Origin of the sequence: Faecalicatena contorta, from assembly GCF_001404335.1 — a bacterium.
Classification (GTDB): Bacteria; Bacillota; Clostridia; order Lachnospirales; family Lachnospiraceae; genus Faecalicatena; species Faecalicatena contortus_B.
The window spans coordinates 1-83,627 of record NZ_CYZU01000020.1; the positions used below are offsets into that span (position 1 = coordinate 1).

The following is an 83,627-nucleotide window of genomic DNA, read 5'->3' on the forward strand; positions in this document are numbered from 1 at the left end:
TTCTATGTATGTTCTGATGAGTGCATGATTGTCCGCTGCGGCTTCAGATTCAAATTGGCCAGATATTTTCATATCGTGTGATATCCTCCTCCGTATCATATCCATAGAAAAACAGATAAAATTCATCCCCTGAATTACGCGAAATAATTGTGTTCGACGGCGTATACTTCCGAAAACTGTCTGCCGCAGCCTGAATGTATTTATCTCCGTAATCATGCCCGAACTTATCGTTGATCTGTTTGAGGTTATCCAGATCCATCATAACCAGTGCCGCCTTCTTCAGGCAGGATTCTCCCTTTTCAAAAAGCTGCTGCATGATACGCTGGAATGCACGTCTGTTCTTCAGCCCCGTAAGCAGATCGTGGTCACGTTCATGCTCAATCAGCTGCTTTTCCTGGATTGTCTTCGTGATATCTTCGACTATGCCGATTGCCCTTCGATCCTCCACGCCCGAATAACTTAGACGGACAAAGGTCTCTTTTTCCCCGGTCGGTATCTTATACAATATATAGTCTTCTGCTTCCTCTGCTTTATAGATTTCCAACTCCTTCATTTCCATGATGAAAGTCTGCACATCCATATTGGAAGCAATGGAACCCTTAAGGCCAAATATATCAAAGAAACCGTCCGTCAAAAATAGAGTGTTATTATCCATATCAATTTCAAACCCTGCTATACGTATGCTGGCTTTGTTCAGAATCTGCGCAAACTTTGTGGCGGAGTCGATTACATCACGGCTCAGCTTTTCAATGGACTCTTCCAGCTGATCGAATTCATATATATTCGTTCTGGGGAGGCCTATTTTGTTTTTTGTATTCATCTGCTGCATATGTTTTGACACCAGATGAATCGGTCTTGATATCATAAAACTAACAAGCACGCTGCCTGCGATCCCCATAATGATTGTCAGAATAATTGCAACAATAATATAGGACATGATATGGTTGGAAAACTCGGTAAGATCACTCTCCTTCACTGCACCTGCCAGTCCCCACCGATCCGATTCAAAGGGACCGTTCGAATCATAGAGCTGGAAGTACTCCATATCCATAAAATACCGCTCATGATCTGCACCGTTAAAATAAAAGTTCCCATCAGATGACTGTGATACATCCAGCTTTTCCATGTCCGGTGCGATGCTGCTGTCCGATGAATATACGGTTCTATATTCATCGGTTTCCGCATCCTGTACGATCAGTAAATAGGAGGCCGGCTTATCTTCCATCAATTCCTCAGACGGAAGCATAGTGGCAAGGTAATCCAGTGTAATCTCCATGCCAAGTGTACCATAGACTTTACCTGTTGACGTTATCAGAGGAACCGTATAGGAAATCATCATCTTATCGTCGTCCGTAAGCGTATGCGGTTTTCCCCAATACCCCAATTCTGTCAGCGAAGCTGCCTCGGGGTTTTCATATCCTTGTTCCTGCGGATTTAGAAAAAGATTGTATATCTCCTCATGTTCCTTGGTAAATAAGAACTGAGGCTTCCAGGCACTGTCAGTGGCTATATCCAGGCTATGTACAAGATCAACCGAGCCTCTCTCAATCAGGAGGTCACTGTTGCGGACAGAGGCGCTTGTATCCGGATCCAGATCCCGGAAATAAACGCCGGGACGGGAAAAACTCTCCTGTTCCCTCAGTTCTTTGGGATCATCATTGTTAAAAACAACAAAAGCTCCGGTCACCTTATTGGAACGAAGCATTTCGATCAGATTTCCGGAAATCTCAGAAACCAGCGGAAGGCAGGCATTTGAGTTTTTTCCTATATTATCCAGGTCGATCGTCCCGTCCTGATCCAGCTTTTCAGCGGTCTCGTTAATGAGTTGTACCGTATAAGACACGTTAGACCAGCTGTTTATCATCTCATTCTGCAGGTAGCTGGAACGATTGGCCACCTTTCCCTGAACAATGCCTTTGGCATTCTCATCAAGTTCCTGAATGGCTCCCCCGAATATAAAAGTTCCTGAGAGCAGCATTACTTCTATTAAAGTTAGGAGGACCATGGGAATCAGCATTCTTTTCAGTATAGGCTGTGCTTTCTGTCTGTTCATGCGCATTCCTGTGCCCTCCTTTCTTTCATCCGCTTCCTATATGCAGCGGTTCCGAATTTATTTATTATCTACTAACTTCTCAAGAGATGCCAATGTCTCCTCATACCAGCTCTCAAAATTATCATCCGTATCAAATTTACTGACAGCCTCTTCCCTGGTAGAACCTGCTGATATTGCCGATTCCACCTCTGCCCGGTCCGCTGCCGCTTTGTCTGTAAGCGAATACTCCAGCACATTACGGGCATCCGTACCGTTTTCAAAGGCGCGGGTTGTATAGAGTGAAGTTTCCTCAATTTGCGTTAGGGAAGCCTCAAGCACCTGGATGACGCTGCTGTCTGTACTGTCTATGCTCTTTTTGATCAACTCTTTATCGTTGGCCTCTTTTTTGACAGGCAGATACCCTGACGTCACAGCAAACTGTATATTACGGTCAGTGTCTGTAAACCATTTCAAAAATTCCACGGAAGCCTCGATTTCTGCCTTATCTTCCTTTTCCATCACTACCATGCCTGCGCCCTGCTGTACAGAGTATTTCTCACCGTCCTTAAAGCGAGGGCACTCAAAAGCCTGCATCTCGATCGGATATGTATTTTCATCGTCCAGCGTCACCTGATTAGGGAAAAATGTCGCTCCCGCAGAGGAACCTACAAATGCCAGTATATTCCCTGTCTTGATATCATCACTCCGAAACTTGCCGGAGGAAGCAAAGTAGCCATTGATAAAAGGCACATAGTAATTGTCCCAAAGCTTACGGACTACGTCTTTATCAAAATTCAAAGCCGGCTGACCATCCTTGACGGAGAAAATCTCAGTCCCCAGTTCCCGTGCTCCTATTATAAAATAATTGGCCATAGCGTCCCTTCCAAAGAAGGCTTTACCGTCATCCGGAGTATCTGTCAGGCTGTCCGTCCATTCGTAATATTCTTTGGACGTGGCAGTAATCCCCTCGATTGTGGAAATATCCTCCAGGTCAGCGCCCGTTGCATCGGCAAACTTATCCCAGTCTGTCTTGTTCAGCATAAATACTTCCGTTGCCTTGGCAATCGGGAATATCTTCAGACTGTCTTCGGAGGAAAACTTTCCCTCATCAATGTAGCTGTCCATATATTCACTGATCTCATCCTCAGTCATATATTCCATCAAATCCACAGCCATGCCCTTCTGATCCACCGCATAGGCTGTATCCGCATAAGCCGCAAAAATATCAGGGATTTCTTTTGCCCCGACTTTTCCGTCAATGGAGGCCAGTACATTATCCTCCAGATCGGCCACATTGCCAAGGCTGGATGCTTTTACTTTGATTCCCAGCTCTTTTCCCCGGCTGCCATTAAACTCTGTTACCAGTTCATTGAAGGCATCCTGCTGTGCGCCGTTATAATAGTGCCATACTTCGATAGAAACCGGCTTCTTAGGATCCAGCAGGCTTTCCTTCTTGTTATCATTCGTTTTTTCTTCTGCAGAAGAGCACCCGGCCGTCAGGCTGAGAATGGCAGCTGTAAACAGGCAGACTGCAGTTTTATACACTCGTTTCCTCATAATATCCTCCACCGGCGCTTATAGTGATTCAACATCTACTTCTACGCCATCCCTCCAAATACGTTCCAGGTTATAGAACAGCCTGTTCTCCTTATCAAAAATATGCACGATGATATCTCCAAAATCAAGCAGCACCCAGCTGGCGGTACCGTAACCTTCCCGCTGCTTTAACACAAATCCTGCCTTATGGAGGCATTCCTCCACATTGTCTACCAGAGCCTTTACCTGGCTCTCGTTGCTGCCGTTTGCGATGATAAAATAATCCGCAAGTACGGAGACACCGGCAATATCAATCACCTTGATGTCCTCTCCCTTTTTTTCATCCAGCGCTTTGCAGGCAAGCCGCGCCATTTCCCTTGCTTGTTCCATAGATCAGTCTCCTTTACTTCTTTAATTTGTATACATTATTCTGCAGCTGTGCTGCAGACCCGCCCGCAGGGCATGTGTTACGGGGTGCCCTTTGGGTATACATTATTCTGCAGCTATGCTGCAGACCTGCCCGCAGGGCATAAGTTACGGGGTGCCTTTTGGGTATAATTATATCAACAGTTCTCACTTGTCTGAACTGCTACTGATAATATTCATAAGTTCTGACGGTCATGGGGTCAATCTCCCTTCCCACATTCTTAAGATAAGAAATTGTGGAACCAGCACTGAGTGCCACTGCCTTGTTCAGATTTGAAAACGCCTCTCTTCTCACTTCTTTTAAAACCGGAATTCCCTGCCTGCCCGGTTCGATATAGTCAGCTAGAAAAATGATTTTTTCAAGCAGTGTCATCTGAGGCTTTCCCGTGGTGTGATAAGTGATGGCCCCCAGAATATCAGAATCTTTAATATTATATTCATGCTCGGCAAGATATGCTCCCAGCTTGGCATGGATCAGGGCCGGCATTTTCAGCTCAGAGTCGGTCAGTGTGATATTGCATTCCCTGCACAATTTGATCTGCTCCTTACCGGAGCAGAACTTGCCGCAGTCATGCAAAAGCCCTGCCAGCATCGCCTGGTGTATATCCGTTTCATAACACATGGCAAGCGATGCAGCCGTATACATAACTCCCAGCGTATGTTCGTAGCGTTCTGGTTTTAATCTCTTCTCCAGTTTTCTTCGAATCCCCAAAATCTCCGTCATGGCTCCACTTCCTTATACAAATGATGTTCTTTAATATAATCAGCCACTGCATCCGGCACGAAATAATGCACTGTCAGCCCCTTCGCGGCCCGCTCCCGGATCGTCGTTGAAGAAATCTCCAGTAGCGGCGCCCGAAGCAGTTCAATCTCGGCTTCATATTTCTTTTTAAGATAAGCAATCTGTTTCTGCATATCTCCCACATCCTTGTCATCCCGCATCGCCGCAAGTATGGTGCAGGTTGGGAAAATCTCTTTGAAATACTTCCATTGTTCAATGGAAAACAGAGAATCCGCCCCCAAAATAAAATAAAACTCGTTGCCCGGATACAGTTCATGGAAATCACGCATTGTCCGATACGTGTATGATATCCCCTTCTTCGCCTCATGCATGGAAAGCTTAAAATGCGGGGAACCGCTGATTGCGGCCTTTACCATCTCAATTCTGTGGGTAAGCGAGGTATCCATGTCTTCCGTATCTTTATGCGGTGGATTACCATTCGGTAAAAACCATATTTCATCCAGTTTAAACTCTTCGAAGGCAAATTCACCCAAAAGCAGATGACCAATATGGATCGGGTCGAATGTGCCTCCCATGATGCCGATTTTCATAGAATCCTCCTACGGAAGTACGATCTTTTTCTTGTCGTCCTTTCCTTCCCTGTATAATACAATCTTCTTGCCGATTACCTGGACCACCTGAGAACGTGTCCTGCCGGCAACAAGCTCTGCCAGCTCCCTTGGATCATCTGCACAATTTTGAAGCACGCTGATCTTAATGAGTTCTCTGGCCTCTAAAGCCTCAGAAATCGCTTCTGTAAGCCCGGGAGTAATACTGGACTTCCCGATCTGAAAGATCGGATCCATTGTCATGGCAAGGCTTTTTAAATAAGCTCGCTGTTTTGTTGTCATACTGTTTTATCTCCTGTCTATTTATAATAATCAAACTGCAGTCCATACATCTTAACCGTGTCTCCCTCCTGAATGCCTGCCTGTTCCAGGTCATTCAGGATACCGGAATCTTTTAAGAACTTCTGGAAGAAGGCAAATCCCTTTTCAGAATCCAGGTTGGTGTATCCCAGCATCTTTTCAATCTTCGGGCCTTCCACTACATACAGTTCTCCTTCTCTCTCCACTGTATAGGGCAGGTCTTCATAGATCAGTTCATCCTCAGGAAAGTATTCCTGTTCAAATACAATCGGCTTATCATCCATATCCTGAAGCTGTCCGCTCACATAGTATAACAGCTCCTGAATCCCCTTTCCGGAAACTCCGGAGATTGGGAATACCCGGATCCCTTTTGGCTCAAATTCCGCCCTGAGCCTGTCCACCGGGTCTTCGTCCCCGCTGTATATCAGATCGGTCTTATTGGCTGCAATCACCTGCGGGCGCTCTGCAATCTCAGGGTTATAAGCCGTCAGTTCCGCATGAATCTTATAGATATCGTCCATCGGATCCCGGCCCTCAGTGCCCGCTGCATCCACCACGTGGATCATCATTTTTGTCCGTTCAATGTGGCGCAGAAACTCATGTCCCAGTCCGACGCCTTCCGATGCCCCCTCGATCAGCCCGGGTATATCCGCCATCACGAATCCTTTCGCCCCATCCAAGTCAACGACTCCCAGATTCGGGTTCAGCGTTGTAAAATGGTAGTTGGCAATCTTGGGATCCGCATTCGTAACCCTGGAGAGCAGTGTTGACTTGCCTACATTTGGAAAACCGATCAGCCCCACATCTGCGATGACTTTCAGCTCCAGATTCACCTCCAGCTCCATGGCCGGCTGTCCGGGCTGCGCATACTTCGGCACCTGCATGGTGGATGTGGCAAAATGCTGATTCCCCAGTCCTCCCCTGCCGCCTTTTAAGACAACCTGGCTGCGGTTGTCCCCTGACATATCCGCGATTACTTTGCCGGTCTTTGCTTCTTTGATCACGGTTCCCTCCGGAACTTTTAAGATCAGATCCTTCCCGTCTTTTCCATGACAGCGGCGCTTGCCGCCCTCTTCGCCGTCGCCGGCGGCATATTTCCTCTTGTGGCGGAAATCTACCAGTGTATTCAGGCCTTCATCTATTTGAAAAATAAGGTCCCCGCCTTTTCCGCCGTCCCCGCCGTCCGGCCCTCCGTTCGGTACATATAGTTCCCTCCGAAAGCTGCAGTGTCCGTCACCGCCTTTGCCGGATCTTATGAAAATTTTCGCTCTGTCTGCAAACATATTATATATCCTTTTCTATTTACTATTTTTACCAATTCCATATCCGTACTATTATATCACAAGATAGTTCCTTTTACTATTCATAATTCCCTGAAATCACATATCCTATAGCTGCATATTTCTAACAGTTCATACAAGCCTGAAATATTGCGCATCCAGCCCATTGAAATTCGCCTGCAGCGAAGGGAGCTGTGCATTTCGGATGTTAAATAATAAACAAGCCCCAGACTGTTAGGTCTGAGGCCGTGTGTACCGTAACTAATTATTCAGCTACAGGATAGATAGAAACCTGTTTCTTATCTCTTCCTTTTCTCTCGTATCTGACAACTCCGTCTACTAATGCAAACAGTGTGTCATCCCCGCCGCGTCCTACGTTCACGCCCGGATGAATTCTTGTTCCACGCTGTCTGTAAAGGATGTTGCCGGCTTTCACAAACTGTCCGTCAGCTCTTTTAGCACCTAATCTTTTAGACTCAGAGTCACGGCCGTTCTTAGAAGAACCAACTCCCTTTTTATGAGCAAAATACTGAAGGTTCAATTTCATCATGGTTATTACACCTCCTTGAAGATAATATCAATGTATGGTTCATAGTCGCTGTCATCTTCTATTTCTTCCAACCCCAGAATCATAGTCTTTAACAGCAGTTCAGCATCGTGTGTAGGTCTCCCACCGGTAAATCTGAACTGAATCAGCCCCTGTGCATCTTCTGAGTCGTCTGTCACTACAGATGTCTCATCGGATGTATATCTTTCAATCGCATTTATCGTGTTGATAATCAGCGCTGAAGCCGCCGCACATACAATGTCCATACCCTCATCCGCGAATCCGGCATGTCCCTGTGCGTCAAAACCTACATATTCATGCTTGTCAGTCTTATAAATGGATACTTTAATCATTCTCTCACCGGGTTATGCGTTGATCTTGTCGATCTTAACTGCAGTATACTGCTGTCTGTGACCATTTTTCTTATGGTATCCAGATTTTCTCTTATACTTGTAAACGACAACTTTTTTGCCTTTACCGTCACCAATTACAGAAGCTGTAACTGTCGCACCATCGACTGTCGGGTTCCCAACAACAAGTTTGTCGTTGTTCACTGCAAGTACCTGGTCAAATGTATAAGTCTCTCCAGCTTCTACCCCAAGTTTTTCTACTTTAATGATATCGCCTTCGGCTACTTTGTACTGTTTACCACCTGTTGCTATAATTGCGTACATATGGCACCTCCTATTATCATTACTCGCCAATTACGGTGTCTGCTAAAAGGGCAGAACTTCAAAACCTCATTGCGCGGCATACCGTTATAGTATAGCATATGCAAATTTATAAAGTCAATAGTTTCCGGGCATTTTCGTCAAAAATCCTGCTTTTTTCCTCTTGTGTCAGTGGAAGTCCATTCATATATTCTATGGACTCTGTCTGCCCGGACCATGGAGAATCTGTGGCAAAGAGAATACGATCTGTACCGTGGTTCCTGCAAATGCGCACAAACTGTCCGTCATCGATTGCACCAAATACAACGGCAGTATCCAGATAAACCTTTTTTCCGACGATGCAGCGCTCCACATCGTCCCAGCATTTAAGACCGCCCATATGGGCGATTACCAGCTTCTCGGGCTGCACTTCGTCAATCACCTCTGCCGCCATCTGCGGCGTGCAGTAAACACAGTCCGGATATCCGGGATCGTAGCCGCCGTGCACGGTAATAATCAGCCCCAGTTCTGATGCATAGGAAACAATCCGCTTATAACGGATATCGTGAAACATCGTCTCCTGATATGCCGGGTGCAGTTTAATCCCCTGAAATCCCATGTTCTTCAAAGTCTTAAGTTCTTCCCTGTAGTTTGCGCTGTCCGGGTGGAGTCCCCCGAAGGAGATCACATCTCCCGTCAAAAAATGGGCGGCAAAACGGTTTATGCTGTCAAACTGAGACGGTTTTGTAACGACCGGGAGGGCAACCGAGATGTCTATGCCCGCTTTCTGCCCGGAAACCTTCAGTCCCTCAGCAGTTCCATCGGTAAAGGGAACCGTTTTACATCTTCCGCTTAAAAATTCCAGTGTCTTTCCGGCAATCTTATCCGGGAAAATATGTGTATGAAAATCTATCATCTTATTTTACCTTATACCTTATTTTTCAACTATAGCTGAAAATCCTCCCGCAGAGCATGTGTTACGGTGTACCCTTGGGTATACCGTATGTGAGTCTTTGGGCAGGCTTCTATTTATCGCAATCATTGAGTTTATCGTAACAGTATTCTATGATGCTTCTGCGCGTAATGATCCCGATGAATTTATTCTGGTCATCCACTACAGGTACAAAATTCTGATTCATCGCTTTCTTCACCAGATCTTCCATATCGGCATCCGCAGGCACTACATCAAAATTGGCCTTACGTGGGAACTCCTTTATCAAGATGTGTTCGGCGCTTTTGATATCCAGATTATTGTAAGACTTTATTCCCCAAAGCAGGTCTCCTTCTGTGACAGTGCCCACAAATTCCCCTTCCCTGTTCAGCATGGGGATGGACGCATACTTATGGTATTCCATTGTCTCCAGAACCTGGCGCAGCGTACTGTCATTGTAGATATAAGCAACTTCATTTTTCGGTTTTAAAAAAAACAGAATGTTCATAATGAATACCTTTCTTTAAATTTGTGTCAAAACAAAGATTTCATACAGCGCCCTGATCGCGTTTTTAAAATCATCATGTCTGACACCAACAATAATATTCAGCTCACTGGATCCCTGATCAATCATTTTTACATTAATGTGCGCATGGGCAAGGGCAGAGAATATTCGGCCGGCAGTCCCGCGTGTCGCCCTCATTCCCCGGCCTACAATAGCAATCAGTGCAAGATCTGATTCCAGTTCGATGTGGTCAGGATCTACAGCCTTGTGGATTCCGGCAAGCACCCGCTGTTCCTTTTCCTCAAATTCATCCTTATGAACGAAGATTGTCATTGTGTCAATACCCGACGGCATATGTTCGATGGAAATCTCATTCTCTTCGAATACCTGGAGCACCTTGCGGCAGAAGCCAATCTCAGAGTTCATCATGGCCTTCTCTACGGTAATGGATGCGAAGCCGTCCGTACCGGCAATCCCTGTAATGGTATACTTCGGCTGCCTGCATGTGCCCTCTACGATTAAAGTTCCTTTATCCTGAGGTGCATTGGTGTTGCGGATATTGATCGGTATTCCTGCTTTTCTTACCGGGAAAATGGCATCCTCATGGAGCACGCTCGCCCCCATGTAGGAAAGCTCACGCAGTTCTTTATATGTAATAGTCTCTATGGATTTGGGATTCTTCACAATCCTTGGGTCAGCAATGAGAAATCCGGATACATCTGTCCAATTTTCGTATAAGTCAGCCGTTACAGCCAGCGCAACCAGTGAACCGGTAACATCTGAACCGCCTCTGGAAAATGTTACAACCGTTCCATCTTCTTTCGCCCCGTAAAATCCGGGAATGACCGCGTAGCATATATCCTTTAGCCGTGCAGACAGCAGGTCGTTTGTTACAGCGTCATCAAAATTGCCCTCCTCATCAAAGCGGACTACCTCGGCTGCGTCCACGAATTCAAATCCCAGATATGCTGCCATCACCTTGCCGTTCAGATATTCACCTCTGGAGGCAGCGTAATCTCTTCCTGCTTTTTTTCCAAAATTTTCCCGGATCACATCAAAGTCCTGATCCAGGGAAAGAGTCAGATTCAACCCTTCGATAATCTCGTTATATCTGTCTTGGATTGCAGAGAGTAAGTCTGTAAAGTTCTTTTCCTTAATGGCGGCCCCATAGCAGCTGTACAGCATATCCGTCACCTTGGTGTCTCCTGAGAACCTTTTACCTGGTGCGGATGGTACAACATACTGCCTGGATTCATCTGCTCGTATGATGTCCCCTACTTTTTTAAACTGCTCGGCACTGGCCAAAGAACTTCCGCCGAATTTTACTACTTTTTTCATTCCTCGTTTCCTCCAATATACTTAGAGAGGCGCCCATATCCGGCATGCAGCCGGCCCTTAACAGCAAATACTGTGCGATATAGTTCCCTCTTCAAAATTTCTGCGTTCTCGGTACATTATTATAACGCAGTCATTCCTTCTTGTAAATCTCTTCTTTCGCATTTTTTTGCATTTAATGACAAAAAATCCTGCATTTTTATTCACAAATCAAATTCAAAATCTGTTATACTGCAAATTTAAAATATCACATCTGCATACTCGGCGCCGGCGGCCCTTTTCAAATCACCGGGATCCAGTTTTAGCTGCATGCCCAGCCTGCCCCCACTGACATACATGTAGTCCAGGTACCGGGCCGTTTCATTTATTATAGTAGGGAAAGCTTTTTTCATGCCGATGGCAGTACAGCCTCCTCTGACATATCCGGTAACCGAGGTAAGCTCTTTAACCGGAAGCATTTCCAAAGACTTTTCCCCCGCGGAACGGGCCGCCTTCTTCAAGTCCAGTTCAGACGCAATCGGAATCACGAACACATAATGTATCCCGCTCTTTCCTGTTGTTACGAGTGTTTTATAGACTCTGTCATGAGGCAGGCCCGCTTGATCTGCAATCGTAATGCCGTCCACGAATTCATCGCACTCGTAAGTCTGATATTCATAAGGAATTTTATATCGGTCCAATATCCGCATTGCGTTCGTCTTCAGTTCTTTCTTCCCCATAATCTTCTCCTTATCTGTCATATTCTCTCCCCTGCAAAATCAGCGGTACAAGGCATTTGGATTGTCTTATACTAGGACTGAACCCTATTACATTAAGCACATGATTTACTCAATAATCGAACAGGCTGAGCTGCTCCATACGATAGGGGCGCTTATAGCTTGATATGATATCGGACATCTTATGCAGGATTCCCGCCTCCTGGCACTCTTTCTCAAAAACCTTCCAAAGCTGGCGTACCCGCGGGCTTCTGCATTCATAGGCGTTGCCGAATCTCTTTTGGTATTTCTCTGCAAGCCCCTCTCCCGGGAAGAGCTGGTTCAGCCTTTCATAGTACCAATCCCGCTGATTTTCGCGCAGCGTCATCCCAAAAGCAGGATAGATAAACTTTGCACCCGCCTCGTGTGCCTTACGAACGATTTCCCGGATATTCTCATCAGAGTCTTCCAGGAAAGGAAGCACGGGCATTAACAGAATCCCGGTATATATCCCATGACCGGACAATTCACGGACCAGGGCAAACCTCTCCGAGGACGGCGGCGCTCCCGGCTCTATCTTTTTTGCAAGCACATCGTCTGAAGTGGTAATCGTGACTTTGCACAGCACCGGTGAATGTTCCCTGATATCTGTAAGCACATCGATGTCCCTTGCCAGCAGACTGCTCTTTGTAGCGATGGCGGCTCCAAATCCAAATGCATCGCAGAGCTCCAGCGCATGCCGGGTCAGTTTCAGCTCCTTCTCAAAGGGATTATAAGGATCGCTCATGGCCCCCGTAGAAACCACGCCCTTCTTTGTCTTTCTGCGCAGCTCATCGCGTATGATCATCAAAGCATTTTCCTTTGCCCTGACAGTGTCAAAGGAAGAGATTCCGTAACAGTCTGAACGGCTGTCACAGTATATGCAGCCATGACAGCATCCTTTATATATATTCATATTATATTCTGTTCCAAACCAGTATTCCGGTCTTTTCGAACGGGTAATTATCGTTTTAGCTGGAATATACTCCATAATAATGTTCCTTTTCTTGGAAGTCCCCGGCTGTTGATTGGCCGGGGAGGTTCACTTATTATACCAAAGCCATGATTTTCCGGCTATTGTAACATTAGGCATTTTGCTGTTTTAACATTTTTAGTGAAATTAATTGTATAATCGTATACAATACACAACGCAACTTTACTGTTTTGAAGCCCTCACGAAATACCCAATATTTTATATTGTATACATGGATGCAATATTTTCCTTGTCATAATCATTCGAACTGCATACTGCATTTTGAGTAAGTTTATATTGCATACAACTATACAATATAAAAACCAAAAAAATTATTCTGCTAAACTCTCATGAAGAGGTCTGCGTACTTTTTTGCGGGTCAGCTCTACAAGCTGCAGCGCGGTCACATCCACAAGTGTTGATTGAATCGGGTCTTTTGAGAGGTATTGGCGGAATGTTTTCAGCAGTTCCCTGGTTGCATCGGCATCGTCCAGGTTAATAAAATCCACAATAACGATTCCCGAAAGGTTTCTAAGCCGCATCTGTTTGGCTGCCTCCCTGGCTGCTTCGAGATTGATCTTCAAATAAGTTTCAGAAGGATTCTTTTTTACAGAACATTTTCCCGAGTTCACATCAATCACAGTCAGCGCTTCCGTATACTGTATCACCAGATAGGCCCCATTCTTAAGCCATACGCGTTCGCTCAATGCCCTTTCCAGTACAGTCTGTGTATGATACAGCTTTCCGAGAGGGAGCTGGCTGCTCTGATAAAGCCTCAGTTTCTCTAATTCTGCCGGCTGTTCTCTTGTATAATATTCCCTGACCTGGCGGTAAAGCTCTTCGTCCTCAATCACAATCTCCGTTAAACCTTCGGTATACACATTTTTCAGGTCAGAGATATAAGCGGGAGGCGCCTCCTGCAGACAGGAAAAGCATGTTCTCGTCTGAGACGCAGACTTCAGAGCGGTATAGCTTTGTTCCAGGCTTTTAATCTCCCCCAGGATCTGGTCAAAATCAGCATCGCCTGCATTCGTACGGATGATAAGGCCATACTCCTCGTTTTTATAGGGCAGAAGGCGTTCTTTTAATTCCTCACGCAGCGATTTGGGAAGCTTGCCGGAGGTTCCGATTCTGGTGTTTCCTGTTGTCAGAATTGCATACCTGCCCGTAAAACTTAAGTTGCTGCTGACCGTCGGGGCCTTTGTTTTAACGGCCTCTTTGCTGATCTGAACAACCAGCTCATCCCCGATGCAGAGCGGCTTCCTGCCTGCTTTATGCGTGAACAGAGCATTAGCGGCCTGGCTCATGTCATAATAACATTCCACGCCGCTCTCAATCTCGATAAATGCTGCTCCGATATTGGGCACTATATTCTTCACTCTGCCCACATAGATATTGCCAAGTACATGCTGCCTTACCCCGCTGTCCGGCTTGTCGCAGTGTATTTCTACGATTTCATCGTCCTCCAGAAGAAATATCCAGACCTTTTGGGCCTCTTTCATCATAAGAACTTTTCTTGAGGTCATGCCGTCTCCATCTCCATTTCGCTACCCAAATCTTCCAATGTTACCAATTCCCGTCTGCCTTCCTGGCCCCTATCCGCATACATCTCAAGCCTGTGATGTGAATAATCGCTCTCGGCAAAATCGATCCCCATAAAATGACAGAATGCCTCCATGACAAGGCCGGGCTTCAGATTCTGGACGCTCCCCGCGGCCACCTGCATACAGACAGCGTCCGCTTTCGCTTCCAGACAGTATATCATTGGTTTGATATCCACTTCATTCGCACTGCGTTTTGTCTCTTTCAGAATCCGGATCTCGGGCTGCGCCATGAATGCCGCAAGCTTCTCCGGCCAATCTGCCGGAAACACATCCTTTTTCACCGTCGTCCTGTAATCCGCCGCCGCAACGATCGCCATTCCAGTCATCTTCTTTTCTTCCGCAATCTGACGGAAGCTTACGACTTCCATCCCTTCCACCATGGCCTCATTCAGCCGTCTCACGGCCTCTTTGCTGGAAATCGGGCCGCTCAGCTCAATATCAAAGTATTCACCGTCACTGGAAAGTCCGATCCCCAGCGGATTTGCAAAAGACATAATCATATGAGGACTGTAGCCGGCGGTAAAGGCGATCGGGATCTCCGCCCTTCTCATGGCCTTCTGGAAAAACCGCATCACATCCAGGTGCCCGATAAATCTCAGCGCACCATATTTTCTGAACTTAATTCTTACCTTCATAGCAGACACCTCCTCCAAATTGTGCCGCTCCGCATCCGGAGCACTGCATCTTACAGTTTGGTGTGACAACGCCCTCCTGCGCCCGCTCCCACTCTTTTTTCATAAAGCTTTTGCTGACCCCGATATCAATGAAGTCCCACGGAAGCAATTCATCCAGTTCTCTTTCCCGGGTCGTATAAAATGCAATATCAATGCCCGTATTCTCAAACGCCTGCATCCATTTTTCATTGCAGAATGTTTCTGTCCAAGCGTCAAAAAGGCATCCCAGTCTGTAGGCCTCCTCAATGGCCTTTCCCACTCTCCTGTCGCCGCGGGCAAACACGCCCTCCAGAACGGTTACTTCCGCATCATGCCAGTTATATTTCATGCTTTTTCTGTTTAACTGCTCCTGAAATTCATGCTTCACAACCGAAGCCCTGTGCATATACTCCTCACTGGTACACATTGGCGCCCATTGGAATGGGGTAAATGGTTTAGGTACAAAAAAGGAAGTGCTCGCCGTTATCTGGCATTTGCCATGGCGCTCCTCTTTCGGGATCTCGTAATATCTTCTCGCAATCCGATCTGAAAGCCTTGCGATCTCCTTCATATCTGCTTCCGTCTCAGTGGGAAGGCCCAGCATAAAGTACAGTTTTACCTTGGACCAGCCTCCCTCGAAAGCCTGTCCGGCCCCCTCCAGGATCATTTCCTCCGTCAGGCCCTTATTTATTACATTTCTCATCCGCTGTGAACCCGCTTCGGGGGCAAATGTCAGGCTGCTCTTGCGGACATCCTGCACCCGCTGCATCACATCCAGCGAAAATGCATCGATCCGAAGGGATGGCAGGGTAATATTCATCCCTTTATCCTTAAATTCATCTATTAAAAAGTCTACCAGTTCTTTCAGTTCGGAATAGTCACTGGAACTCAAAGAACTCAGAGAGATCTCTTCGTGTCCCGTATTCTTCAGCATAACACGGGCGTACTCCTTCAATGTCTCCACGTTTCGCTCGCGGGTAGGCCGGTACAGCATCCCTGCCTGGCAGAATCTGCAGCCGCGGATACATCCCCTCTGGATTTCCAACACAACCCGGTCCTGCGTTGCTTTGATAAAGGGCACCACTGGCTTCATCGGATAAGGCGCTTCCGTGACATCCATTACGATCTGCTTTTTCACCGTGGCAGGAATCCCGGGCTCCGTCGGTGTAAAGGACTTCAGAGTACCATCATCATGATAATCCGCTTCGTAGAACATCGGAACATAGAGCCCCTCAATCTCCGCCGCCCTTCTCAGAAACTCTGTACGGCTGCTGTTCCCGGCCCGGCAGGTCTTGTAGAGATCCAGCAGTTCATCATAGACCGTCTCGCCCTCTCCTATATAAAACAGATCAAAGAACTCTGCCAGCGGTTCCGGATTGTAGGTGCAGGGGCCGCCGCCGATTACGATCGGATGCTCCCAGGTACGGTCCGCACTGTGGAGCGGAATCTGGCTTAGATCCAGGATCTGCAGTATGTTCGTGTAGCACATTTCATACTGGATTGTGATGCCCAGAAAGTCAAAATTCTTGACTAGATCCTGTGATTCCAGGGCAAACAGGGGGATCTTCTGTTCCCTCATTACCTTGTCCAGGTCGGTCCAGGGAGAATATACCCTTTCACACCATACATCCTCACGCCGGTTAAAAATATCATACAAAATCTGAATCCCCAGGTGGGACATGCCAATTTCCATGATATCGGGAAACGAAAGGGCAAACCGAATGTCCACCTGATCCGGGTCTTTATTCACCGCATTTACCTCATTGCCGATGTAACGGGCGGGTTTCTCGATGTTCAGCAGTATCTCATCGCTCAACGCTAATTTTCTCATCATTATATACATCCTTCTTATCCATGCTATTAGATCCCAAATGATCTGATGGTGTCCGGAAACACCGGGCACCACTGTTTAATTATAAGTGCTTTTTGTCATAACATCAAGCAAAATGCGGAATGTTTTAAGTTTATGCAGATGAGTGCGCGAAAGAAGGGATAGCTTCTGTAACGGCTACCCCTTTCTTTCGCACACTCATCTGCCGGCGAGATGGAAACTCGTCAACTCAGCGTATTAAACATCTTCGATCTTCCCTAAAAGCTGCAGCGGCTCCTTTTTTAGGTTTTCTTTCATATAGCAGGACGAGATGATAAACGCCGCCAGAATTAAACCACCCCCGGTCCCAACCGACAATGCTATGCTGGGGCTTGCCCACTCTATGTCAGCCTCTGTGTCATTTGTTGTCACATTGCTGTAGGACGTATCGAATACAGTGGCCGCATCGGCCTTCTTGGCGGCTGCTCCTGTAGCTTTCCATCCCGCTATGCTGCCAACCGCCGCAAGTACAAGTATTCCGGTCAGAATAGATCTGGAACACTGCCCCTTCGTTCTTCCAAGCAGGCGCTCCACGGCAATCCTCTCCTGTTGTCCCGTTATGAACATACTTGAAAAGAACAGTAAAATCATGAGTGCCATGACGCCTCCGCTGACCAGGAATATCCATGACATCATCTTTCGCTTTTCAATCCCTTCCCGGAGCTGGGTATAACCTTTGTCATAAAAGGTGATCTTCAGATCTTTTACCCCTTGTTTTTCCCATAGCTCCTGATATTGCTGTATTGTTCCGTTTGGAATTTGGAAAGACGTGTTGCCAACCTGCATGCGTCCATAGGCTACGATGTTATCTTTCCAGGAATTCTCGGGAACTGCGTTCCAGGGAATGACCACTTCATACATGCCGATTCCAAGGGAACCGGTACCGTAATCTTTGATTGTATAAATGCCCGCAATCTCATATTCCTGCTCGTTGAATATGGAATAGGGCTGGCCCTGTGCATTAATAAAGGAAAACCCATACCCGCCGCCCTTTGTTGAAAAGTTGTCCACCGGTGCATCCCGATAATTGGCATAAAACAGAGGCAGGGTTAGTTTGTCCCCCACGGACTTCTGAAGCAGCATCGCCAGCGTACTGGGAATCAGACAGACCTTTGCGCCGTCCTGATATTCCTCTTCTGTGATATCCCTTCCCTCGGAGATAACGACCTCATCCTGATAAAACGGCATCAGCAGCTTTGTGCTGTCTGTGGGCTGAACCGGTACGACATGATCCAAATAGTCCTGCATATTTCCCGCCAGCAGCCACCGCTTTCCGCGTTCTGTTTCATAGAACCCTTCCGTCACCTCATCAAATTCGTCTGATTCATTTATAGGATCATAGATCCTTTCTCCATCGAGAGTGTATTGTGTTGATAGGGTACCATTTGTAGGAACATATTCCATTTCCATCTCCCCGCTATCGCTGTTTTCTGTTTCCACACCGTGGGTAAAACCGTACTGATTAAGCTGCATAACATAAGTCTTTCCCGCCTCGAACGTTCTGGGTTCCGGATTCTGGTGTTCGCAGACATAGATATAATCCCCCTCATTGACAGCGCCTTCCAGCACCTTAACAATGCGCATCTTGACGGAATGATCCGCTGTTTCTGTTTTCAGGGGGGTTACCTCCACGGTGAGCAGCCAGGTGCGCCCCACTCCCTGATAAAGCTCCTCTACATATGCTCCAAAATAGGGGCGCTGCCTTGGCTTATGTACATACCCCGCGCCTTCAAAGTCCAGCACCTCCTCTTTGATTCGCTCCCCCGCGGTTCTTGCGTTAAAGTACTGATACTCTTTCATTTCCGCATCCCATATCCCATAAACCCCGTTATCCTTTGTCTCCTGCTCCACAGTTCCTATGGTGGTAAATATTTTTTCGAATTCCTGAATTGCCGTTCTGCTCATGTTCCAGAGGTTTCCGCCCAGTGCCAGGAAAAATGCCGAAACACCAATCAGAAGAAAAAACAGAAAACTCTTCAGGGGACTGCGGAGCATTTGTTTCATGCTGTAATAAAATGTCATGCCATACACCACCTCACTGTTTTTCTACCGATATCATTTTCCCGTCCTTCATGGTCATACGGATATCCGCCTGGTCTGCAATCCGAGAATTGTGTGTAACTATAATAACTACATATTCTTTCTCATGTGCCAGTCTAAGCAGTAATTCGACTATATTCTCTTCATTTTCCGTGTCCAGATTCCCTGTCGGCTCATCTGCCAGCAGAATTCTCCCTCCGGCAGCCATAGCTCTTGCAATTGCCACTCTCTGCTGCTCCCCTCCGCTCATCATACGCGGATATTGGTTCAGGATCTTTTCTTCCAGACCTACTTCTTCCAGGCACAGGGCCGCCTTCTCTTTTGCCGTTTTGCGTGGAATTCCCTGGAGCTCCAGCGGATACATAACATTCTCCCAGGCGGTCAGCAGAGGAAATAAATGAAAGGCCTGATATACCACGGACACTTCCTTCCGTCTGTATGCATCCCGGTCCATTTCCGCCAGATTTTCGCCGTCCACCAGGATTCTCCCTTCCCTGGGATGGTCAAGTCCGGCAAGCAGGGATAGAAAAGTACTTTTTCCGCTTCCTGATTCTCCTGTAACCGCATACATGTTACCGGATTCAAACGTGCAGGATATCCGTTTTACCGCCTCAATTGTCTGAAATTTATTCTGATAAGAATAACTTACATCTTCTACTTTAATCCGTTCCATATCTCCCTCTCAATCTCTGTGTGATAACACAGCTGCAACGCTGAATCTTCCAAACATCCACATGGCAGCCGACGCGCCCAGTATATAGCAGACCAAAAACACAAGCCAGACAAGCGCAATTGCTCCCATGCCGGCCCACCGCAATATCAACCCTGCAGCTGCTCCCACAGCGCCGCCTGCCGCAGCCAGCAGAATATGTTCCACAAAAAACAGTACCGTACACCGCCGTCTGCTCGTTCCAAGCGCCCGCATAATCGCGTACTCCTCCCGTCTGCCCTGAAGCAGCAAGTGGGATACGATATACCCCACCATAATCACTACAAGAAGGACAAAGGGCAGAAATCCCTGCAGCAGAGACAGGCTTTTTTCCAGACTAGTGACCGACCGGATAAAGATCACATCATCTACCCTGACCCCGGCCCCGGCATAAGAGAAAGTCGAGCCCGGAACCACCGTCTGAAGCCCGGCGTCCTTTAATTCCTGTTTTAATTCATTGAGCTTCATGGAATCTTTTACCAGAAAGGACAGGGAAGAGGCAAAATATGTCTGGCCACTCTGCTTATAAATCTCTTTTACAGCATCCAGAGGGAATAAAATATCCGGCACAGTTACCTCTTCATCGGTTCCGCTGGAATCCCAGATTCCGACGACTTCCATACTTACCGGCCGGAGATCCTTTATTTCTAATCCTGTTCCGGAAAGCAGCAGCTGGTAGTGCTGCAGTGAAAGGGGGAGCCGGCTCCCAAGTTCTTTATCTATGGATGATTGATTCACGATACAGACATCCTGGCTTTTCTGAAAAGTATCCCAATCCCAGCCTTTGCTCCACTTGACATCTTCCTCTTCCAGGCCCTCAATACATTCCGGGCGGTTCAATCCCTGAACCCAGAAATCTTGTAAGTTTTCGGCATTCTCCTGCGGAAGGCGCCCCAAAAGCTTTGCCCCTTCCACAATCTCTTTTGTGTATGAGGATCCGTAAACCGCATCGAGAACCCGCGGCTGTATGAACAGGCCCGAATTGGAATCCCCGCTCACATTCCAGATCTGTACCGATATAGGGAGCCTTTCCGGCAATTCATCGAGCTGTTGTTTTGTACTGGTCAGATTGCCCAGATAAAGAGCCATTACAATAACCGTCAGCAGGCTGATCAGGATATTGAGGATACTTTTTTTGTAGTGACGCCGTATATTTACCAGAATTGTGTGTATTGCCTGATAAAAACTCCTTCTCTTGTCCGGGATTTCTTTCTTGATAGACTCTTCATTTTCCCTTATACAAAGTATCCGTGTTGACGCTTCCCTTGTCTCCTCACTGTCCTCCAGCACTCTGGCAGCCGTATAGACGGTTCCGTCCAGCGTGAATTTAGGGTACATTCCGGATTTTACCATCTGAAACTTCATCCCGCGGTCTGATGCATATTTACGCAGTACAGCCTCAAACATACCTGCTGTGTTCACGGCTTCATCTGCATTAAATGAAAATCTCCGCTGCTGTTCTTCCATGGCCACCCGCTTGTAATCGTCCGCAATCTTTGCGAATACGCTTCCGTTTCGGGACATGGTTTCCATTTTTTCAAGATAAGCATCCACGTCCACCTGATCCGATTGATCCTTATGGATACTCGTGCAGACTTCAATCGCCGCCTGCAGCTGTTTCTGCTGCTTCAGCAGATTTTCCTGCTGGCGTACAACAGCCTCCTTCAGGGGAAGCTCTTCCTTCAATATATTTTCGATCTCTTTCAGGGGCATATCCAGCATCCTCAGCATCTTAATCAGCTTCAGACGCCGTATATCTTCCTCCGAATAATCCCTGTATGCATTGCCGGTTTCCCTTGCAGGTTCCAGCAGCCCCTGCCGCTCATAGTAGCGAATATTCTGTCTGGATATTCCGGTCAGTTCCTCCGCTTGTTTCGTATTCAAAAATCCACCCCCTCATCTGCTTACATTCTATAATCTGAAATATCTTTATGTATCTATATTAGGGTGTATAGCAGGTATACAGTCAAGTCTTTTATAACTTTTCTTCGCTAAATTTCAACAAATTAAAAATCGCCACTTGTTTTAGTGACGATTCTCCTGATTTCTCTCATTACATACTTATAGTATATCCGGTTCCAATACAGGTTCTTCGAACAACATCATTAAATCGTGATTAGCTCCGATATTGGTTACTTCAAAATGATTTAGGCACAGAGCAAGCCACGGAAGCTCCCTGCTCATCTCACGTACCAAATCGAAAATTTCCAGATCCGTTGTCTTATATCTGGAATGATATCCTGAATATTGCTCATGGGAAAAGTTTCTCTTTACCAGGTAATCTCGTATCTTCGTATAAGCACCATTGGGGTTGCTTGCTGAAAAATATTTTTTAAGATCATTAACCCGCAGATCAAAATATAATGCCTTTAAGTGTTTTGCTTCTTTTCTTGCCATTATGCCACACTCAGTCTCTTTGTATAATGATACAGTACATCCTCAACGGCAAAATCTTCTTCATTTTCTCCATCATCGCTGTTGTACCAGACCCATTTTGTTACATATTCCATAAACCAAACTTTTTCTCTTAAAGATGTAATAATACATCCGAAAGCACCATAATCTTTCGGATTCCCATTTCCGGTAAAGCATAATGTCCCATCTGGTTGCTGTGCCTTATTCAGTCCATATCTGGAAAACGCCTGCTCAACTGCCTGATAAATACTTTCCACCTGATATTTCTGGTCAGCAGCAATCTTTTTTTCATCCATTTTTATTTCTAATTTCAGCATAGCAGCCTCCTCTGTCCTCTAAATAATCTTTGGTATACTCATTATATCCGACTTGAAGAGAAAATTCCACTGCATTTTTGAATTAACGCTCTAATGGCTCACGTCCCCTACAGCTTCTTCCACACTGCCTGAATATCTTTGAGATCCATCTGCTTTTCGATCTGGTTTACGATTTTATCGCTGCTTACATTTGCTACATTCACTTTGCCGTAATCGATCCAGACATAACAAACAAAGCATAAGACGCCCAGCGTCAGACGGAAGAAAAAGCTGCTTTTAGGCCTTTCTTCTGCATCGTCATACAGGTCATGGTAAATATGTCCATACCTGGGGTGCACAGCGGGAATAAAGCTGTCCTCATTGTAAAGCCTTCTGGTCTGCCTTAGAAGCTGGCGGCGTCTTTCTTCTGATTCATTCATAATCTATGTACCTCCTTTTGGATTTCCTGTTAAGCTGCCCTTTGGGCGTACAGAAAAGGGCATATGATATGTCTACCATATCATATGCCCTGCCAAAAACAGTTAGAACTCTCTGTCCCGGAGTGCTATAGAACAAATCACGTTATCTGTCCGCAAGCTCGTTTGTTATATCATCCCAGGTAATTCCCCGTTCCACCATAAGGACCATCGCATGGTACAGAAAATCAGACATTTCGTATTTGATCTCCTCGGGATTTGGATTCTTAGCCGCAATCACAAGCTCTGTCGCTTCTTCTCCAATCTTTTTCAGGATCTTATCAATCCCCTTATCGAAAAGATAATTGGTATAAGAACCTTCTTTCGGATTCTCTTTTCTGTCCATAATTGTTGAATAGACGGATTCAAATACCTGAAGCGGGTTCTTCCCGTCGTAATCACTGCCTACAATCGGCTGGAAGAAACAGGTGCTGTTTCCGGTATGGCAGGCCGCTCCGACCTGTTCTACCTTGGCAAGCAGTGTGTCCTTATCACAGTCAATCGTCATCGTCTTTACATACTGGTAATGGCCGGATGTCTCGCCCTTTACCCACTGTTTTTTCCTGCTTCTGCTAAAATATGTCATCCTGCCGGACTTGACCGTATGGTCAAAGGCCTCTTCATCCATATACGCCATCATCAGGACCTCATTCGTTTTATAATCCTGCACAATGACAGGCAGCAGCCCGTCTGAATTCAGTTTAAACTCGGAAAAATCCATCATGCTTTCAAAAGACGTCATCCGGATCCCTTCGGCAGCACAGACATTTTTAAAGGCATTAAAATCCATATCATCCTGACTGATAAACAGTCCCGATACCCCTTTCACGCCGTCGCACTTCAATATTTTAAGGATCTCGTCCTGTTCCATCGTATCCGTTACGACAACACACGGAATCTGCGTCACATTCATAACCGAATTCAGGTCCAGCCTGTGCATGAAAATGATCTCCGTACTGTACTCTTCGATCAGATGCTGCTGTTTGAACAGGGCGTCAAAATCATTCAGGGACACCGCGATTCTTTCTTTGCCGAATCGTTTGGATACGTCCTCAATCAGGTCAATGGAAAGGTGCTTGGAAAAGTTCAGCATGGCGCGTTTTGCACCCGCATAGAGAATCTTCTTTACATCCTCCTGTCTGCGGATATTGCCGCCGGCCACCATCGGAATGCTGATGACGCGGTTAATCCTTTTCATCAGGTCAATGGATTCCTCGTGCTCCTCATCGGAATTGGACAGATCAAATATGATCAGCTCATCCGCCCCCATATCCCCGTAATGCCTTGCAAGGGACACCACATCGTCCGCGATCACTTCTCTATCATCAAACCATTTTACAGCTTTCCCTCCGTCAATAAATATACAGGGGGTCAATCTCTTATAACTCATTTATCCACTCTCCTTTACAGGCTGCCCTTTGTAGACCAAACCTCTTTCATTCTCGGCTCTTCCATGGTAGCCGCATCCAGTGCTTTACCAAACGCTTTGAACAGGGCCTCCGCCATATGATGGTTGTTGCCTCCGTCCAGAATTTTCAGATGCAGGTTCATTGCTGCACTGTATGAAACCGCATAAAAAAACTCCTTCACCATTTCCGTATCCAGCCCGCCGATCTTCTCCACCGTAAATCCGGCCTGGTAGTTCAGATACGGGCGTCCTGAAAGATCCACCGCACACAAAGCAAGCGTCTCATCCATGGGAAGCATAAAACTGCCGTAGCGCTTGATTCCCGCTTTATCTCCAAGGGCCTTGGCGATTGCCTGTCCCAGCACGATACCGGTGTCCTCCACCGTATGATGACAGTCCACTTCCAGATCCCCCTTAACCTCTACTTCCAGGTCAAACAGGCCGTGTCTCGCAAAACCGTCCAGCATATGGTCAAAAAAGGCAATTCCCGTATCAATGCTGTTGCGCCCTTTTCCGTCCAGACAAATTGTCAGGTTAATCTCTGTTTCCTTTGTTTTTCTCATGCAGCTGCCTGTCCTGTCCATCATACATCCCTCCCATTTTCATCCTGTTTATGATTCTTCAAAACGTACCTTTATCGAATTCGCATGCGCAGTCAGCTGTTCCGCCTCCGCAAAACGTTCGACATCCAGGTGTACCGCCTCCAAAGCTTCCTTTGAATAAGAAATGATGCTCGATTTCTTCAGAAAATCATCCACGGACAGAGGGGAAAAGAACTTGGCCGTACCGTTTGTCGGCAGGACATGGTTCGGCCCTGCAAAATAATCTCCCAGGGGTTCGCTGCTGTATTCTCCTATAAAAATAGCGCCCGCATTGCGGATCTTCGTCATCACGTTAAAGGGGTCTGCGGTCACGATCTCCAGATGTTCTGAAGCGATCTCATTTGCCGCATCTATCGCATCTTCCATCGTCTCCGCCACCAGGATATGCCCATAATTATCGAGAGATTTCTGTATGATCTCTCTCCTGGACAATTCTCTCACAAACCCATCGATCTGTAAAGAGACGTTTTCTGCCAGTTCTCTGCTGGTTGTCACCAGAATGGCCGATGCAAGCTCGTCATGCTCCGCCTGGGAGAGCAGGTCTGCAGCCACATATCTCGGGTTGGCCGTCTCGTCCGCCAGAACAAGAATCTCACTGGGGCCTGCAATGGAATCAATACTTACATATCCGTAGACGGCCTTTTTGGCCAGGGCTACGTATATATTTCCCGGGCCTACAATCTTGTCCACTTTGGGAATGCTTTCCGTCCCATAGGCCAGTGCCGCAATCGCCTGGGCTCCTCCCACCTTATATACGGCGTCTGCTCCCGCCTCTTTGGCGGCAACCAGGGTGGTCGGATTCACCCTGCCGTCTTTTCCCGGAGGGGTGGCCATGATAATTTCATCCACGCCCGCCACCTTGGCCGGCATGATATTCATCAGTACCGAGGACGGATACACAGCCGTCCCGCCCGGAACATATACCCCTACTCTCCGGAGAGCGGTCACCTTCTGTCCGAGCATCGTCCCGTCAGGCTTGCTGTCAAACCAGCTGTACTGCATCTGCTTTGCATGGTAGGACTCGATATTTTTCAAAGATTTACGTATGATCTCAAGCAAAGAGGCATCCACCTGGGCATAGGCTTCCGCTACCTCCGCCTCTGTGACGAGCACATTCTGCGCATGGATTTCTGCTCCGTCAAACTTCTTTGTATAGGAAAAGACTGCTTCGTCCCCTTTTTCTTTCACCGCATCCAGTATCTCGCGGACGCTGGACTCATACTTTCCGTAGTTATTGGGGCTGCGTTTTAAAAGGTCTTCCAGCAGATTTTTTTTCGTACTTTCATCTAATTTTTCAATTCGCATTTTTATCCCTCCTGTAAGAGCTTTCTCAGATTCACGATCAGCTCCTTAATCCTGTCATTTTCCATGCGCATACTGACCGGATTTACGATCATCCTGGCAGAAAGAGGACACACTTCCTCCAATACCACCAGTCCGTTCTCTTTCAGAGTAGATCCAGTCTCCACGATATCCACAATCACTTCTGACAGCCCTACAATAGGCGCCAGCTCGATAGAACCATTCATTTTTATGATCTCAACTGTCTGATGTTTTTTATTATAAAAATAATCTTTTGCAATATTAGGGTACTTGGTTGCCACGCGGATCAGCTCATGATGCCGGAGCAGTTCCCTGGCCTCCTCAAGCCCGCATACGCACATTCTGCACTTGCCGAATCCCAGATCCAGTACCTCGTGCACCTTGCGTCCTTCCTCCACGATCGTATCCTTGCCGACCACACCGATATCGGCCGCCCCATACTCTACATAGGTGGGGACATCGGGGCCCTTTGCCAGGAAAAACTTCAGCTTCAGCTCCTCATTGACAAAGATCAGCTTCCTGGAGCTTTTATCCTTCATCTCCTCGCATGTAATTCCCAGCATTTCCAGCATTTCCAGCGTTTTATTGGCCAAACGCCCTTTTGTAAGGGCAAAAGTTAAATATCTCATGTCTGCTCCTCTATCTCTTTTTCCTTGCATTTATCAGCTTCTCGTCCCCTGTACGCAGATTCACCATCTCAATCGTCAGATCCTCGTTCAGATACAGCATACTCACGGCCTGTGTCCGTTTTCCATATGCTTCATAGGCTTCCCTGCTTTCCTGCTTATCCCGCTTGTGTATCTCCACGCACTTGCCCTTGGAACGGAAGTTCTTTGCAAGCGAAATAGCCCACTTCTGCGTAGCCTCCGTGTAAACAATCATGTTCATCTCCCTGGTTTCCACCGGGATCTTCTGGCGGCTCAGGGCGCTCATCAGCTCATCTATGATGATCGCAAAGCCGATCGACGGCGTATTCTCTCCGAATTTTCCCAGAAGGTTATCATAGCGTCCGCCTCTCACAATGGCATCGCCGGTACCGTATGTATATGCACGGAAAACAACTCCGGTATAATACCCGTAGCTCCCGCTCATGCTCAGGTCAAATGTGATGTGGTCCTCCACACCGTAAAGGGTCAGCAGCTTATATAACTGCTGGAGATAGGATACGGCAAGCTTTGCGCTGATGTTCGGCGCTATCTCCATAGCCTGGTCCAGAATCTCTACACCGCCCATCAGCTCAGAAAGCACCTGGAATGCAGCCTTAATGTTGTCCGCTGCATCCTGGTTGTCCAGGATCTCTTCCACTCCAAAATAATTTCTGTTTATGATCAGGTCGTGAATCTCTGACTTTTGTTCCTCTTCCAGTCCTGTAGCATCCATCAGGCTCTGTATGAAGTCCACATGGCCGATATTGACCTGAAATTCCTTAAGCCCTACCTTTTTCAGCCCGTCTACAACCATGGCAAGCATCTCTGCATCCGCCTCGATGGAATCCATGCCGATCAGCTCCGCCCCCATCTGGGTATTTTCCTTCAGCCGGCCCTGATAGCTGGAATGGTTGATAAATGTATTGCCCATATAGCAGAGCCGGACGGGGTATTCTTCCGTCTCGAACAGTGTTGCTGCCGCCCGGGCTATGGACGGCGTGATGTCCGGGCGCAGTGCCAGTGTATTGCCGTCCCTGTCAAAAAATTTATAGAGTTCTCTCGAAGATATCGTTCCGATCTCTTTTCGAAACACATCGAAGTATTCGAAAGTCGGTGTCTGAATGTCCTGATATCCGTATGCGTGCAGGACATCATGGAGCTTTTCCTGTGTTCTGAGCTTCTTCCTGCATTCTGTATTATAAATATCCCTGACGCCTTCAGGTGTATGTAATTTCTGTTCCATATTTCCTGCCCTCTCACTTTATCGTGCTAATTCGTTAAATCACCCTGTAAATTATACGCAGTTTCTCCCTGATTGTCAATCCCTGGTATCCAAATCCTTTTGTATGTAATCCAGGTACGGGACGAAACAATTATTTTTCAGTTCCATGAAGTAAGCCGGATCCAGTTCCTCATAACGAAAGCTCTTCCGCCCGCCCTCTGCGGCGCGCTGCCAGTATCGCTTTATCTCTTTAAAACGCATATAGTAGAGTTCATGGTAACTGCTGTAATATATAATCAAAAAGGAGATACCTCCCTGCTTCTCAAACTTTTCCATAAAATTCATCTGATGTTCATGCACATTCTGCAGCGGGAAAGTATCCGCAGCACACTCCTTTGCATCGAAGCAGACCGGAATTCCCTGCACAGCCCCGATATAATCGACTGTACTGATCTTTTCAAAATATGCCAGCGTAATGTGGCGATGCTCTTTGTCTATCCTTACCGGAGTGATGGGGGTCGGTATCTTCTGGATCAGCGCAAGCCCCATCTCCTCATACCGTTCGTTGGTGCGGTTCACCAGATCCTCCAGTGTGGAGCCGCGAAGCCCCCTTGAATTCCAGGTAGCCATCTATAAAACACCCTTATCCTTTGCTATTTTTTGAAACTCTCCGGGAAGCGGGGCCCGAAATTCCTTTCCCGACAGAACGCTTAGCGGCCCTTCCAGTGCCGGAAATGTGATCCTGTATGCGTGGAGCAGCTGGTGGTTCAGCCCGTATGCATTTTTGTACCTGTCACCCAGCTTTCTGCCGCCATACTTGTAGTCTCCCAGGATCGGATACCCGGCAGAAGCAAGATGAGCGCGGATCTGGTGGGTCTTCCCGGTAATCAGGTGTACCTCCAGCAGCGTCACGCCGCCCTTAGATTTGAGGGGGCAGAATTCTGTCTCAATTGCCGCGCTTCCTGCTTCAGGCGAGTCTGTTATGCGGACCTGATTGCTTTTTTCGTCTTTTTTCAGAAAACCGCAGATCCGGGAGCGCTCTTTCACTTCCCCTTGTACAAGGCAGAGATAATATTTGCCCAGTGTCCGGTCCTTAAAAAGGCGGCTCAGCTCCTGCAGGCCCTGCAGGCTTTTCCCGGCGGCTACTATGCCGCTCGTGTTCCGGTCAAGCCGGTTACAGACAGAGGGGCGGAATGTTCGCATCTCATCCCCTGTCAAAGCCCCGCTCTGCAGCAGATAGTCATGCAGATACTCCACCAGTGAGACATCCGTGTCCTGAGCCTTCTGTGAAAGCATTCCGGCGGGTTTATTAATCAGCAGGATATTGCTGTCCTCATAGAGGATATCCAGACGCACAGCATGGCTGGATTCTTTATTCATGTGTCTCTCTGCAGGAAGCCCTGCATCCCCGGCAAATTTGGCAATGGTCTCATCTGCAAGAAACAATTTGATCTCGTCGCCTTTGAAAAGCTTCTCACTGCCGGAAGCTTTTTTCCCGTTCAGAGTAATATTCTTTTTCCGCAGCATCTTATATAAAAAGCTTTTCGGGGCCTCCCTGAGATACTTGGCCAGAAGCTTATCCAGCCTCTGTCCCGCTTCATTGTCACCGACTGTTATCTGCTGCATAAAACTGAGTCCTTTCTACATGGATATATTCAATATTACCTGTTTGATCTGTCTTTCCATCTCTTTTGTATCCCCTTTTTCCACAGCGGCTATCGAATTGAGACCTTCAGCCCTTGCCAGAAAAGCGGTATAATTATTCAGGATTTTCACCGAGACATCCGGAAAATGATTCTGGTTCAGGATGCTTTTTATATGAGTCGCTGCGTATTTTACATCCACTTTTTCGCTGTTCGTATATCCGAAGATCGTATTTCCGGAAATCACAATGCAGTCCACCGGCATCACTTTTTCCCGGCTTGTAATGATCATGTCATAGACTGCCGTTATGTTGCCGGTCTTTGCCTTAATCTCATCTGCACGGATGACTGCAATAGACGGATAGGGAAATCGGGTAATGACACCCACCAGCGCCTTGGACGCCGGGAGGCACCCCAATACAGCGACAACGGTCATCAGATTCAGTCTCGTATGCGCCTGGCTGTAACCCAAAATGAAAATAGCAGCCACCAGTGCAAAATAAATCACGGTCCGGATAATCTCTGCTTTTTTCTTATAATCCAGATATCCCGGCTCTCCTTTTATCACCTTAGTCATATTGTAGTTCTCCTTAGTCTTTTCCCATGCTCTCTAATTTTATAATCATATTGTGCGGCAGAAGCTTTGCTCCCAGATCCGCTGCTTTCATCGCCATTCCATAGACAGATACCGGCTTTTTCCTCCTGGAATCGATCAGCGCCTGATGCACCACCTTTGCCGGGGCAGCCATAACCGCGTCCTTCCATTTATGCGGAAGCCTGCCGGATACGTCAAAAAATTCCGTGTCCACTGGCCCGGGGCAGACTGCGGTCACATAGATGCCGTCCTTTAAAAGCTCTGCACCCAATGCCTGTGAGAAACTGAGTACATAGGACTTCGTCGCCGCGTAGACCGCAAAATAGGGCTGCGGGCAAAAGGCAGCTGCGGACGCCAGATTCACAATCCGGCTTCCCCGTGTAAGGAACGGCAGGCAGGTCATGGTAAGACGGGTGAGTGCACGGCAGTTCAGATCAATCATCTCTTGCTGTGCCTCAGGCTCTCTTTCGGCGATCTCTTCAGCCGTTCCCATTTTGCCGAAACCTGCGGCATTCACCAGCATTCGCACATCCGGTTTTTCTTTCTCAAGTGCATCCAGTATCTCACTGTAAACCTTGTCTTCGAGCAGGTTTCCCTCGAAAATCCTGCATGGAATTCTGCTTGTCTTTGCCAGAGAAATAAGTCTTCCCTTCCTTCTGGCAGTGATCCAGATCTCGTCCAGCTCCCGGTAGAACCAGGGCAGCTGTTTCACAAATTCCCGGCCCATTCCCGATGAGGCGCCGCTTACTATTGCAATTCTCAATCTACACACCTTCTTTTTATTCTATTTTTTTCTTTTTATGAACATTTCTGATTGCTTTTTTCTTAACCGATGCTTTTTTCTTGATCTCTGTCTTTTTTCTGCCATTCTCCCCGGCAAAAGCCCTTTCTTTCGCAAATCTGCGCGGCCGGATCAGGCATTTTTCCCCAAAACCGACCAGATCCATCCTGCCTGCCTTTTTCAGCGCCTCCATAACGAGGTCGTAGTTTTCCGGATTGCGGTATTGGATCAGCGCCCGCTGAAGCGCTTTCTCATGGGAATTTTTCGGCACGTATACAGGCTTCATCGTCCGCGGGTCCAGTCCGGTATAATACATACAGGTGGATATCGTGGACGGTGTGGGATAAAAATCCTGGACCTGTTCCGGCATATACCCCAGATCCCGGCAGTATTCGGCGAGCTCTACGGCGGCCTTCATATCCGAGCCGGGATGGGAAGACATCAGATAAGGAACCAGAAACTGCTTTTTTCCAAGCTTTTGGTTCATGTCCCCGTAGATCCGGGTGAACTCCTCGTACACCTTATGTTCCGGTTTTCCCATTTTTTCCAGCACTTCATCCGCCACATGCTCCGGAGCCACTTTCAGCTGTCCGCTCACATGATGTTCGCAGAGTTCCCTTAAAAATGTCCGGTCCCGATCGGCAAGCAGATAATCAAACCGGATGCCTGACCGTATGAACACTTTCTTTACTCTGGGGATCTCTCTTAATTTTCTCAAAAGATCTACATAATCCCTGTGGTCCGCCCGCAGATTCTTACAGGGATGCGGAAACAGGCACTGTCTTTCCCTGCAGACTCCATACTGCAGCTGCTTGCTGCAGGACGGCTGCCTGAAATTCGCTGTAGGACCGCCTACATCATGGATATACCCCTTGAAATCCGGCTGTTCTGTGAGGATTTTGGCCTCCTCAAGCAGCGATTCATGGCTCCTGGCCTGGATAATCCGTCCCTGATGGAAGGTCAGGGCACAGAAACTGCATCCCCCAAAGCAGCCGCGGCTGCTGGTCAGACTGAATTTGATCTCCGAGAGGGCCGGCACACCTCCTGCTTTCTCATAGGCCGGATGCCAGGTACGCATAAAGGGCAGCGCGTAGATATCATCCATCTCTGTCTGACTCAGTGGTTTTGCCGGCGGATTCTGCACGAGAAACATTTTATCTCCATAGGGTTCGGCAAGCCGCTTTCCTGAAAATGGATCGGTATTCTGATACTGGATATAAAAGCTCCGGGCATAAACCTCCTTCTTTTCCGAGATCTCCTGAAAGGTAGGAAGCATAACCGCATCGTAGATGGAGTCCGGGTCTTTCACCTTCACCACCGTCCCGTCCACATAGGTCAGGTCAGATACGGCAATTCCCGCCTCAAGGGCTTCTGCAATCTCTAACACCGAGCGCTCGCCCATTCCATATGAGATGATATCCGCACCGGAGTCCAGCAGGACGGAGCGTTTCACCCTGCCGGACCAGTAATCATAATGTCCCAGCCTCCGCAGGCTGGCTTCAATCCCTCCCAGAATAACGGGCGTATGCTTGTACGTCCGGCGGATCAGGTTGCCATAAACGACCGCCGCATAATCCGGCCGTTTCCCCATCTCCCCGCCCGGTGTGTAAGCATCCTGGCGGCGCCGCTTTTTGGAGACGGTGTAATGGTTGACCATGGAGTCCATATTGCCGGCTGACACCAGAAACCCAAGCCTCGGCTCTCCATACTCGGCAATGCTCCCCGGATCTTTCCAGTCCGGCTGGGAGATCAGGCACACCCGGTAGCCATGCGCCTCCAGCATGCGGCTGATAATAGCCGGCCCGAAAGAAGGGTGGTCCACATACGCATCCCCTGTCACATAGACAAAGTCCGCGCGGTCCCATCCTCTTTCCAGCATCTCTTTTCTGCATAACGGTAAAAAACCCTGATTCATCATTTATACTCCACATATTTCATAGGTATGATTCTTAATATCATAATAATCGCGGATAAAATAATCCGCCAGTTTCTTCTTCTCCGCCTCATCCTGCCGCGAAAAATCATCATCCACGGCGCAGACAGACATGCCCGCATTCTTTCCCGCCTCGATTCCCCTCGGGACATCCTCGAACACCAGACAGGTCTCCGGCCGCACCTTCAGATCTTCTGCCACTTTCAGATAGACATCCGGAGCAGGTTTTCCGGCCGCCACCTCGCAGGAAGTGCGCACGGAAGAAAAGTAGTGTTCGATATGAAGCGCCTTCAAAGTCGCGTCCACCAGTTCCCTGGCATTGCTCGTGGCAATCCCCATCCGGATCCCCAGCGAGCGGAGATGTTCCAGAAATTCCCCTGCCCCGGGCTTCAAGGGCACCTTCGTTGTATACAACCCGAATGTCATCTCCATCCACTCCCGCCGCACATCATCCAGGGTGCAGGTAAGACCGGGAAAAGTATCCAGAAAATACTGTGCCGTCTCCGTGTAGCTCATTCCCTCGATCGCCTTCTGAAAATTCGCAGGCACCGTAAGATTATATTTATCCATATACTGCACGTCCACCTCCGGCCAAATCCACATGGAATCCACCAGAGACCCGTCCAGGTCAAAAATGACCGCTTTTTTATTTTCTAACATAATGCTTCCAACTCTTCCTTTGTCAATTCTCTGTATGCACCGGTTTCCAGGTTCTCATCCAGCTTCAGGCTGCCCATCTGCAGCCTTTTCAGATAGATCACTTCTTTTCCGACAGCCTGGAACATCCGTTTCACCTGATGAAACCTGCCCTCCCGAATCGTCACCCGAATCTTCGATATCTCTCCCGATTCCAGTATATCCAGCTTTGCCGGCAGGGTTCTTTTCTCATCTCCAATATCAAGACCCACGGCAAATGCTTCCGCATCCGCCGCTGTCACCACGCCCTGTATCCGTGCATAATAAACCTTATCCACATGCTTTTTTGGTGAAAGCAGCCTGTGCGCCAGCGCACCATCGTTTGTAATCAGAAGCAGCCCTTCTGTATCCTTGTCCAGGCGTCCCACCGGAAACAGATCGTCTCTTTGCCTGCTTGTTATCAGATCAATAACCGTCCGTTGCCTCGGATCCTCCGTGGCAGAAATAACCCCTGCCGGCTTATTCAGCATATAATACTCATATGCAATATAACCCACAGGCCTTCCCTGATACCGGATCTCATCCGTCTCCGTGTCCACTTTGCACTCCGGCTTTTTTACAACCGCGCCGTTCACTTCCGTCAGGCCCCTTGTAATCGCCTTCTTCACTTCACTGCGGGTTCCAAGCCCCATATCTGCCAGATACTTATCTAATCTTAACTTCATAACTTATCCCATTCCACGGTTTTAAGACATCCACCGCCAGCCCGGCAGATATTTATTCTTCAGTGTCTGATTCGCCAGCTTGCCGAATCCAAGCGGATAACCGTCCACACATACCAGGTACCAGCCTTTCTCTTTTAAGGCAGCCATATCCTCCACATCCAGGGTATCGCCTTTCAGATACTTAATCACCCTGTCATCCTCCAGCGGGAAATCGAGAATCTTTTGATACTCCTGCTTTTTCAGGCACATAGCCAGCGCTTGACTGGGTTCAAACCGGTTCTTCTTCAGCTCTCCCAGAAGCAGTCCCGAACGCAGGAACCTGACACCTCTCAGCTCAGGAAGCCCGTCCGGCATATAATAAATCCTCTCCCCATGTATATCCAGCCGGGAAGGATCCAGCTCCCAGGTCGTATCCTGCAGAAATTCCGCCAGTTCCTCCGGCAGTTTTCTGCCCTTTCCCTGTCCTGACATGCATTTCTGTCTGTTCCCATTCTCCTCAAGTTCAGGAGAATGTGCTTTTTTCAGCAGTGCAAGATAATGCCCTTCCCCCTTCATCCTGTGCGGGAATATCCGCACGGTTTCTGCAAGTCCGGGATTGCCGCCCTCTGTTACCTCCGGCATGCCTTGTGTGAACCCGTCATAGGGTTCAATCGGGCAGACCGCAAATTCCGGATACTGAGAAATCAGATACTCTATCGACTGCTCATTTTCCGAGGCATCGAAAGTGCAGGTCGAGTACAGAAGCATCCCGCCCGGCTTGAGCATAGCAGCCGCCTGCGTGATAATACTCCTCTGGAGTTTGGAAAAAAATTCAGGACCATGCTCCTCCCATGCCTTCACCATCTTTTTATCTTTGCGGAACATGCCCTCCCCTGAACAGGGAGCGTCAATCAGAATTTTATCAAAATACTCCGGAAAATATTCGGTCAGTTTTCCAGGTTCTTCGCTCAGCACCAGCATATTGCCGATTCCAAACAGTTCCAGGTTCTTCAAAAGCCCTTTTGCCCTGGAATTGCTGATATCATTGGCGATCAGGACACCTTCTCCCTTAAGCTTAGCCCCCAGTTCCGTAGCCTTCCCGCCCGGCGCTGCACAGACATCCAGCACCCGTTCCCCCGGTTCCACCGGCAGGCGGCTGGCAGGCGTCATAGCGCTCGGCTCCTGCAGATAATACAGCCCCGCAAAGTAATAAGGATGTTTTGCGGGCTGTACCTGTTCCCCATCATAATAAAATCCGTTGGAAATCCACGGAATCGGCTCAAGCGGCCAGGGAGCAATCTTCAAAAACTGTTCCACACTGATCTTATTTGTATTCACACGCAGCCCATAGTGGCGCGGCTCATCAAAGCACTCCAGGTAGGCGTCATATTCGTCCCCCAGAAGACCTTTCATTTTCTCTTCAAATGCTTTCGGTAAGTTCATATCAAATCCTCCACATGAAACTGATTATATCATAAATCCCCCTGTAGGACTAGAGCTAAATGTGGGAATGGGGGGGGGAGACTTTTTGGGATGAGGGGGACGCAAATGACGAGGCGGGGACGGCTCATGGCGGGGCAATGTCTGCTGGTGAAATGTCCTGACACTTCGCTAAGAAGCTGTAGAAGAAAACGGAACGGAAAGGGAGGTACGTGCCGCATTTGGCCCGAATGCCGATGCATTCGCGCCGCAGGCGGCACCAGAATCTGCCTGGTAAGGCAAATTCTGCCCTCCCTTTCCGTTCCGTTTTCTTCAACAGCTTCTAACGCTTGCTTTATGGACTTTCCACCAGCAGACACTGCCCCGCCATGAGCCGTCCCCGCCTCGTCATTTGCTGTTGCATCCAAACGGTAGGGAACCCGCGCAGGCAGTTCCATCCGCCTCCCCCGTCTATTCTCCCAACCAGGTTACGGGCCTCTTTTCTTCCGGCCGGATGAACCAGCCGGGCGTGGAATGGGATGGGGACGCACGGGGATGGGGCAGACGAAAGACGGCTCAAGGGGGTACCTGTCATTTCAAAAATGCTAAAACGGAACTTAGAAATTCTTGGAGGGAAGCAGCCATGAAAATGGGGAGCTTCTGTGATTCCGAATCACAGAAGCTGCTGACCCAGCGCGAGAAATCATCAGGATTTCTCGTGATGTGTCAGCTGTGCCCCATTTTCATGGCTGCTTCCCTCCTAGAATTTCTTAGTCCCGTGTCCGTATTTTGAAATGACAGGTACCTTGAGCCGTCTTTCGTCTGCCCCATCCCCATGCGTCCCCATCCCATTCCACGCCCGGCGTCCCCCATCCGCTCCCGGGGCTAAAGCCCGTGAGCTAAGAATACTTTAGTTTGTGGGGTTCGAGATAGCGCAGCACCCAGTACGGATTGACGCTGATTTCCTCGTCGTTATGGAACAGATAGATTCCCACATGCAGATGAACCGGAAAGTTTCCTGTTGTTCCTTCGGTTTTGCTGTAGCCGGTGTCTCCCATGTAGCCCAGCAGGTCCCCGGCCTGTATGGTATCCCCTTCTTCTATGTCCGCATAGGAATCCAGGTGGGCGTAGTAGAAATAGGTGCCGCCCGGAGCCACGATGCCAAGGCGCCATCCTCCTTGTTCCAGCCAGCCTTTGTGGCGCACTACTCCGTCTGTCATGCTGACAACCGGATACAGGCCTCTCTCATTCTTGTCTGCCATGATGTCGGTTCCCTCATGACCGCGCTTGCCGCCGTAATTGCGCTCGTACATCCAGGAATCTACAAAGGATACTCCAGCCTCCGTTTTACCGGTGGGTGCAGGCACCGGGAAATACTTGACGTCGTTCCAGATTCCCCTGCACTGTGCGATGTATTCTTCCCAGCCCGGGCGGCTGGCCCATCGCTTTTTGAGTTCGGAGAACAGCTCCGGATCGGGGGTTTTCTTCAACGGGTCTGTCCCGAAATCTGTCTCCAGCCAATAAAGGCCCAGGTTTTCTCCCGGGTCTTTTGTATTCTGTATGTAGTTCAGCATCTCCTCATTGAGGGACTGCCTTCTGAAACCGTCTCCGGCAGCTGTATTTTCATTCAGCCGGGCGTAACCTCCCTGTATGAGAAGTTCATGAATGCCCACTGCCAGGAAAAATGCCAGAAGCAGATTCAGAAGGATATAGTTGTGCAATCTTTTTCTTTTCAACTTTTCAGATGTTCCTCTGCACACGTACTCTCTTTAATATATGAGCAGAAGAATGTCCTATTTGCATTCTTTCAGGATTTCTTTGATTATATTCCACATCCGCCAGGTTGAGGCAATGTCCAGCCGCTCGTGGACGGAATGGATGTCAAACATTCTGGGGCCGAAGGATACACAGTCCAGTTCCGGCTTTTTCCCGGACAGCAGGCCGCATTCCAGTCCTGCATGTATGGTAGCTATCTCCGGCTTTTTTCCGTAGACCTTCTCGAATACCCCGGCCACAATCGGACGGATTCTGGAATCTTCTTTGTACATCCATGCCGGATAAGAACCGGTAATCTCGTAAGTGCCTCCAAGGAATTCTGCCCAGCCTGTCAAAGCCTCCTTAAGTTCCTCCAATCTGGAAGAAACAGAACTTCGGATCAGCAGAATAAAAGAAATCTGGCTCTCCCCGGTCTTCACAACACCCAGATTGTCGGACGTCTCTACCAGGCCTTTTAAAGACCTGCTGAACCCGTACACTCCATTCTGGCAGTTGTTCAGGAAAAAGATGACCTTGTTTTTGTCCGCATCGGAAAAAACGGATTTCTCCTCATGTTCTGTCTTAATAACTGAGATATCAAGCCCTGGCTCATCTGCGCCGAATTCCTGCCTCCAGGTATTCAGCATGTTCTCGATGATCAGTTCTGCTTTTACGCTGTCCTGCACAACGATGGTGAATTTGCTGACAGAGGTGATGACGTTGTCCTTTGCACCGCCCTGAATCTCAGCAAGGGCAATGTCCATATTCTGGTTCAGCCTGTTTAAAAGACGTCCGGCCAGTTTGTTGGCGTTGCCGCGCTGCTGGTCAATCTCCACGCCTGAGTGCCCGCCTTTCAGCCCATGGATGGTAACATCAAGGCAGCTGCCTGCAGCCTTTTTCCTGCCGACAGGCAGATCCAAGCGGAAAGTTAAACCACCGGCACATCCTGCTATAATTGTATCTTCGTCCTCTGAATCCAGATTCAGAAGCATCTTTCCTTTCAGCGGCGTAAGGTCAATCCCTTCTGCTCCGCCCATTCCCACTTCCTCATCCACCGTAAAGACAGCTTCCAGCGGAGGATGCGGGATGTCACTGCTGTCCAGCAGTGCAAGTGCGATAGCCACGGCAATTCCGTCGTCAGCCCCCAAGGTGGTATCCCGCGCCCTTACAAACCCATCCTCTACATAGAGATCCAGCGGGTCTTTTGTGAAATCATGATCCGAATTCTCTGCTTTTTCACATACCATATCCAGATGCCCCTGGATGATGACCGGTTCACTCTCCTCATATCCTTTTGTTCCGGGCTTTTTGATGATGACATTATTCAATTCGTCCTGAATGGCCTCCAGCCCTCTCTCTGCCGCAAATGCCATGCAGTAATCACTGACTGCTTTTGTATTGAAAGTTCCCCTCGGTATCCGGCTCAGTTCCTCAAAATAGTGAAACACTTCCACTGGTTCCAGTTCATTTAATATCGGCATTGTTATATTCCCCTTCCTATATGGCTGTTATGTTATAACTGTTCCGTTTTGAACAGCTGGATTGTTCTCATTTGTATGGCAGTTCAGATGGTTCTGAACTGTTATCATTTTGTCACAGAGGGCATAAAAAATCAACCCGTTTCATATATCTTTAATAACATTTATCTGGCTGATCTGCAAGGAGTAACTCTTATGAAACATAACCTGGCCGGAATCGGGATTGTGATCCTTTTTGCTCTCATGCTCATCTCTCCCAAGGCGGTATTTAACGGAGCCAGTGAGGGGCTCCTTCTCTGGTTTCAAATCATTTTGCCGACCCTGTTTCCCTTTATCATCATCACCAACCTCCTGCTCTGCACCGACAGTATCCATTACATATCCAGGGCATTCGGCAAGGTTTTGTGCCGCATATTTAAAGTATCTGAAAGCGGAAGTTTTGCTATTATTGTTGGTTTTCTCTGTGGATACCCCATGGGGGCGAAAGTAACCGCCGACCTGATTACAACAGGCTATGTCACAGAGGATGAAGGCCGGTACCTTTTGTCTTTCTGTAATAATACCAGTCCGGTGTTTATCCTGAACTTTATCGTCTGGAAAACGCTTGGCAGGGAAGAATATCTTCTCCCCTCACTTCTGATTCTTTTGGGCACGCCTATACTGATGAGCATTCCCTTCAGAAGATTCTATCTGCACGGGCAAAAAAACTTTCCGGCGTTGAAAAAGACCGGCCAAAGCAAAACAGACTGGGGATTTCGCATTGTGGATACCTGTATCATGGACAGCTTTGAAACCATTACAAAGGTCGGCGGATACATCATTCTCTTTTCCGTGATACTGGCTCTCGTACAGTCCGCACCCTGGCAGCCGGCTCCAGTCCGGATGATACTGCCGGCACTGGAGGTTACGAATGGGATCGCCCTGATCGGGAAATCCACACTGCCTTTTACGATTCAGTATCCTGCAATTCTGGCACTGACCTCCTTTGGAGGCATATGCGCCGCTGCACAGACACAGTGCATGATACAGAAGACCTCACTCTCCGTCATCCCCTATACATTAGAAAAGCTGGCCACCGCGGGGGTGACCAGCCTGATTGCTGTTCTTTATTTACAGATCATCTAATCCATCCTGTGGAATATACTGGCCATCATCGTCGACAGGCACTTCCAGTTCCGCACGGTTGGTACGAACCACATCATAACATTCCTGAAGGGAATTAATCAGACCGTCATACTTGGTGGTGTAGCTGTCCAGTGTATGTCCGATTATGCTCTCGGCGTTGGCCAGCAGATCATCCGTATACTGGATGGCCCCGATGCGTATTGCATTGGCGTCTGCTGTTGCATTGTCGATAATCTCCTGGGCCTGTGCGGTTGCCTGTGTTACAATCTCATTCGCCTGGGAGTAAGCCTGCTGCATGATCTCATGCTCGCTGACCAGCTCTGTTGTCTGTACCTGTGCTTCTTCTATCATAGCGTCCGCTTTCGCCTGGGCATCTGCCAGGATCGCATCGCGGTTGCTGATAATCTTTTGATATCTTTTAATCTCATCTGGTGTCTTCATTCTGAGTTCGCGCAATAACTCGTCCAGATGTTCCTTATTTACGATGATCTTCGTAGTGGACAATGGCTGGAACTTACAATCCCTGTCAATGTACTCTTCGATCTCCTCAATAATCTGCTCAATGCGGCTGCTCATAGTTACACTCTCCTTTTTGCGTTCATCTTTTTCTCCAGCTCCGATGACACAGCTTCCGGCACAAATTGTGATACGTCTCCCCCAAAAGCTGCGATCTCTTTCACGGTAGTGGAACTCAGGTAAGAATATTCAATACTCGTCGTCAGGAACATCGTCTCGACGCTCGGTTCCAGCTTATGATTCGTCTGGGACATCTGCAACTCATATTCAAAATCGGTAATCGCACGTAAACCGCGGATTACGACATCTGCCCCCTGTTGTCTTGCAAAATCAATCAATAGTCCATTAAACAGGACAATTTTGACATTTGTCAAGTCTTTTGTTACTTCCTCTAACATTTTAACACGTTCTTCTGCAGAAAACAACGGCATTTTCGCATTATTATTCAGCACTCCGACAATTAATTCATCGACGATTTTACAGGATCTTTTGATAATATCCAAATGCCCGTATGTAACAGGGTCAAAGCTCCCCGGGTAAATAGCTCTTAACATATTTCTTCCTTTCCGGCCTTTTCAATGAAGACATGTTTGTTCGTTTTATACTCTTTCTCTTTGAGCATAGAAAATCCCAGGCCTTCAAGATAGGAAAAATCTGTTTCTCTTGAGGCCTCCACGATGATGACGGTATCCTCATACACCAGTTCGGATCCGGCGAGATATTCCAGCACCCGTTTCTCCAGCTCTCTGTCATAGGGCGGATCCATATATATGAAGTCGAATACCTTATCGCCTTCCAGCTGATAGAGCGCCGCCATGACATCTCTTGTGAGCGTGAGCGCCTTTGCCTCCAGCCTTGTATTTTTGAGATTCTCTTTAATGCATGCCATTGCTTTTGGGTTATTCTCGACAAAAACAGCTTCCCTGGCGCCCCGGCTCAGAGCCTCGATGCCAATGCCTCCGCTTCCGCCGAACAAATCCAGAAATACGCTGTCATAGATGGTCGGCGCAATCATATTGAATAAAGTTTCTTTAATCCTGTCCGTCGTTGGCCGTGTGTCCAGACCGTCCAATGTCTTTAATTGTATCCTTTTGGCACTTCCTGCAATCACTCTCATAAACAACACCCTCATTCTTCTGAAACAGTTCAGACAAGCCTGAACTGTTACGCATCCAGCCATTAAAATCGCTTTGCGATGGGCTGGATGCCTCCATCGCAGCGTTTTCGTACGGTCTGTGCCGTAAATGCGCAGACCTGTCTGAGCTTTTAAAATCTTCTAACTATGCAGAATTTTAGCAGAAAAAAGCACTTAGGTCAATCCTAAGTGCTTTTTCTTACGAAATTTGCTTATTTACCAGCCATCTGTCTTTCCTGCTGTTCGATCATTTTCTTAACCATATAACCACCAACAGAACCATTCTGCTTAGAAGTTAAATCTCCATTGTAACCGTCTGTAAGCGGTACTCCCAGCTCGCTGGCTACCTCATATTTGAATTTGTCCAGTGCACTTTTAGCCTCTGGTACGGCTGCTCGATTAGATGAACGACTTGCCATGATAATTTCCTCCTTCTCGTAACTTCTGTTACTTTTTCAGATTTTTTTTATAACACTGTTGTGTGTTACAACCATAGTATATGGAGGTTTTTATCTTTTACACTGGAAGTTCCTGCCTTCTTTAACGATTTTTGTAAATCAGTATAAAACAGCGGTTTTACGGGCTTAAAGGGTGGTCTCTAACATCACTTCGGACATGTATTTGTTTAAATGGACCTTCATTTTTGCATGGTTTTCCTCTGTAAGCTCCGGATCTTTTTCTAAAAGTTCCTGTGCGGCTTCATTTGCTCTCTGTAGAATTTTAGCATCCTGGAACACATCCCCCAGAGCAAAATCTAAGAGACCGCTCTGTCGGATTCCAAACAGATCGCCCGGTCCTCTGAGCCTCAGATCTTCTGACGCAATAAAAAACCCGTCATTTGATTTATTCAGAATCTCCAGTCTTTCTTTCGTTTCTTTTGATTTTGAGGCACTCATGAAAATGCAGTAGGACTGATATTTTCCCCGCCCCACACGCCCGCGCAACTGATGCAGCTGGGCAAGCCCGAACCGTTCCGCATTTTCAATCAAGATCACCGTAGCGTTCGGCACATCAATACCGACCTCGATGACTGTTGTAGAAACCAGAATCTGGATCTCATTTTTTCCGAATGCTTCCATGATCTCATCTTTTTCGGCCTGCTTCATCTTGCCGTGCAGAAAAGAGATTTCAATTCTGTTCCCCAGCGCTTCCCTCAGCAGCTCTGTATAGTCTATCACATTTTCCGCCTCCAGGTTCTCGCTTTCTTCCACCATGGGGCAGATCACATAGCACTGACGGCCCGCTTCCACCTGCTTTTGCATAAAACGATAAGCCGTATTGCGGTATCCGGTGTCCACCACGCAGTTTTTAATTGGCAGCCGGTTGCTGGGCAGCTCATCGATCACAGAAATATCCAGATCTCCGTACAGGATGATCGCCAGCGTGCGCGGAATCGGCGTGGCGCTCATGACCAGAATGTGCGGCATCTTTCCCTTCCCCGCCAGCATTTCCCTCTGCTTTACCCCGAAACGGTGCTGTTCATCGGTCACTACCAGGGCCAGATTATGGTATACTGCCTTCTCCTGGATCAGCGCGTGGGTTCCTACGATGATGTCCGACTCTCCTGAGGCTATTCTTTCGTAGGCCTCCCGCTTCTCTTTTGCAGTCATTGAGCCTGTCAGCAGCTCAGCATGCAATGGGATGTGGTATTGTCTGAACATGGAGGTAATATTTTCGTAATGCTGCTTTGCCAGCACCTCCGTAGGCGCCATCATAGCCCCCTGGAAACCATTCAGCCCTGCATACATCAGGCCCAGCAGTGCGACGATTGTCTTGCCCGAGCCGACGTCCCCCTGGACAAGCCTGGACATAACATTGGGGCCTGACATATCCCGTTTTATTTCACCCCAGACCTTTTGCTGTGCATTCGTCAATTCATATGGAAGAGACGCCAAAAACTGATCGATCTCCGGCCGCTCTGCAAATACAAATCCATTTGCCGCCTTGTCCTCCCGCACCTTCAGATTTTTAAGGGAAAGGATGAAAATCAGGAATTCTTCAAATACAAGGCGCTCCCTGGCATGATAGAATTCTTCTTTTGTCTCCGGAAAATGAACGCCGCGGACGGCGTAATTATATTCCGCCAGATGGTACTTCATGCGGATGTCCTCCGGCAGAAACTCCTGCCTCAGATCCAGGTACTGCATGGCCTGCATCACGGCCTTTTTTACTGCATTGTTTGTAAGCCCGCTGGTCAGCGGATACACCGGCTGTAAAGTATTTCTCTTTTCCTCGTATTTTGCACTCGGGTAAAAGATCTCAGGGTGCTCCATAACCAGTCCATCCCTTTTTCTGACAACACGGCCGCGCAGAGTGATAATCCCGCCCCTGGACAGCGTATTTTTTAGAAAAGGCATCCGAAACCAGATCACTTTTAAAGTGCCTGTCAGGTCCTTGACATAAAGCGTCGTCACCTGCATTTTTTTGCTTCCCCCAAGCTGCACTCTTCCAAATATGGCGCCGGTAACAGTTACCGTCCTGCCTTCTTCTGCCTCTCCGACCGGGACCGGCTCATCATAGACATCGTAGCCGCGCGGATAATACCGCAGCAGATCCCCGATTGTCCGTATGCCTGCCTTCTCAAAAAGGGCCTGCGTCTTCTCACCGATTCCTTTTAGTGTGCTTATTTTAGAATTTTCATTCATAGGTCTTTTTATTCTCCCATCGGACAATTACAAAACAGGATTGAGTTCGAAACGGGTCAGCTTCCCTTCTGGGAAACTGGCCCGCCTTATCTGCAATGATCTGTTCTACTCTACGGATAATACATAGTAATATATCGGCTGTCCGCCAAAATGTGCATCCACGTCCGCATCCGGATACAATTCCTCAATCTCCTGTGCAAAGCGGACGGCATCCGCCTCCAGGACATCCTGTCCGTAATACAGGCTGATCAGCTCCGTATCCTCGTCTACCAGTGAGGTGAGCATCTCTTTTGCCACGCCTTCTACAGACTGTCCTACTGCAAGGATCCCTGCGTCGCCGATTCCCATGATATCGCCTTCATGGATCTCTTTGTCATCAATATGGGTATCCCGGACAGCATATGTGATCTGTCCGCTCTTAACATTTTTGATCTCTTCATTCATGTTCTCGGCATTGGTATCAATATCGGCCTCAGGCATGTAATTGATTACCGCCGTGATTCCCTGCGGAACAGTCTTCGTCGGAATAACCAGGATATCCTTGTCTTTGGTCAGGGACTGCGCCTGATTGGCCGCCAGGATAATGTTCTTATTATTCGGAAGGATGAAAATATGATCCGCATTCACCGCATCTATCGCTGTCAGCATATCCTCCGTGCTCGGATTCATCGTCTGTCCGCCTTCAATAATATAATCTACCCCGAGTTCTCTGAATATCTCATTCATTCCCTCTCCGATAGATACTGCAATGAAACCGACTTTTTTTCTGGTTTCCGGCTTTTTAACCGCTTTTTTCTGCTCAGCCGCCTGCTTTTCGGCGTCCTTGATCAGCTTCTCCTGGTGTTCCTCGCGCATGTTATCAATCTTCATGCGTGACAGCTGTCCATAGGTGAGCGCCTTCTGGATCGCCAGCCCAGGATCATTCGTGTGTACATGGATCTTTACAATGTCCTCGTCCGCAACACACACAATGGAATCGCCGATGGATTCCAGATAAGCCTTAAACTCCGTCTCATTTGTCTCAGAAAATGGCTTTGAAGTCATAATAATAAACTCGGTGCAGTATCCAAACTTGATATCTGCCTCCGCCTGTGCCCCGGGCCTCACCATACTTGTACCTGAACTTGCCTCGATGGCGCTGTAATCAATCTCTTTTCCCTGGAAAGCGTCGTATGCACCGTTCAATACTTCTACCAGACCTTGTCCGCCGGAATCTACTACGCCGGCATCCTTCAGCACCGGAAGCATATCGGGAGTCTTTGAGAGCACATATTCCGCATGTTTCAGAACTTCGGGAATAAAAACTTCCAGATCATCTGTCGTCTCTGCCATCTCTGCCGCCTTCTGGGCAATGCCCTTTGCTACCGTAAGTATGGTTCCCTCTTTCGGCTTCATAACCGCCTTATATGCCGTAGCGCGGGCACGGTCACATGCCTGGGCAAGAACCTGTACGTCGATCTCTTTGTATTCACGTATCTCTTTTGTAAAACCTCTGAGAAGCTGTGACAGGATTACTCCTGAATTTCCTCTGGCCCCGCGGAGGGATCCTGAGGAGATTGCTTTTGATACGGACAGCATATCCGGCTGTTCCAGCGCACTGACTTCTTTGGCCGCCGACATAATCGTAAGTGTCATGTTCGTCCCCGTGTCACCGTCCGGTACCGGAAATACATTCAGTTCGTTTATAAATTCCTTTTTAGCCTCCAGATTTGCTGCCCCTGCCAAAAACATCCTGGTTAGCAGCTCTGTATTTATCGTTTTTGTTGCCACGACGAGTATCCTCCTTAATCAATCACTCTGACACCTTCGACGAAGATGTTTATTTTATCTACGGTCATGCCGGTAAATTCCTCTACCTTATACTTTACATTGTTCATCAGATTGTCAGAGACTGAAAGAATGTTCACTCCATATGCAACAATCACGTGAAAACCTAGTTCCAGTACATTATCATCAGAAAGCTCCACGTGAATTCCGTGAGTCAGGCTTTCTTTTTTTAACAGCCTGACAAAGCCGTCTTTCATATTAACCGCAGCCATCCCGACGATCCCGAAACACTCAACCGCCACGGAGCCTGCATACTTGGCAATTACATCGGGATTGATCGTAATAATTCCAAGATCCGTACTCATGCTACCCTTCATCATATATAACCTCCAGTTCTCGAATGGATTTTTCGCATAATCAACACAGGTATTATACTCTCTTTATCACAAATTTACAATATAGATTCATAGAGTGCTGCCAAAACATCCAGAATCTGCTCCTCCGGTATGCTTCCGCTGTCCAGACAGATATCGTATTGGGTCATATCTTCCCACTTTTTGTCCGTAAAGTAGTTATAATAATATCTGCGCTGTTTGTCAATCTTTTTTATAAGGGCGGCGGCCTCACGCTCGTCAATGGAGGCACGCTCCATAATTCTCTCAACGCGCTTTTCAAATGGCGCATGTATAAAGACGCTTCTGCTCCCTTTTGTACCTTTCAGTATATCGTCGGCGCATCTTCCCACGATGATACAGTCTTCCTTCTCCGCAAGCCCTTTGATGATCTCCGCCTGGGTATAGAAAAGAACATCATTCATAGGTTCAAAGCGGAACTTCCTCTCCATCTGCACCTCGTCCTCCACCGGATATCTCCACGGATTCGCTCTCTTCTCATCAACCTTAAGCAGTTCTTCATAGGAAATGTACTGCCTCTCTCCGGCTATCTTAATCAACTCTTTATCATAATAATGAATCCCGAGCCTCTGAGATAATTTTTTTGCAATATCATGCCCGTTGCTTCCGTACTGCCTGCCAATCGTAATCACCCGTCTGCCCATAGTATTCCCCACTTTCCGCCCGGTTTGAAGGCTTCATTTTCTTATTTAAATTCTATGTCAATTTTAACATGAATTCGAAATTATGGGAACCCAAAAAGAAAAACCGCCTTCTTTTTTCATTTTACTTCCATAAATTCAAAAAAATGCTTGCTTTTAGAAATTCTTTCTGCTAAAATAACAGTGTTGTGAGTCTGTAAGGACTATTTCAGATTGTTAGGAGGTGCAATGATGGCTAAATGTGCTATTTGTGAAAAGGGTGCTCACTTCGGAAACAATGTAAGCCACTCTCATAGAAAAACACCAAAGATGTGGAAATCAAATGTGAAATCCGTTAGAGTTAAAACAGAAGGCGGATCTAAAAAAATGTACGTTTGTACTTCCTGCTTAAAATCAGGACGCGTAGAACGTGCTTAATCTGAACATCAAACGACACGGGGGTACTCACTTTGAAGTGGGTACTTTTTTTGCGGTTTTTTAGTGTCTGCATGGGGGCGCCTGTGCAAGGAGGGGAAGATGCGGCTGGGAACAGGGAATGCTCTTTCTGTATACGGGTCATTTGCTAAGAACGGCTAAATGAAAAACCTGCTGTATTTTGAGGCACCGGAGACATTCACTGCACAATCTTGATGATTGTGCAGCTCAGGTCTCCTTGAAATCGGCTTTGTGAGCCGATTTCATCCTCAAAATACAGCAGGTTTTTCATTAAGCCGTTCTAACGCGCATTTTACGCATTCAGAAAGAGCATTCCCTGTTCCCAGCCGCATCTTCCCCTCCTTGCACAGGCTAGGCGCATCCGGACGGTAGAAAAAGCGTAAAAATGGGGGAGGTACCTGCGGTGGCGGCGGATTGAGCTGGGGGGAATGGTTAATATGGCTGGAGATAGTTGTTATGAAATGCTCCATACCTTTAACTACCTGTATGTAAGATTAATCGCCTGTGGCACCAATTTTCAACAATTCCTTATGCATAGATACTTCCGCGCCGTCAGGTCAAATACGCCGCCCCCGTCCGTCCCGGCCGGATGCGCCAAGCTGAGGGGGAGTCGGGACTGGTTTCCGGCGGGACTGTATATGCCGTTTGGACGCCCTCAGAACGCGATTAGAAGCAGTTGCAGAGAAAATGTGGGGAATAGAGGGCAGGATTTGATTTTCCAAATCAAATCCTGTTGCCGCCGGCGGCGCGAATGCATCGGCATTCGGGCCAACTGCGGCAAGTACCTCTATTCCCCACATTTTCTCTGTTACTGCTTCTTATCAAGTGGCGCGGGCATCCAAACGGCATATACAGCCCCGCCGGAAACCAGTCCCGACTCTCCCTCAGCGTCCCTACCCACAAAACAATTTATATCCTGCCGCCAGACATATGAATGTGACCAGCAGTCCGATTGCGTTGGGCAGTGCCAGCATGACGAACATTCCTATTGCAAACCAGAGTAATGCAAACCCTATTACTTTTTTCATAATCTGTCCCGCTTCCGGCAGGTGGTTTGGTATTATTTTATGCCCGGATTTTAAATTTGTGCATCATTTTCGGTGGAATCTTCGGAATTCAGGATGTCCATGACATCATCCTCGGTCACTTTGTCTTCTTTTTTCGTTGTGAACTTGTCTACCATGTCCGGTACCATATCCAGAAGCTTGGTGATGGTATCCTGGTTCTTGATGTTGACCAGCTTGGTTGTCCCGTTTTTGATGACAAGAACCGCGCTTGGGGTGATCTTGCCGCCCATTCCGCCTGTGCCTCTACCTTTTTTATCACCGTTAAAATAACCGGCGCCCAGTCCGAACGATACATCCACCAGCGGGAGGATAATGGTATCGTTGATGTGGATCGCATCCCCCACTACTGTCTTGGATGTCACAACATTGTCCATTCCCTGAAATAACGCCTCCACAGTCTCCTTAAAATTACTTCCTTCTGCCATGCCTGAATCCTCCTTAATCTTTCATACTTATTTTGTTACAGTTCAAATTTTCTGATATGCCTGAATGTGGTGCGCACGTTTTTGTTCCATATAAGATTCCATCCCACAACCACCACATAGAGAACGCGCAGTTTGCCGGAAATTGCAATGTCCCCTTCCAGTACCCTGTGTTCAAAATCCGGCTGAATATTTGTATGTTTTCCCAGAAACGGATATATCATACTGATGAGGCCGAGCACCTTTCCCGTTATGCTTGGATCCTCAAATCCAAAATGGATATCTGCCTCCAGCCGCTTCGGCTTCAAACAGCGCAGCAGCCGCCGCAGTTCTTTGAGTGCCGTGAAGAATGCGGATCTGTGGATCTCGTCCTCTATGAACTCCAGCAGTGTGTCCTTCTTCTCCAGCAATGACCTTATGGTATCACAAATCTTCTTAAATGTATATTTTATCTTATGATAAATTTTCTGTAACCATTTTACGCTTTTCTCATATTTTTTCTCAACTTTGGAAGCAATGCTTTCTTTTTCTGCCTCTGTTTTTTCATCACCGGACGGGGAGTGCTCATTGTCTGAATACTTCTCATTTTCCTTTTCCGAATCACGCATCTCTTCCCTGAGCAGTTTTTCCAGATTGTTTTCCTCCGCTGGATCTTCTTCTCTATATTTTTCCTGTAAATGCCCTTCCTTCTGCTCCTGATCCGAACGTTTCGCATCCGGGGGCTTCTCTTCCACTATGTTCTCGTCCTTCTGCTCTTCCGGCCACTGCTGTGCGCCATTGTCCATCAGCTCTTCCAGCGCTTTCAGATCTTCCTCTTCGGTATGTTTCCCAGGCCTGGCGGGCTCGTGTGCCTCTTCCCAGTCTTCTTCCACGCCCCCATGCAGCTTCTTCCAGGCGATCCGTACTGTCCACATGAGCTTTCCCCCATCATAGACGGCACTGCCGCTCACAAGATGCATAAACCACGAAAACCGGATCTTCCCATAGAGAGAGTCCAGGGTTCCCCTGCACCTCCCCTCCGCCCGGTAACGCAGAGGCACAAAAAAGACAATGCAAATCAGCAATACCAGTAATCCCAGTATTGCAAGCAATATCCATCCTATAATTTTCAGAATCAAAAGGATTATATGTAACATCCGCTTTTACACTCTGCCTTCCTCATATTCTTTTTGGCGCCTCCGGATATAGCCCCGTATATCCAGATCATTGGTCTTTTTATAGATATCTTCTGCAATCGCCTCCACCAGATAGAGGGCATCATCATATCCTTTCGCAATCCCCACGACAAATACGGGCGTATTTTCATAGATATGCTGTTTGTACAGCAGGGAAGAATAAAATTCCAGATGATTCTGCTCCCCCTGCGAAAGCGTGATGACATAGACGGAAGGCTGCAGGCTGTTGCTTTCCAGCTTCTGCATGACCTTCTCCTTTTTATCCTCCAGGTCCTCACTGACATATAAGTCACAGTAAAATGTCATTTGCATACTCTTCACCACCTGGCTTTAATAGTAATAAGAATCCAGTATCTGCTTGGCAATCGGCACTGCCTTTGCCCCCGCATTTCCGTCATATCCTTCGATGATCACGCTGATCACCAGTTCCGGATTGTCTACATTTGTAAAACCGATGAACCAGGAGTGCGTCTTCTCCCCGTCATCCATGCTGTATTCTGCCGTTCCTGTCTTTCCGGCAGCTGTGTAGGACTGGCCGCTCAGCATCGTTGCCGTGCCCTCGTCTACAACGGCCTTCATATAATCCTTTAACTGAGATGCCTCATCGGAAGTCATCAGTCTTTTATAGCTCTTCGGAACATTTTTCCTGATTTCTGCTCCGTTTGCATTGGTTACCTTCTCCACAAGATATGGTTCCATCAGTGTGCCGCCGTTTGCAATTGCTGCAGTAATCAATGCCATATGGTATGGGCTGACCAGTGTCTCGCCCTGCCCCATGGCGGTCATCATCATTTCCGCACCGCTGGAATTCTCATTAATTCTGAAAGACCCTTTCGAGTAATCCAGAACAGACGGAAGCTTCTTATTAAATAGAAGTTCCTCCGCAGTTTCCCTGTAAGACGTCTTGTTCAGAGAAAGGCCGATATTTGCAAAAGAAGAATTGCAGGAATTGGCCATGGAACTTCTCAGATCCTGCAGGCCGTGCACCGTACTGTCAAAGCAGTGGATCGTAACTCCCTCTGCGGTAATCTCACCGGCACAGTCGTAGCTGTAATTGGCATAATCACTGTGCTCCCTGATGTATTCCAGCGCGGTCACCACTTTAAATGTGGACCCCGGCGCATACTGTCCCTGTGTAGCGCGGTTCAGCAGCGGACTTTCACTGTCGTCTGCATTCAGCGCTTCCCAGTTAGCCTCCACGCTGTTGGGATCATAAGTGGGCCCGGATACCATGGTCAGGATCTTCCCTGTGCTTGCCTCCATCACCACCACGGCCCCCTTATTGCCGCCAAGTGCATTGTAAGCCGCCTGCTGGAGATCTGCGTCAAGGGTTGTGACTACGGTGTCTCCCATATTCTTTTCGTCTTTGAATTCATTCATCAGCTTCTGCGGAAAAAAAGCATTCGAGGTGAGCAGTTCAAAGTTCTCAATGGATTCCAGCCCGCTCTTCCCGGTTGACGGAAAGCTGTACCCAACGACATGGGCAAAAGCCGCGCCATAAGGGTAATTGCGCACTTCCGTCCCGTCCTCCGCCACATTCGTCTCCGCCAGCACATTTCCGTTTTTATCCACAATATTTCCGCGGATTACGCGGTCCGCAAATGCGTCCTGCCGCTCATTATACGGGCTGTTTACAATAGTCTTGGCACGAACGATATTAAAATATACCATATAAGCCATTAAGGCAAGAAACAGAGCGACAAACAAGTACGTGACTCTAGCGAACTCTTTGTTTCGGAACTTCTTCGAACGCTGGTTTTTTGCCCGGCTGTTTTTTCCGCGGCGCCTTTCCTGGCTGTTCACTTCTTCGTAATTCTCTCTCTCTTCTCTTCTCAATAATCTCTTCCTCGTCTTCTCTTAAAATATACAGGCCCTGTATGATTCCAAACATAATCATTGTGCTCAGCATGGAACTTCCTCCATAGCTGATCAGGGGCAGCGTAACTCCCGTGGAAGGGATGAACTTAGTCACACCTCCGATTGTAAGGAACACCTGGAAAATATAGCAGGTTCCAAGGCCCAGAGCGATCAGTTTATAGAACTGATTATGGATCGCCATAGCAATGTTCAGGAACATCACATAACAGCTGACACACACCAGTACAAGACACAAGGCAAATATCAGCCCCATTTCTTCTGAGATGGCTGAGAATATAAAATCCTCCTCCGCTACGGGGATGCTGTCCGGAAGCCCCTGGTACAGGCCCATGCCGAACCAGCTTCCCGTCCCGATTGCAAACAGGGACTGCGCGACCTGGTATCCCCCCTCACTGTATGAAGCAAAGGGATCCTTCCAGGCAGAGACCCTGACCTGGATATGATAAAAAAGGTGGTATGCCAGCACCGCGGCTGCACTGCCTCCTCCGATCCCGGCCAGCGCATAAAGAGGCTGCCTTGTTGCTACATAAAGCATAACCAGATACACCACAAACATAATCAGGGCGGCGCCCAGGTCCGTAGACAGAACCAGAATCAGCACATGCAGCCCGGCCACAGCCGTCGTGATCACCACATTCTTAAACTCCGTAGACTTATTCAGACTTGCCGCCACATAAAATACAAATAAAATCTTTACGAATTCCGAGGGCTGGATTCCGAATCCCGCAATGGTGAATCCCAGCTTTGCGCCGTCGGAGAGCTGCCCCAGCACAGCAACCGCACCCAGGGCCAGAATCCCAACACCGGCATAGATATAAGTCCAGTCCTTTAAAAACTTCAGTTTTCGTATCAGCACCGGCACAAACAGCCCAATGACCGTGCCCACCACGGCAAAGACAAACTGCTTCACAGCCTTCGCATATGTCAGTCTCGTAATCATGATGAAACCGATACTCAGCAGCATACACATATTATTGACAATCAGCCGGGATACTTTCGGATAAAGCACCCGGTAAAGTACAAGTACTGCGATCAAAAGCACGACCTGTGCCCCGTAGAAAAAGATCAGCTTCTTTTCCTTCGTCTGCAGATACATGACAAGGTAGGCAGTAAATTGAATCAGGAACATCAGTACATTCTGTCTGATTAATATCCATTTTTTGTCTTCCTCATACACTTGCGCGAATATGGAAAAACAGGAAAATGTATACACTGCCATCAGTATAATCATAATATACTTCGATAATTCTACTACAATATTAACCACTTTTTCACCTGCTTTTATGTTATTCCTCGTTTAAAATGTCCTCTGGTAAAAGCCATACCCTCTGTACGGACCTGCCTGCCTCTGCGATAAATGTCTCTGTACATATCCAGGATCATCCGGGCTTCCTGCCCGCTCTCCTGTGTAAACATGAGCCGCAGCCCTGCCGGAGAGAGCCCGCAGATCTCTTCCTTTAGATCCAGAAGAAAGACCGGCTTTGTATTGTACATTACATTATAACAGAATCTGCAGCATCTATTTACAGGAAATTCTTTCTGATATCTGTCTTTGATCACCGTGATGCCGGGGGTATTCGTACATCCCGACGTGCTTTTTGCGATACATTGTGCAGACACCATGACCGGCAGCCGTCCATAGACCAAAAGCTCGGCTTCTTCGATCCCCAGCCGCTCCAGCTCCGCCCTGTTTAATTCCACCGGCGCCGTAATGCTCTCTACGCCGCAGCTGCTCCAGAACTCCTTCGCGGACTGATTGAATACATATAGATTATGGTCCAATATGATCTTCTTGTCAAATCCATGTTTCCGCAGGAAATGAAAACTTTCATAATTGCGGACTAAAAATCCGTCAAACTCCGCCAGTATCCCCATATTTTCCGTATAATAGGACACCGCCGTTTCTCTGAATATATGAGGCATTGCAAGAAACAGCTCTTTCCCCTGCCCTTTTGCCTCCCGGGAGATTCTTTTATAAATGCCATTTTTTATAAAATCCGTCTCAGAACTACTTTCCAGGTAAATCCGGAAGACTTCCGGACACGCGACTGCCGCTTCAGTCTGTTCTTCCGATTCCGCTAATACGGAGAGATAAGGTACCTTCTTTTCCCCCGCCGTTCGTTTAGGATCCAGCATTTCCCGACCTTGTTCCGGTATACAGCCGTTTCTTCTATATTGATTACAAATAGCCTCTTCCAAATATTCCAGCGCCCTGCGTCTGAGTTCATTCAGTCTCTGCATTGGCAGAAATACAGGGCCGTCCGTTGTAACTTCCAGGGATTCGAAAACAAATTCAGTATTTCCGGTCTTCATAAGCTGCTTCTTGATTCTCTCTTCATCCAACGGCTGGTTCTTAGCAGCTTCCGTCCGCTCTTCTGTCTCCGCCGAAACCGTGATCCCCCGGAACTCTAGCGTCAAAACCGCAGGCTCCTGAACGGCAGCCCGAAAACTTCCGCGTATGGTCTCCTGCGCAGTTCTGTCTATATATCTTTTTTGTATACACTCCAGCAACTCAAGGTTTCGGATCCGGCATAATATAATTCCCTTTTTCATTGTCATTTTGCGCGGTACCAGAATCTTCGATCTGCCGCCTGCCGGAACCGCCGTTCCAAAAGTGTACCATTTCTGCCGGTCCGCATCGGCTTTGGCTTCCAAAGTCCTGCCGCTCTCTCCGGCGTTTTCGCCTTCCAGCTCCAGAATATCTCCTTTGTGAATATCCGTCAGCGCCTCCACTGCAATCTCACGCCCTTTTTGCGCAATGACCCGCACTGCGGGCACACCGGCATGGTTCGGACGATCCGGAGAAAGCATATTCCGTCCGTTATGCTGCCTGTAATATCCCTGACTGAAGCCTCCCCGGTTATAGATATCCATCAGCATCTCCAGATCCCCGGGAGCGACAGCAAAACCCTCCCTGCCATTTTGGAGATACATGTCCGTATATTTGCGGTACATGGCCGTAACAAGCGCTACGTACTCCGGTTTTTTCATTCTCCCCTCGATCTTGAAGGAATCGATCCCCGCATCCACCAATTCCGGTATCAATTCCAGCGTGCAGATATCCTTCAAACTCAGAGTGTACTCTTTTTTTTCATTCACAGTATAGGGAAGCCTGCACGGCTGCGCACACTGCCCTCTGTTTCCGCTGCGTCCTCCAATCAGGCTGCTCAGCAGGCACTGCCCAGAGTAGCAGTAACAGAGCGCCCCATGGACAAAACACTCCATCTCAAGGCCGGTCTGTTCTACAATATCGCGCACTTCTTCCAGAGCAAGCTCTCTTGCAGGCACAACACGTGCCGCACCCTGCTCTTTTAAAAACAGAGCACCCTCTGTATTTGTAACCGTCATCTGTGTACTGGCGTGGATATCCATTCCCGGAAAATGCTCTCTAACAAATGAAAGCACGCCTATATCCTGTACAATCACTGCATCCAGCCCCTGCCGGTAAAGCGGGTCCAGATATTCGTACAGTTCTTCAAGCTCGGCATCCTTTAAAAGAGTATTCACTGTCAGATAGAACTTTCTGCCATGAAAATGTGCATAATCAATGGCAGAAAGGAGCTGCTCCTCCGTAAAATTATCCGCAAAAGCCCTTGCACCAAAACGAGGGCCGCCTGCATATACTGCATCCGCCCCTGCCGTTACAGCCGCCATAAAGCTCCCGTAAGAACCCGCCGGCGCCAGTATCTCTATTTTATTGCTTCCTTTTCTGTCCTGTGTCAATGATGTTCCTCCGCCTGGGATAAATGAAATAAGCTGTCCAATGACAGCCTACTCTTATTTTCTGCGATTCTTCATCTCAGTTTCTAATTTTACAATCTGCATCTGCAGGTCGTTATTCTCTTCCTTCATCTTAGCCAGTTCCTTCTCAGCGTTCTCCAGCTTAATCTGAACAGATATCAATTCGTGCTTCAGGTCGTACATCTCTTTGTCTTTTAGTTCAATATCACTTTCAAGGGAATCACCCTGTTTTTTCGCCTTAAAATAGTCGTCTGCGATATTCAGGGCAAGGAGCACGTTCCGGGTATCGGCGCTTTGTTTACGGAACCCTTCGCTGTTGGCACATTCTGTAATCTTATGGTTCAGATAGGAAGAAACTTTTTGAAGATATTCTTCGCCTTCAAATCCGCTTAATGTGTAGACCTTTCCTCCAATTAAAACTTCTGTAAAATGTTTTGCTGAACTCATAGCATCCTCCTCAGTTACTGTTCACTCCCCAGCCTGTCACTACGCTGACAGACTGGGAGCGACAACGTAAAACAGCCGATGAGCCTGCCCCTCGCCAAAGGCGGCTTTTAATGGGCAGGCGGCGTTACTGTTTACAGGCTTTGCCTGTGAACAGTAACCCTCCTCGTGTTTCTTACCTGTTATTATAAACTATATGAATACAAAAACCAACCATTTTTTCAAGTTATTTCCTATTTCATCAGCCGAAATAAGCAGAATTTTCAGTCTGAAAGCGGGATTCCCAGGTGCGTGTAAGCCAGATCCGTCGCCACCCTTCCCCTGGGTGTCCGCTGGATAAATCCACTTTTCAACAGGTACGGTTCGTAAACGTCTTCCAGCGTCCCTGCATCTTCGGATATGGATGCAGACAACGTGTCCAGCCCCACAGGGCCTCCCTGAAACTTCTCGATCATCGTCAGCAGGATGGTCCTGTCAATGTGATCCAGCCCGTACTTGTCCACGTCCAGCAGATCCAGGGCATAATTGGCCACTGCTTCGGTAATGACTCCGTCGTACTTCACCTGTGCAAAATCCCTCACACGCTTGAGAAGGCGGTTTGCCAGCCTCGGGGTCCCCCGGGAGCGCTTGGCCAGCTCCAACGCTCCGTTCCCGTCGATCTCCACACCCAATACCTGGGCAGACCGCATGATAATCGTCTTCAGCTCCTGCTCCGTATAGAATTCCAGATGATTGACAACCCCGAACCGGTCCCGCAGGGGCGCCGTCAGCATACCCGCCCGGGTTGTTGCACCAACCAATGTGAACTTGGGCAGATCCAGCCGGATGGAACGGGCCGTTGCCCCTTTTCCGATCATGATATCGATCGCATAGTCCTCCATGGCGGGATACAGCACTTCTTCCACCTGCCGGTTCAGCCGGTGGATCTCATCCACAAACAGAACGTCATTCTCCTGCAGATTATTCAGAATAGCCGCCATCTCCCCCGGCTTTTCAATTGCAGGGCCCGAAGTAATCTTTATATTCACGCCCATTTCATTGGCAATAATCCCCGCCAGGGTCGTCTTGCCCAGTCCGGGCGGGCCGTAGAACAGCACATGATCCAGGGCCTCTTGCCTCTCCCTTGCCGCTTTTATGTAGATTTTCAACGTTTCTTTCGCTTTTTCCTGCCCAATATAATCTTCCAGATGCTGCGGCCTCAGACTGCTCTCTATCTTTACGTCCTCTTCCAGATTTTCCGTTGTTATGATTCGTTTTCCCATACTTTCCCTCTGTCATGAAATTAAAGCATTTTTTTCAAGGCTTCCTTCAGCACATCCTCCACGGTTGGATTGTCCAGCTCCACCTGTTTGACTGCGCGCAGGCTTTCCGTGCTTCCATATCCCAGTGCCACCAGAGCCTGAACCGCTTCGGACTGGATTCCGCCGTTATTGACAGGAACCGCGGCCGCGCTGCTGTCCGCTGCATGCGTAAGCACATCTTCAATGTTGAGTTTATCCTTCAACTCTATGATCAGCTTTTCCGCTGTCTTCTTCCCGATTCCCGGCGCCGCTGAGATTGCCTTCACATCTCCCGACAGCACTGCAAAACGCAGGTCATCCGGTGTCAGCTGGGATAGGATGCTCAGGCCGCCCTTGGGGCCGATTCCGCTGACGCCGATCACGAGCTTAAAAACTTCCAGATCGTCTCTGGTCAGGAAGCCAAACAGCTGCATCGCGTCCTCCCGCACGTTCAGATAGGTGTGGATCTTTACTTCATTTCCCGGCTGAGGCAGCAGCCCCATAGCCTGTCCCGGCATATAAATGCCGTATCCAACACCGCCCACATCCACTATTACTTTTTCCTTCTCCACAGCAGCAAGTTCGCCGCGAATATATGAAATCATCGTTTTCCCCTTTTCTATAGTAAAGCATTGCATTAATCTTTTCATAATAAGTGCCTGATATCTGCGTCAGAGTTGTGCCTGCTTTCGCGGCGGCGCAATAGTTCCTGCGTCTTCCTTTTTTACATCAATGTCAGGTTTCTCAGCCTTTTGAGCACTTCACCCGAGATCAGCCCGATCAGTGCTCCCGTAATGACGCCCGCAATCAACAGCACAGGCAGATAATAACCAACTTTAAATGTCTCCACGACCACCATCGCTATGAAAAGCTGTCCGATATTATGAAACACGCCTCCGGCGATGCTGACTCCTGTCACGCTGAAGGATCCCCTGTTTTTTAATACCGTCATTACCGCCAGGCTTAAAACGCCCCCTGCCAGACTGTATATGATACTGAACATATTGCCAAATATGAAACCCGCCAGCACGATCCGGACTACGGAAAGCAGCAGAGCCTCTTTTGCACCGCACTTATACAGCATGATTACGATCAGCAGGTTCGCCAGCCCCAGCTTAATCCCCGGAATCCCGAATTGTATCGGAATCAGCATCTCCACATAGCTGAATATAAGGGCAAGCGCCGTAAACACTCCAAAATAAGCAGCTCTGTTCTTCATGCCTCTTCCTCCTGTACGCCTGGACTCTGACACCACTATTTTGCCACCGCATCCATTTCACGGTCTTCCCCGCCTTCGATGGATACTACGACCTTATTGGGCAGGCATATGATGCTCTCCCCATCTCTTGAAACCGCCTTCTGATGCACACATAGTTTATCCGGGCAGTCTGCGGAGGACATCCTAGCTTTACCGTCATGAATCTCGAGGGTGTTAGTCCCCTGTATATCTATGATCTGGTCTTTTGACAAATCATATTCCCCAAATAGTTCGCCGTCAACCCGGACCACTGCTTTTCCCATGCCACTGTCTTTCTTCAGATAATGATAGCCCATCACAGAAACTGCGATGAGTAAAATGAGTCCGATTAATAAAAAATCATTTTTTTTCATATCCGCCTCCAGCCACTATCATAGCACACCGACTTTTAGAATGCAATCACATGTTCGATTGTAATTCTTCCTGAAAATGGTTATAATAATCCAAATACAAAAATAAGGAAACCGTCCTGCAGGGCAGGCCCTTAAATACATCCGAAAGAGGAATCCTATGAAACAAGCCATGCTGAAACGCACCCTTTCACTTCTTCTAACCGCAGCCATCCTGCTTACAGCTGCCGGCTGCAGCAAAGTTTCCCGTGCCGACAGCTCGATCAAGATGACCGGCATGTACTTTGACACCGTTATATCCGTGGAGGTCTGGGGAACCACGGATGAATCCATACTGGAGCACTGCAAAGAAATGTGTACCCGTTACGAAAACCTTTTCAGCCGAACCATTGAGACAAGCGACGTATCCAGAATCAACGCCGCTCAGGGCGCTCCCGTGGAAGTGGATCCCGAAACAGCCGAACTGCTGGAAAAGGGACTGTATTACGGACGGCTCTCGGACGGCTGGTTTGATATCACCATAGCCCCTTTGAGTGAGCTTTGGGATGTGAAAAATAATCCCGGAAATATCCCGGATCAGGATTCCATAGAGAAAGCCAGAAGCCACGTGAACTATAAGAATGTCATTCTGGACAAAAATACGGTCACCCTGACAGACCCTGAAGCTGCGATCGACCTGGGCGGTATCGCCAAAGGTTTCATCGCAGACAAGTTAAAAGCATACCTTACGGACCAGGGGATTGAGCACGCACTCATCAGTCTCGGCGGCAACATCGTTGCAGTCGGCGGCAGGTATAACGGGCAGCCCTTCCATATCGGAATCCAGAAGCCCTTCGCTGAGACAAATGAGGCCATCACGACCGTAGAAATCAACGGCCAGTCAGTGGTATCCTCCGGCACCTATGAAAGGTATTTTGAGAAAGACGGTAAAATCTATCACCACCTGCTGGATCCCGCCACCGGCTATCCCTACGGCAACCAGCTTCTTCAGGTCACAATCATCTCTGACTCCTCGGTAGACGGTGATGCGCTGAGCACGGCCTGTTTCGGGCTCGGGCTGGACAAAGGATCCGCCTTGATAGAATCGCTGGACAATATCCGGGCCATCTTCGTAACCGACGACTACACGCTGCATTATGCAGATTAACCGAATTTCCCAAGGCTCCCCTATCCATCCATAGGTATAGCAAAAGCCAGCATAAGAACCACTTCCTGGACTGTAATCCCGGAACCCTGCGGCCCTTCCGTAAATGCACTCTGCATTTCCGGAGCTGCCGTCGGTGTTCATTATGCTGGTTTTCGTTATGCTGATTTTCATTTTCTGAGGCCGCTGCAGTATAACACCCATCCCAGGTATTTGTAGTTCAATTTCTCTAAGCGGCTTCTGGCATTACGCCATTATGTACTATGATGTAAGCGGTATCTTTCTGGGTATAATTATTTTCCGTGGACATTTATCTGCACATATGCCGCAGTTAGTACACTTGGACGCATCGATATGGGCAAGGAAATTTGTCACCGTGATCGCATTCGTCTCACAATTCTTCTCGCACAGGCGGCATCCGATGCAGCCTACCAGGCAGACATCCATCAATGCCTTTCCTTTTGCGTTAGAATTACACTGCACAAACGTCTTTTGGTCATATGGGATCAGTTCGATCAGATGTTTCGGGCAGGCTGCGATACACTTACCGCAGGCCTTGCATTTTTCCTTATCTACCACGGCTATTCCATCAATAATATGGATTGCATCGAATGGGCATGCCTTTACACAGGTTCCAAATCCCAGACACCCATAGGAACATCCCTTTGGGCCGCCGTCCTGCATCATATTTACCATAATACAGTCTTCAATTCCCTGGTACTTATACTGATCCTGTGCTTTTTCGCACGTACCGGCGCACTTCACAAATGCGACCTGCCGTTCCTGATCCCCCGCAGCAACCCCCATAATCTCGCCGATCTGGGCTGCAACCGGTGATCCGCCGACGGGACATGCACCGACTTCTGCGTCACCTTTTACAATGGCCGCAGCCAGGCCCGAACAGCCGGCAAAACCGCATCCTCCGCAGTTATTGCCGGGAAGGACGCCTAAGATCGCCTCTTCCCTCTCATCTACTTCAACGGCAAACTTCTTTCCGGATATCCCCAGGAAGATGCCGATGAATAATCCGGTTCCGCCGACAATCGCCGCAGCTATTAAAATTCCTGATATACTCATGTTCCTTCCCTCCTAAATCAATCCTGAAAATCCGAAAAATGCAATTGCCATCAGTCCGGCCGTAACCAGGACAATCGGAGTTCCCTGAAATGATTCTGAAATGTCGTTATGTTCGATTTTCTCGCGGATTCCTGCCATAAGAACGATTGACACAAGGAACCCAAAGGCCGTTGCCACCCCATTGATGACGCCTTCCAGAATGCTGTAAGACTTCGTCACATTTGTCAGTGCAACGCCAAGCACCGCACAGTTTGTTGTGATCAGCGGCAGATAGACGCCCAGTGAATTATACAGCGGCGGCATTGCCTTTTTCAGGAACATCTCTACAAACTGAACTAATGCTGCTATGACAAGTATAAACACAATAGTCTGCAAATACTCAAAATGTGTCGGTACAAGAATGAACTTGTAGATCAGGCTTGTGACAAACGACGCGATTGTTATGACAAAAATAACAGCGCCGCCCATGCCGCCTGCGGTTTTTACGTTTTTAGAAACACCGAGGAACGGACAGATCCCGAGAAACTGACTGAGCACGACGTTGTTCACAAATGCAGCACCAACTGCAATTAAAAGTAATTCTTTCATCTCATTCCCCTCCTATTCATTCCCATTCTTTCCTGCTTTTTTCGGTTCCGGGCGCACATCCATAAACATACTTCCGCCGCAGGTTTCTTTCTTCCCGCATGTGGCGCATCCCGAACCGCATCCGATCTTTTCAGCGATCGGATCGCCCTTGGCTTCTGCTTTTTTCTTAACCTTATTCTGAAGCGCCGTTAAGAGTGCCAGAACGAAGAAAGCACCCGGAGCCAGGATAAAGATAGTAATAGGCTCATAAGAGTCCGGCAGAATCTGGTAATCAAAAATCTTTCCGGATCCGACAAGCTCTCTCACAATCCCAATCGCCGTAAGGCCTACAGTAAAGCCAAGCCCCATTCCGATCCCGTCAAATATGGATGGGAGCACAGGATTTTTGGAAGCGTAGCTCTCCGCTCTTCCCAGAATAATACAGTTAACAACTATCAGAGGAATGTAAATCCCCAGAGAATCATACAGGCTCGGTACAAAACCTTCCAGCAAAAACTGAACCATTGTTACAAAAGAAGCCACCACAACAATGAATGCCGGCATTCTGACGGAATCCGGGATGATCTTCCGCAGCATGGATATCAGCATATTGGATAACACAAGCACGACAGTCGTGGAAAGGCCCATGCCAATCCCGTTTATAGCCGAAGTTGTAACCGCCAGCGTGGGACACATTCCCAGCATTAATACGAAGGTAGGATTCTCTTTAACCAGACCATTATACAGTCTTTCCGTATTCTTATTCATTGACACTACCTCCTAACACACTCTGAAAATATACCAGGGCAGAGTCAACTGCATTGGTCACCGCATTGGTCGTAATCGTTGCGCCGCTCAAAGCGTCAATCTTATCGTCGCCCTCTTCTCCGGTCTTTGTATAAGAGAACTTTTCTACCTGCTTATCCTTGAACTGATCCTTGAATTCCGGTTCCGCAGCTTTCATTCCAAGGCCGGCCGTCTCAGTAATTGTAAGCGTTTCAATTCCTTTAACGGTTCCATCACTTAAAATACCAACAGAAAGCTTAATACCCCCGCCGTAGCCTTCGTGTGAAGTTACCGTAACAACATATCCCATTGTTTCACCGCTCTCGTCTAATGCAACGGCTACTTCTGTAATGTCATCGCTCTCATAACCACCCTCTTTTAAGGCTGCGGCCGCCTCGCTCTCATCAAACTCTGTATAGTCTTCAAAAGAAACCGCATCCGCAAGAACCGTCTTGTACGCTTCCTGCTTGGCGTTCTCCTGGGCCGTTGCGATTGGCTCTTTTGTCACCTCATATACAAGCCCCAGCAGTATGCCTGCAACCAGTGTAATCACTGTAAGTATTAAAGTGTTCTTCACAATTTTATTCATTATTTTTCTCCTCCTTTACCAAATGGTTTTGGAAGAGTAACCTTTTCAATAAGGGGCACTAAAAGGTTACTGATGATAATCGCGTAAGATACCCCTTCTGCAGAACCTCCAAACAGCCGGAACAGACCGGTCAGCAGGCCCAGACAGATACCATATACGATCTGCCCCCGCTTTGTAATGGGCGAGGTCACATAATCGGTTGCCATGAACCAGGCTCCCAGCATCAGGCCGCCCCCGCACAGATGCGCCGTAATATACTGTGGATCAAAGCCATGCCCGCCGAAAATAGTAATAAAAATCACAAAAGTCACGATATATGTACCCGGAATTCTCAGGTCAATCACCCCGATCAGAAGCAGGAACATTGCGCCCAGCATGATCGCGAGAACAGAAGTCTCACCGATTGTCCCGCGGATATTTCCGATCAGCATATTCATGGTATTCACCGTCTCCCCTGCTTTCAGCTCCGCAAGAGGAGTCGCCCCGGTCACACCGTCATAAACAAAATAAGTCATGCGCCCGGTAAAGGATATGAGCAGGAAACACCTTGCGCCCAAAGCCGGGTTCATGAAGTTCTGTCCCAGTCCTCCAAACAGCTGTTTCACCACGATAATTGCAAATACGGAGCCAAGCGCGCCCATCCACAGCGGAAGCGTCGGCGGAAGGTTCAGGGCGAGCAGCAATCCTGTAACAACTGCGCTCCAGTCTTTAATCGTAATCGGCTTATGCATCAGCTTCTCATATATGTATTCAGCCAGCACCGCAGATACTGTAGTTACCACCACCAGGAGCCATGCATTTTCATGTCTGAAATTATAAATCCCAAAGATTGTAGCCGGCAGCAGCGCTATAACAACCATCAGCATAATATTGCCGCTGGTTACTTTCGCCCGTATATGCGGTGAAGATGATATGTTATAATTCTCGTTCACTTTTATTCACCTCTCTGTTATTTTTTCTTTCTGTTTGCCAGGGCAATCTTACGCATTGACCCTATGGATTGTTTCAGCGGCCGCTTTGCCGGACAAACATAGCTGCAGGAACCACATTCCACGCATTCCAGTCCGTTCTGCGCTGTAAATGTCTCTTCATCAAACCGTTCAGCATAATCCGCCAGCCTTGAGGGAATGATCCGGCTCGGGCATACTTCTACGCACCGCCCACAGTTAATACAGGCCGTTGTCTTGGACTTGGCAACAATATCTTCCGTAAATGCAAGAATGGAAGAAGACGTCTTAGTCACGGGAGTATCCAGTGTCATCATGGCGAATCCCATCATCGGGCCGCCTGAAATCAGCTTCTGCGGTTCTGTCTTGAAACCGCCCGCCGCTTCCACAAGCTCCTGTTGATTTGTTCCGAGCTGTACGAGAAAGTTCCCCGGACTCGTTACCGCATCCCCGCTCACTGTCACGACACGTTCCGTCAGAGGACGCCCTTTGGCAACCGCATAATGTATGCCAATCAGCGTCTCCACATTATCCACAATACATCCCGCATCCGCAGGCAGCATAGAAGAGTTGATAGCTCGTTTCGTAACTGCGTAGATCAGCTGGCGCTCCGCGCCCTGCGGATACTTCGTCTGAAGCACCTTCACTTCCATACGCGGCTCATCTTTCACCGCTTCTCTAAGCTTTTCTATACAATCCTTCTTATTATCTTCTACACCAAAGATCCCCTTGGCATTATCAAACAGAGAGAGAACGATTCTCATACCGCTCACAAGTTCTTCGGTATTCTCCAGCATCCTGCGGTAGTCTGCGGTGATGTAAGGCTCGCATTCTGCACAGTTCGCTATAATAAAATCAATCTTCTCCGGCTCTTTTGGTGAAAGCTTAACTCTGGTAGGAAAACCGGCCCCGCCCATACCGACAATTCCCGCCTCTCCGATCATGCCGATGATCTCTTCTCTCGACAGCTCCTCAAGCGGCTTCACCGGGCTGCGCTCTGCTTCCTCGTATTCTCCGTCGTTCTCAATCACAATACAATCGACCAGGCTTCCCGTAGGATTGAAATGCTTTTCTAACCCTTTTACTGTGCCTGATACAGATGCATAGACCGGCGCCGACACAAATCCCCCGGCCTCAGCTATCTTCTGGCCCTTTAACACATGATCCCCCTTCTGAACTATTGGACTTGCAGGGGCACCGATATGCTGTGAAAGCGGATATACCAAGTCGCTTTTAGGCAGTACTTCAGCAATTGCCTGATCTTTTGCCAGACTTTTTCCATCGTTTGGATGGATTCCGCCCTTAAAAGTTAAAAGTCCCATTCTTTACTACCTTCCTTTCTTTTTTCGCAATAATTGTATTGTACTAGAAATTGTATGCAAAATCCAGTAAATATAACAAATTACCGTCTGTAAAAACTCAAAACGCATATATTTTGACGTTTTTTTAACACTTATCATAAACTTCAATGGGATCAGGATTCCTGTTTTTACAATGAAATCCTGACCCCATACACCAATATCGGCTATAAATTCTTATACAAGAAGGATAGAGACTTCCTAAGCCTCTATCCTTTTCTAATACCATTTCCGTACCTGCCCTAAATACCGCTACGCATGCACATATGGTATTTTTACTCTTCTGTTGCATCAGCTTCCTGTGCATCCGGCTCCAGTGCTTTCATGCTCAGGCTGATCTTTTTGTCAGTCTCATTCAGGTCTACGATCTTGGCTGTAATCTCCTGTCCGATCGAAAGAACATCGGAAGGTTTCTCAACATGTGCCCTGGAAATCTGGGAAACATGGAGAAGTGCATCAACGCCGGGTGCAAGCTCCACAAACGCACCAAAGTCTGTCATACGTGCTACTCTTCCATTGATAACTGTACCCACGGCAAAATCATCTGCCGCATGTGCCCACGGATTCGTCTCCGGGAACTTCAGGCTGAGCGCAACCTTCGTGTCGTTAATATCTTTCACCAGAACCTTTACAACATCACCAACCTGGAATACTTTCTTCGGATTCTCAACTCTTCCCCAGGACATCTCGGAAATATGTAACAATCCGTCTACTCCGCCAAGGTCGATAAATGCACCGAAATCTGTTACGTTCTTAACTGTTCCTTCAATTGTGTCTCCAACGCGCAGCTTCGCAAACAGCTCTTTCTGCTTCTCTGCCCTCTCTGCCACGAGTAACTGTCTTCTATCACCAATCACGCGGTTTCTTCTTGGATTGAATTCGCTGATCACAAACTCAATCTCCTGGCCTTCGTATTTGCTTAAATCCTTCTCATAAGAATCAGATACCAGGCTTGCCGGTATGAATACACGTGCTTCATCAACTGTTGCACATAATCCACCGCCAAGAATCTGAGTAACGGTAGCCTTCAGAACCTCTTTGTTCTCGAAAGCTTCGCGCAGTCTCTCATTCCCCTTCTCTGCAGCAAGTCTCTTATAAGTCAGTAATACCTGTCCTTCGCCGTCATTTACTTTGAGAACTTTCACAGTCATAGGATCCCCTACTGAAATTACAGTCGTAAGGTCAATTGACTGGTCGTTGGAATATTCATTCTTTGAAATGATACCATCTGCCTTATATCCGATATTCAGGATAATCTCATCTGGCTTCACGTCAATGACCGTACCCTCAACTACCTCTCCGTTGTGAATTGTTTTAAATGACTCGTCTAACATTTGTTCAAAAGATAATTCTGACATTATTTTGAACCTCCTCAATTATATTGTTGGGCGTGGATGCCCCTGCTGTAATACCTACTGTTTCCACTGACCCTAATTGATTCAAATCCAAATCGTCAAGTGTCTGTATATAGTACGTATCTTTACATGCTTTCTGGCATATTTCAAATAACTTCTGGGTGTTGGAACTATGTTTGTCACCAATCACGATCATAGCATCCACCTCTTCTGCAATACTCCCCGCTTCATTCTGACGCTCCTTTGTTGCACTGCAGATTGTATTTAAAACACTTACATCATAACTCTTTTCGGAGATAATTTCAACTAAATCTTGAAATTTATTGTAATTAAATGTCGTCTGCGCCACAATGCAGACCTTCATTCCCGGATTTGGAACAAAGTCGGATGCATCCTTTTCACTCTGCACCACTGTCACATGATCTCCCGCCCAGCCCCTGATTCCCTGCACTTCAGGATGTTCCGGATTACCGATAATGACAATGTGGCTGCCCGCCCTGCTCTCGCGTTTTACAATATTATGAATTTTTTTGACAAAGGGACAGGTTGCGTCTATCACCGTAAGCCCCTGCTCTTCCATTTTTTTATAAATATACTCCGGAACGCCATGGGAGCGTATAATGACTGTTCCCTCTGTCAGAGATTCCAGTTCCGCCTCTGTCCGCAGCACCTTCACCCCTCTTTTCTCCATATCTTTAACCACTTCATCATTGTGGATAATAGGACCGTAAGTATAAATCCGAGGACCGCTGCCCGCTTCCCCCTGAAGCTCTTTGTATACCGTTTCCACGGCCCGCTTCACACCGAAGCAGAATCCGGCCGTTTTCGCCCGTACTATTTTCATCTTTTCTCTGCTCCTTTTCCAAATATGTCTGTGTTCCGTTCTTCTTTTCCATATACTTCCCGCAAAAATATAAAAGAAACCGACTGGCCTTCCTGTTATCTGCAGTATTGTATAATCTCTGCAGCCACTTCCTCGATTGTCATCTCAGAACTGTCGATCAGGACAGCATCCTCTGCTTTTTTCAGCGGCGCCGTCTCCCGGCTCATGTCTCTTTCATCCCGTTCCCGGATATCACGGGCTATTTCTTCATAATCGCATTCTTCTCCCATTTCCCGGAGCTCATCATACCGTCTCTTTGCCCTTGTGGCCACGCTCGCGGTCAGATATATCTTAACATCAGCATGGGGCAGAATGTTCGTGCCGATATCACGGCCATCCATAATCACATCTTCCCTCTCAGCCAATTCCCTCTGCAGCTCGAGAAGTTTCGCTCTCACCTGTGGGACTGCAGAACTCACAGAGGCCATGTTGCCAACGGCTTCTTCCCTGATTCGGGAAGTTACGTTTCTTCCATTTAAATAGACCTGCTGTACTCCGTTCTCGTATCTGATACTGACAACTGCATCCTCACACGCACTGATCATCCGCTGTGTCTCCCCGGGTGCAATGCCTGCGTCCAGAAAACAGAGTGCAAGTGCCCTGTACATCGCTCCGGTATCCACATAGATATACCCTTTTTTCTTAGCTACAAGTTTTGCAATCGTGCTCTTGCCTGCCCCTGCCGGACCGTCAATTGCCACATTATATCCCATGTTTTCTTTCCTCCTCATGCCTTCCTTTTTCGTCAATGTACCGCATTCCCCGCCAGATAGGCGGTAGACCATGCGATCTGCAGGTTAAACCCGCCGGTCAGTGCATCCAGATCAACCACTTCCCCGATAAAATAAAGTCCGCTTACGAGCTTAGACTCCATCGTTCCAGGATCAAGCTGCCTGACATCAACGCCGCCTTTCGTGACAATCGCCTCATTGTACCCCCGCAGTCCTGTGAGCGTCATATCAAAGTCCTTGATCAGCGCAACAAATTGGCGCCTTTCTTCCCGGCTGATCTCGTTGACCTTTTTTTCCGGATCGATGCCGCTCCTGTCGATCATGACCGGCTTTAATTTTGCCGGGAAAAGCTTATCCACTGCGTTCTTGAACTGCTTATTCCTGTTCTCTTCAAAGTCTCTGAGCACACGCTGATCCAGCTGCTCTGCAGACAATGCCGGCTTCAGGTCAATGGAAAGCCGAAGTTTCTTTTCTCCCAAAAGTTTACCCATCACACTGCTGGCACTGATGATGACCGGACCGCTCACGCCAAAATGAGTAAACAGCATTTCGCCGAATTCTTCATAAACTCTCTTTTTCCCGTCATAAATCACGGCATTAACATTCCGAAGTGACAATCCCTGAAGTGCCGGGATAAATGCCTCCTTTACTTCCATTGGTACAAGAGACGGGTAAAGTGCAGTTACCTTGTGCCCCGCCTCCCGCGCAAACCGGTAACCATCCCCGGTAGATCCCGTCGACGGATAGGAGATCCCGCCCGTCGCTATGATACACGCATCCGCCGATACGGTCTTACCATCGGCAAGGCGGATCCCTGTGAAATATCCCTCATCAGCCAGTACCTGTTTCACCTCCGCGTGCAGATGAATCAGGGCTCCCAGCCGCTTTAACTCTCTGCTCATGGCAGAAATCACGTCCGAAGAGTGGTCCGATTCCGGAAATACCCGGTTCCCACGCTCCACTTTTGTTCTCACCCCGAGATTTTCAAAAAACTCGATTGCCTGCTCATTCGTGAAACTGTAAAATCCACTGTATAAAAACTTGGGGTTGCTTCGTACCGAAGAAAAAAGAGTTTCCATCTCTCCGGCATTTGTCAAGTTGCATCTGCCCTTTCCTGTAATAAAAAGCTTTTTCCCCAGTTTCTCGTTCTTTTCATATATGTGGACCTCGTGTCCGTTTCCGGCCGCAAATATGCCCGCCATCATTCCTGCCGCGCCGCCGCCGATTATCAGTACCTTACTCATCCCCACTACCTTCCGCGTCCTTTCCGCCCGGCATAGAACTGCTGACATGGTTCAGTTCATCACCACTGTATACCTGATACTCGTCCCATATTTTTTCCAGCGTCTCGAGAGTGGCAACTACTTCTTTCTGCTTTTTCATGCAGAGCGCAACCACGAGCGCATTCACAACGCTCAGCGGAGCAACCAGTGAATCCACGATGGAGGCCATGTCGCTCCTGGCGATCAGATTGCAGGAAGAATAGAGATTCATGGGGGAATGAATACTGTCCGTCAGCGTGATCACCTTCGCCTTGCGGTTACTCGCAAATTCAAGCGCCTTTAATGTACGCATCGAATACCGCGGGAAACTGATTCCTATGATCACATCATTCTGATCGATCCGGATCAGCTGCTCGAAAATCTCACTGGAACTGTTCGTATTGACTGCCGTCACATTGTCACAGATCAAATTCAGATAAAACGTCAAAAATGCAGCAAGAGGAGCACAGCTCCGGATCCCGATCACATAAATCTTCTTTGCTTTCAGAATCGTATCAATGGCAAGTTCAAACGCCTTCTGGTCTATTCCCGCAAGCGTCAGCTTGATCTTCTCTATATCCGACTGCAGCACGGTAGCAAGAATCTCAGACTGGCTGATTCTCCCATAGGTCACTTCCATCCTCTGAATAGAATTCAGCTTGTTGCGCACCAGCTCCTCCAGGGCTTTCTGAAAGCCCGGATACCCCTTATATCCCAGCTGCGTTGCAAAACGGACAACCGTGGACTCACTCACGCCTACAATATCCCCCAGTTTTGCAGCAGTCAGAAAGACGGCTTTATCGTAATTCTGGCATACATATTCCGCCAGTCTTTTCTGTCCTTTGCTGAGGCGTTTATACTTTTCTTCTATTCTAAGCAGCAGTTCATTCGTACTATTCTCATTTGTGCTTAACTTATTTTCACTCACGGCAGTTCCTCTTCTCATTTTCTCATTCAATTTGGGCAGAATATACTTGTTTTATAATTTAACATTCTGATTATACAATACTGGGATTTTGATTGCAAGGAGGAGTTCTTTGAAACAACGCAGCCCCGCACAGGCAGTTTTTATCTCCATGCAGGGCTTTTGCTGTTAAATCGCTCTTGTATATTCTTTTAACCAATCCTGCTCTTCTTCTGTCAGATGAGGGGCTATCAACTCATAAACCTTCTTATGATAATCGTTGAGCAGCGTTTTTTCCTTTTCTGTCATGAGCGCCGGGTTGACAGCGTCCAGATCGATCGGGACAAATGTGACCGGTTCGAAATACATAAACTGCCCATACTCATTCTTCTCGCCCCTGCGCACCAAAAGCTCATTCTCCGTACGAATGCCGTGGGATCCTTCAATATAGATTCCCGGTTCATCCGTAATAATCATATTCTCCTCGAAAGGCTGGATCTCATTCGGGCGGAACTGCCAGCGGAAGCCTGCCGGCGGCTCATGGATATTTCCGAGATATCCGACACCATGTCCGGTCCCATGATTAAAATTCAGGTTCTGTCTCCAGAACGGTTCCCGTGCTACATAGTCCAGATTCATTCCGCTGCAGCCATATAAGAATCTTGCATCGGCCAGATTCAGCATGCTGACGGCGACTGTCGTAAAATGATCCTTCTCAACCTGGCTCACTTCCCCCAGCGCCACCGTCCTCGTGATGTCCGTAGATCCTTCATAATAATGACCGCCCGTGTCTGTCAGAAACAGGCCGCCTTCCTTCAACTCCACATTCGTCTCCGGCGACGAGGTATAGTGTACAATCGCACCATGTTCTTTGTAAGCACAGATTGGTTCAAAGCTCGGCCACAAAAATCCCTCCTGCTGCGCACGGAACTCTTGGAGTTTATCGGATGCACTCAGCTCTGTTATCTCCATCTTACCAATATTCTTTTTCAGCCAGTACATAAACTTCGTGTGCGCCACACCATCTTTAATGTGGGCATTTCTGATATTCTTAACTTCCGTATCATTCTTGACGGCCTTCATAAGAATCGTAGGATTTTCCTGTTTTACAGTCTTTACCCCCTTCGGGATATTATGAAAAAGCGCAAAGTTCATCCGTTTCGGGTCCAGCAGTACCACATCACCATCGCCAAGCCTTTTTACAGCCTCATAGACCTCATTGTATGCATGTATACAAACTCCATTTCCGGCAAATTCCGCCTTTATCTCATCACTGAACTTTCTCTCATCCGCATAAAGTTCCACCGAATCCATCTTCACAACCGCATAAGAAAGCAGAAGCGGAAAATAGTCCACATCTTCCCCTCTCACATTAAGCAGCCAGCCGATATCATCCAGGCTGGTAATAATATGGACATTGGCCCCGGCTTCTTTCATTGCGTCTCTCACCCGCTCAAGCTTAGAGGCAGCTGTCTCTCCCGCATACTTAATATCCAGCATAAATGCCGCTTTTTCAGAAAGAGGCGGCCTGTCCTCCCAGACAGTATCTACAAGGTCACAGTTATAAACCACACTCCCGCCTTTGTCCGCAGCAATATCGGCATACACTTGTCCTTCATCCACGCCGACGGTACGACCGTCAAACCCAATCACACCATTCTCCGGGAGAACCGCCTTCAAGTAGTCCGCTACAGTGGGAACACCCGGTTCCCCCATCCTGCGCAGCCCCACACCGGTCCCTTCCAGCTGCTGTTCTGCCTGTATAAAATACCTGCCATCCGTCCATAAGCCCGCTTCGTCCTTTGTAAACACAGCAGTTCCCGCCGACCCGGTAAACCCGGTCATAAAAGCCCTCGCCTTAAAATGTTCCCCAACATACTCGCTCTGATGATAATCCGAAGTCGGCACCACATATGCATCAATCCCTTTCTCCTCCATCATACGGCGGAGACTGTCAACTCTTTCCGAAACCTTCATGAAAAACCTCCTTAAACATTCATAAAACATATTATACCACCAAACAAAAATCTATACAAATTTTTGGGGTGAAAATGCTTTTTTAGGGGGGGCCGCCCCATCTCCCGGCTCCCATCTCCCGACAGGCTTGGTGCATCAAAACGGAAAGTATATTTCATCCCGTGGGGGGAAATAACGGGGGCGGCGGATTAAGTTTGGGGCATTGATAGTAAAAAGTTATGATACATCCGCAGCTCCCGTCCACTTTCCAACCGGGCCGGTTTTTCTCCCGCCTGGGGCACACCAGCTAAGTGAAAGGCGCATCTGCTCCCAGCGGGGCTGTGTATGCCATTTCAGGAATCCGTAGAGCGCGTGTTAGAATCCGTTAGAGAAAAAACAGGGAACATGGAGGGCAGAATTTGCCTTACCAGGCAAATTCTGTTGCCGCCGGCGGCGCGAATGCATCGGCATTCGGGCCAACTGCGGCAAGTACCTCCATGTTCCCTGTTTTTTCTCTTACGGATTCTTAGCAAGCGGGCCGGATTCTGAAATGGCATACACAGCCCCGGCTGGGAGCAGATGCGCCTTTCACTTAGCGCCCCCATACCATCCACTATACCGGATAAGCCCCGTCCTGTGTATCCGCTACTTTTGCGTCTATTTTTGTCTGCTGTGCCTCTCTATACTTAAAGAAGTCTACTGCTACCTGTGGGAACAGTGCATAGGTCAGCACGTCCTCATCCTGCTGGATCCACTGTTCGCATTCTTTGCGCAGTGTATCTAACTCGTTCGGAATCAGATCGGCCGGACGGCAGGTGATAACCTCTGCATTCTCACCGATAACTTTTTTCTGTACTTCAGGATTGAACGGTTTTACTGTTGCACCGTATTTTCCTGACAATACATCTTTTGTTTCTTTTGTTGCCATTTTGTAGCGTTCTCCCATCAGAACGTTAAATACGGCCTGGGTTCCAACGATCTGAGAAGATGGTGTAACAAGCGGCGGTTCACCGAGGTCTTTGCGGACACGCGGTACTTCTTCAAGCACTTCGTAGAACTTGTCCTCTGCACCCTGCTCTTTTAACTGTGAAGTCAGGTTGGAAAGCATACCACCCGGTACCTGGTACAGAAGGGTCTTGATATTAACGCCCATGTTCTTCGGATTCAGAAGGCCGTTCTCAAGAGCTTCGTCTCTGATCGGTCTGAAATAATCTGCGATTTCAGCAAGCAGGTTCTGATCCAGCCCTGTATCGTAAGGTGTCCCCTTAAATGTCTCGACCATAACCTCTGTCGCCGGCTGTGATGTTCCCAGTGCGAACGGTGACATTGCAGTGTCAATAATGTCGGCGCCTGCCTCTACTGATTTCAGATATGTCATTGCGCCCACACCTGATGTATAATGAGTATGCATCTCGATCGGAATATCAACAGCTTCTTTCAATGCTGTCACAAGCTCTGTTGCCTGATATGGGCAGAGAAGTCCTGCCATATCCTTTACGCAGATAGAGTTAGCACCCATATCTTCAATTCTCTTTGCCAGATCCATCCAGTACTCCAGTGTATAGGCATCACCCAGAGTATAAGACATCGCCACCTGGGCATGTGCCTTTTCTTTGTTAGATGCTGTAACAGCTGTCTGCAGGTTGCGGATATCATTCATACAGTCAAAGATACGGATGATATCAATACCATTAGCCACTGATTTCTGTACGAAGTATTCTACCACATCATCTGCATAAGGACGGTATCCCAGAATATTCTGTCCGCGGAACAGCATCTGCAGCTTTGTGTTTTTAAATCCGTCGCGGAACTTTCTTAACCTGTCCCATGGATCTTCATGCAGGAAACGTAAGGATGCGTCAAATGTAGCACCGCCCCAGCACTCTACTGCATGATATCCTACTTTGTCCATTTTATCTACGATAGGCAGCATCTGCTCTGTTGTCATTCTTGTGGCAATCAGGGACTGATGCGCATCACGCAGGACTGTTTCTGTTATTTTAACTGGTTTCTTTTCAATCTCTGCCATTTATTTGTCCTCCATTATTATTTAACGCCGAAGATAGCCATAAAGGTTCCGGCTGCTACCGCAGTACCGATAACACCTGCCACGTTCGGGCCCATTGCGTGCATCAGCAGGAAGTTTGTAGGATCCGCTTCTGCTCCGACTTTCTGTGAAACTCTGGCTGCCATAGGTACCGCAGATACACCTGCTGATCCAATCAATGGATTTACCTTGCCTCCGGTTGCCACGCACATCAGCTTACCGAACAACACGCCGGCAGCCGTACCAAATGCAAATGCAACCAGACCGAGGATTACAATTTTGATCGTACTCCAGTTCAGGAATGCCTCTGCGCTTGTAGTAGCGCCAACAGATGTACCCAGTAAGATAACCACGATGTACATCAGTGCATTTGAAGCAGTCTCGGTTAACTGTCTAACCACACCGGATTCCTTAAACAGGTTACCCAGCATTAACATACCAACCAGAGGAGCCGTAGTCGGAAGTATCACGCAGACTACGATCGTAACGATGATCGGGAAGAGGATCCTTTCCAGTTTGGATACAGGTCTCAGCTGTTCCATCTTAATCTTACGCTCTTTTTCTGTTGTCAGCAGCTTCATAATCGGCGGCTGAATGATCGGCACAAGCGACATGTATGAATATGCTGCAACAGCGATTGGTCCCATGATTGCAGTCTGTGACAGTTTACCCGCGAGGAAGATGGATGTCGGTCCGTCTGCTCCTCCGATAATTGAGATGGCAGCAGCTGCTTTGTCTGAAAAGCCTAATGCCATAGCCCCCAGGTAAGCCGCAAAGATACCAAACTGTGCTGCTGCACCGAGAAGGAAACTCTTTGGATTGGCAATCAACGGACCGAAATCTGTCATTGCACCAACGCCGAGGAATATCAGAGATGGTAGGATCGCCCATTCATCGAGCAAATAAAAATAATAGAGAAGTCCGCCAGTCCCATTCGCAGCATCCTCAGCATGCAGCATAATATCAGGATAGATATTAACCAACAGCATACCGAAGGCGATTGGAACAAGCAGCAGCGGCTCAAAACCGTGCCTGATTGCTAAATATAGGAAGACACATGCAACAACGATCATAATCAGATTTCCAAAGGTCAGATTCATAAATGCTGTCTGCTGCACGAGGTTTCCCAACGTATTTGAAATATATTCCATTTGTCAAACCTCCTGGTGAACTAGTTTAATGTAGCTAAGACTGCTCCTGATTCAACGGCATCGCCTACTGCTACATTAATGCTAGCAACTGTTCCTGCCTCTGGGGCTACTACAGGGATTTCCATCTTCATGGCTTCGATAATAACAACTGCATCTCCGGCCTGAACACTCTGTCCTACGTTTGCTTCGATTTTAAATACTTTTCCGGCTGCTCCCGCTTTAACCTCGATACCGCCCGCTGCTTTCGGAGCCGCTGCTGCTGGCGCCGGAGCAGCCTTCGGTGCTGCAGCCGGTGCTGCTACCGGTGCTGCCGGCGCCGCGCCTGCACCCTTTTCTTCTACGGTTACATCATATACATTGCCATTTACTGTAATTGTATAATTCTTCATCTCTTATATCCTCCTGATTAACTCCATTTATTTGACTTTCTTCTCTTGATAGAACGGACTATAAATCCATCCGCAGAAGTGCCTTCAGCCGCTGCAATCGCTGCTGCTATAACCGCTGCAAGCTCTCCATCATCATGATCCGCGGCCTGCTGTACTGCCGGCGCTGCTGCGATTGGCGCTGCAGCCGGGGCGGCCGGAACCACGTTTGCTTTTTTACTGAATTTCTTTTCAATAGCAGGTATAAACTTAAATAAAGAAATTATGAAAGAAATGAAAATTAATACAACAAATACAGTACCCATTCCAAGGACTGTATTGAGCCCTGCCTTTTTCAGTATCTCGCCTGTCGAATAATCTGCACTGACCGTCAGGCTTTCCATATTCATCTTTTCATCAAAGGAAAATGAAATTTCACCTTTTCTGTCTTCAAATACTGCTTTTGCCGTCAGTGTTGCACCGCTGTTTGTGGTTGTCAGCTCATAACTGTCAACACTGGTGATCGCGCCGCACTCCTTTATACCGGCCTTCCATGCCTCAATGATAGTCAGGAAGTTATCTCCCTCGACCGGGATCCCCGACTGCATCAGAGTCAGATTCAGTTCAAGGTCTGACATATCCTCGAATCTGTTAAGATCGTCATCTGTCATGCTGCTGAAGCTCTGTACAATTGTGTCAGCGTAGCTCTGCAATGTAGCCTGGTCATATTCTGCTGCGTCTTTTGCTTTACTGCCGCATCCTGTAAAACTGAAGATGAGGAGAAAGACTAGACCTAATAAACTGATTTTTTTCTTCACTTTGCCTCACCTCACTAAACCGTACCGTGTTTCTTATCCGGATGGTCCTCTCTTTTTGTGAACAGCATTTCGAATGCTCCGATTATATATTTTCTGGTCTCTGCCGGTTCGATCAGCGCATCCACATATCCTCTTCTTGCAGCTGACAGCGGGCTTGACTGCAGCTCTTTGTATTCTGCCGCTTTTTCTTTCAGAGTATCAGCGTCTGCATCAGCATACATAATCTTAGCTGCCAGTGCGGAGTCCATCATACCGATCTCTGCTTCAGGCCATGCATAGACCATATCAGCCCCGATAGATTTACTGTTCATAGCAACATATGCGCTGCCATAAGCTTTTCCAACTATAACATTTACTTTTGGAACTGTTGCATTAGCAAATGTATAAGTGAGTCTTGCTACCGCTCTTGCCATGTTCTTCTCTGATTCCATCGTTGCAGCAAATCCTGTAACATTGGTCAGTGTGAGAACCGGTATAGAAAATGCATCGCAGAAGTTCACGAAATCAATCGCTTTTTTGCAGCCGTCTACAGAAAGGGCTTTGTCGAATTCCTCCGCCACATTGCCTTCGGCGTCGTATACTTTAGAACGGTTTGCAACAGCGCCTACTGTCATGCCGTTCAGGCGAATAAATCCGGTTACCATATCTTTGGCGTATTCTTTCTTTGTCTCAAAGAAAATATGATTATCAGAAAGTTCTGCCAGTGCGATGCCTGTATCTTCTGCGGCATTCGCAATGTCAGCACAGAGACGGTTAAGGTCATCCGTACATTCTGAATAAGAAAGATCGTCTTCATTATTGGCAGGAATCATACAGATTAACGCGCGGATCTGTCCCAGAATATCGGCTTCATCGCCGATCACATCTACCAGACCTGCATGTTTGCTCTGATATTCTGCAGAGGAAGTATCACATTTAGAATCAATGTTGCCTTCCAGAGCATTTGGTGAATTTACAAACAGCTTTCCTTCTTTACTCTCCATAAAGGTAAAATCTGTCAGCCCGGGCACAACTGCCAGGCCGCCGCCACACATTCCAAAGACAGCAGTTATCTGTGGAATCACGCCTGAAGCCATGGACTGTTTGAAGTATAAACTTCCAAAAGCTTCCAGCGCATCTGTAGCTTCCTGAAGTCTCAGCCCTGCACAGTCAACCAGCCCGATAACTGGTGCTCCCATTTTCATTGCCATGTCATAAATATTGGCGATTTTCTTCGCGTGCATCTCACCGATTGCGCCCTTTAAAACTGTAGCGTCCTGGCTGTACACATAAACAAGATTACCGTCAATTACTCCGTAACCGGTTATCACACCGTCAGCCGGAGTATCTTTTGCCTGCAAGTTGAAATCAGTGCTTCGTGCTGTAACAGCACCGCCGATCTCAACAAAGCTTCCCTCATCAAGCAGCATGGCAATTCTTCTGCTCGCTGAGTTTTCTGTAGCGTTGTAGCTCATAATCTAGCCCTCCATATTATTTAATTTGTTTGAAATAAAACCAAAATTTCTGCCTATTCTAGTATATACTACTTAACCCGAAATTTCAATTCATAAAATCCATGATTTGATATTTTTTTCACACACTTTACTTCCAATCAATGTCATAACCACAATATCTTGTATAAAAATGTAAAATCTTAGGGCAGGCAATACAAGTCTGCTGTTTACAATTTTATGATTATTTTACTTGACAATCATTTTACGTTGTTTTGGCATCAGGTCTGCCGATAAACATAAGATAGCTCCCGTGAGACGCGTGTATCAGCTATTCCCTGATTACGCATCCCCGGGAGACCTGCCGGGCTATTACACTCTATTCATCTTTCCTGCTGCTTTCAACTGCCTCAGCATAACAGCAAGTTACTTATGATTCGAGATACTGGGTACTTATTTTTCGATGTATTAGTAATTGTGTGCTTGACGTTCAAAGTAAGCCTTCGGATACTGGCATACCGGGCATACTTCCGGTGCGTCAGCCCCTTCGTGTATATAACCGCAGTTTCTGCACTTCCAGCCAAGCGGCGCTTCCCCTGCAAAGGTCTTATTCGCCTTATACTTTTCCAGCAGACGCAGATAACGCTTTTCATGCTGCGCTTCGACCTTCGCTACAAGCTCAAATTTGGCCGCAATCTCATCGTACCCCTCCGCTTTTGCTTCCTCTGCCATCCGTTTGTACATCTGGGTCCACTCTTCGTTCTCGCCGGCAGCCGCATCCACCAGATTCTGTTCCACATCGTTGATCCCATGGAAAGCACGGAACCACATCTTTGCATGCTCACGCTCCTGCTCCGCCGTCTCCAGGAAAATGGCTGCCATCTGTTCCAGTCCGTTTTCCTTCGCCACATCCGCCCAATATGTATACTTATTTCTTGCCATAGATTCCCCGGCAAAAGCTTCCATCAGATTCTTCTCAGTCTTAGAGCCCGGCGCTGGCTTACCTGCTGAGCCAGCTGGTACCGGCGCTTTTGCCGGCGCTTCCTCTTTCAGTTCCTGAAACCTGTCTGCCGGTACCTTACAGATCGGACACTCTTTTGGCGGATTTTCTCCCTCATGAATATAGCCGCATACACTGCATTTCCATTTTTTCATAATACCTGTCTCCTTCTCTTTTTTGTTTTCTGTTTCTTCTATATATAATACCATTTTTTCCAGCTCCTGGGATTTCTGTTTGTCCGGATTCTTTTTTCCCTCCGGCCCCAGATCATCAGATCTGTCTCTATAAGTCGTATGAAGCATCCTCTCTGCCAGACCGCTTAACGGAGACTTATAAAATTCACTGTAAAGTTTGTTGATTTCAGGATTTTCATGGCTCAGCCTCAGCTTCATGTGTGCATCCCTTTCATATAGTGAAGCAATCCGCGCATTTCTGATTTCATCGGTCATTGGAATCTCCGTCTTGGGCTGGCCTCCCCCGCCGATACAGCCGCCGCGGCATGCCATTACTTCAACAAAATCATAATGGACGTCCGCATGTTTCCACTGTTCCAGAAATCTTCGCGCGTTCTCCGTACCATGGATCACCGCCAGCTTCAAATGAATACCGCTGATCTCCACGTCTGCTTCTCTCACACCGTCCATTCCCCTCACAGGCTCAAGATTCAGAAAATCTTCCGGCGGATTTGTCCCGCTCACATGATAATATGCCGTGCGGGCCGCTGCTTCCATGACTCCGCCCGTGTTCCCGAATATGACGCCGGCGCCGGAAGCCTTTCCCATCAATTCATCGTATTCACTTGTTCCAACGCTGCTGAGTTCTAAACCATCCTCCCGCATCCAGCGCGCCAGTTCCCGCGTTGTGATGACATGATCCATGTCGCGGAGGTCTTCGTTGGAATTATACCCGGCGGAATCACGCATTTCCTCCCTGCGTATTTCAAATTTCTTCGCCGTACAGGGAGTGACGGCTACATTTACGATTTTGACCGGATCGATTCCTCTCTGCTTCGCAAAATAGGTCTTTATCGTAGGCCCCTGCATTCCAATGGGGCTCTTTGAAGTGGAGATATGCGGAAGCGCCTCGGGATAAAATGTCTCAACAAACTTAACCCATCCTGGACAGCAGCTTGTAAACTGGGGCAGCACCCCTCTTCTGCCTGTGATTCTCTCCACCAGTTCTGAGGCTTCCTCCATAATGGTCAGATCAGCTGCAAAATTCGTATCCAGCACATAATCCGCACCGAGCGCCCTGAGTGCAGCCACCATCCCGCCTTCCACGAAACTCCCGGGCGGCATTCCAAACTCTTCCCCCAGTCCCACCCTGACTGATGGCGAAGTACTGAATATAACAACCTTATCGGGATCTTTTATCGCCTTCCTGACTTCCTGATACTCATACACTTCTGTAATGGAACCCGCCGGACAGACATTTGCACATTGTCCGCAGTGTATGCAGACCGCCTTATCTCCAGTGCTCTCCAGTGAGTAAAGTTTTCCTACCCCAATCTCCTCCTCACACACCCGCCTGCACTGACCACATTTTATACACAGATCTTCCTGCCTCATTATGGAGGGGTTATCCGGCTCTATTGGTATCCTGATTTTAGTATACTGATGCATCGTAGCTCCTTTCCTTCTTTTCAATATTAATAATAATTACTGTTATTATATTGTCATAATTTGGCAGGTTTGTCAAGAACTTTATATTGTTTTTCATGATATAATGCAATTTAATTTGTTTATGGCACAATACTAAGGAATACTTATAAAATTCTAGTGAAGATTTATTAATTAAGCATAAAATTTTATTTGTACTATAGTTTAAACTATGGTACAATCTCCTCGGGGTAAAATTATAGTACATCGTAAAATAAGTAACTGACTCATAAGCTGAAATAAATTTTTGAGAGTGCTGCTCCGCAAACGCAGGCGTAGTGGGCTACGCTGAGGCTTGTGAAGCAGTGCTATCGGAAATTTAGGTCTGCTTATGAGGCAGTTAATTATTATACGATGTACTAGCAAAGGAGGAGGTTTTTCTAGACAACAGAGGATATCTGGTATGTATTCTCATCAATTCGCACTGTTACAGTGCTCACTTAAAAACTAATTGGAGGGTTTTTATTATGGAAACAACAAAAAAGAAGAAACCTTTTGGCTTTTATGTATGCGCCTTAGGTTTCACATTCGAACGCTGCGCGTTCTACACAGTTAAGTACTTACTGGCAATCTGGATCGCCACAAATGCGGCGGGAGGCGGTCTTGGCTTAACAGATGCCCAGGCAACTGCAACTTCCGCCTTCTTTGTGGCCGCCACCTATATCACGCCTATTCTGGGGGGATACATCGCAGACTACTGGCTCAGCCCAAGAATCTGTGTCATTGCCGGAATGACCCTCATGGGACTCGGCTACCTCTGTACCTGGCAGGCCCGTTCCATGACTCTTGTCTGGATCATGATCATTCTTGTCGCTCTGGGTACCGGTTTATTTAAGGGAAACCTCTCAGGAGTGAATGGTCTGTTATTCGAAGACAAGGATGACTTGAACAACGCATTTTCTATTCAGTACTCATTTGTAAATGTCGGTTCATTCATCGGGACAACATTTATCGCCATCCTTCCAATCACAGGGCTTGTAGGCGTTAAAACAACTTTCAATACCGTTTTCCTGCTGTGCGCCATCTTTCTGTTCATCGATGCACTCTGGTTCGCACTCAACCAGAAGTCTCTCGGTGATGCCGGCAAAAAGCCATTCAAGCATGATCAGAGAAAATTCATTGACAACAGCAAGAAAAAAGAAGAATCCAGCAAACCTCTTACAAAGGGTGACAAAAAAAGAATCCTTGCCATCATCCTTGTAACCGTTTTTTCAATTGTATTCTGGGTCGTATGGTATATGGCATACATGCCTGCTTACTTTTACTTCGGATGGGGCGAGGGCTCAGACTTCCTGAACCATGCAAACTGGTATATCGGAAGCTGGCAGGTTCCCACTTCATACTTTGACTCACTGAACGCCCTGACATGCATCGTCCTTGGACCGGTGCTCGCGATCGTCTGGGCAAAACTCGCAAAACGTCCCCAAGGCGACATGAGTATGTTCAAGAAAACAGCACTGGGAATGATCCTGGTAGGATGTTCATTCGTAATCATGGTATTAGCCGACGTAATCAGAGGCGGCGGCCAGGCTGCACTGATCTGGATCGTATTCGTATCTCTGCTGATGTCAATCGGCGAGATGGTATTCTCCCCGCTGGGCAACTCTTTCATCACAATGTTTGCCCCTGCAAAAGTACTGGGACTTCTGCTCGGCCTGTGGCCAATCGCAGTATTTTTCGCAACAACGATCTACCCGGCGCTGTACGCATACCTGAAAACAGTTCCGTTCCAGATTGGATATGGAGTCGTTGCTGGAGTCGTAATCATACTTGGAGTAATACTCTGGGCAATGAGCGGAAAACTGGATAAACTGGCGGAAGAACAATAATTGCGAAATTGAGGCTGCATGTTTTTGCAGTCTCTTTTTTTCGCGGGAAGTTCGCCTGTGCGGAATGGGGAGAGGGATGCTGCGGGAAAATGGGGTGGGGGCTGGGAACGGGCCGTTTACGGAGAAATGCTAACGCAAAAGGAGGCGCCCGAGAGGGCACGTTCTACATTCAGCCAGAAAGCCTGATGCTTTCTGGCCTCAGGTAGTACTGGAAAGTGATTCGGAAATCACTTTCCATCCCTCTCGGGCGCCTCCTTTTGCGTAAGCATTTCTAGACCGTGCACTCTGACGCTCCCAGCCCCCACCCCATTTTCCCGCAGCATCCCTCTCCCCATTCCGCACAGGCTGGGCTTCATCCGGACGGAAGAAATGAAGGATCAGGTAGGAATATGCAGTTTGGGATTCTGACGGGGGCTGCGGATGGGACTGGATACAATGAACATATCTATGCCTATAAAGATACGCGCAGCCAGTCAAGATCCGCCTCCCCCGCCAGGAACCACCCGGAAGTGGGCTTTCCGCCTTGATGAACCAGCCGCTGGAACCGGACATAGGGATGGCTGGGGGCGTCTTGCGGGCTGTTAGGTGGAGTTAAGGAAAAAAGAAGGAAACCCGGGGCAACCTGGGGCCAGCGCGAGAAGCCATCAGGGCTTCTCGTGATGTCGCCAGG

82 protein-coding genes are annotated in these 83,627 nt (G+C 47.8%); 4 read left to right on the forward strand and 78 right to left on the reverse strand.

All coding sequences use genetic code 11. The features are described 5' to 3' along the window. Positions 1-49: 49 nt before the first annotated feature. The 39 genes from ARB69_RS11415 to ARB69_RS11610 form a co-directional block, all read right to left on the reverse strand. Complete coding sequence (locus tag ARB69_RS11415) at positions 50-2,059, reverse strand: GGDEF domain-containing protein (RefSeq protein WP_055153206.1); 2,010 nt, start codon at positions 2,057-2,059, stop codon at positions 50-52. A 51-nt stretch (positions 2,060-2,110) separates the two neighbouring features. After that, positions 2,111-3,589, reverse strand: coding sequence for an extracellular solute-binding protein (locus ARB69_RS11420; protein ID WP_050642303.1), 1,479 nt, complete (start codon positions 3,587-3,589; stop codon positions 2,111-2,113). Positions 3,590-3,607: 18 nt separating this feature from the next. Continuing rightward, positions 3,608-3,958: a ribosome silencing factor gene (rsfS, locus tag ARB69_RS11425; protein WP_050642304.1), complete on the reverse strand. Its 351-nt coding sequence runs from the start codon at positions 3,956-3,958 to the stop codon at positions 3,608-3,610. A gap of 199 nt (positions 3,959-4,157) precedes the next feature. Further along, entirely contained in the window at positions 4,158-4,718 is a 561-nt protein-coding gene (gene yqeK / locus ARB69_RS11430; protein ID WP_055153208.1) for a bis(5'-nucleosyl)-tetraphosphatase (symmetrical) YqeK, read from the reverse strand. Beyond that, the gene (gene nadD / locus ARB69_RS11435; protein ID WP_050642306.1) at positions 4,715-5,326 is read right to left on the reverse strand and encodes a nicotinate-nucleotide adenylyltransferase; all 612 of its coding nucleotides are present in this window, start codon (positions 5,324-5,326) and stop codon (positions 4,715-4,717) included. The genes yqeK and nadD overlap by 4 nt, the downstream gene beginning before the upstream one ends. 9 nt (positions 5,327-5,335) lie before the next feature. After that, the gene (gene yhbY / locus ARB69_RS11440; protein ID WP_009004257.1) at positions 5,336-5,626 is read right to left on the reverse strand and encodes a ribosome assembly RNA-binding protein YhbY; all 291 of its coding nucleotides are present in this window, start codon (positions 5,624-5,626) and stop codon (positions 5,336-5,338) included. 17 nt (positions 5,627-5,643) lie between these two features. Continuing rightward, positions 5,644-6,927, reverse strand: coding sequence for a GTPase ObgE (gene obgE, locus ARB69_RS11445; RefSeq protein WP_050642307.1), 1,284 nt, complete (start codon positions 6,925-6,927; stop codon positions 5,644-5,646). Positions 6,928-7,189: 262 nt separating this feature from the next. Beyond that, positions 7,190-7,474 carry a 50S ribosomal protein L27 gene (rpmA, locus tag ARB69_RS11450; RefSeq protein ID WP_009004259.1) on the reverse strand — a complete coding sequence of 95 codons (285 nt, stop codon included), beginning with the start codon at positions 7,472-7,474 and terminating at the stop codon, positions 7,190-7,192. Positions 7,475-7,479: 5 nt separating this feature from the next. Beyond that, positions 7,480-7,824 carry a ribosomal-processing cysteine protease Prp gene (locus ARB69_RS11455; RefSeq protein ID WP_050642308.1) on the reverse strand — a complete coding sequence of 115 codons (345 nt, stop codon included), beginning with the start codon at positions 7,822-7,824 and terminating at the stop codon, positions 7,480-7,482. A 12-nt stretch (positions 7,825-7,836) separates the two neighbouring features. Continuing rightward, positions 7,837-8,145: a 50S ribosomal protein L21 gene (rplU, locus tag ARB69_RS11460; protein WP_050642309.1), complete on the reverse strand. Its 309-nt coding sequence runs from the start codon at positions 8,143-8,145 to the stop codon at positions 7,837-7,839. 106 nt (positions 8,146-8,251) lie between these two features. Beyond that, complete coding sequence (locus ARB69_RS11465; RefSeq protein WP_050642310.1) at positions 8,252-9,037, reverse strand: amidohydrolase family protein; 786 nt, start codon at positions 9,035-9,037, stop codon at positions 8,252-8,254. Between the two features lie 109 nt (positions 9,038-9,146). Then, positions 9,147-9,560: a CBS domain-containing protein gene (locus ARB69_RS11470; protein WP_055153210.1), complete on the reverse strand. Its 414-nt coding sequence runs from the start codon at positions 9,558-9,560 to the stop codon at positions 9,147-9,149. 15 nt (positions 9,561-9,575) lie between these two features. After that, positions 9,576-10,895, reverse strand: coding sequence for an aspartate kinase (locus ARB69_RS11475; protein ID WP_055153212.1), 1,320 nt, complete (start codon positions 10,893-10,895; stop codon positions 9,576-9,578). Positions 10,896-11,131: 236 nt separating this feature from the next. Continuing rightward, positions 11,132-11,611, reverse strand: coding sequence for a Cys-tRNA(Pro) deacylase (gene ybaK, locus ARB69_RS11480; protein WP_050642313.1), 480 nt, complete (start codon positions 11,609-11,611; stop codon positions 11,132-11,134). Positions 11,612-11,720: 109 nt separating this feature from the next. Continuing rightward, positions 11,721-12,617, reverse strand: coding sequence for an SPL family radical SAM protein (locus ARB69_RS11485; protein WP_154253240.1), 897 nt, complete (start codon positions 12,615-12,617; stop codon positions 11,721-11,723). Between the two features lie 314 nt (positions 12,618-12,931). Then, positions 12,932-14,125, reverse strand: coding sequence for a ribonuclease E/G (locus ARB69_RS11490; RefSeq protein ID WP_050642315.1), 1,194 nt, complete (start codon positions 14,123-14,125; stop codon positions 12,932-12,934). Next, positions 14,122-14,838 (reverse strand): TIGR03936 family radical SAM-associated protein, encoded by a 717-nt coding sequence (locus ARB69_RS11495; protein ID WP_055153216.1) that lies wholly within the window; start codon positions 14,836-14,838, stop codon positions 14,122-14,124. Before ARB69_RS11495 ends, ARB69_RS11490 begins: the two co-directional genes overlap by 4 nt. Beyond that, positions 14,822-16,687 carry a TIGR03960 family B12-binding radical SAM protein gene (locus ARB69_RS11500; RefSeq protein ID WP_055153267.1) on the reverse strand — a complete coding sequence of 622 codons (1,866 nt, stop codon included), beginning with the start codon at positions 16,685-16,687 and terminating at the stop codon, positions 14,822-14,824. Before ARB69_RS11500 ends, ARB69_RS11495 begins: the two co-directional genes overlap by 17 nt. A 237-nt stretch (positions 16,688-16,924) precedes the next feature. Further along, the gene (locus ARB69_RS11505) at positions 16,925-18,748 is read right to left on the reverse strand and encodes an FtsX-like permease family protein (RefSeq protein ID WP_055153218.1); all 1,824 of its coding nucleotides are present in this window, start codon (positions 18,746-18,748) and stop codon (positions 16,925-16,927) included. 13 nt (positions 18,749-18,761) lie between these two features. After that, a complete protein-coding gene (locus ARB69_RS11510) occupies positions 18,762-19,439 on the reverse strand; it encodes an ABC transporter ATP-binding protein (protein WP_050642318.1) in 678 nt (225 codons plus the stop codon). Positions 19,440-19,448: 9 nt separating this feature from the next. Continuing rightward, on the reverse strand, positions 19,449-21,359 hold the full coding sequence (locus ARB69_RS11515; RefSeq protein WP_055153220.1) for a MerR family transcriptional regulator: 1,911 nt from the start codon (positions 21,357-21,359) through the stop codon (positions 19,449-19,451). A 177-nt stretch (positions 21,360-21,536) separates the two neighbouring features. Next, complete coding sequence (locus ARB69_RS27385) at positions 21,537-21,872, reverse strand: virulence associated protein D (protein ID WP_174518408.1); 336 nt, start codon at positions 21,870-21,872, stop codon at positions 21,537-21,539. Next, on the reverse strand, positions 21,872-22,207 hold the full coding sequence (locus ARB69_RS11525; protein ID WP_050642320.1) for a hypothetical protein: 336 nt from the start codon (positions 22,205-22,207) through the stop codon (positions 21,872-21,874). Before ARB69_RS11525 ends, ARB69_RS27385 begins: the two co-directional genes overlap by 1 nt. A 107-nt stretch (positions 22,208-22,314) precedes the next feature. Further along, entirely contained in the window at positions 22,315-22,626 is a 312-nt protein-coding gene (locus tag ARB69_RS11530; RefSeq protein ID WP_050642321.1) for a hypothetical protein, read from the reverse strand. A 142-nt stretch (positions 22,627-22,768) separates the two neighbouring features. After that, the gene (gene hisIE, locus ARB69_RS11535; RefSeq protein ID WP_050642322.1) at positions 22,769-24,052 is read right to left on the reverse strand and encodes a bifunctional phosphoribosyl-AMP cyclohydrolase/phosphoribosyl-ATP diphosphatase HisIE; all 1,284 of its coding nucleotides are present in this window, start codon (positions 24,050-24,052) and stop codon (positions 22,769-22,771) included. A 14-nt stretch (positions 24,053-24,066) separates the two neighbouring features. Beyond that, a complete protein-coding gene (gene hisB, locus ARB69_RS11540; protein ID WP_050642323.1) occupies positions 24,067-24,657 on the reverse strand; it encodes an imidazoleglycerol-phosphate dehydratase HisB in 591 nt (196 codons plus the stop codon). 24 nt (positions 24,658-24,681) lie between these two features. Beyond that, entirely contained in the window at positions 24,682-25,977 is a 1,296-nt protein-coding gene (gene hisD, locus ARB69_RS11545; RefSeq protein ID WP_055153222.1) for a histidinol dehydrogenase, read from the reverse strand. 2 nt (positions 25,978-25,979) lie between these two features. Beyond that, the gene (hisG, locus tag ARB69_RS11550) at positions 25,980-26,624 is read right to left on the reverse strand and encodes an ATP phosphoribosyltransferase (protein WP_050642787.1); all 645 of its coding nucleotides are present in this window, start codon (positions 26,622-26,624) and stop codon (positions 25,980-25,982) included. A 10-nt stretch (positions 26,625-26,634) separates the two neighbouring features. Then, a complete protein-coding gene (hisZ, locus tag ARB69_RS11555) occupies positions 26,635-27,885 on the reverse strand; it encodes an ATP phosphoribosyltransferase regulatory subunit (RefSeq protein ID WP_050642325.1) in 1,251 nt (416 codons plus the stop codon). 75 nt (positions 27,886-27,960) lie between these two features. Further along, the gene (locus tag ARB69_RS11560) at positions 27,961-28,494 is read right to left on the reverse strand and encodes a Holliday junction resolvase RecU (RefSeq protein ID WP_050642326.1); all 534 of its coding nucleotides are present in this window, start codon (positions 28,492-28,494) and stop codon (positions 27,961-27,963) included. Then, on the reverse strand, positions 28,495-29,490 hold the full coding sequence (locus tag ARB69_RS11565) for an RluA family pseudouridine synthase (protein ID WP_055153224.1): 996 nt from the start codon (positions 29,488-29,490) through the stop codon (positions 28,495-28,497). A gap of 15 nt (positions 29,491-29,505) precedes the next feature. Further along, on the reverse strand, positions 29,506-30,084 hold the full coding sequence (locus ARB69_RS11570) for a hypothetical protein (protein ID WP_055153226.1): 579 nt from the start codon (positions 30,082-30,084) through the stop codon (positions 29,506-29,508). Positions 30,085-30,097: 13 nt separating this feature from the next. Then, positions 30,098-30,865 carry an SDR family NAD(P)-dependent oxidoreductase gene (locus ARB69_RS11575; protein WP_050642329.1) on the reverse strand — a complete coding sequence of 256 codons (768 nt, stop codon included), beginning with the start codon at positions 30,863-30,865 and terminating at the stop codon, positions 30,098-30,100. 16 nt (positions 30,866-30,881) lie between these two features. Then, entirely contained in the window at positions 30,882-32,798 is a 1,917-nt protein-coding gene (locus ARB69_RS11580) for a YgiQ family radical SAM protein (RefSeq protein ID WP_055153269.1), read from the reverse strand. A gap of 3 nt (positions 32,799-32,801) precedes the next feature. Further along, positions 32,802-33,476: an HAD family hydrolase gene (locus ARB69_RS11585; RefSeq protein ID WP_055153228.1), complete on the reverse strand. Its 675-nt coding sequence runs from the start codon at positions 33,474-33,476 to the stop codon at positions 32,802-32,804. Next, entirely contained in the window at positions 33,470-34,177 is a 708-nt protein-coding gene (locus ARB69_RS11590; protein WP_055153230.1) for a pseudouridine synthase, read from the reverse strand. The genes ARB69_RS11585 and ARB69_RS11590 overlap by 7 nt, the downstream gene beginning before the upstream one ends. Positions 34,178-34,198: 21 nt before the next feature. Beyond that, on the reverse strand, positions 34,199-35,599 hold the full coding sequence (locus tag ARB69_RS11595) for an RsmF rRNA methyltransferase first C-terminal domain-containing protein (protein WP_055153232.1): 1,401 nt from the start codon (positions 35,597-35,599) through the stop codon (positions 34,199-34,201). 875 nt (positions 35,600-36,474) lie between these two features. Beyond that, a complete protein-coding gene (locus tag ARB69_RS11605; RefSeq protein WP_167702496.1) occupies positions 36,475-37,311 on the reverse strand; it encodes a M23 family metallopeptidase in 837 nt (278 codons plus the stop codon). A 57-nt stretch (positions 37,312-37,368) separates the two neighbouring features. Continuing rightward, the gene (locus ARB69_RS11610; protein WP_055153237.1) at positions 37,369-38,811 is read right to left on the reverse strand and encodes an aminoacyl-histidine dipeptidase; all 1,443 of its coding nucleotides are present in this window, start codon (positions 38,809-38,811) and stop codon (positions 37,369-37,371) included. A gap of 192 nt (positions 38,812-39,003) precedes the next feature. Between ARB69_RS11610 and ARB69_RS11615 the strand changes: the two genes are divergently transcribed. Beyond that, positions 39,004-39,933: a hypothetical protein gene (locus ARB69_RS11615; protein ID WP_055153271.1), complete on the forward strand. Its 930-nt coding sequence runs from the start codon at positions 39,004-39,006 to the stop codon at positions 39,931-39,933. Here ARB69_RS11615 and ARB69_RS11620 read toward each other — a convergent pair. From ARB69_RS11620 to ARB69_RS11655, 8 genes are all read right to left on the reverse strand, one after another. Then, on the reverse strand, positions 39,919-40,509 hold the full coding sequence (locus ARB69_RS11620; RefSeq protein WP_050642336.1) for a hypothetical protein: 591 nt from the start codon (positions 40,507-40,509) through the stop codon (positions 39,919-39,921). The genes ARB69_RS11615 and ARB69_RS11620 overlap by 15 nt on opposite strands. A 2-nt stretch (positions 40,510-40,511) precedes the next feature. Next, positions 40,512-41,003 (reverse strand): pantetheine-phosphate adenylyltransferase, encoded by a 492-nt coding sequence (coaD, locus tag ARB69_RS11625; protein WP_025657506.1) that lies wholly within the window; start codon positions 41,001-41,003, stop codon positions 40,512-40,514. Beyond that, entirely contained in the window at positions 40,997-41,566 is a 570-nt protein-coding gene (gene rsmD, locus ARB69_RS11630; protein ID WP_050642337.1) for a 16S rRNA (guanine(966)-N(2))-methyltransferase RsmD, read from the reverse strand. The genes coaD and rsmD overlap by 7 nt, the downstream gene beginning before the upstream one ends. 230 nt (positions 41,567-41,796) lie before the next feature. Next, positions 41,797-42,003 carry an alpha/beta-type small acid-soluble spore protein gene (locus tag ARB69_RS11635; RefSeq protein ID WP_025657508.1) on the reverse strand — a complete coding sequence of 69 codons (207 nt, stop codon included), beginning with the start codon at positions 42,001-42,003 and terminating at the stop codon, positions 41,797-41,799. A gap of 165 nt (positions 42,004-42,168) precedes the next feature. After that, positions 42,169-44,229: an ATP-dependent DNA helicase RecG gene (gene recG, locus ARB69_RS11640; RefSeq protein WP_055153239.1), complete on the reverse strand. Its 2,061-nt coding sequence runs from the start codon at positions 44,227-44,229 to the stop codon at positions 42,169-42,171. A gap of 105 nt (positions 44,230-44,334) precedes the next feature. Then, positions 44,335-45,999 carry a DAK2 domain-containing protein gene (locus ARB69_RS11645; RefSeq protein ID WP_050642339.1) on the reverse strand — a complete coding sequence of 555 codons (1,665 nt, stop codon included), beginning with the start codon at positions 45,997-45,999 and terminating at the stop codon, positions 44,335-44,337. A gap of 14 nt (positions 46,000-46,013) precedes the next feature. Further along, positions 46,014-46,373, reverse strand: coding sequence for an Asp23/Gls24 family envelope stress response protein (locus tag ARB69_RS11650; RefSeq protein ID WP_050642790.1), 360 nt, complete (start codon positions 46,371-46,373; stop codon positions 46,014-46,016). A gap of 74 nt (positions 46,374-46,447) precedes the next feature. Beyond that, entirely contained in the window at positions 46,448-47,053 is a 606-nt protein-coding gene (locus ARB69_RS11655) for an AAA family ATPase (protein WP_055153241.1), read from the reverse strand. A 228-nt stretch (positions 47,054-47,281) separates the two neighbouring features. On the opposite strand from ARB69_RS11655, the gene rpmB reads away from it, so the two are divergent. Beyond that, positions 47,282-47,467, forward strand: a complete 186-nt coding sequence (rpmB, locus tag ARB69_RS11660; RefSeq protein ID WP_009320597.1) for a 50S ribosomal protein L28 — start codon at positions 47,282-47,284, stop codon at positions 47,465-47,467. A gap of 911 nt (positions 47,468-48,378) precedes the next feature. On the opposite strand, the gene ARB69_RS27905 is transcribed toward rpmB, so the two are convergent. The 12 genes from ARB69_RS27905 to ARB69_RS11720 all read right to left on the reverse strand — a co-directional run bounded on the left by ARB69_RS27905 (position 48,379) and on the right by ARB69_RS11720 (position 59,103). Further along, entirely contained in the window at positions 48,379-48,513 is a 135-nt protein-coding gene (locus ARB69_RS27905) for a hypothetical protein (protein WP_255350423.1), read from the reverse strand. Between the two features lie 50 nt (positions 48,514-48,563). After that, on the reverse strand, positions 48,564-48,977 hold the full coding sequence (locus tag ARB69_RS11670; RefSeq protein ID WP_050642341.1) for a GerW family sporulation protein: 414 nt from the start codon (positions 48,975-48,977) through the stop codon (positions 48,564-48,566). Positions 48,978-49,012: 35 nt separating this feature from the next. Then, the gene (locus ARB69_RS11675; RefSeq protein WP_055153245.1) at positions 49,013-50,110 is read right to left on the reverse strand and encodes a DUF2953 domain-containing protein; all 1,098 of its coding nucleotides are present in this window, start codon (positions 50,108-50,110) and stop codon (positions 49,013-49,015) included. Between the two features lie 6 nt (positions 50,111-50,116). After that, positions 50,117-50,461 carry a hypothetical protein gene (locus ARB69_RS11680; protein ID WP_050642343.1) on the reverse strand — a complete coding sequence of 115 codons (345 nt, stop codon included), beginning with the start codon at positions 50,459-50,461 and terminating at the stop codon, positions 50,117-50,119. Between the two features lie 18 nt (positions 50,462-50,479). Then, positions 50,480-51,829, reverse strand: coding sequence for a peptidoglycan D,D-transpeptidase FtsI family protein (locus ARB69_RS11685; RefSeq protein WP_050642791.1), 1,350 nt, complete (start codon positions 51,827-51,829; stop codon positions 50,480-50,482). Positions 51,830-51,866: 37 nt separating this feature from the next. Beyond that, the gene (locus ARB69_RS11690; RefSeq protein ID WP_055153247.1) at positions 51,867-53,294 is read right to left on the reverse strand and encodes an FtsW/RodA/SpoVE family cell cycle protein; all 1,428 of its coding nucleotides are present in this window, start codon (positions 53,292-53,294) and stop codon (positions 51,867-51,869) included. A 14-nt stretch (positions 53,295-53,308) separates the two neighbouring features. After that, positions 53,309-55,681, reverse strand: a complete 2,373-nt coding sequence (locus tag ARB69_RS11695; RefSeq protein ID WP_055153273.1) for a U32 family peptidase — start codon at positions 55,679-55,681, stop codon at positions 53,309-53,311. 123 nt (positions 55,682-55,804) lie between these two features. Beyond that, positions 55,805-56,215, reverse strand: coding sequence for a cell division protein ZapA (zapA, locus tag ARB69_RS11700; RefSeq protein WP_009004307.1), 411 nt, complete (start codon positions 56,213-56,215; stop codon positions 55,805-55,807). 260 nt (positions 56,216-56,475) lie between these two features. Then, on the reverse strand, positions 56,476-57,474 hold the full coding sequence (ruvB, locus tag ARB69_RS11705; RefSeq protein ID WP_050642345.1) for a Holliday junction branch migration DNA helicase RuvB: 999 nt from the start codon (positions 57,472-57,474) through the stop codon (positions 56,476-56,478). A 20-nt stretch (positions 57,475-57,494) separates the two neighbouring features. Then, the gene (ruvA, locus tag ARB69_RS11710; protein ID WP_050642346.1) at positions 57,495-58,097 is read right to left on the reverse strand and encodes a Holliday junction branch migration protein RuvA; all 603 of its coding nucleotides are present in this window, start codon (positions 58,095-58,097) and stop codon (positions 57,495-57,497) included. 119 nt (positions 58,098-58,216) lie between these two features. Then, entirely contained in the window at positions 58,217-58,711 is a 495-nt protein-coding gene (locus ARB69_RS11715; protein WP_050642347.1) for a Gx transporter family protein, read from the reverse strand. Positions 58,712-58,746: 35 nt separating this feature from the next. Then, a complete protein-coding gene (locus ARB69_RS11720) occupies positions 58,747-59,103 on the reverse strand; it encodes a NusG domain II-containing protein (RefSeq protein WP_050642348.1) in 357 nt (118 codons plus the stop codon). 157 nt (positions 59,104-59,260) lie between these two features. On the opposite strand from ARB69_RS11720, the gene ARB69_RS11725 reads away from it, so the two are divergent. Further along, the gene (locus ARB69_RS11725) at positions 59,261-60,247 is read left to right on the forward strand and encodes an FAD:protein FMN transferase (protein WP_055153249.1); all 987 of its coding nucleotides are present in this window, start codon (positions 59,261-59,263) and stop codon (positions 60,245-60,247) included. Positions 60,248-60,505: 258 nt separating this feature from the next. Here the strand turns inward: ARB69_RS11725 and ARB69_RS11730 are convergent, their stop codons facing one another. The 18 genes from ARB69_RS11730 to rbr form a co-directional block, all read right to left on the reverse strand. Further along, entirely contained in the window at positions 60,506-61,321 is an 816-nt protein-coding gene (locus ARB69_RS11730) for an RnfABCDGE type electron transport complex subunit B (RefSeq protein ID WP_050642351.1), read from the reverse strand. Positions 61,322-61,333: 12 nt separating this feature from the next. Beyond that, positions 61,334-61,909, reverse strand: coding sequence for an electron transport complex protein RnfA (locus ARB69_RS11735; protein ID WP_050642352.1), 576 nt, complete (start codon positions 61,907-61,909; stop codon positions 61,334-61,336). A 12-nt stretch (positions 61,910-61,921) separates the two neighbouring features. Further along, positions 61,922-62,656 (reverse strand): RnfABCDGE type electron transport complex subunit E, encoded by a 735-nt coding sequence (locus ARB69_RS11740; RefSeq protein ID WP_055153251.1) that lies wholly within the window; start codon positions 62,654-62,656, stop codon positions 61,922-61,924. Then, entirely contained in the window at positions 62,649-63,263 is a 615-nt protein-coding gene (locus ARB69_RS11745; RefSeq protein WP_055153253.1) for an RnfABCDGE type electron transport complex subunit G, read from the reverse strand. Before ARB69_RS11745 ends, ARB69_RS11740 begins: the two co-directional genes overlap by 8 nt. After that, positions 63,263-64,195 carry an RnfABCDGE type electron transport complex subunit D gene (locus tag ARB69_RS11750; protein ID WP_025657529.1) on the reverse strand — a complete coding sequence of 311 codons (933 nt, stop codon included), beginning with the start codon at positions 64,193-64,195 and terminating at the stop codon, positions 63,263-63,265. The genes ARB69_RS11745 and ARB69_RS11750 overlap by 1 nt, the downstream gene beginning before the upstream one ends. Before the next feature lie 17 nt (positions 64,196-64,212). After that, entirely contained in the window at positions 64,213-65,532 is a 1,320-nt protein-coding gene (gene rsxC / locus ARB69_RS11755; protein WP_055153255.1) for an electron transport complex subunit RsxC, read from the reverse strand. A gap of 311 nt (positions 65,533-65,843) precedes the next feature. Beyond that, positions 65,844-66,926, reverse strand: coding sequence for a 30S ribosomal protein S1 (gene rpsA, locus ARB69_RS11760; RefSeq protein ID WP_055153257.1), 1,083 nt, complete (start codon positions 66,924-66,926; stop codon positions 65,844-65,846). Next, entirely contained in the window at positions 66,907-67,767 is an 861-nt protein-coding gene (ispH, locus tag ARB69_RS11765; protein WP_055153259.1) for a 4-hydroxy-3-methylbut-2-enyl diphosphate reductase, read from the reverse strand. The genes rpsA and ispH overlap by 20 nt, the downstream gene beginning before the upstream one ends. Before the next feature lie 95 nt (positions 67,768-67,862). Next, positions 67,863-68,519 carry a (d)CMP kinase gene (gene cmk / locus ARB69_RS11770; RefSeq protein ID WP_050642357.1) on the reverse strand — a complete coding sequence of 219 codons (657 nt, stop codon included), beginning with the start codon at positions 68,517-68,519 and terminating at the stop codon, positions 67,863-67,865. A gap of 32 nt (positions 68,520-68,551) precedes the next feature. Further along, positions 68,552-69,781 (reverse strand): NAD(P)/FAD-dependent oxidoreductase, encoded by a 1,230-nt coding sequence (locus tag ARB69_RS11775; protein ID WP_055153261.1) that lies wholly within the window; start codon positions 69,779-69,781, stop codon positions 68,552-68,554. After that, positions 69,774-70,727 (reverse strand): MurR/RpiR family transcriptional regulator, encoded by a 954-nt coding sequence (locus ARB69_RS11780; protein ID WP_242843898.1) that lies wholly within the window; start codon positions 70,725-70,727, stop codon positions 69,774-69,776. Before ARB69_RS11780 ends, ARB69_RS11775 begins: the two co-directional genes overlap by 8 nt. A 165-nt stretch (positions 70,728-70,892) precedes the next feature. Beyond that, positions 70,893-72,680 (reverse strand): aminopeptidase P family N-terminal domain-containing protein, encoded by a 1,788-nt coding sequence (locus tag ARB69_RS11785; RefSeq protein WP_055153263.1) that lies wholly within the window; start codon positions 72,678-72,680, stop codon positions 70,893-70,895. Positions 72,681-73,272: 592 nt separating this feature from the next. Continuing rightward, positions 73,273-74,688: an oxaloacetate decarboxylase subunit alpha gene (locus ARB69_RS11790; RefSeq protein WP_025657537.1), complete on the reverse strand. Its 1,416-nt coding sequence runs from the start codon at positions 74,686-74,688 to the stop codon at positions 73,273-73,275. Positions 74,689-74,705: 17 nt separating this feature from the next. Next, complete coding sequence (locus tag ARB69_RS11795) at positions 74,706-75,857, reverse strand: sodium ion-translocating decarboxylase subunit beta (RefSeq protein WP_050642361.1); 1,152 nt, start codon at positions 75,855-75,857, stop codon at positions 74,706-74,708. Between the two features lie 20 nt (positions 75,858-75,877). Continuing rightward, positions 75,878-76,246 (reverse strand): biotin/lipoyl-containing protein, encoded by a 369-nt coding sequence (locus ARB69_RS11800; RefSeq protein ID WP_050642362.1) that lies wholly within the window; start codon positions 76,244-76,246, stop codon positions 75,878-75,880. A gap of 17 nt (positions 76,247-76,263) precedes the next feature. Then, positions 76,264-77,040 carry an OadG family transporter subunit gene (locus ARB69_RS11805; RefSeq protein ID WP_050642363.1) on the reverse strand — a complete coding sequence of 259 codons (777 nt, stop codon included), beginning with the start codon at positions 77,038-77,040 and terminating at the stop codon, positions 76,264-76,266. Positions 77,041-77,054: 14 nt separating this feature from the next. Beyond that, positions 77,055-78,494 (reverse strand): acyl-CoA carboxylase subunit beta, encoded by a 1,440-nt coding sequence (locus ARB69_RS11810; protein WP_050642364.1) that lies wholly within the window; start codon positions 78,492-78,494, stop codon positions 77,055-77,057. A 444-nt stretch (positions 78,495-78,938) separates the two neighbouring features. Continuing rightward, positions 78,939-81,092 (reverse strand): rubrerythrin, encoded by a 2,154-nt coding sequence (rbr, locus tag ARB69_RS11815; RefSeq protein WP_055153265.1) that lies wholly within the window; start codon positions 81,090-81,092, stop codon positions 78,939-78,941. 503 nt (positions 81,093-81,595) lie between these two features. Between rbr and ARB69_RS11820 the strand changes: the two genes are divergently transcribed. Beyond that, on the forward strand, positions 81,596-82,957 hold the full coding sequence (locus ARB69_RS11820; protein WP_050642366.1) for a peptide MFS transporter: 1,362 nt from the start codon (positions 81,596-81,598) through the stop codon (positions 82,955-82,957). 451 nt (positions 82,958-83,408) lie between these two features. Here the strand turns inward: ARB69_RS11820 and ARB69_RS27480 are convergent. Next, a partial coding sequence (locus ARB69_RS27480; protein ID WP_207643113.1) for a hypothetical protein occupies positions 83,409-83,627 on the reverse strand: 219 nt, incomplete at its 5' end.

Excerpts from the sequence above, each read along its gene's own strand:
- ARB69_RS11465 (WP_050642310.1), bottom strand. The coding sequence starts at position 9,037 with ATGATAGATTTTCATACACATATTTTCCCGGATAAGATTGCCGGAAAG.
- ARB69_RS11585 (WP_055153228.1), bottom strand. The coding sequence starts at position 33,476 with ATGTTAGAAAATAAAAAAGCGGTCATTTTTGACCTGGACGGGTCTCTG.
- ARB69_RS11785 (WP_055153263.1), bottom strand. The coding sequence starts at position 72,680 with ATGAAGGTTTCGGAAAGAGTTGACAGTCTCCGCCGTATGATGGAGGAG.
- ARB69_RS11800 (WP_050642362.1), bottom strand. The coding sequence starts at position 76,246 with ATGAAGAATTATACAATTACAGTAAATGGCAATGTATATGATGTAACC.
- ARB69_RS11725 (WP_055153249.1), top strand. The coding sequence starts at position 59,261 with ATGAAACAAGCCATGCTGAAACGCACCCTTTCACTTCTTCTAACCGCA.
- ARB69_RS11565 (WP_055153224.1), bottom strand. The coding sequence starts at position 29,490 with ATGCAGCAGATAACAGTCGGTGACAATGAAGCGGGACAGAGGCTGGAT.
- ARB69_RS11490 (WP_050642315.1), bottom strand. The coding sequence starts at position 14,125 with ATGACCTCAAGAAAAGTTCTTATGATGAAAGAGGCCCAAAAGGTCTGG.
- ARB69_RS11475 (WP_055153212.1), bottom strand. The coding sequence starts at position 10,895 with ATGAAAAAAGTAGTAAAATTCGGCGGAAGTTCTTTGGCCAGTGCCGAG.
- ARB69_RS11740 (WP_055153251.1), bottom strand. The coding sequence starts at position 62,656 with ATGAATAAGAATACGGAAAGACTGTATAATGGTCTGGTTAAAGAGAAT.
- ARB69_RS11415 (WP_055153206.1), bottom strand. The coding sequence starts at position 2,059 with ATGCGCATGAACAGACAGAAAGCACAGCCTATACTGAAAAGAATGCTG.
- zapA (WP_009004307.1), bottom strand. The coding sequence starts at position 56,215 with ATGAGTTCAGCAAAACATTTTACAGAAGTTTTAATTGGAGGAAAGGTC.
- ARB69_RS11420 (WP_050642303.1), bottom strand. The coding sequence starts at position 3,589 with ATGAGGAAACGAGTGTATAAAACTGCAGTCTGCCTGTTTACAGCTGCC.
- yqeK (WP_055153208.1), bottom strand. The coding sequence starts at position 4,718 with ATGACGGAGATTTTGGGGATTCGAAGAAAACTGGAGAAGAGATTAAAA.
- hisD (WP_055153222.1), bottom strand. The coding sequence starts at position 25,977 with ATGCGAATTGAAAAATTAGATGAAAGTACGAAAAAAAATCTGCTGGAA.
- ARB69_RS11495 (WP_055153216.1), bottom strand. The coding sequence starts at position 14,838 with ATGAAGGTAAGAATTAAGTTCAGAAAATATGGTGCGCTGAGATTTATC.
- hisZ (WP_050642325.1), bottom strand. The coding sequence starts at position 27,885 with ATGGAACAGAAATTACATACACCTGAAGGCGTCAGGGATATTTATAAT.
- ARB69_RS27905 (WP_255350423.1), bottom strand. The coding sequence starts at position 48,513 with ATGAAAAAAGTAATAGGGTTTGCATTACTCTGGTTTGCAATAGGAATG.
- ARB69_RS11570 (WP_055153226.1), bottom strand. The coding sequence starts at position 30,084 with ATGACTAAGGTGATAAAAGGAGAGCCGGGATATCTGGATTATAAGAAA.
- ARB69_RS11790 (WP_025657537.1), bottom strand. The coding sequence starts at position 74,688 with ATGGCAGAGATTGAAAAGAAACCAGTTAAAATAACAGAAACAGTCCTG.
- ARB69_RS27385 (WP_174518408.1), bottom strand. The coding sequence starts at position 21,872 with ATGGCAAGAAAAGAAGCAAAACACTTAAAGGCATTATATTTTGATCTG.
- ARB69_RS11505 (WP_055153218.1), bottom strand. The coding sequence starts at position 18,748 with ATGACATTTTATTACAGCATGAAACAAATGCTCCGCAGTCCCCTGAAG.
- rsmD (WP_050642337.1), bottom strand. The coding sequence starts at position 41,566 with ATGAGAGTGATTGCAGGAAGTGCCAAAAGGATACAATTAAAGACATTG.
- ARB69_RS11485 (WP_154253240.1), bottom strand. The coding sequence starts at position 12,617 with ATGGAGTATATTCCAGCTAAAACGATAATTACCCGTTCGAAAAGACCG.
- ARB69_RS11530 (WP_050642321.1), bottom strand. The coding sequence starts at position 22,626 with ATGAATGAATCAGAAGAAAGACGCCGCCAGCTTCTAAGGCAGACCAGA.
- rbr (WP_055153265.1), bottom strand. The coding sequence starts at position 81,092 with ATGCATCAGTATACTAAAATCAGGATACCAATAGAGCCGGATAACCCC.
- ruvB (WP_050642345.1), bottom strand. The coding sequence starts at position 57,474 with ATGGGAAAACGAATCATAACAACGGAAAATCTGGAAGAGGACGTAAAG.
- ARB69_RS11715 (WP_050642347.1), bottom strand. The coding sequence starts at position 58,711 with ATGAAGAACAGAGCTGCTTATTTTGGAGTGTTTACGGCGCTTGCCCTT.
- hisG (WP_050642787.1), bottom strand. The coding sequence starts at position 26,624 with ATGAGATATTTAACTTTTGCCCTTACAAAAGGGCGTTTGGCCAATAAA.
- ARB69_RS11595 (WP_055153232.1), bottom strand. The coding sequence starts at position 35,599 with ATGAACTTACCGAAAGCATTTGAAGAGAAAATGAAAGGTCTTCTGGGG.
- rsxC (WP_055153255.1), bottom strand. The coding sequence starts at position 65,532 with ATGGGACTTTTAACTTTTAAGGGCGGAATCCATCCAAACGATGGAAAA.
- ARB69_RS11615 (WP_055153271.1), top strand. The coding sequence starts at position 39,004 with ATGAAACATAACCTGGCCGGAATCGGGATTGTGATCCTTTTTGCTCTC.
- ARB69_RS11590 (WP_055153230.1), bottom strand. The coding sequence starts at position 34,177 with ATGAAGTTAAGATTAGATAAGTATCTGGCAGATATGGGGCTTGGAACC.
- ARB69_RS11670 (WP_050642341.1), bottom strand. The coding sequence starts at position 48,977 with ATGGCAGAAGGAAGTAATTTTAAGGAGACTGTGGAGGCGTTATTTCAG.
- ARB69_RS11675 (WP_055153245.1), bottom strand. The coding sequence starts at position 50,110 with ATGTTACATATAATCCTTTTGATTCTGAAAATTATAGGATGGATATTG.
- ARB69_RS11680 (WP_050642343.1), bottom strand. The coding sequence starts at position 50,461 with ATGCAAATGACATTTTACTGTGACTTATATGTCAGTGAGGACCTGGAG.
- rpsA (WP_055153257.1), bottom strand. The coding sequence starts at position 66,926 with ATGTCAGAATTATCTTTTGAACAAATGTTAGACGAGTCATTTAAAACA.
- ARB69_RS11455 (WP_050642308.1), bottom strand. The coding sequence starts at position 7,824 with ATGATTAAAGTATCCATTTATAAGACTGACAAGCATGAATATGTAGGT.
- ARB69_RS11730 (WP_050642351.1), bottom strand. The coding sequence starts at position 61,321 with ATGAGTATATCAGGAATTTTAATAGCTGCGGCGATTGTCGGCGGAACC.
- ARB69_RS11745 (WP_055153253.1), bottom strand. The coding sequence starts at position 63,263 with ATGAATAAAATTGTGAAGAACACTTTAATACTTACAGTGATTACACTG.
- ARB69_RS11620 (WP_050642336.1), bottom strand. The coding sequence starts at position 40,509 with ATGAGCAGCCGCATTGAGCAGATTATTGAGGAGATCGAAGAGTACATT.
- ARB69_RS11580 (WP_055153269.1), bottom strand. The coding sequence starts at position 32,798 with ATGAATCAGGGTTTTTTACCGTTATGCAGAAAAGAGATGCTGGAAAGA.
- obgE (WP_050642307.1), bottom strand. The coding sequence starts at position 6,927 with ATGTTTGCAGACAGAGCGAAAATTTTCATAAGATCCGGCAAAGGCGGT.
- hisB (WP_050642323.1), bottom strand. The coding sequence starts at position 24,657 with ATGATGGACAGGACAGGCAGCTGCATGAGAAAAACAAAGGAAACAGAG.
- ARB69_RS11735 (WP_050642352.1), bottom strand. The coding sequence starts at position 61,909 with ATGAAAGAATTACTTTTAATTGCAGTTGGTGCTGCATTTGTGAACAAC.
- ARB69_RS11610 (WP_055153237.1), bottom strand. The coding sequence starts at position 38,811 with ATGCCGATATTAAATGAACTGGAACCAGTGGAAGTGTTTCACTATTTT.
- ARB69_RS11470 (WP_055153210.1), bottom strand. The coding sequence starts at position 9,560 with ATGAACATTCTGTTTTTTTTAAAACCGAAAAATGAAGTTGCTTATATC.
- ARB69_RS11685 (WP_050642791.1), bottom strand. The coding sequence starts at position 51,829 with ATGGCTTATATGGTATATTTTAATATCGTTCGTGCCAAGACTATTGTA.
- recG (WP_055153239.1), bottom strand. The coding sequence starts at position 44,229 with ATGAATGAAAATTCTAAAATAAGCACACTAAAAGGAATCGGTGAGAAG.
- ARB69_RS11775 (WP_055153261.1), bottom strand. The coding sequence starts at position 69,781 with ATGAGTAAGGTACTGATAATCGGCGGCGGCGCGGCAGGAATGATGGCG.
- ARB69_RS11525 (WP_050642320.1), bottom strand. The coding sequence starts at position 22,207 with ATGCTGAAATTAGAAATAAAAATGGATGAAAAAAAGATTGCTGCTGAC.
- ARB69_RS11810 (WP_050642364.1), bottom strand. The coding sequence starts at position 78,494 with ATGAGCTACAACGCTACAGAAAACTCAGCGAGCAGAAGAATTGCCATG.
- ARB69_RS11655 (WP_055153241.1), bottom strand. The coding sequence starts at position 47,053 with ATGGGCAGACGGGTGATTACGATTGGCAGGCAGTACGGAAGCAACGGG.
- ARB69_RS11695 (WP_055153273.1), bottom strand. The coding sequence starts at position 55,681 with ATGGCGGCTGTAACGGCAGGGGCGGATGCAGTATATGCAGGCGGCCCT.
- ybaK (WP_050642313.1), bottom strand. The coding sequence starts at position 11,611 with ATGGGGAAGAAAGAACTGAAGACGAACGCAATGCGGATATTGGACCGA.
- ARB69_RS11650 (WP_050642790.1), bottom strand. The coding sequence starts at position 46,373 with ATGAAGGGTAGCATGAGTACGGATCTTGGAATTATTACGATCAATCCC.
- ARB69_RS11635 (WP_025657508.1), bottom strand. The coding sequence starts at position 42,003 with ATGGCAAGTCGTTCATCTAATCGAGCAGCCGTACCAGAGGCTAAAAGT.
- yhbY (WP_009004257.1), bottom strand. The coding sequence starts at position 5,626 with ATGACAACAAAACAGCGAGCTTATTTAAAAAGCCTTGCCATGACAATG.
- hisIE (WP_050642322.1), bottom strand. The coding sequence starts at position 24,052 with ATGAGTTATAAGAGATTGACCCCCTGTATATTTATTGACGGAGGGAAA.
- ruvA (WP_050642346.1), bottom strand. The coding sequence starts at position 58,097 with ATGATTTCATATATTCGCGGCGAACTTGCTGCTGTGGAGAAGGAAAAA.
- ARB69_RS11820 (WP_050642366.1), top strand. The coding sequence starts at position 81,596 with ATGGAAACAACAAAAAAGAAGAAACCTTTTGGCTTTTATGTATGCGCC.
- coaD (WP_025657506.1), bottom strand. The coding sequence starts at position 41,003 with ATGTTAAGAGCTATTTACCCGGGGAGCTTTGACCCTGTTACATACGGG.
- rsfS (WP_050642304.1), bottom strand. The coding sequence starts at position 3,958 with ATGGAACAAGCAAGGGAAATGGCGCGGCTTGCCTGCAAAGCGCTGGAT.
- rpmB (WP_009320597.1), top strand. The coding sequence starts at position 47,282 with ATGGCTAAATGTGCTATTTGTGAAAAGGGTGCTCACTTCGGAAACAAT.
- ARB69_RS11500 (WP_055153267.1), bottom strand. The coding sequence starts at position 16,687 with ATGAGAAAATTAGCGTTGAGCGATGAGATACTGCTGAACATCGAGAAA.
- ARB69_RS11795 (WP_050642361.1), bottom strand. The coding sequence starts at position 75,857 with ATGGAATATATTTCAAATACGTTGGGAAACCTCGTGCAGCAGACAGCA.
- cmk (WP_050642357.1), bottom strand. The coding sequence starts at position 68,519 with ATGGGATATAATGTGGCAATTGACGGTCCGGCAGGGGCAGGCAAGAGC.
- ARB69_RS11560 (WP_050642326.1), bottom strand. The coding sequence starts at position 28,494 with ATGGCTACCTGGAATTCAAGGGGGCTTCGCGGCTCCACACTGGAGGAT.
- ARB69_RS11720 (WP_050642348.1), bottom strand. The coding sequence starts at position 59,103 with ATGAAAAAAAATGATTTTTTATTAATCGGACTCATTTTACTCATCGCA.
- rplU (WP_050642309.1), bottom strand. The coding sequence starts at position 8,145 with ATGTACGCAATTATAGCAACAGGTGGTAAACAGTACAAAGTAGCCGAA.
- ARB69_RS11510 (WP_050642318.1), bottom strand. The coding sequence starts at position 19,439 with ATGGAACGGATTAAAGTAGAAGATGTAAGTTATTCTTATCAGAATAAA.
- nadD (WP_050642306.1), bottom strand. The coding sequence starts at position 5,326 with ATGAAAATCGGCATCATGGGAGGCACATTCGACCCGATCCATATTGGT.
- rpmA (WP_009004259.1), bottom strand. The coding sequence starts at position 7,474 with ATGATGAAATTGAACCTTCAGTATTTTGCTCATAAAAAGGGAGTTGGT.
- ispH (WP_055153259.1), bottom strand. The coding sequence starts at position 67,767 with ATGAAAATAGTACGGGCGAAAACGGCCGGATTCTGCTTCGGTGTGAAG.